Origin of the sequence: Paenibacillus sp. FSL M7-0656, from assembly GCF_038003225.1 — a bacterium.
GTDB lineage: Bacteria > Bacillota > Bacilli > Paenibacillales > Paenibacillaceae > Paenibacillus > Paenibacillus amylolyticus.
In genome coordinates, this window is the sequence record NZ_JBBOOT010000001.1 from 2306857 (window position 1) to 2422199 (window position 115343).

Here is a 115343-nt window from a genome sequence, read left to right on the forward strand (position 1 = left end):
TGAAAAATCTCTCCAGCGAAGCTTTTATGAAGCCAATTATGCAGGATACGGGGCAATCAGCTTACTTTACCGAGAAGGTCGACGGAGAAAAATCTCTCATCACCTATACCGCTCCCGATGACCTGGGTTGGCGTTATGTAAGAATAACACCTTATGATCTGATTACCTCAGATATACGGAGTATGCGCACACATACCGTTCTGTTTTGTGTTGGACTTCTCTTCGCAGGCTTACTGCTCTCTTACCTTGTGTCCCGAAAACTATATCACCCTATTGATAAGGTGCTTGTTCGTTTACGTGTAATGGAAGCAGAGCGACGTGGCAGTCTTCATTTGTTACGACAGGATTTTCTACGAGGGGCCCTACAGGGCCGCGAAACAGTAACTGGAGGTATGCTGGAAGAACGGATGAAGTTCTATGGTTCCTCCATTGATGTTCAGCGTGCATCCAGACTGGTATTACTGCGTATTGACCATTTTACCGAATTCAGCGAAACGTATCGTGATGAGACCCAGCTTGTAAAATACGCGATGATGAACATCTGCACTGAGACAGCCGATCTCCACTACAATGCGGAAGCTGTGGACATGGGCGGTGATCTGATCACACTCATCTTCAATGAAAAAGCGGAAAACCATGAACTTGGGCAACCTGCTCATAACCGGATCGAAGAGCTACTACGTATGATGCAGGCAGCTGTAATGACCCATTTGAAATGCTCCATCTCCTGTACGATCGGCACGGAAGAAGATTCATTGGAAGACAGTATTGCATCCTACACCAGATCAGCCGAAGCCTCACTGCATCGTTTGTTCATGGGACCGGGCTGTCTGATCTATACCTCTGACATCATGGCTTATCACGCCAAGGAGTACGCATTCCCAGCAGGTAAGGAAAGACAGCTTGTTGATCATCTAATGACAGGTAAGACGCGAGAAGCAAAACAAGTCTATGCAGACATCGTCGGCGAGACAGCCGCATATCCATTTACCGTCTTCCAACTAGCTTTATCCCATCTGACGATGACACTGAACCATGTACGAAATACCCTCAAGAAGAATAATCAACTCACGCTTGATTCAGTCTCGGATGGTCTAATGCTGCCTGTCAAAGACGCGGAAGACATCAGTGAAGTACATGAACACTTCTATCGGATGTTTGATGAGCTTGGTTCCAAAGTCGAGGAGAAACGTACGCTGAAGCACGAAGAATTGATTCGTAAAATCAATGGCATTATTGAGCGGGACTATGCGGACCCCAATCTATGTCTAACTTCTATCGCAGATGAGTTGGGCATGTCGCCCATCTATGTAAGCAGGCTCTACAAACAACTCACCCTGAAAGGGCTCACGGACGTGATTAACGAAACCCGCATAGCCAAGGCCCAGCATCTGCTGGTGGAGACGGAGAACTCCGTTGCCGACATTGCCGAGAGAACCGGATTCACCAACAGTTCATACTTCTATCGCATGTTCAAAAAGTTCAATGGTGTTACACCAAACGATTATCGCCGCAAAGAATTTCATTCAGAGAACTTTTGAAATCATACCAGACTTGAGTTTATGGAGCATTGCACATGGATTGTTAATGCAAAAAAAGAGCGACCTATGAGAATGAATCATTCACCTCATGTGTCGCTCTTCTTTAATGAGTTTAAGTTAGATTTCGATTTATTCCTGTTCCTGATCTTCGCCAGACTCATCCGAAGCTTCACGAACTTTATACTTGTCCAGACGTGTCTGCTGATACTCACGCAGGGCCTCTTCACCCACAATCACTTCAACCCTGTGAATGTTCATACCTTTACCCATGAATTTCTGCTCGTACTCCGTCATCACATGTTCTTCATTCAAACCATCACGATGCAGATTCAAAGAAATATTGGTCATTTGCAGGCCGAAGTCGGCAATGGCGTTGAGTGAGAAATCAAACAGCGTCTCCGAATCGGTTTTGAAATGAATCTGACCTTTGGGATTAAGCAATTCCGTGTATTTCTTCAGGAAGCGCGGGTGCGTCAAACGACGACGTGCATGCTTTGCTTTTGGCCAAGGATCACTGAAGTTCAAATAAATGCGTTCCAGTTCTTCCGGTTCAAAAACTTCTTCGATCTGTTCGATATTTGCCAGCGCAAGCTTCAGGTTAGGGGGTGTCCCCACATCAGCCTGACTCCACGCATTACGAGCTTTCTCACTGGCACGACGCACCAGTTCATCATACATATCAATACCGATGAAATTAAATTCCGGATATTTATAACTCATTTGGCTGATAAATTGACCTTTACCCATACCAAATTCCACGAAGATCGGATGGTCATTGCCAAACAGTTCAGACCATTTTCCTTTATGTTGCTTGGGGTCCAGTACAACAAGATCAACTTGTTGCTCCAGATTTTCTCTTATCCCTTTTCTGCCACGTAAACGCATTTTATTCCTCCGTTTGTCCCATACTTGTCTCAGACTTATTTTGCCGAAGAACTGGCAAATTGTAAAGAGCAATGAAAAGGGAATCTTCGGATCTGCCACTTTGGGCAAATCTCAAAGATTCCCTCTTCGATTTATTTGGAATTGGGGTCCAACTACTTTAGTAGTTCATAGTCTACCTTATCTTGGTGTGAAAAATCAAATGTCTTTTCGAAAGCATCGCGAACTTTTTGTCTTGCAGCCGCTTTCACTTTCGGATTTCCATTAAAACGAACACCTGTTAAAGCCAGTGCTTCTTCTGCCGTCAATTCAACAGACACATGATTCAATTCATTGTTTTTAACTTGGGAATTCATTCATATCACCTCACGGTATAGTATGGTCCATGACGTCAACGTTGATTCAAATGCTATGATGAATAATACCCATTAGATGGTGTCTGACGCTGATTTAAATATAACATAAGGTGTAAACTATAGCAAGGAGAAAACCTTGATTTTACGGCCTATTTTTGCGTTTCGATTCCCTTTTTTTTTAGTTTTTTGATACAATGATAAAAGTTCATGAAGACACCTATAATCGCTATCCATCGTCTATGACGGAAATCGCATAGCGCTTCTTCTTTTGTTCACGTATGATTACGGTAATTCGACAGCCAAAGGAGTACCCTGAAGATGAATGCACCTGCATTACAGTCCCCTCTCCTGTGGGGAGATAAACGATTCCATACCTGGAATTATGAGATGCGAGATCAATTTAACAATAAGGTTTTCAAAGTGATGCTGGATGCTGGATTCACCTGTCCCAACCGCGACGGTTCCATTGCCAAAGGTGGTTGCACATTCTGCAGTGCGCGTGGATCAGGCGATTTTGCTGGCAGCAGACGTGAAGATCTGGTCACCCAATTCAATACAATTCGAGATAAACAGCACCTCAAGTGGCCTAAAGCCCATTATATTGGCTACTTCCAAGCCTATACGAATACGTATGCTCCGGTTGAGGAGCTGCGCGAATATTTTGAAGAAATTCTTGAGCAACCCGGTGTTGTTGGTTTGTCCATCGCCACTCGCCCGGACTGTTTGCCAGATGACGTTGTTGATTATTTGGCTGAACTGAACGAGCGCACCTACCTGTGGGTTGAGATGGGGCTTCAAACCATCCATGATTCCACATCAACATTGATTAATCGCGCGCACGACACGAAGTGTTATGAAGAAGCGGTTGAGAAACTGCGCAAACGGAATATACGTGTGTGCACACATATCATATATGGTCTGCCTCAAGAGACACATGAGATGATGCTGGACACTGGACGGGCAGTTGCCAATATGGATGTACAGGGAATCAAGATTCACCTGCTACATCTGATGCGCAAAACACCAATGGTGAAGCAATACGAAGCTGGTCTTTTACGTTTTCTGGATCAGGACGAGTATATCAAACTGATCGTAGATACACTAGAGATGCTTCCACCGGAAATGATCGTACACCGTCTTACAGGCGACGCACCGCGTGATCTGTTGATTGGACCGATGTGGTCCATGAACAAATGGGAAGTGTTGAACTCCATTGATCGTGAGTTGCGAGAGCGGGATTCATGGCAAGGTAAGTATTGGAGGCGAGCATAGATGGGCTTTCTTTCGGTTCTCAGCTGTGCGCATCAGTGGATTGCTTCCCGTCTGCAGCAAGGTGATCTGGCGATAGATGCAACGGTGGGTACAGGAGCAGACACACTATTTTTGGCACAACAAGTTGGCCGGCGTGGTCAAGTCATTGGATTCGATATTCAAAATGAAGCCCTCACGCTGGCACAGGCCCGGATTCGAAAACAAAATGATGAAGCCAAGCTTGGCTCCATCTCCATGCTTCAACTAAGCCATGATCGAATGGCAGAAGCAGTTCCTGAGTCATGGCTTGGTACGGTTGGTGCAGTTATGTTCAATCTGGGGTACCTGCCTTCAGAAAGTGCAGATTCCTCCATCATCACCGAGACTGACAGCACAATCGCTGCACTCGAGGCTGCACTCGCTTTATTACGTCCTCGCGGAATTATTACGGTTGTGCTCTACCCCGGTCATGACGGAGGGGCACAGGAAGCAGAAGCTGTATTGGACTGGTCCTCTGCCCTTCCGGTGGAACAGGCACAGGTTGTGATCTATCGCCAATTGCAGCGAGAAACTTCTCCTTTTCTGATCGGAATCGAGAAAAAATAATTTCCTTTGTTCACCAAATACAATAAACTAGACACAATCGCAAGGCGAGCTATTAACGGCTTTTTCTTACTGCGATCTGTGTTCTACATCTACATATGCAAACGTATTCACTTGTTTGCTCATGGCGACTACATGCCCATGACTGATTAAAGCGATCCACCATTTCATATACTAGAGGAGAGATTACTGATGTCTACGCCATACCCATTACAATTCCAACCTGAGTTCAAAGAACGTGTGTGGGGCGGTCGTGCGCTGGAGCAATTCGGCCTTACGCCCCCTGAAGGACATATCGGAGAAGGATGGATGATTGCAGATCATCCCAACGGTACAACCAAGGTATTAAATGGAGCACTGGCTGGCAAGGGTCTGGATGAAGTTCGTGAACAACTGGGCACCGAATGGCTTGGAACCAAAGGTGTCTCTGAAAAAGGCGGCCGTTTCCCCCTTTTGATTAAGCTGCTTGACTGCAACGATGACCTGTCCGTTCAGGTTCATCCAACAGACGATTATGAGGCACTTCCTCCAGGCGAGCTTGGCAAAACAGAAATGTGGTATGTACTCGACGCAAAACCGGGCGCACACATCATCTATGGCTTGAACGAAGGCGTTGATCGGGCAACATTAAAAGAAGCATTGGAAAACGGCACGGTGATGGATACCCTTCGTCAGGTACCTGTAGAAGCTGGTGATACGTTCTTTATCCCTGCTGGAACAGTGCATGCGCTCTGTGCAGGTGTGGTTGTCGCTGAGATTCAGCAAAACTCGGATACGACGTATCGGATCTACGATTACAATCGTCCAGGGCTGGATGGCAAACCACGTGAGTTGCATGTTGAAGACTCATTAAATGTCACCGCCTATGAGGGCGCAGGTGCCTCAACGATGAAAACAAATAACGCTACTCCTGGTGAATGGCTCAAGCTTGCGGAATGCCCTTATTTTGTAGTTGAAAAAGGTATTGTGAATAAACGTTGGGAACTCTCCACCAATCCTGACAGCTTCACGATTCTCGTTGTCTGTGAAGGAGAAGGAACTTTGGAGTGGGCACATGCTGAATCAGACAGCATTGAATTGAAAGCTGGACAATGTTATCTCTTGCCAGCCAATCTGGGTTCTTATACATTGAACGGGAATACCACTGTTCTTCGCTCTTATCTGCCCTAAATCAAGCTTATATGTAACCTGTGAAGGAGGAATTACACGAGATGCAGGAATCTACCTTTGCCTTGGTCGCTAGTGAAGGTACCCGTATTCATGTGTACCGCTGGCTTCCCGATCCGGAATGCAACGTTAAAGGTGTAGTGCAAATTGCACACGGCATGGGCGAAACGGCAGCCCGATACGCCGAATTTGCCGACATCCTTACCCAAAATGGCTATGCGGTTTATGCCAATGACCATCGGGGTCATGGCAAAACTGTGGAGAATGCCAAGTTGCTTGGTAATGCTGGTATCGATGCCTTCCGCTGGATGGCGAGTGATATGATCAATCTGGGCGAAGTAGCCGCCAAAGAGAATCCTGGGGTGCCCCTATTTCTAATGGGACATAGCATGGGCTCATTCTTGGTACAACATCTCATGTACGCTGGTCATGAGCAGTACCATGCCTTTATTTTATCCGGGACAAACGGCAGACGCGGTCTGCTCCGGTTTGGAGAGAAGCTGGCCTTCTTGCAGTGCGGCATACAGGGTGCTACCCACCCCAGCATGCTGCTCAATGCGATTGTGTTTGGTGGATTTAACCGCTCTTTCCGCCCTGCAACGACACCGTTTGATTGGTTGTCCCGGGACTCACAAGAGGTTCAGCGATTCATTGATGATCCCTTGTGCGGAGCAGTCTGTACAGCAGGCTTTTTCCGCGACTTCTTCAAATTGCTACTTGAAGTCCATCTTCCACACAATATGGAGCGCATACCCAAACACAAACCCGTATACCTGTTCTCAGGTGAGAAGGACCCTGTCGGACTTCATGGCAAAGGCGTTCTTAATCTGGTCTCGCAGTATAAGAAACTTCACCTGGAGAATATTGAGTATCGCCTTTATCCGGATGGACGCCATGAAATGCTGCATGAGATTAACCGAACAGAAGTGGCCCAGCACGTTGTGAACTGGCTAAAGCGGAATACCCCTGACTCGAATACACCCCCTAGTCCGTTGAACCTGACTGAGACGGCTGACTCTATATAATAGAGTCGGAGACAACATACCAAGAGCCAAAAGAAACCCCTGAATCGGATGTACAGCTCACGCTGCGCTCCAGTTCAGGGGTTTTCTTGTTAAGCGATATGAATGATAGCTATAATCAAACGTTATGGATTAACCTTCAATTAACAGGGATTCCGGGTCTTCAAGCAGTTCTTTCACGGTCACGAGGAAACGAACAGCTTCACTACCGTCGATAATCCGATGATCGTAGGACAACGCGATGTACATCATTGGACGGTTTTCCATCCGCTCTGCATCAATCGCCACTGGACGAAGCTGGATCTTATGCATCCCCAAAATACCCACTTGAGGTGTATTCAGAATTGGCGTAGACAACAAGGAACCAAATGTTCCACCATTGGTGATGGTGAACGTTCCACCTTGCAGATCAGATAACGCCAGCGTGTTGGAACGAGCTTTGGATGCCAGATCCGCAATGCTCTTCTCGATCTCGGCAAAGCCCAGACGATCGGCATCACGCACAACCGGTACAACCAGTCCTTCCTTCGCAGATACGGCGATGCCGATATCATAATACTTTTTGAGTACAACATCTTCGCCATCAATCTCTGCGTTAATTGTAGGGAACTTTTTCAGAGCCCCCACAACCGCTTTAGTGAAGAAGGACATGAAGCCCAGGTTAATCTCATGTTTCTCTTTGAACTTGTCCTTACGGCGTTTACGTACATCCATGATGGCAGTCATATCAACTTCATTAAACGTAGTCAACATGGCTGCTGTCTGCTGAGCCTCTACCAGACGTTTCGCAATGGTTGCACGACGGCGAGACATCCGCTGACGCTCCACTGGTTTGGTATAGGTAGAACTTCCAGCTGCCGGAGCACTTGGTGTTGCTGGGGCTTTACTCGCAGGTGGAGCAGCAGGAGCCTGATTGTTATGACTCTTCACATCATCCTGGTATACCCGTCCAATCGGATCTTTGCTCTGAACCTGATCCAGTTCGATACCACGTTCACGTGCAAGCTTACGGGCAGACGGTGAAGCCGTCTTGGCACTATCGGATGACTCCGGTGCTGCTGCAACAGGTGCTGGTGGTGGTGTTGGAGCTTCAGGTGCAGGAGTAACGGCCTTTTTCTCTTCAGCTGCTGGTTCGGAAGCGGGTGCACCGCTTCCTCCTCCAGAACCAGCTGAGAGTGTACCGATCGTTTCACCGATCTCGACCGTCTCTCCTTCCTGACGAATGATCTTCTCCAGCACGCCACTTTCTTCTGCGCTGATCTCAATATTTACTTTATCCGTTTCCAGTTCAAGAAGCACATCACCCTGATTAACGGTATCCCCTTCTTTAACCATCCATCTGGATACAGTTCCCTCAGTTATTGACTCACCCATTGCAGGTACTTTAATTTCACTCACAGCTGTTACCTCCCCAGTGGAATATTATTCTTCGTCGTCTGTTTCAACGCAGATGTAATAATCTGTTGCTGTTCCATACTATGCACAAGCTGATAACCGCTGGAAGGACTTGCGTGTTCCGGGCGACCTTCGTATCTAACGGTTGTGCCTTCCGGGGCAACTTCACGAAGACGAGGCTCCATGTATGTCCAGGCACCCATGTTTTTGTTTTCTTCCTGTACCCATACCAGTTCTTTTACATTGCTGAAACGTGCGAGTATGCGTTTAATCTCTTCTGCCGGGAACGGATATAGCTGTTCCACTCGAATGATGTGAAGCCATGACCAATCAGCTTTATCTTTTTCAAAAGCATCTTCCAAGTCAATGGCAATCTTGCCACTGCACAAAATAATGCGCTCTACGCGATCCGGCTGTGTACCCAGTCCGGCTTGCTCCAGCACAAGCTCAAACTTGCCTTCACTGAATTCGACTGCCGGTGAAGCAACACGCGGATTCCGAATGAGACTTTTCGGTGACATCATCACAAGTGGACGAGCATCTTCCGTTTCAGTCAAGGAAGCTTGACGACGCAACAAGTGGAAGTACTGAGAAGCACTCGACAAGTTGGCAACCGTCATGTTGTCTTCTGCACAAAGCTGCAGGAAGCGTTCAAGACGAGCACTTGTATGCTCAGGTCCCTGACCCTCATTCGCATGTGGAAGCAACATGACCAGACTGGATTTCTGAGACCACTTGGCACGACCCGCTGATACAAACTGATCAAAGATAACCTGTGCACAGTTGGCAAAGTCACCGAATTGAGCTTCCCAGATGACCAGTGTATCGGGTGAATATACGTTATATCCGTATTCGAATCCAACAACGGATTCTTCAGACAACGGACTGTTATAGATTGCAAAGGATGCTCTTGCCTGTGGCAAGTGATGTAATGGGCAGAACTTTGCTCCATTCTCCGAATCATGCAACACCAGATTCCGATGAGCGAATGTAGCACGCTCGGCATCCTGTCCACTAATCCGAATTGGCTTGCCATCTGCCAGAATGGTTGCAAATGCGAGTGTCTCCGCAAGGCTCCAATCCACTTTTTCCCCTTCGTTCAGGGAAGTGCTCCGGCGTTGCAAAATTCGCTGTAACTTCGGATACACATTGAAGTTCTCAGGCCATTTCAGCAGATCGGCATTAATGCTGCGAAGATTCTCCAGCGGTACCGCAGTCGGAGTAATCGTAACAGCCTCCGGCTCACTGATTTTCCGCTGATAATATTCATGCACTTCATTTTTCTTCATCTGGTCATAAGCTTCTTTTAATTTGTTCGTTACTCCATCGCGAATGCTCGTAATGGATGCATCATCGATAATCGATTCCTCTTTCAACTGATCCTGATACAAGTGGCTTACCGTTGGATGGTTTTTCACCTTGTCATAAACGATAGGTTGAGTTGTTTCGGGATCATCGGTTTCGTTATGGCCGTAGCGACGATAACCGATCAAGTCGATCAGGAAATCCTTTTTGAAGCGATTGCGATACTCGGCTGCCATACGAATGGCTGCAATACAAGCATCCGGATTGTCCGCATTCACGTGTACAATCGGAATTTCGTACCCTTTAGCAAGGTCACTTGCGTAGTACGTTGAACGGGAATCACTGCTATCTGTAGTGAAACCCAGACGATTGTTGACGATAATATGGATGGTTCCGCCATTCTGATATCCTGGCAGAGCTTTGAAGTTAAGCGTCTCTGCAACGATCCCTTCTCCAGGGAATGCTGCATCACCGTGCATCAAAATGGTAGCTGCCTTCGTCACGTCTTGCTTCGGATATCCAGGGTCACGACGGTCATCCTGAGCCGCACGAGCAAACCCTTGTACAACCGGATTAACGTATTCCAGATGGCTCGGGTTATTCGCCAGAGTAAGGCGTGCCTGCACAGTTTCCCCGTCTTTCACAAAACGGTTGGCACCCATATGATATTTGACATCCCCCGTCCAACCGTAGTTGATCCCAGTCGAACCTTCCGATGGAACCAAATCTTTGTTCGGAGCATGATGAAATTCAGAGAAAATCTTGCTGTACGGTTTGCCCAAAACATGAGCCAGTACATTTAACCGTCCACGGTGGGCCATACCCATCAGAATGTGGCTTGATCCGGCTTCTGCCATGATGCGAACAGCTTCATCCAGCATCGGCACAAGCACATCGTTACCTTCGATGGAGAAACGTTTCTGCCCAACAAATGTTTTGTGAAGATAATCTTCAAATTGCTCGACTTCAACCAAACGTTCCAGCAAAGCCTTACGTTCTTTCGGCGTAAGTGGAGCCGGTGATGTCCGAGATTCCGCACGACGATTCAGCCACTCACGCTCTTGAACTTCGTGCACATGACTGAATTCGTATGCCATGGGTCCAGTGTATATCTGACGCAAACGTTGGATTGCATCCCATCCGGTTGCTGTCTGCCCATCTGCACCTTCCCAGATCAGGGAAGCAGGCAAAGCTTTCAGATCTTCTTCGTTTAATTCAAAATGCTGAGGTTCCAGCAAAGATGTGTCTGTATCTTCACTGATTCCAAGCGGATCTATATCTGCAGCAAGATGACCATAGGTGCGGATGTTCCATACCAGTTTACCCGCTGTAACCGCTTTCTGTAATAGTTGAATGTCTACGCTTCCGGAAGCCGATTGGGCGTTGCCGGAATTCAAGGTTGTGCGTGCATCCCTGCCAGACATCGGCGGTGCACCCCATTGTTCAAATAGTTCACGATAAGCCGGTGTAACCGAACCAGGGTCTTGAGTGAATAATTCATATTGTTCCTGTACGTATCCCATATTGGGGCCATAGTAACTTTCCCAGGGCTTCTTGTTGCCTTCCACGATCGTCATCGACGTTCCCTCCGTCTTGATTTAGTCATAAGTTTTTGACGGAAATCATTGACTAAGCCGTAATTTGCGTTCGTTCAACATTTTAAGCGAAATTTTTCATGAAGTCCAATAATCGTGCTGTTGGTGGTAGTAACGTTAGTCCGACGCTCCCGTCAAGGTTTGTCTGCGTTTTCAAAATCAAAGTAAAACAATGATTGTATATACCGTCGCACAGATGTCGAATACTGTCCTGATCCGTTCGAAGGTTACACTTTCTCCACTTCTTCAAGTGAAGTCCATGTTCTACTATCTATTCTATAAACTTTTACGCTCAGGAGCATTTCCTATTTTTAGTTCAATTGATGCATAAATTAGATGAATCGAATAAATCGATCAATTTGGGTAGAACAACGAACGCTTAATTACAACAAAATAGGCATACGATCTCCCATTTTACCTCCTTAATTGAATTGTGGTCCATTATGTGCAAAAACAAACCGTCAAGTTAAACATTAACCATTTGACGTCACATTCAACAAATAATTGGGGTTTTCTTCAGGAGACCCACAGCAAAAAGCTGGCCCAGACATAAATTATCCGAGTAGCTTCTTTGGATTCATCAAATTTAAGTTAACAATAAAGTTGAGGATGCACATCAAGATGTACTTTTGCTAATCATATACTCTGCAAACGGCGTTAGGGAAAGATCTCTAACTTGCTCCCGTGTAAACCAGTCCGCGCCCAACGAATCTTCACCATCGGGTTCTTTTTTGATATGATCCGGCTGACTGGCTGCGGTCAAAACAACATCATACAACATCCCAATATGGTGCAACTCTTCCGGCTTACCTTGATACACCCATTCCAGTACCGTAGACTCCGCAGAACGAATCATCACTTGTAGATGGGCCAGGCCCGTCTCCTCTTCAATCTCACGATGAAGAGCAGTCTCTGGCTGCTCGCCAAATTCCAGCCTTCCGCCTGGTAAATCCCATTGCCCCTGATATGCTCCGCGAGCCTTATGAATCAACAGGAATTGGCCCTCCCAAGCTACCAAGCCATATACCCCAATATGTGTATGCCGATTCACTTAAGGACTCTTCCTTTCGTTTTCATCCTCTGTAACAGCATCCAGATCTATGGCCATACGGATCATATCCACACAGCGGATACCATCCTCTATAATCTCTTCCTCATAATGCCTCACAAAGAAGTCACGATCAACCCCGATAATGCGGAAACCACAACGTTGGTATAACTTCAATTGATGAAAGCTGGAGTTGCCCGTCCCAATCTCGAGAATTCGGCATCCCAATCTACGTGCAGCTTCCATCGCTTCCTTAATCATGTGTTTGCCTACACCTTGTCCCTGCAGTTCTTCCTGTACGGCAATATTAACAATCTCCGCAGTCTCTGGACGAGTCTTCAACAATACGAACTCCCCAACCATCTCTCCTTCATACTCGGCAATAAAACAAACACCCCGACTCAGGTATTCATCCACAATTGCTTTTGAAGGATCAGCCATCAACAAAAGTTCGTAGGGTCTCTCTTCTTCCCAGTCCAAAATCCGGAACGACAATTTCATGCCAATCTCCACCTTTTCATCGTACAATATTCATTTACGTTCTGTTTGCAGAAGCCTATGTATGGCAAATCTACAAATATATCATTCTTCATTTCAACAAACTAGTTTACTCAATCTATTAATCACACACTGCTCCTGATTGATTTTGATAATGTCGAATGATCATTCCAGATGCATTGGTCATGCCCTGTTTCTCATAAAATGCCTGAAGCTCTGGGTCACACAAGAGATCGATCATATAAAGATTACGAAGACGTTCGAACATACGCTGAACAAGAGCCGTACCTATTCCACGCCCCTTATACTCTGGCACTACTTCCAGTAAGGGGATATACGCACTGAGAACACCATCAGAGATTGCTTGTACGAATCCAACCACATTTCCGGTATCTTCATCAACAGCCAGTTCAATAGCATAGGATTGTTCCAGCAGCTTCAGAAATGTTGGCGTAGACGGCGGGTTTGGCCAACCATCAAAGAAATTCCCACCTAGTTGTTCAAGAGCTATACTTTCTAACGTATCACGAAATACGATACCCACAGACTAGTCATCTCCTATAAAAATAGTAAACTTCATTATATCATAATATTTGGATATAAATATATAGATATGGATGATACATTATGAGGCATTATTTTTATCCTAACCCAAGCTTAAATGCTCATGGATTAATTTCCATTCCCCATCAAGCGTAGCAACAAACACATTCGTTGCCCGACCCTTGCCATAAGCCAGCTCTCCCTGATAAATTCCCTTCCAGTGGTAGGTATAAATACAAACGGCCTGCTCTTTGCTAGTCGTAATCCACTTAACATCTTCAGCACGATACACTTCTTCCTTGACTGTCTCCCAAGCGTTCTCAAAATACGCCCGAATTTCGTTAGGGGTAGTACAAGACGTTCCCGTAAACCAATATACGGCTTGTGGCGATAACCATTTACTGACTTCATCAAACTGATGTGTATTTGTCGCCGCAATGTATCCTTGCAGGGCATGCTGGTATCCCATGATTTTTCCTCCTTCTGACGGTTTAACTTATCGGGTCCCACTCTGTTCAAGTACGGAATCGCTATACACCATAAATGTTTCTTGCAACGTACGTCCGGATGACTTCTCCCAGATCACACTCCGCTCAAAAGTGCCTTTTTGGAAAAAACGCGGGAAACGTTCAGCGAACCAATCCTGCATAGGCAGCTCAAAAACCCGCTTCATCGGCACCCATAACAGCTCGCCTTCGGGCGGATCTTGCAATAACCGACCCTCGAATGAAGTCGCCAAATAGTTAAATACCATGTACCGCAATCCTTGTTCGGGATCACAGAACTCATCAAGCCCTTTATACGTAATCTCATTAACTATTAGCCCCGTCTCCTCCAAAACCTCCCGCATGGCACCATCCACGATACTCTCCGGAAAGTCTACCTTCCCCCCAGGAGCAATGTATCCCGGAAATCCTTTGCTGTCCGGCCGATTCATTAACAACACCTGATCATTCATTTTGTCCCATACCATACACATCGTTAATATTTCTATCCTAGTATCCATATTCGTCCTCCTGCTAACATGCGCTTCTCTGCTGTACACTAACATTTCTGGGAATAACCTGTGTTATCCTTCTTTATTCCCACTCTGATTCATTCGTATTTTCACCGGTCTCACAGTATAGTCTATGATGATATATATGCATACGAAAGGCGGACGCCCTGTACACCTGTACATCAGAAGCCCGCCTGTTTTGTTATATTCTATGCTGCTATTTCCTCAATCCTGGAGTTTCCAGTTCTCAGTTCAATTCCGTAATCAACACCCGGCGTTCCTTCCATTCAGCCCGGCGATAAGCCTGTTGCATACCAAATTTGCGGATACTTGCCTTTGGTACCGATTTATATGGTAAAACGATCGTAAAGTCCTCATCAAACGGGAAAAAAGACAGCCCTACTTTTTCATTGGATAACCACTCTGCTTGAATCGGTTGTCTGGAACAGGCATCAAACGTACAACTGAGCCCTTCTGCAAAAAAATCATAACGCGCAGCAGGTGTTCCAGGTTCCTCCATGCAGAGAAACAGACTGAGCTGATCACAGAAAAGCATAATCTCCACATCACTTTGCAGCCTCTGTTTCAGGGCTTCAGCATCACCACCAAGCTGTTTCTCCCAATCCAGCTGACGTTCGTGTTCTTGTTGCAGATAATCTCGGATGTCATCATCATCCTGAGCATTGGCCCCCAGATTTTTCTGAAATAGCTCCGTGTACATCAAGCTACACAATAATCCGGCGTAGAGGTTTTTCTGACGAACTTCTTCAATCCCTTTATGGTAGAATACAAAACGCGGACGCAATGGAAAGTCACGAAACGAATACGGCGATTGACTGTAATCATTCCAGAACGGAGACGAATCCAGTTCAATCCAGCCACGGTCATGTTCCTTGGCCGCTAGAATCAATTCATCCCGATGCGCAGCATCGGCTAATAATTCATTTTTCCAGTGGGAAGCCATCTCTCCGGCTACTAATCCATGCTCATGCTGTGCGGTCAAAACAAAATCATGCTCTCTCTCATATACGATCATGTGCTGTCACCCTTCCGCATGGTATACGTTGACTTTAACATAAATTGGGTTAAACTTTCCTAGTAAGTTGTTTTTCGCTCCATTTTGACGAAAGGCATTATGAAAGGCACAATGTAAAGGTGTTGTCAGTTTCCTGAAATTTGATACACTAAAGGTTGTGTCCACAATTATATTACATACAGAAAGCGGGATCTCATGAATTTATACTCTCCTTACATCGAGTTTAACCGCAAGGAATGGGCTGAACTTAAAGAACATCAGACCACTCTTCCACTGACGGAAGCCGAATTAGAACAGTTAAAGGGATTGAATGAAGAGGTATCGATTCAAGAAGTCGAAGATATATATTTGCCTCTTACCCACTTTATTGACCTATATGCAAGAGTTTCACGAGAGCTGAATCAACTGACGGCCTCCTTTATGAAAAAAGAAGCCCTCCCCACTCCCTACATCATTGGAATCGGGGGGAGTGTTGCCGTGGGCAAAAGTACAGCGGCCCGCTTACTACAGGCACTGCTCGCCAGAGGTAAGAATAGCCCGAAGGTTGACCTTGTCACAACCGACGGTTTCTTATATCCCAATGCGGTGCTGCAAGAGAAGGGCATCATGAACCGCAAGGGATTCCCGGAAAGTTATGATATCAAATCCCTGATTCAGTTCATGGGTGATGTGAAATCTGGCAAACCCGAAGTGAAAGCACCCGTCTACTCTCACCTCGCCTACGATGTCATTCAAGGAGAAGAGAAGCAGATCTGTCAACCGGATATTCTCATTATTGAAGGTATCAATGTACTTCAGATCAAAAAGGAAACGCCTTTGCTGGTTAGTGATTTCTTCGATTTTTCCATCTACATTGATGCGGAAGAAGAGCATATACGACACTGGTACGTTGAGCGTTTCAAGCTACTCCGCAATACAGCGTTCCAGAACACAGATTCCTTTTTCCATCAACGATTCGCCAATATCGATGAAGAAGAAACCGTGCGTACGGCCAACCAGATCTGGCAAGATATCAATGCCAAAAACCTGCATGAAAACATTTTGCCAACCAAAGGACGTGCCAGACTGATTCTGAAAAAGGAAGCCGATCACTCCATTGGGCAGATTCAATTGCGCAAACTGTAGACAACACTCGTGCAGTACACTTTGATGTTATATCTAATTACCCTTAAAAGGAGAGAAAAACACATTGCAAACCCTGATTATACTCGGCAGTATTATGATGTTCCTGGCTGTTGCATTGGGTGCTTTTGGCGCACACGCGCTCAAGCGCAAACTATCCGCTGACATGATTAAAATCTATGAAACCGGTGTTCAATATCACCTCATCCACGGACTTGGCATCATCCTGATCGGACTGCTGGCAGACCGTCTTGAATCCTCTTCACTCGTCATGCTTGCCGGATGGCTGATGTTCGCCGGGATCATCCTGTTCTCTGGCAGCCTGTACCTTTTAAGTGTAACGGGTATTCGCAAATTGGGAGCCATTACCCCACTTGGTGGAGTCGCATTTTTGGCTGGATGGGTTATGATCATGATTGCTGCATTGTAATATGCCCCGTGGATAAACGAAAAGAGTGTTCTGGCTGATATAATATCGCTGGAGCACTCTTTTGCTGTTTAATCTGTCCAGATTCTTCGAATGGTGGACAGCCCTGCATCCGGTCGTTGTCTCTCCAGCACATACACATCCGGGTTAGACAGTCTGGTCCACTCTTCATAACCAAAGGATGGTTCATACTCACGAATAAGTAGTGATAATAAGTTTCCATGTGTAACCACGGCCCCGTGCTGTTCCGGTCTGCTCCACAACTCTTCCAGTAGTGCCAGCCCCCTTGCAGCCGCGTTTCTCGAAGATTCCCCGCCTTCTTCCATCCAATCCACATCATCGTATGTACGTTTCAGTACATCCATCCAGTTAGGCAGATCAAGAGAGCTAAGTACCCTCTCCTGGAGACGTTCATCCGTATGTATATGTTGCAGCGTTGCTATGCCCAGTGGCATAGCCGTCTGAACAGCCCTTTTCCATGGACTGGAGACAATATACGTTATGGAATGATGAGCCAAGATATCCGCAAGTTTTTCAGCCTGCCTGATCCCTTCATCTGTAAGCTCTGCATGAGGTTCCTGCCCTGTGGCCTTGGCGTGACGGATAAGATAAATCGACTGCATAGCTATCACCTCCTATGGTGTAACTTACTTGGAGTTCATCTCAAGATATTGAAGTGCACTGTACATCTTCTCCTGCTCTTCCGGTCGGCCTGATGAACTGAGGAAAGTGACTTGTTTCCCTGTTCTGTCTCCATGTTGAGCCACCAGTCCAAGCCGCTGCTTCAGATGGTTCACTGTACCTGTACTGCCATCAATAATCTGTATATGATCGGGCAGAACCGTGCGCAGAATGGACGTATAGAATGGATAATGCGTGCAACCAAGCACCACTGTGCCATACCCATGAAGATCGAGATCAGCCAGCTTGAACCGGAAATAATCAGCGATTTTGCCTGGATCAAAATCCAGCTGTTCACACCACTCCACAAGTTCCGGCAGCGCAATGGAATCCACACTGTGGTGATCATCAACACGTGATACCAGTTCGTTATACTTGGTTTGGCTCAAGGTGAGGGCCGTGGCAAATACAAGCACTCTCTTCCCACTATCACGATTCATCTCCACGGCTGGTTTCACTGCAGGCTCCATGCCAATGATCGGGATATCATACTTGGCGCGCAGATCCTTCACAGCCAGACTTGTTGCTGTATTACAAGCAATCACGATAGCTTGAACATCCTCCTGAACGATGGCTTCCACACAATCAAAAATATGTCCTCTAACCTCATCCGCAGACTTGGTTCCATACGGGACATGCAAGGTATCCGCATAATACAGAAATTTTTCTTCAGGAAACTGTTGTAATGCCTGATGCAAAACGGTTAAACCACCGATGCCTGAATCAAAAAAAGCAATTTTTTTAGTCAAGGATTTCACCTCTATAATGTATTCTTCGGGTTCCAAGAACCTCTCAATGCTGCTCATGCTGACTGGAGGTGAGGTTTGTACTTCCGGCTCATCACACACTACAGTGCTTGACGGCTTGCGGGAACCATTCCGGTTACGGATCGTTCTTCTGATCGGAGACAAAGGCGAACGCTATCGCTTCTTCAGAATCGATTCCGCCCCCTCCATTACTTCCGCTAAGTCAGGTACTATAGAGAAGATAAACCATTATTCTACGTTCATTTTATACTGCTTGAGCCAGTCCTTGCCACTATGCCACGCCTCTACAGGGTTAAGCTCTCCAAGCAGTTCAGTACTTGCCCGAGCCATGATCCATTCCTTAAGACCATTATCCGGACTGGATTCGAGCTGCTGTAGCAGCAGATGCAATCCTTCCTCACCCGTATTCAAGATGTCGTCGTATGCCTCCCGGTTACCAGCAATATAATCATTCGGATTGCTACTGGTCAGGAGGACAGGGTCGCTAACCATCTGCTGCAGGTTGCTTTCAATCGATGCTGATAATGCTTGGTCTTCTGTCCGAATCGAACATGCTGCTACCGTCAATGCTGTGCATACGGATAACAAACCCAGAATCAGTCTTCTCCGATTCACTGTACCACTCCTTTCAACAACGAGTTAACGCAACAGATTCGACTTTCATGCTCAAGCCCTCGGCCAACTACAGAACAAGTTCCCATTGTTCTTCGGTAAGCCCCTGACCTGACAACATCTGCTTGCGGACTTCCTTCACTTCAAAGCCCACAGATTGATATAATCTACGCGCGCCATGGGTGATAAATTCAGCAAAGCTATGATCATAATTATACTCGTTTCCATAAATTCGGATATGCGCTTCAATGACATACTTCAGATCCTTTTGTACGAAAGTGCGAATCATCAGACATCACAGTCCTTCCTCAAATCCACAGTTGTGATACTGAAATCCACACCGAACTGAATTAATCCGAGTTTACGGGCAACTTGCTGTGAAGCAAGATTATCCCAAGATGTACTGTAGATTGGCATGCGTCCACGCTCCTTGACATAATACTGCCAGCACTTTACTGTCTCCGCTGCATATCCATGTCCTCTATAACCGGGTGCCGTATACAAACTAGCTTCCGCTCCATGATTGGAGAGCCTCGCGGAGCAACACACTGCTACAGCAGAATCCCCAATAACATAAGCGGCAACAGGGCTTTTTTCATACAAGTAGTCTGTTAATTCAGGGAAATGCTCTGCCAGCAAATAACGCTGCTCCTGACCAATCAACTGAACCTTCTGATTCCACTCGTGAGATGACTCAGGAAAAACATAGGCGGGTCCCATCCACACACGGTTAACTGGCTCAAAGGTTTCCACCTTTAGAATCAGTTTCGGAATATCCAACGGAAGCTCGCAATCCTTCCCCAACTCATCCATTAGATCCGGCGGTAACTGCTCATGATAATAGATCAGTGAACCAGCAGAAGTCATGCCGATAAAAATGGCTGGAGCCTGCCCACCACCCGGCTCGTTGATGCTTAATAGACGCTGCTGCTCGTTGATCGTATATAAAGTACTCACCTGTATTTTCAACATTCCCATAGACGACAGGTTGGATTTTGGAACCATAACTATGAAGTTAACCTTTGCAATAATCGTTCGCCTACACTGCCTTTACCAGCTTCCTGCTGCTCCAGAAATTCGGATAATTGACGTAATTCTGCAGGACGATATCCAGCCCCGCACCCGCAATTATGATAGGTATAACCATGACGGTACAGCATCATTACTTTGGTCCATTGTTTGGTATCATTTTGCTTGGGCGCCTGGAAATCGTGTCCCATGCTAACCATAGATGTGGCACATTGCGGGCATTTATATTCAAGTTGTGCCACCACCTCAGGGCTCAGGTCATGTCTGGAAACTTGTTTAAATGATTTGCGACAAATGAAACATGCATAGATGTCTTTATATGGTCCTGACAAGGCATATCTGCACATCATCTGCACCCCCCTTAATAATTTCCATTATACGGGATTTCACACACATATACGAATGGATTTTGCACATTTGCGAAAATTCCACCACTCACTCATTGACCTTAAATCGCAGCTTGTTTCCAGGCCTCACCAAGTTCCGCAATCGATGCGTACCGCTCGGACCGATCATCGCTCACTGCACGTATCACAACCTGATACAATGCTTCTCCGGCATCCCATCTGTCATAGGAACGATCTTTCTCCCCACCAAGCAACCCAAACGCCATTGCCCCCATGTTGAATACATTGGTAACCGCATCTATGGGTGCACCCAACTCAAATTCCTCAGGGGACATAAAGCGGGAAGATCCCCACATGCGACCCATGGTATTGGTAAAAGAGCCCTTCCGATACAAGTCGATATCACAAATTTTCATAAAGTTTCTGTCAAAATCATAGATCAGACTGCCATCGTACAAATCAACAGCCACATAACCTCTTCGTTCCACCTCGATATGAAAATTCAGAATCTGCTCCATCGCCTGAATACGTGTCTTCACCGAAAGCTGTCTGAACCGATAATAGGGCGAACGCGGATCTTCATATTTGGCCGGAGGCGGAAAATACCAATGGGAATGCAGACACTCCCCATCCACCCAGTCGAATACACAGGCATACCCCTCATCCGTTGCAAAATGATCCGTTAGTCGAATCAACGTGTCATGCGCCAAATCTTCGTAAACGGAAACAGATGATTTCAGATGACGAATGGCTTCCGGGGGACTTCCCGTATGATTCGCATGAATTGTATGTGCTCCCGCATATTTAACGAACAATCGCTTTCCATCCTTTTGCACAATACCAAAAGAGAGATTCCCTGAATCCTGCTGATCGAATACGCGAAAGACCGTACCCAAGGGCTGTAACCAGTCGAAAGAATGAGACTCTTTTAAGACAAAGGAAACACCGTCGATCTCAAGTTCAACTTGATCTGTCATCGGACTCCTCCTGTGCTGGTATCTTCATTCAATGTTGAATGCTCCGTGTAAAAGTAATTCATATGCGCCTCATCATATCCCTGACCGTTGACTTCCAATGCGTTACGCTCGATGCCGAAAACTTCAAATCCATATCGCTCGTATAAACGTCGGGCTGATTCATTCGTTGTCACTACACTCAGATTAATCTGCTTGATGCCTTCCAGATGTCTTCCACGATCCAGCACCTCGCGGAGCAAGAGCGAAGCCAGCCCACTTCCCCGATATGGCGGAGCAACATAGACGCCCCAGATCATGCCTTTGTGCCTGAGCTTTAGGCCATATTCTCTTTTGAAACCCATCATTCCCGCCAAGGTTCCTTCTTCTGTGTATGCTCCCAGAATATAATCATCCGGTTCATTATGTATGCGCTCCTGCACTTCACTCATGGGGAGTTGAATGGACAACTCGAACGAAGCCCCGAAGGCTTCAGGATGTGTTTTCAGTGCTTCCAGTCGCAAAGGCCAGTATATGTCTGCTTCATCCCGCTGAATATTGCGAATGATATAAGTCTCTTGCTTGAGATCTGCATTCATTCTTCGACCACTCCCTGCATCTCATAAGGATAATCGATCTGAAGTTTTACATTCGCTGCCGCTTCCTGTCCTGCAAGCAACCCAACAACATAAATCCCAAGGTCAATGGACGTGGCCACACCACCGGCAGTAATTACATTTCCATCTTTTACAATCCGCTTCTGAATCACCTCGGTGACATACGGCTCAAGCAAATTATATGCACGGGGATGTGTTGTTGCTTTTTTGCCGGATAAAAAACCAGCCGCACCCAGCAGCAGAGAGCCTGTGCACACCGAAACCTTCAAAGGCACAGACTCAGCCTGTTTCAGCCAACCTACAAAGGCCTCGTCATATCGAAGCTTGCGCGTTCCCATGCCTCCGGGGATAAACACGAGATCATATTCTGATAGGTCAGGCTTCACTCGATCCACCTTCAACTTTAGACCAGACTCATCCGTGACCTGATCTGTCATCGCACAGGTTTCCCACGTCGTTCCTTTGGTAGGTTCAAAGAAATTCAACCGATTGATCACATCATAAAACCCTGCAAAATCAAGGAAAGTCAGTCCATCAAACAAAACGAATGCCATTTTCATTGGTAACCTCCGCGTTTTAATTTGGAGCATCCTGATTATGTTTCTGATTCCGATCCCGTTCCATTGCTTCCTTCACCCGGTCACGCGCTGGCAGCTTGCTATTGATATGAAAGAGCAGACCCACAATCGCAAGAAGTAAAATAATGACGATGAATTCGAATATGGCTAATCTCTCCTTTTCGGAAATTACGCAATCGTGACTCGTACCTTATCTCTATTTTAAACCACGGGCGATGATCCACTCCAGCCACTTCCATGGTAGCAGTGCTTTACCTATGATGAGCACACGCGAACCTTTTCCCAAAGCATATCGAAGTCTTGGTGCACGCATCCGTGCTATTCGGCCAATCAGATCAGCTACCTCCTGTGGATCAGGTGCCGTCTCGCTCGCATGTTTGGAATAACGAAGAACCGCGTCCAACTTATGCTTATACGGAGAGTCCTCGCTCCGGTGAATCTCACCCAAACCTTTATTCCAGATCGGTGTGCGATAAGAACCAGGCTCAACTAATACCACCCGAACACCAAACGAAGACATCTCATGCCGCAAACTTTCCGTGAATCCTTCCACAGCAAATTTGGAGGCAGCATATGGCGCATACCCTGGAAAACCGGACAACCCACTGACGCTGGACAAATTTATAATTAACCCCTGCTTCTGTTCACGCATCACAGGCAGGACCGCACGTGTCACAGCGATTAATCCAAATAGATTCGTTTCCATCTGGCGCCGCCAATCCTCCATTGACACTTCCTCAATGAACCCGCCCACCGCAAATCCTGCATTGTTCACCAGCATGTCGATTCGGCCATTATTATGAAGTACGGACCGCACAGCTTTCTGCACGGATTCAGCATCGGTCACGTCCAGTTGCACATATTGCAAACGTTCAGCTAACCCCGCCTGTTCAGCCAGTTTCACCAATTCTTCTCTTCGTCTCAGATCACGCATTGTAGCAACAACAAGGTATCCCTGCTTGGCAAGGGTGATCGCGGTAAGCATACCAAAACCACTGGAGGTACCCGTAATTAAGGCCACCGGAGCGTTAGTTCCTTCCTTCGTCTTTTTCACTACATCAGAACCTGCATTAATCCGTCCCTGTCCGGCTTCTGTTAAGTTTTCCTCTACTGTCACGGTGTGTCCTTCTTTCCTCGGTAAATTACTTACTTCCCGTTCCTACCTATACCGCACGGCCCCTGCTGCTTAATCCGCCACTCCATTATGCCGTCTCTCCACCCTGCGCAGCTTCGTAAGTCCCGGTTCAAACGTATACGGTACAAATCTGATCTCAGGTAAGGTGCATTCAAGCCGCTCTCCCAGCTTCATCAGTTCCAGCAGTACATTGGTCTCAACCTGAGCCATCACTGCGTTCCCGCCAAGTCGAAGGGATACCTCCATTGTTCCGTCCCCTTGCTGCACCACACGATAATGTTCAATATCCGGCGAAGCCGCAATGACCGAACGGGTAACGAAATCCGGAAAGACCGGTACCGCCTCACCCGTATGCATGTTTGAAAAATAAAGCGTGTCATCACAGCGGCCTTCAATCCGCTCAATGGCAGTAAACGGGGAACCACAGGCACATGGCAGCGCCGCCTCGGTCAGAATATCATTCAACCGATATCGGATGATCGGCTGTGATGTTCTGGAGAAGTCCGTAATAATGGGCACGAACCGTCGGGTGGCGGGATCAATGAACTCTTTTTCAATATGCACGATATCTTCATTCAAATGCAATGTGCCATAACGACAGGTTGCACCCAGGAACCCTTCTGTGCACTGATAGACTTGATGAACGGTCTGTCCGAAGATCTTCTCCAACACCTTGCGATCCAGGGGGTCCAGCACCTCGGCAACAGAGATGATTTTATCCGGTACAGCAGTCAGATATCCTGCCACATACGCATCCGCCAACAGACGCAGCATGGATGGAGGAGCCACCCACACGGTAGGTTGGTAGGTTTCCAGCCGCTTAACCAAGGTCTCCACACGTTCCAGCAGATCAAAGTACTGAAACTGCAATTTGCCACGTTGCACCGATTCATACAGATTACTGTTGGCCCGCAGGAAAAACGCAATCTTTGCAGGTTTCCACAGTCCACCAGGCAGCAACTTGGCCAGCACCGTACCCGTCCACGCATCCTGCTCCCGATCACTCACCAGAAATATCCCCCGGTTCCCTGACGTGCCCGAAGACAGTCCAACCGTCACGCCTTGAATGGAAGGTTTGAAATCACGTGTTTCTTCACTTTCACCTGCAAGAGCCAGAGCTTTGTCCTTGGTAATACCCACCGTGTTCAGTGTATCAAAATGTTCCATCATGGTTGATTTGTCAATCAACGGAAAGCTTCTCCAGTCGGTTGCGTCCACGCCACCCCACCACTTCCGGTAAAACGGAGATCGGGCACGGATCTGATGAACATGCCGAATAATCCGGCGCTCTTGCCAGCGCTCAAGTTGTTCTCGTGTTTTCCATGTTCGCAGCCCACGTGCGAGTGCATAATGAACCACAATACGAAAGGTATTACTCATCGTTTCAGCCCTCCTGCACCCCAAGCGTCCAGTACATCTCGACAATGACTCGGCACAATCCGAATGTGGGGAAATTGCTGATGCAGCTGAACCAGCTTGTCAAAGTTACGATGGTATTCCTGTCGATTCGACATAATGATTCCAGCAAGAATATTCGGTCTGCGCTGTTCACGAAAAGCCCGACTCGACCATACCGCGTCCGCACAGAGAAAATAGTCATGTTCTTCTGTGCGCAACAGGAGTCCCATCATGCCTTCCGCATGACCGGATACATCCACCCCAAGCAGACTGCCATCACCAAAGATGTCGTAGACCTCATCAAAAGGGAAAGCTTCCCCCGCTCTTATCCATCGCTCAGGCTCACACGTAACTGGCAATGATCTGACTATAAAATCCTCGGGCAACAGCCCCGCAAGAAAACCTGCTTTTACAGCCGCAATCGGACCAAGTGAGCGCACAGCATCATAGGCCCTTGGCAGATAAATGAAGTGTGCCTCTGGGAAATCTCGTACACCCGCGATATGATCGCCGTGAAAATGCGAGAGGATGATATACCGAATATCCGAAGCTTTCAGTCCAATTCGAGCCAAAAAATGAACGGCACTATCCTCTTCACGATAGACCACTGGTGTAATATGACGATACATTGCATTAGGCAAATGAGCCGTTTCCTCAAAAAAGCGGGAACTATATCCCGTATCCAACAGGATCGGTCCATGTACGGGATGAATGATGCAGGCAAATCCTGCCGGGAAATGTACTGGACTCAATCGACCACCACGCAGCGTCAGAAACTCTGGATGTGTACAGTAACCCGCCGCACCCAAATATAGTTTCACCGGAGTTGTTGTCAGCATGATTCAGCCCTCCACCAGTCTGCAAATTGTTGCAATCCCTCTTCAATGGACACCCGAGGGATGTATCCCAATTGCTCCCGTGCATCCGTAATATCCAACGTCTGTGGGATGGATAAGGAGCCGACTGTATACCGTGTTAATGCAGGTTCACCCAACGCAGGAATATAGCCATGAACTCGCTCCAGCAACGCTGCCACACCATATGCCATCCGATAAGGAATGTTTCGACGACGCAAGGGCATATCCAGCATGCCAAACAGGCTGCTCACCAACTCACTGAACGCTCTCGGATCGCCATTGGAGATATTGTAAGCTCTTCCGAGTGCTTCGGCATCAACATCACGGCATAACAACAAGGCGTCCACCACATTATCCACACAGGTCAGATCGATTAACGCCTGTCCACCACCGATCATGGGCACGCCTGATTTTGCATTTGCTGCGACAATTCTGGGAAATAACGTCTGATCATACGGACCAAAAATGGCTCGCGGTCGAATCATGATCGATGGAAGTCCCTTCGCATGCCCCTCCATTACAACCTGCTCAGCGAGAAGCTTCGTGGCTGCATAATGATTGGCTGGTTTGGATGGCAACGGATCATTCTCAAGTACGTTATATCGCGGATTGTAGTTAAAATATATACTCGGAGTTGAGACATGTATGAATCGCTGTACTTCATTATGCAGGCATACATCTACAAGATTCTGCGTCCCTTCCACATTGCTGCTATAAAAGTCACGATATCGGCCCCATGGCGAGGATAGAGCTGCACAGTGAAAGACCATATCCTGCCCCGCACACGCTTCGTTTACTGTTGCCTGATCCCGTATATCTCCACTCAAGAATCGGATTCCTGCCAACTCAAGTTCTGCACCAATCTTTGGCTGTCGGCCCATGCCAGTGACTTCCCATCCCTCTTTAGCAAGTCGCATCGCGAGATGCCTGCCCAGACATCCCGTAGCTCCTGTAACCAATGCTCTATTCATTGTTGTTCACCGTTCCATTCTATGTCATGAGTCAAAGCTTCAGTCAGCGAGCACTTCTGTGATCTTGCCAGACGCCATGCAGCTAGCACCACTCCGAATTGTTCAAATACAGGCTGGATATCCTGCCCTACATAGACCACATCCCTGGTTCCACGCCACGCAGCTATCCATGCACGGAGTTTCCCTTTGCCAAAGATCTGCTGTACTCCGCTTCCCAGCATGGGGAGCATGAGCATGGCTTTGCTGCCCCGTGCGGGCGTGATCATTTTTCTTTCTTTTACCAACGTCTCCGGTTCAGTTAGTGCACGCACCAAGTCATCTCCGGGGTGAAACAGATGAATCCCACTCGTTGCTCTCGGATTACACTCAATCGCGTACACTCGCCTGTCCTGACCTTCTATAAAATCAAACCCAATCTGTCCGCTAAACCCCGTTGCCTCAACAAATTGTCTCACCCACGCAAGGGCACCCTCATGTCCCACATGTTCAAAAAAAACACTGGCTCCCACGCTTCCTGTACGATAGCGACTGTCGTATGTGGCATGTGCAACCAGTTGCCCTTCATGCGCTATGCTGTATGTACATAACATCTGACCAGGAATGTAGGCCTGTGCAACCCAAGGTGAAATAGATGATAGTGCTACCTCGTCCGGAGGGTCGTTACGGAAATGTCGACGTTTCTTTTCGCTTACGTTTCCTTCCTGATCCGTCCCTGCCCTAGCCTCATCGTTCATGAGTGTTGGCATGCGAACTTTGGCTGCAAAGCGGGAATACACCGGTTTCCATACCCAATCTCCTACTTTTCCCAGAACAGACTGAGCTTCCATCCATTCCTGCCGACTGTGGATCAGGTGTGTATCCGGAACCGAAAGACCGAGTGACCTTGCAAGCTGGATAAATTCATATTTATGATGCAACTCATGCAGCTGCTCCAAGGTTGTAACCAGAACACGGCAATATACACGCAGTCTGTCTGCCCCTTGAGCAACATAAAAGACTTCTTCACACATCGGAATCAACAGGTCGATCTGCCAATCCTGTGCCAACCGTTCCAGCTCTGCCAGATACGCACGTGTGTTATGACGCGGCGATGGGACCACAGCGCACTGTTCCACTGCACTGGATGATCTGGTCAGATGCCGTAAGGCACTCTCCGCAACATAGACCCGATGGCCTGCCCGATGAAGCATGCGTGCCAGATCGAGTGTTACGGGAGCCCTTCCGCCTGTAAGAAGCACACGGAGAGAAGCAACTGTACGATGTCTGGTTTCCCCAGATCTAGTAGTCAAAAATGAGTCCTCCCAATGATAATCCGGCAGCCGTGCCAATCATCAACACCCGATCACCACGCTGAATACGCTGTTGTCTAATCGCTTCATGCAGACCCATCGGGATCGATGCCGCAATCGTATTGCCGTGATTTCGTGTGATGTCCATAAACCGATCTTCAGCAATGCCAAGCTTCTTGCGAATCAGTCTCATCGCCATGGCACTTCCCTGATGGGGAATGACCAATTGGAAATCCTCCATTCGATTCCCGGTCGCCTGAAGCATATCACCAATGAATCCAGGCAAAAGTCTGGAAGCCATGCGGAAGATCGCCTGTCCATCCATATGAAAAAGGTAGGGTTCAGGCTGATCCGCCTTATAATTCGAAGCATGCAGCCGTGTACCTCCACCTGCAATCTCCGAGAAGCGAGCACCTCGGCTGTAGGTTTGAAGGGAAGCATGTACAATCTGAGAGGATGACCCTTCAGGCGAACGCTCAATAATAACAGCGGCCGCTCCATCTCCGAACAGGGCCGCACTTTCTTTATCCGACCAATTCAGTCCGGCTGAGGCAATCTCAGTGGCTACGAGCAGTACTCGCTGGTAACGTCCAGCATCTACCATATAGGAAATCACATCCAGTCCGTTCAGGAAACTTAGGCAGGTTGCATCCATATCAAAGGCAGGTACGCCCGAATCTTGCTGCCCCATGGCCTGCTGGATAAATACCGCCGTACTTGGCAACGGTTGTTCCTTCGTGCCACTGGTACACACCAGACAGTCGATATCACTGAATTGTAATCCTGCATCCGCCAGTGCAGCTTCCGCAGCCCGTGCGCCCATGAAAGAGGAGGTTTCTTCACCCGAAGCATAATGACGTACACCTACGCCTGTAGCTTTGCTAACCCAGCCCGCAGGCACGTCCAAGCGGCGATCCAGTTCCTCATCGGTGACTTCCTGTTCAGGCAGGTACTTCCCTGTTCCCGCGATCCTTACTCTTCTAAGTTGCATTTCCCCAACCTCTTTCTGTTCATCTGACTGATATATAAGTTCGTATTCAAAAAGACCGGTTTTCAGTACCGAGAAGATGGGATGAAGCTAGAAATGGAGTAGCGGAGCGTAGGAAAACTACGTGAGCAACGGACATTTCGGCTGAATTCCATATTCGATGCTGATGATGCCGATAGGCATCCTTCGTAATCAAAAGCGGACTTTTTGAAAAACCTCTATAAGTTCAGCTAATTAGTATTTACACAGACACTGCGATGACAGAACAACTTTCCAATCGCTGTTATCCCCAGATTTTTTTGATTCCCTTCTTAAAAAGGGAAAATCCGGGGATAAGCATATGCTTCCGATGCAGCTTTCTTTCAGAAAGCTTTTAGGCGAACGCTTCGCTTCTTCAAGTTATTTCTGTCCTCTCCGTTATCGTGTAAATGTTTAGTTGAACATATATAACAAAAGGGCAGATGCCTCTGCCCTTCCTGTTGTGTTTTCTTTTGTATGAAGTGTCATTTCTTCTCATTCAAAATCTCGGCAAGAGCGGCATCTAGTGTACCGTATGTGAACGTGAAGCCTTCCCTCTCCATTCGCTCGGGAATCACCCAACGGCTTTTGAGAACCAGTTCCGTCTCGGTCTGAATAAAACGTGCGCCCAGTTCAAGCATCCAGCGAGGAGAAGGTAGTCCAATCCGCACACCCATCTGTTCTCTCAGACGCGACATTAGCTCCCGATTCGTCACCGGATGCGGAGAGGACGCATTAAACACACCATTCAAGTGTGGATGCTCCTGCAGATAGATCACCATACGGAACAGATCCTCGATATGAATCCAGCTGAACTGCTGTGTTCCTGCGCCTTGAGATCCTCCCAGTCCAAAACGGACGAGGTTCGTCATGGGCACCATAACGCCACCCTCACCCAGCACAATCGCGATCCGCAGTGCAATCTGACGCGTAGACGGCAGGCTGAATTCAAAGAAAGCCTGTTCCCATGCCTTGGCAACGTCGACCGAGAATCCGGAGCCAATCTCGCCCTCTTTTTCCGTCATGGGACGATCTTCAGCATGTCTGTATATGGTCGCTGTACTCGAATTAATCCATAGTTCGGGAGGATGATTACAAGCCAGGACGGCTTCCCCGAGAATATGCGTTGTCCGGGTTCTGGATTCCAGAATGGCTTTGCGATTCTCATCCGTATAACGGCAGTTCACCGATTTACCTGCCAGGTTAATCAACATTTCTGCTTCTTCCAGTGCCCCTATAATTCCTGCACGATCCTCCCAGGCAATATGACCGGGCTGACGCGAGATAATTAACACCTCGTACCCCAGCTTTCTGAATCTTTGGGCAAAATCCTGTCCGACAAATCCCGTTCCACCAGCTAATACAACCTTCTTCACGGTATCCCCTCATTTCCCATACTGGGTAAAGAACTCGCAAGATATAGATTGGAATGTTTCTATGCATGCAAAATGCAGATATTAGATTAACACCGCCGGTGACCCGTTGGTTTGATTTATTTCGCACCCAGAGCTACGTACAAGCGATCCCGCTCTTCGATAGCCCATGCGTTTGCAGGGTTTTGTTCCAGTTGATATCGGAGTTCATCATAAAAATCATGGATCATGAATCCGTCCGGCAAGTTCCCAAGCATCGCTGTGAAGTTGTACTCTGGCAGTGTTCTCTTTCCTTCGCTGATCTGCTTCAGCCAGTCCATCCACTTTGCAAGAGTAAGCACTTCCTCCTGCCATAACTCAGCCTGTAACCCAAGCGCATCCTGAAGTTGCTCGTACGCCAATGGATCGGCGAAGACCCGGCAGGCCTGAACAGCTAGTTCGTACAACTCGGTCACTGCACGGAGTACCACATGCTCAAGTTGGACCTCCAAGCCTCCCATGTAATCCTGAACCTGGATGCCCTGTCCATCATCATATAATAGCGGTGCCTGCGCCAACAGGCGTACAATCTCTTCCATCGCTTGCATTGAAACTCGCTTCTGCTCATAGAGAGCAGGTAATTGATATGCTGTAATGATCATTCACTCCTACATCGTTCTTCTATTAATGACCTATATTATAACATGGTTTGGCAATCATCTATCAGGATAACTTGACTATCCACTACAAGTTGTAGTAGTTTATACGTACTACGTAGTGTAGTAATATGATCGTTATGGACGCATAACGATGTTAAGGAGTGTTCACTGTGAACCAGATTCAAAAATTATCCGAAACAGAAATGGAGTTAATGGTTGTTATATGGTCATGCGCCCCACCGGTCACCTCCACAGAACTATTAGACATATTTGCTGAGAAGGGGAAAGCGTGGAAAGCACAGACCATGTCTACCTTTCTGTCACGGTTGGTGGATAAAGGCGCTCTTACCGTTACGAGACGTGGACGGACCAATGATTATGAGCCTCTTCTAAAGCCCGAAGATTACAAACTACAGGAAACGCAGCACGTTCTTGATGGACTGTATCAAGGTTCAGTTAAAAATTTGGTTTCGGCCATGTATGACGGTGACAAGCTTTCAGACAATGACATTTCAGAACTGAAAAAATGGCTTTCGGAAAAGTAGGTGCAGATTATGAATATCTTTTTTGAGATTCTGTGCAGCCTGACCGTGGCGGGAAGTATCGTTTCTGTTTGTATTTTGGCACTACGACTTATACCCGTATCTGTTTTTCCGACCAAGTGGCTCTACAGACTCGGTAAACTGGCTATCTTGTTTTATCTGTTCCCGGTATCTCTTGGAATTTCATGGCTTTTGGATATTGCATTCCAAACGACATCAACTATACCGGGTACGGAGAATGCAGCAGCTTCGGGTGTACTTGCAGGAACGTTTATCCCGGAACAAACCATTTCGGTAACCACAGCCTGGTTCTTGTTATGCGTCTGGGGCATTGGAGTCATTGGTTTTTCTGCATGGCAGGTGTACTGTTATCGGAGATTTCTGAATGAATTATCTCGTACACGTACCCCAGTCCTCTGTCATAGTGAAGCAGCTGTACAGCTACCATTAATCAAAGAGGCTTTGGGTCTCAAACGTAATATCACGCTTGCTCACAGCACGCTAGTACGAAGCCCTATACTGGTTGGCTTGTTTAAACCAACGATATATCTGCCACCCGAAAATACGGTGAAAATGGACATCAGCATGGTAATTCATCATGAGTTGGTACATCTAAAACATAAAGATCTGTGGGTCAAAGCTTTGACCTTGGGGGTTAGTGCCCTGCACTGGTTCAATCCCCTGATTCATATCATTCGCCGGGACATTCATACCTGGAGCGAGTTGGCTTGTGATGAAGATGTGGTGAAAGAGATGTCCCACGAAGAACGAAGACGATATGGTGAGACAATTTTAAATGTGATGGCGGGAACCAAGAAAATGCCTGCTCAATTTTGTTCGTCCCTATCGGGTGAAGGCAAACAATTAAAAAGGAGATTGATGATTATGTTTAATGTAAAGAAACTGAAAAAGAAACATTGGATGTTAAGTATGGGAGCCCTCCTGCTTATTACAGGTGTAAGTACGTCCACCGCCGTATGGGCATCAAACCACACAGTTAAAGTGGAGGCTGAGGCTTCTGAAGCTGTGACTGTTCCTTCTACGGGTGGATCTTCTGAAATCGCAGCTTCTCCCAACAAGGTTGGAATTTCCGAAGCTGTAACTGCTCCTTCTACTTCCGAAACTCCTGAGATCGTGGCTCTCCCTGAGGATGAAGTTTCCGAAGCTGTGCCAGTTCCGTCTGCTACTGTACCTTCTACTACTGTTCCATCTACTACTGAACCTTCTGAGGCTAAAGTTGTAGAATCAGCCACTGTTCCTTTTACCGGTGAATCTCCTGAAATGGTAGCTCTCCCTGGGGATAAGGTTTCAGTAACTGTACCTGCTCCTTCAGAAAAATAACCTATCGTTAAGAAGCAATAGCCATCCTTATATGGAAACAGGACGAAGCATAGATCATAGATCTCCGCTTCGTCCTGTTTCCGTTTTTCTGTCATGTGCATTAGAGAAATGTTTTGATCGTAGCAAAATATTCGCGGATCATGTTGACGGGTTTCAGATAACCCGGTGACGGAGCCGATATGCCGTATTCTGCTGCATAACCGTTCTTGGCAGCGATGTATTTGGAACGGAACATATGATAGTCACTGGTGACAATCATGATCTCAGGGTGCTCTAACCCCGATTGAAGAATGATTTTTTTGGAAAAGGCCAAATTCTCCTGTGTACTTGTGGAGCGATTTTCCATAATCACTTGGGCGGGGTTAATCCCCTGTTCAATCAGATAGTTTTTCATAGCGAGCGCTTCAGGAATCGATTCTCCAGGTCCCTGCCCACCCGATACAATGACCGGTGTCTGAGGGTGGCTGCGAATGTAGTCCAGACTGGCATCCAACCTTTGCTTCAGGGTCAATGACAATTCCGTTCCTCTGATGCCTGAACCCAGAATAATGACATAGTCCGCTTCTTCCGGATCATTCGAACCAAGCTGTGTGAATACAAGGGCTTCGATAATGACAAAAGAGACGACAGCCACGCTAATTCCGGTAAGGATAATCCGTTTCAGAATAACATGCTTCTGATAGTCAATCCGTCTTAGAACGATAAAAGCCACCGTGATCATTCCGAAAAACATGACTGGGAATCTTTGGCCCCAGAAGGCCAGGAACGCCACAAAACATGCCAACAGGACAAGATCAATGATCAGTCCATTTTTGTGTAAGAACTTTTTTATCAAATCCGTAGACACTCCTTCTTGTACCCGTTATTCCGCAAATCACTTATTATTCAATAATTACGAATATATCCTGCACCTATGTAACTTTGAGGCAAATGGAGACTACGAACTCTCCGCAGGTCATGCATTAATTGCTCGTGTTTGATGATCGTCTGAATGAATGGGTTCTCATATAACATATCTGCCTCCTGCGGTTTACCTCGTTGTCCTCTTATTGCTGTTAACCTTCGTTCCAATATATCATGTTTACCTGGCTGCAATAAAATGAACAACGCTTGAACATCCTCTGTACAACTTCGAACTCTAATTAATCACAACCAAATAACCCATAAACAGCTTCGGTTATCCGAATGTTTATGGGCGACAATGATCGAGTTTGAAACGGTTAAAATTTATTTAATCGGTATCCAGATTTGTGGCGGTTGATGGGGGCCCGGGTATACTTCCAGCTCCGGCATATATGCGTGCTCATAAGGGTTGGATGGAAACCATTCCGAAATAATCCGTTTCCACAGAAGCTGCATACTCTCCGGCATCGGGCCTTCTACTTCAAATACACTCCATTTGGAAGCAGGCATGGTGAAGCTTGATAATCCTTCCGGTACTTCACCATCGTAAGCCGTAGCAATCCAGTATTGCATCTGTTTCTCCTGAATTTCGCTCTGATCCACAACGACGCCAAGTAACCCTGGAATATTCCCATTGTTCAGTTCAAACAAACGATCCTCTGTACCGCTTGCCCACGCTTCCTGCCACATCTTCCCGATACCTTGCAGATGTTCTCCATCTGCATATGAGAAAGTTTGCTCTACTCCGACCAACGTAAATTCAGGATGTTCAACAATTTTATATTTCATCGGCTCTGCTCCTTTTAGACTCACTTGAATCACCAGACGATTATACGATTGGACAGCGTTACTATTCTTACGAGCCTCACTGGGTGCGATCCCATGTTGTCTACGAAATGCTTTGGAGAAAGATTCCGGTGTGTCGTAACCGTATTTAAATGCCAGATCAATGATTTTGTGATCACTTTGAAGCAGCTCATGTGCCGCCAGTGTCAATCGTCTGCGTTTTATGTATTCGCCTACAGTAACATCTGTTAATAAGGCAAAGGTACGCTGAAAATGAAAAGGAGAGATATGGGCCTGCGCTGCAATCTGCTCCATCGTCATATTTTCGAGTAAGTGGTCTTCCATATATTGAATAGCGACCTGTAATGCGTTGATCCAGTTCATGTAATAATCACTCCTTGATGTCTAATATAACGGATAAACCACCCAAAAACCTGTCATGTTGTGCTCTCATATGTCCGGTTAATGTGCAACGACGTTGTTCATATAACGCCCTGCCCAGGCTTTGAACTAACCAAAGACAAGAGGAGTCACAACATTTGACAATGTAAAAGATATATTATAGCCTACAAGTATAATGATCGTTCTATCTTATTTTGAAGGGAGAGTATCACTGATCATGAGCAGCAAAAAGGAAATGCTTTTGAACGTGGCTGAAGAATTATTCTACCTCCACGGCTTCCATTCCATCGGCTTGAAGCGGATTATCACGGATGCCGGGATTGCCATCATGACGTTATATAATCATTTTGAGTCCAAGGATGATCTCATTGTCCAGGTACTCTTACGACGCGAACAGCGTTATTTAGAACAGCTCAGGCAATATGCAGACAATAAAGCACAACCTATGTTCCTCAATCTGGCTGAAGGACATGCAACCTGGTTGAAAGAACACGAATCAAGAGGTTGCTTATTTTTACGCGCCAAAGAAGAATTCGGAGGTCATGCGGACCATATCATCGTGCAGACAGTAAATGCGCACAAAAGACATATGCGAACTTTAATCCAAACATTGGCGCCTGTTGCAAGTGATCGAGATCTATTGCGATTCTCCCTGCTGCTGGAGGGTTCCACGGCACTTGCTGAGACAGAAAATGTAAATGACGTCTGCCTTGAACTGATCCATATGACGCAGACCAGTTTCAAATAAAGCTATTCCGGGTGAGTTAATATTTCAACTCACTTTTTTATTTAATAAGAAATATAATGATCGTTCTATCTAAAAGGCGGTGGATTTAATGAAAAAAATTATCTTTCCAGGCATTGCACTTATCGCTGTATGTTATGCATTCGGGCGATTCAGTTATGGATTGTTTATGCCGGAAATTTCGGAAGCCTTACAATTAAATGATGCAGCCTCTGGCGCGATTAACTCAGGAACGTATATTGCCTACTGTCTGTCCCTTCTAACTGCACCACTGTTGATTAATCGCAAGGGACATCATTATGTCATTCAATTGGCAGGGATCAGCGCAGTGCTCGGATTAACCGGCATCGCCTTGGCTCAGAATGCATGGGTTCTTACATTTAGTATATTTCTAGCCGGTTTGAGTACAGGCTGGGCCTCTCCAGCCCTCGGTAACACGGTTAATGCCGAGCTTGCTCCCGAGCTACAAGCAAGAGGCAACAGCTGGATTAACACAGGGACCAGCTTCGGAATTGTAATATCAGGTCCACTCTACTGGCTGTTCACGGATTACTGGCGTCTAACCTACATCCTGTTTGCTGTAATCGGTGTTGTGGTTCTTTTGTGGAACAGACGTGTTATTCCGGCAACCAAGACACTGCCTTGTACCAAGTCTCTCTGGACATGTATGAAACCTACCAGACCAGGGTCTGCTCTGCTCATGGCTTGTCTGTTGACAGGTTTCAGTTCTGCAATCTACTGGACCTTTGCCCGGAACTTCCTCACAGACGAGAAAGGGGCCTCCGATTCGGAAGCCGTGTTGTTCTGGATTGTGATGGGGGTTATGGGGATACTCGGTGGATGCGCTGGTCGCATTATTGAACGGTTCGAGATTGGGTGGTCCTACCGAATAGGCATACTTTTATTGGCTATTTCGCTCGGGGTTATCCTTCTGCCTTCAATGACTGCCAGTCTCATCTCTGCGATCATATTTGGCAGCACGTATATTTTCCTGACCAGTGTATTTATCGTTTGGGCGACGAGACTATTCAGTCCAAATGTGTCCATCGGAATTAGCCTTGCCTTTCTCGCGCTGGGTGTTGGGCAATTTCTTGGCTCATCCATGGCAGGGTATACGATCGAAGTGTTTTCCAATACAACGGCATTTCTGGCCTTTGCTATACTCGGTCTGTTCGGAATGTTAATTCGGGTGAAATAAATGACAAAACAACCTTCTGATCCCTGTTATTTTACCCGGCGAACACTTCCGGTCACTCCATGTTGAAGCTGTACGTCTGTAAAAGTAACCGTGGTCCCTTGCCCAATGGGGGATTGGGCCACAATGCCAACTTTGATCTCTTCCGCGCAGTCGAGTCCGAAATAACGAACCAGCTTCCACTTCTCTCCATCCTGAGAATAATGGAAAGCAAAGCTGTTGCCTGCCCGGGCTACACGTAAATAAGGCTTGTTAACGTCTACGGGTGCTGATACACAATCATCCGAGTTACCACGAGTAACGACACTAAGAATAGACGGCTGTTCTTCAAAATATTCGAAGCAGACTTTAGCCCAATTCGTATCGTCCACCCTCACCATCAGGCAGCCTGAGTCATACTGTTCTTTCATGTCGACCTGTACTCGAGTGACGATGCTGAAATCTCCCTTGACTATCGTATGTAAAAATGGAGCTGAAGCTTTCACCGGCTCACCTCCCGGATCAATGAAAAAGTCACTGATTGGCGAAACGGTTATCGTTACTTTGCCGTCTTCAATGGACCAATCTGCTGGCTCGTTCAGCCATCTCAGGTTGGCAGATAATGTTTGACCTGAACAATGTTCGAATAGATTCGTCATGTGGCACACCCTTTGTGTTGGAGTATAAGTTCTCTAATTTCTCTATTTGTATTCGATATATATCATGGTTAATCCTGTATGTTTTACTCAAATATCCCACCCTCGATATCGTACACTGATATCTCCGCATGATCACTTCTTGCGATCGATAATAAAATCAAAAATCTTCATAACGAGCTCAGTCACGTGTGGAAGGTTGGATAATACGTTCGTCCCAGACTTGTACCTCAATATATCGTTCCGGCCCCTTATCACCTTTACGGTTCCATTCCTGAGGCCAACCATAGAACTGAATAACTTCCATGATTTCATCCTTGGTATAGATCTGCTTACGATAAGGTTTAGCATCGTCAAACCTCATTGTTGGAAACAAGTCCCCGTAGGTAAAACTCACAACTTCAACTGGAAGGTCACCCCATGGAATGATTACATGATCGGGTTCTGAATACCAGGACAACAGCCACTCGCATGCACCGAGCGTCATATAATGGGGATATGATTGTACCGGCTTCCCACCTTTGGCAACAAACTGCTCATAAGCCCTTTGTTCAAGTGTTCTGCGAATTGTCATGTAATCTGCGGGTCGCCGACTTGCAAAGTTCCGTCCCTGAAGACGAATCTTCTGGGTAACTGTTTCTGCTTCATCCGCAGACAGGCTGGAGAGATTTCTGAAAGGACCAAGACTTTGTTCAAAATAATGATAGGCATTCCAGTCGTTCATACATTCTCCTCCTTTGCACAGGATAGAATTGGACTTTCGAAATCAGTTGATAGAAACCATCACTCTTTATTATTAATAAGGTAATTTTATCCAAAATATGATAAACTGGACATACGAGATTACTTCAATAATTTGAATCACAACAGGAGGTCATCCTATGTTTGGTGTTAACGTGAAAAAAGTAGAAGATCAACTGGTCATCCGGTGGCAGTTTTCCAAAATTGAAATTCCCATCGCACATATCACATCGGTCACCCTGGATGATACGTACGGTGGTAGCGAACCATCCGCCATTCGGATCGGTCCAGTTAATGGCACAAGCGAAAGGATTCTGATCCGCACGGTTAATCAATCGTACATTTTATTCACTTCCAGCGTGACTTTACATACCAATATCCAAGCTATGTTGCACCCGTCAAACTAGATGGTTGTTCAACTTCTAATGTTTCAGGGGTGATGGGTTCCATTAACAAATGTGCGCTACCAACAAATGAAGCGTTAGTATTCGCATGAATTCTTACAGCGAATACTAACGCTTCATTGATTCCAATTCAAGTTGGACGTGGGTTTCTTATAGCCAACTCCACTTCGGTAACTGATCGAGCGTAATGACCTCTTTGCTATGGTACAATTCCTTCAAAAACGTTAGTTCATTATGCGTCCCGTCTCTCAGGAATCCACCTGTCCAGGTACAGAACCAACTCCAGTGTACATCCTGTTCCTTCATCTGCTTAGGGTCAGGGATGGAGCCGTTCTCGGCCAGTGCAATGATTTTACTATCCTTCACAAGCTCTCGCAGGTTGGTGTAACGTGCCGCCAGCGGGCTGTGATCTCCCGCTTCCGGATATACATCTACACTCACAATATCCACGATATCATCCCCTGGATACCATTCCGGTTTTTCCGAGTTCCAGACCCAGATAAGATTGTGCAGCTGATGTTCTTGAACCAATCGATCATACAACAAACGATATAACTGTTTGGCAGGTTCGGGGCCTTTCGCTCCCCACCAGAACCAGCCACCCTCCGCTTCATGAAGTGGTCGAAATAATACAGGCACACCAGCATCCTTCAGCTCCTGTAAATGTGTAGCAATAACATCGATATCCCGAATCAATAACTGATATGCTTCCGATTCAGTATCAGCTATCGCGGAGGCAAGGTCATAGGTTGTCGCGTCCGTATAGAACCCCCGCCACCACTCTTTACCTGGTTCATCGATCAGATCCGTCGGTGCGTTCCAGTGCCAGCATAGCGTCACGATCCCGCCTTGTTTGTGCCAGTCTATCGCATCCCGAATCTCCTGGGAGACCGCACCGCGCTCTGTTCTTGATGGCGAATATTCCATGAGATCAAAGCCAATCACAGCTGGCTTTCGTCCCGTATTTTCATTAATCCAGTTGAGATTTCCATAGTCCTGCTGGCCTGACAACATCCCGTTTCCATAACGTTCAACCAGGAACGCCATCAGTTCTTTTGCTTCGGGAGTTGCTGCTTTATTCACCGGAACTCTGTTGATCTCACGCACTGTCATCTCTACACCTCCAATTGGATTTACCATGTTAACCCACTACACCAGAACGTTCAATGCTCTCAACGAAATAACGCTGAACAAACAGATACAAAATAATTAACGGTGCAATCGCCAGCAAAATGCCTGTATCCACAATCATCGCCACATAATTCGGATCGGCCTTGATGCCCGAGTTCGAACCAAAGCCCATCAGTTGCGGAATCAATTGGTTCGCCTGAGCCGGTAAAGAAGCCACCTTCAGTGAAATCAGTGGACTTTCACTCATGAATAACGCCGAATAAAAGGTATCGTTATACTGCCATACAAACGAGAACAAAATGACCGTAATCAGCGGCGAGATTGCATTGGGCAGCATGATTCGAGCAAACGTTTTGAATCCACCTGCACCGTCAATCAATGCAGCCTCCTCGATTTCCTTTGGCATGCCCTTGAAGAACTGACGGAAGATATAGATGAACAGCCCCGCCTTCAGCCCTCCCGCTGTAGCAGCCGTAATCATGGAAGGCCAATACGTATTCAGCAGATTGATGCCATTCTTTCCCGTGAACAACTGGATGATGCCCATAAAGTCAAAGCTGCGGAAATGCAGATACATCGGCACCATGAGCGTACTTGTCGGCACCAGAATCGTCAGAATCACAAGGATGAAGAGTACATTACTACCCGGAAACGAAAACCGGGCAAAGCCATATCCGGCAAGTGCACAGGATATCGCTGTCAGAAGCGTTGTGATGGTAACAAACAATAACGTGTTCGCCAGCAGAGGCAGGTAATCCATCACTTGTGCCGCTAGCCGGATATTATCCAATGTAAAGTGCTGGGGAATCATATAGATCGTTGGATTGTAGATATCCTGTTTCTCCTTAAACGCAACTGACACTTTGAGAAATAACGGGTACAAAATAATAAATGAAATGCCGATGACCAGTGCATATCTGAATATGGAATAGAGAAGGTCCGATGTTTTGTTTCGCACCCGATGCATGTGATAATTCTGCTTCGGAACTACCACCATGCGATCTGTCCCTGATGCAGCCATAATCTGAAGCCTCCCTTAATGTTAACCGTCAGTTGTAGTGAACCCGCCGTGACAAGACCCATCCCACTACGATCAATACAAGACCAATCACCAGTGTGTACAGCCAGGACATCGCCGAGCTTAAGCCAAAGTTCTGGGTTTTGAATGCGGTTTGGTAGATGGCCTGTGTGACTGGACTCCCGGCAAATGAATCAATGATCGTATAGATGACATTTGTCAGAATCAACGGACTGACCATGGGAAATGTAATTTTCCAGAATGATTCATAAGCTGTCGCCCCTTCGATCTTTGCAACCTCATACATCGATCCCGGTACCGATTGCAGTGCAGCGAGGAAGATCAGAATCTGGACGCCAGAGCTGCTAATAATCTCATAGATCCGCATGATGGCTTCTACAATGTAATCCACATAGGCCATCGGCAATCCCACATCCGCCAGCATCCGCACAATGGACACCACATTGAACGAAGCACCGCCATCGGCTGATGCATCCACCGCACTCGCATCCCCCATCAGATTGATTAATCCCGCAGACTCAGCTGCTGCGACTGCACTGGAAGCCAGAATAACCGGCAGGAAAAAGATTGCACGTGCCATTGTTCTGCCTCTGAACTTCTGGTTAAGCAGTGTCGCCGTGAACAAACTGAAGAACAAAATCATCGGCACGTTCAGTACCATCGCTCCAACTGAATCCACCAGAATCCGGTTGAATGTAGCGTCAACCAGAAGCGCATCCTTGAAATTTTTAAATCCAACGAAGTCCAGAACATACCCGCCCGGAGCAACGGATAGATTACTCAGACTGAACCGAATCGATTGCAGGAGTGGTGTGGCAAAGAGGAAGACGAAACCGACCAGCCACGGGGAAATGAATGCAAGTCCAAGCAGCGCTCTCCGTGACTTCAGCGATAATCGAATGGTTCTCATCGGTTCACTCCTCCCACCACATAGTCCGTCCCGCCAACCGTTGTTCCATCCACGGTTACTGCATCCGCATTGTAATTCACAAGGATGGATGTACCCCCAGTATAGGTGATCCGGACAACGTCATCCTGAATGCGTTCATGCTTAAGAATCTGCTCATTCGCCAGATTTCCCAGCACTTCATTGGCCTGCTTATACAAGGCAACGGCATCATCCACCCAATATGCATACTCCGTTGCGTAAGCCGAATCATAATTCGTCAGCTTCAGCCTGGATGATGGTTCATAGGTCCACTGAAAATATGGAGCTGCCCCAAGCTCCAGACTGCGCAGCAACTGTTTGCGGAGATCCTGATCCCCCGACGTGTTCATTGGAGATGCCGCATAGTTCATGTATCCATGAATGACCATCGCATAAAAAGGAACTTCTTCATCGGTAATATTGAACCGACTCGACCCTGCGGGTGCATTCACAACATGTTGTGCACTTCCCCAAGCGTAGCTATTTGCTGCGGATACCATCAGGTTCGGATAGGACTGTTCCAGCTTGCCCAGTTGCTCCTTCACAATGTTCTTCGCCGTCTCCCGATGAATCACCCGACTATCCCGATAATCTGAAGTCAGGACCTGCCCGAGATCACGAAGGGATAATCCACCAAGGCCCAGTTGATTGAATTTGTCAGCAAACTCACTCACCACATAAGGAAGCTTGGCCGCTGAGAGCAAATAATAGCTGTCCTTACTCTGATCCATGCGATTAAGGGCAGGATTGTATGGATACAGTTCCGCTGTCTCCTTTGTTACAAACCGAGCTGCATCCGAGGAAGGAGCAAAGCGCAAATCATCGTGATACATGTGCTGGAAAGCCACATCCGGGAACAGAGCTCCACCCGACTGCTCCAGCTTAGCTGACAATGCTTGTATCTCGGAACGACTACCTACTTCACTATCCAATTTCACCCGGGTTGGCGTATGATGGCTGAAGCCACCACCGAACCATCCCTGATACCGCATTTGTACGCGGTTCACACCTTCCTGCTGTAACTTCGCCGCCATTTCGGTGGCCTGTTCGTACGTCGTCATGGCTAAGGTGGTCCGATAGGGCACACTCAGGAACGAAGCCTTTTTGTCCACTGCACCAAGCACATCTACATAGAACGGCAACTCCGTCTGTTCTGCGAGCGGCTTCAGTACATCCTGCTCTATTAACTGCTGTTGATACAGGCTGGCCATACCTGAGTAACTGGCATCTTCTCCATGAAGAAAATGATAACGGACCTGAATATCCCCACGGTAAGGCTCTTCGCTAAGCAGCTGAATCTCCTGCATTTTCTGCGAGGTGTACATCTCCAGTTCATCCTCACCCCGCAGGGAGAAGGTTGCATGCACGTGGTTGTAACTGTTCTGCCTGCCTCCAATATCTGCGGAGATACTGGCAATGCCGTCCCCTTTTTCAATCACCGCAAACCAGGCATTCTCCCCGTTCTTCAGACCAAACACAGGCATATACGCGGATTCACTAACCTGAGGACGACTGAGCGAATTATCATTGGGGTCTGCGCCGTACACGCGCTGTACATACTGCTCTTCCTGGGTTTTCCCGTTGTTTAGGTGGATCAGGCTACCGGAACCGTCAGGTACGAGCATGTAACCCTCGCCCTTTGTATCCGCAGCACCGAAGTAAGCGAGCAAATCAATATTCCGAATGCGGTATTGCCCACTTTCTTCTATTTGGCTCAGAGGCACGGTCACAACGAGTGCCCCCTGCTCAAGTCGATATTCCACAGAAATGACGAAGCTAGGCTTATCCGATACAGCTCCGCCTTCGACTCCATTCTCCTGATTGTCAAAAGCCAGATCGTCCGCCGTGTACCCCGCCGTCTCAAAGGCTCCCAACATCTTGTTCAGCACAAGCTGCTTCGAGATCTGACCATCCAGCCGCTCCAGAATATCCGGATTGTTCTTGGTTGGATAATATCGGGCAGATGTGTACCTTGCCACAGTAGCATCCAGCTTGGAAAGCACTTTCTCCTCCAGTCGTTGTTTGCTAATCAGTTTAGGCAGCGCATCAATGCCAAGTGATGTATCACCAAGTGTATAGTTCACCCGTATCCCTTGATCGATCTGCCCCACAGTGAATTGTTTGTTGCTGATACTGGAACTGAAATTCGGAAAGTTCTCCAGTGTGCCCATCGAATCCCGGAAAGACACATTCAACTGGGAGGACAGCACTTCTTTTTCATATGCGGAAGCAAGACCATCCTCAGCCCGTTCTTTCGGGTTGCTATACCAGATCTCTCCACTTTTCCCGTCACGTACTGCAATTTCCGTTGTCTCCTCGTTATAATACAGGGCGAGTCCCTGATCCTCGGCGACCAGCTGCATACCAGGCACACCCTGCGAGGAGTCACTAAGGAACTGTAACGGTTCTTCCGTGACGGGCATGGCTTTGGTTGTCGTATCCAGATAAGCCGCGGCTTCTACGGCAGGAACTCCCCTGTTGTTTATATACAGCAGCCCGGCTGCAATCATGATTACAGCTGTACCACCAGCCAGCACCGTATATAATCGTTGCCTTTTGTTCACGGATGCCGCCTCCTTTAGGTCCGAAAAATCAACTCGCGGTAAATGTTATAACCGAATTCGTACAACTGTTGCAACATGCTGAAGACCAGCGCGCCAAGGAATACGATAATGCCCATCACAATGAGCGTCAGCACCATCGTAATGATTGTTCTAATCACCGTGTACTGGTGTACCGTCATCATGCCAATGAACAGAAGCAGTACAAACCAGAAAAACGCGATACTATTGAACAGATAATAAAAAGCAGTCTCCTCCTGCACCATAAAACGGCTGATCACGATCATTGGGGCATAGATCAGAATAACCGGAATGAGCGAGTAACCTGTCGCCAGAACGATTTCCTTGAACTTGCCTTCCCCTTCCATCAAAGTTGTTACCGCCCAGTTGGCCATGCACCATAGAAAGAAAGGTACTGCAACCGTGGCGATTTCGATGATGCTATTAATCGTACGAGGATCGATGTAATTAACGAGAAATCCTGCGTACTGCTTTTGCAAAACCATCATAACAATGGTAAGCGCCAATGCTGCAAAAGCAACAAACAGCCGTCCCCGGTTATCCGACTTGAGGTCCCAGAATGCATCAATGGGGTGAAAAATGAGATGCAGCGGAAACTTAATGAAATCCTGCTTCACGATCAACCTGCCTCCTCCGTCTCCATTTAACTGCTACCCGGGTCAGGATCAGAATGACAATCAGCGCGATTGCAACGGTCAGGAATGTACCAAAATGTTCTTTCATCATCTCCCGCCGATGCCTCTTGAACGCGACAGAATAACTCTTGCGGTCCATTCCAAGTTCGAAGTAACCTAGCGCTTCCTCGTTTTTCTTCTCCATTAATAAGGACTTGCCGATACCGATATAAGCGATGTCATAGTTGGCATTCAGCTTCAGCACTTCTCTCCATATATTCACGGCCTCCGTGTCCTCGCCCCGATAGTGGAGTACCACCGCTTCATTCACACGGGCACCAAAACGGGTTGGCGCATAAACGACAAGGTTGTTCTTGCCCCGATCCAGAACCAAGTGATGCTCACCCGATTGTTCAATCGCGACAGGTGTTTTGAGCGTGCCCACCTGATTTCCTTTGCCACCGTATATGTAGAGCAGATGACCTTCATCGTCGTACGTGAACACCCGGTTCTGTGTCGCATCCAATACACTGTACATGCCGTCGCCCAGCACTTTCACATCGATCAGTTTGGATGGACCCGGATTGTTGCGGAACCGGATATCGCCTTTGACATCGTAATAACCAAACCGTTTCAGTACATCTTCACCAGACGGGTTAAGCCGCTTGATCGGTTCATTCGAGTCGGGATCAATATTCGTTGCATACACAAATCCTTTGTGGTCAATATCCGCATTGGAGAACTCCGTCGGGACAAACAGGACCATCTGTGCACGCTGGGCTTTGGTGGATAACATGCGCCAGATATATTCGCCGTAGTCCCGCTCCACTTTGTTCGTACCGACGTATCCGATAAATTTCCCACTCTCGTCAAACTGCATGATACCTTCGTAGACCCCTTGCGCCACAACGTACACTCGGCCTACATGGTCAACCGTCAGCTTCAAGGGCTGAAACTGAAATTGGGTCGATAGGATATCGGACTCGGGCTTCGTGATAGTTTGAATCAGCGTCCCCTCTCCATCCAGGACAACCACACGACCGTTGCCCGTATCGGCGACGTATATGCGTTCTTGTTCATCCACGAATAATCCGCCCGGAAGGTTAAAGGTCTCCTTGCTACCATCCATCATGAATCCATCAATGACGCGCAGCAGCTTAAAGTCTGGGTCCAATACAACAATTCGGCTGTTGCCACTATCCAAAATATAGATCAACCCGGAGGGTGAAACGTTCACATCACCAGGGTCTTTAAACTCACTAATGCCGAGATCACGGCCTGATATGGTACGCTCGGGCAGATAGGCATCTGGTGAAGGTACAGCCTCTTTCCAGTAGTTGTAGTTATAACTCTCATACGGCGCCGGGGAGGCCGCCGCAGGCACGGCATTCACCAGCAGCAGAGATACTGCCGCCAGGAGAACAAGCCATCTTTTCACTGTGCGTGCCATATCGTTCCCCCTTAATCCTTCATGCCCGAGCTCGCCATCGTCTCAATGATTCGGCTCTGAGAGAAAATAAATAGCGTGATCGGCACACTCATCAAAATCAGTGCTACCGCAGCACCCGCTCCTGCCCGGGATATTCCGCCCTGAATAATCTGACCTGCTGCATAATGCAGGGTCTTGAGCTGCTCGCTGTAGATGTACCCATTGCCATCACTGCCCCATAACATCTGGAACAGCAGTATGATCAATGTAAGCCAGGCTGGTTTCACATTGGGCATGACAATGGACCAGAAGATTCGGTATTCACTGGCACCGTCAATCTTGGCTGCTTCCAGCAGTGCATCCGGGATCTGCTCCATGAACTGTTTCATCAGATACAACCCGAGTGAATAGGCAAATGCCGGAATAATAACAGCCCAGTACGTGTCGATCCATCCGAGCCATGACATGATCATATAGTTTGGAATTGCCGTTACCGCAGGTGTGAACATCAGTGACAGTACGACCACTTGGAACATGAATACTTTGCCCGGAAACTTGTGTTTGGCAAGTGGGTACGCCGCTGCGGAAGCTAGCAGTACATGGCCTACGATACCGATGCCTGTAATAAATACCGTGTTGAATATATAACGTGAGAAAGGCACCCACGAGTCACTCAGCAGATTCAGCAGATCTGTAAAGTTGCTGAACGTCGGATTTTTGACAAACAGCGTTGGTGGAAAGGTGAAAATCTCATCCAATGGTTTGAATGCATTGTTGATCGCATAGATCAACGGTAGCACCATGAAGGCACCAAATACGAGCAGAAGGGCAAACAGGGAGAGGCTTCCCGATAGCGAGCGATTCACCCGCTTTTTGCCTGTCGCAATTGCAGCCATAGCTATTCTCCCACCCTTCGAAGCAGTTTCTGGACCAGCAAGTTGGTGCCCACCATAATCATGAACAGCACGGTGGCAATCGCCGATGCATACCCCATCTCAAACCGCGTAGTACCAAAGTCGATCAAATGGGTCACCACAGTCTCTGCTGCATAGTTCACACTTGGGAACCCGGCCAGCGCGATCGACACATCGGCCACGGCAAACGAGGTTGTCAGCTGAATGACTGCGCCGAACATCAACTGTGGACGCATCGAAGGCAGGGTAATGTACCATAGTTCCTGCCAGCGATTCTTGATCCCATCCACCGCTCCCGCTTCGTACAATGTCCGGTCCACCGTCTGCAAACCAGCGATAAACGCCAGAAATCCGGTTCCGAGACTCAGCCATAGCTGCACGAGAATGAGAATAGGCATAATGTAAGCTTCCGTCTTCAGCCATTGGATCGGCTCCAGCAGAAAACCCCATTTGATCAACAGCCCATTGGCAATACCATAACGATCTCCCGAGAAGATCATCAGCCAGATAAAATACACATTGCCCGAGATGGAGGGCGCGTAGAAGATCAGCGTCATGAACGCTCTCCATTTCGGTGTTAACTCATTAATGATCCACGCGAAGACAAAGCAAGCAATATAACTGATCGGTCCGGTAATGATGGCAAACAACAACGTATTCTTGATTGCAATCAGGAATACATCATCCTCCAGAAACAGGCGAGTATAGTTCTGCCAGCCAATAAAACGCGGGAATTCCAGCATGTTAAAGTAGGTGAAGCTGAGTATGATCGAGATGACAACCGGAATCACGGTAAACATGAGGAACAGGAGCATATAAGGTGCAAGCAGAACATAGGAATGTTTGCTGGCCTTCATTTCCTGGAGCTTCCAGCTCCACCACGATTTCATGCCCATCCTTGACGCTTTCTCAGGAGGACTGTTTTGTCCGTCTCGGAGTGATATTTGTGGCACGATTAACCCTCCCTCTGCTTACGGAAGACCAAATTCATTACGTTTGACTCGAATCTCGTCCTGAATATATTGGGTATAATCCATGATGGATTCCCTGGCTTCCACTTGGCCAACAACGGTTTTGTAAAATGCATTGAACAGATGGCGGCCTGTAAAATAACCACCGGGTACTTCAGGAATGCCCTTCACCGTTTCGAATTGTGCCTTGAGATTGGCGTAATCCTCCGCAGGCCACGGCAGGGAATCCAGCGCCTTGATGTTGGCCGTTGGATACCGGGCAGCGGCACCCATCAGCCCTTCCATCTCCCGCCCGAATTCAGCTTGAATCGGTGTACTGGTCCACCACTTCATGAACTCCCACGCCGCATCCTGATCTTTGGCACCCTCCAGCATCATGACTGCGCTACCTCCACCCGGTACGTCCCGATTCAAGGTACCATCCGCTTGAACGGTTCCCGGGACAGGAACGAATCCCCATAGTCCGCGAATCTCCGGTGCAAATACGGACAATTGGTTGTACATGGTGTAATCCGTTAGTCCGATAGGCATCTGTCCTGTCCGGAAACGGTTGGCAAAATCATATTCCCGCTCTAACTTGTAATCGGTATAGAACTCCGTCCACTGCTTGAACGTCTCAATTCCGATCCTTGAATCCAGATCCGACTCCTTGTCATCGTTACGATAGAAGGCGCCGCCGTTCTGAAGCAGCATCGTGGCATACTGAGAGTTCGGCGGAATATTGACACCCTGCATATTCGCTTGGGTCACAATCGGCATACCAAATTCCATATGATTTTTGCTCAGAATCGCGAGCAGAGCTTCGACATCTTCCCAGTTCTGAGGCACTTCAAGTCCGAGTTCTTCGAGCACGTCTTTACGATAAAACAGCATGTTAAAAGTTTGCGTTTCCGGCAGGGCATATACGCCTGAATCATAGGCATACGGCACGATTGCACTTTCCCTGAACTCCTGTTCCACGGTGCTATAATCACTGAATTGCGTCAGATCTACAGCCGAGTTCCGCATCGCAAAGTTCACCGGCAGATCATTGCCGATCTGCATCGCTACATCTGGTCCTTCACCGGACAAAGTCGCTGGCAGCAAGGTTCCCATATTCACCAGCTTCAGATTGACATTGATACCACTGTCTGGTGTGAAGGTCTTGTCAATCATCGCTTTCATCGTATTCGCCTGATCACGTCCGCTACCAATCCAGACGGTTACCGTACGCTGATCTTCAGATGTAGCTACATTACCAATCTGGTTATAATCAATGAAGAACGAATGATAGAATATCTTCGCTTCATGACCAAGCTTGGCAAGTGGCCCCATACCTGTTCCAGGAATATCGCGGTCAATCGAAGTGACGTACAGTGCATCGATTTCAAGGGGCTGCTCTCGTGCCTGCTGCACCCATGTGCCGAGACCGCCTGTATTGGTTTTATAAGCCGCAAGCCGTCTTGGAATGGTATCTGGCTTGTCAATCATCTCGTCCAGTTGCAGCGCCATCGTCTTAATCAGTGCTTCCTGATCGCTGGACTGTCCTGACAGAAGACGAAGCTGTGCGGCCACGTCCTTGAGACGTTTACTTTCTCCGCTGAATACTTCCAGCAGGTTCGGAATCTGTTTTTCCACCCGGTAATCACGGAATTCATCAGGCTTGGTGCCTGTAATCATCAGAATACGTCGGTACATGGAGTTCAAGTTGTACAGACTGTCCTCCACATTGCGGATAAGCGGTGCAAAATCCCCGAGGCTGTTCTCCAGCCGCAACACATGTTTTCCTTTTTCCATGTGAAACTTGTATGCTTCCTTGCCGCCCATCACGTCAATACGATAGTCACTTTGATAACGGAAAGGTGCTTGAGCCATCTCTGCAAACGGAACTTCACCATCGATGGTCAGTTTGCGTGTAGAATAGATGCCTTTGACAAAATTCTGCTGAGCGGTAAAACCGATATGATACAGTCCACTTTCCGGCACATCCACTTCCCATTCAATCCATTGTCCTGGCAGACGCCAGTTAAAGCCGCCAATCGTATTGATGCGTACCTGGGAAGCGCTATAAGGAGATACAGCAGAACTTGACCTTTCGCTGGTCGGGTATAACGTAGGTGAAGATTTGGCAATCGCGGCTTCTCCTTCAATGCGAATCAGTACATCCTTCGGCTGCCCAGAGGAGTCCGATTGTTGTGCCCCTGCAGTCTCTGTGTAAGGAACAGCTGTCTTCTCATTGAAAAGACGAATGGACCGAATCACCATGGGTTCACGCGATGGTTTTAGCGTTAGCGTGTGTTCCCCTTTTTCCAAATAAAACTTGAATGGAGTCTGTTCGTACCCGTCGGAGTCCTGAAACGTTTCTTCCAGCCAGCGTGGTTGCTCCACTTGTCTCGGGCGAAGGTCATTGCCTTGGTTATCCTGTTCAACGACATCTTTCTCATTCGCCCATACCCGGTCAAACTGCAAATAGGCGGCTTCCGCAAAAGGAAGTTCACCATCAATGTACAATGCACGCTCAATGGCCGAACTCTTGCCTTCTACGGGAAAATAGATTGCGGACAGGTTATACAGCCCGGTCTCCGGCACATTAATCGTCCAATCGACTTGTCCGGTCTCTCCGGTATGGAGAGATACACCATCCATTCCTTCATAATTAGTCAGTTTGCGGACGTCTTCACCTTCGGCTTTTATGTAATCTCCTGCTTCAATGGTGATGTCCACATTCGGCTGTTTAGCCTGATCCGTTCCGGATCGATACTGTTCGTATCCCTTTTGCTGCCGGGTCTGCTGCAAGACTGCATCCACTTCAATGGCAGGCAGACTGCCAGGTGGAATGTTTGCACTCTTTCCATCAGCGCCGGAAGTTATATATAGAATGATGCAGGCTGCCGCCACGATGATTACTGTGGACAATATCCATGTCTTACGTTGTAGAATTCCAGCCATCCTACGAGTCCTCCTCATCAAGGCTGATGCCAGCAATGCCGATTTGGTGGTTCAGGAAAAGGGGCTCCGTGCAACATTGCCGACACGAGCCCCCCTGCCTGAATCGTTTGCTGGTGATAAGTGTTGTTATTGTTTGCCGAGTTTATCAATTGCAGCTTGTGCCTGTGCTTTGTATTTCTCGGCTGTTGCTGTCACGGAAGCATTGTTTTTGATGATATCGTTCACATAATCCCCGAAAGGGTATCCTGTGTAGGCATCATCCAGCAAGATGCGGCCGGTTCCAGCGATGTGCTCGCGAATGATCGCAATATCCTTCTCGTCGGTATAACGACTCTCCAGATAATCTTGACCTGGATACTCTTCAATCTGCGGGATGTCGAAGGTCTCTTCATAGATTTGGTAGACAATCTTTGGATCTTCCACACCTTTTGGAATGAATTTTGCCGATGCCGCGTTGTTTGCATACGTTACCTCTTTGCTACCCTGTGGCCCATTCGGAATCGGCACAACACCAACCGCAAAGGTGAGATCGCCCAACTGCCATTCAGCAGCGGTGAACAGAGCTACATCTCCATCTTTGAACGTATTGCTTTCCTCCCAATTGGTTTTGTCACCGGTTTTGACCTTCACGACATTTTCCACGTTATACAGGCGTTTGACGAATTCGGCAGCTTCAATCGTTTTCGGATCGGATAATCCTTCTTTGCTATTGGTATCATCCACGATCGTTCCACCATTGGCTGCGGTAAAATGACGAACGACATCAAGCGCCCAGCCAGAAAATCCGTATACGTCAGTTTTGCCGTCGTTATTGGTATCTTTGGTTGCCTGTTTGACAAGTTCCATGAATTTGTCCCAATCCCATTTGCCTTGGTTATACAGTTCCTGCGGATCAGGTAATGACAGTTTTTTGAACAAGTCACGATTATAGTGAAGTCCCAGACCGATGCTGGTTGGAGATTCGAAGGCATATTCGTTGCCTGCAATGGCAGGAAATTTTGCAATCAGGTTAGCCTCTTGGTTGATGTTGTTCTCAGGTGTAGTGAATTCGGAGATGGGCAATAGTTGCCCTTTGAGGATGGCGGGTAGTGCGGATTTGTACTCCATCTGAACGATGTCGGCGAACGGTTCGCCAGCCAGTGCAGACGTTGTGAATTTGTTCATGTATTCTTCAAAAGGTACGTTAACAAACTCCAGTTTTACGTTGTATTTCTTCTCGACCTCTGCAATTTTATCAAGTCTGGCCTTATCGGAGGCCGTCTCTCCCGCCGGTTTCAAGTCCCACCAGGCCGCGACCTTGATGACACGCCCACCCAGATCAGGCACATTAACCACAGCTTCTTCCGCTTCGCCCTCTTTCTCTGTCTCAGCGACCTCGGTGCTGTTACCTGAGTTCGTTGTTCCCTCTGCTTCGGTCCCCGTCTGCGCTGTCCCCCCACCACTGCAAGCGGATACAAAAATCATCACAGCCAATAACATCAGAGGTAGAACATTCCATCTTCTCATCATGATTTTAACAACCTCCCCGAATGTGTATACCAATCATGGTTCACCCTAAATCGTTAACCCCATTCATCAACCAATCGAAAATAAACAACCACCACCATTTGTTATTTCTTTGTTTGCTTTAGACAAACAAAATTTAACACAGCAAAATGTAAGCGTCAACATTTTTGTTGTTAACATTTTCTTATTTCTCTGATAAAATGCTGATTAAACTGTAATATTCCTGTATTACAGCTTATTCAAAATCCTGGACTCTGAGTACAAACATATTAAACCTTAATTCTAACTTTGTTTATTTTGTTATTTTTATAAAATAACAAAATAATAATTCAACAGACAAAATTCGTCATACTATCTGAAAATATGCTTACCGTCACGTTGAACGTTCATCCTAAAATACTGTGCATCACTAACATTTTGAATTCTCTGTCCGTTATTAGATTAAGAGAAATACATCATGTTATACTAGGGCGTGTCTTAAATCTCACTTAAGGGCATCTTTCACCGCCTTTTCGCCCCCTGCTGCGTCACTTTCTCTTGACGTACCCCGGTACGCCTGCGAAAAAGTTCCTGGCCTGGAACGAAAATTCGGCAAAATCTGCTCCTTTCGGAGTTATAAGATACGCCCCGGGATCAGTTGGATATCGCTCCAAATAAGGAATACGGCAGAACTACGAGTGTAAGGATGGTATGATGAAGACAAAGGTAACAATTCAGGAGATTGCACATTTTACGGGTTTGTCGAAATTCGCGGTGTCACGAGCTTTGTCTGGAAAATCGGGAGTTAGCGATCAAACGAGGGATGTCATTCTCAAGGCCGCTGGCAAACTTGGATATTTCAAAGATAACAGCATGTTGTCTGGTGAACTGTATAACAGCCATGAACTTCAGGAACCAAAGAACACACGTTCAAGCGGAACGATCTTGATTTTGTTCCCCAATGTTCGGTACCAAAATCAAGACTCCGTATACTGGGGACCCGTCTTTAACGGGATCTCTTCCAAGCTGAACCAAAAAGGGATTAATATTCTGACCTTAACGGAACCCTCAGCAGACCAGCTATTTACCCTACTCAACCCGGATGCCATTCGAGGGATCATTACCGTTGGCTCTATCTCGACCCCGATTCTGCTTGAAATCAAGCGTCTTAGTATTCCGGTTTTAATGGTGGATCATCTGGACCCTGTTTTTCACAGTGACAGCATATTCACCGATAACTTCGCATCCATGCGAGAGATCATGCTCTATTTGCTCCGCAAGGGTTTCAAAACATTTCAGTTCGTTGGCAATATCGGGGATGCTCATAGCTTCTATGAACGCTGGATTGCGTATACTTCTGTGCTTATGGGTCATGGGATGGAAATACATCAGATTCCCGAGCTGAGTAATCAGGCATTGGATGAGTTCCGCCAGACGTTCACTTCGGTGATCAGTGAGGATAACCTGCCTGAAGTGTTTGTATGCGCGAATGATTTCTATGGGCTATACACCATAGAAGCCCTTGAGAGTATGGGTATTCGTGTACCCGATCAGTGTGTTGTCACGGGATTTGATAATCTATACGACAATATCCCATTACTGGCTACAGTTAATGTGAACAAGGAGTTACTCGGTGCGCGTGCAGTGGATCAGATGTTATGGCGCATTGCGAATCCAGAGAGCAACGTCGAGAAAAAGTTGATTCTTGCTGATGTCATTATTCGTGAACAGTTTGGCAGGCATAGTGGGTAATATGGCAGAATATCAAATACCCCTTTAACCGTATTCGTGCGGCTATAGGGGTATTTGTATTGTTGTATGTTGTGTAATGTTTATTGTTTATTTACAATAGGCCGTCACATCATCCCGTTCTACGTATCTGTACGCACATCATCCCACGCCAGATCCAGATAACAGATCAGCCAGTTCAATGCACGGTGACGTTCATAAGCCACTCCACCATTCAGGCCAGCTGGAGGTGTTTTGTCATTCACACGACTATCCACGCACACCCAGTTATAACGGTAGATCAGATCTGCTTCATCCAGAATCTCGCTCTTGTTACGCAGAGATGCATCGGAGAGAAAGTCGGTAAAACTATCCTTCTGTTGCAAATAACCGACATCCTTCCCTACGTTACATAACTCCGTTGGTGCACCCAGCTCCTTCACATAACCAAGCGCCCACAACATCACGTGGTACGCTTCATATCCCCAGGAGTAGGAAATAATCTCCTGCTGCTCTGCTCCGTGCTGGTCGATAAACCTCTTCTCTACGGGTGAGAAAAAGGAGTCAGCCTCATACTTGTCGATCACTTCCTGAACCAGTGCTGCGGTATCATCCGCACTTTCGCCTGCTCCCAGACACTCACCCTTAAGCGCAGCAAGACATAGGGCAACCGCACGGCGCGCAACTTCCTCTTTACTCCGAATCGTGGTGTGCTCATCTCCGGCCCTTGCGGGCAAGTGCGCATTATACGGAATGCCTTGTTCAGTCAACAGTTGCTCTGAACGCGCTTTACGTTGAATGCCAGACTCCGACTGGGGGCTGTCACCGTCAAGGAAACTGGTGTGCGCTGTCACCGTGTAATCCTCTACCTCAGATTCTCCATTCAAATCCAGCAATAACTGGCCTTCTGCATTCAGCAGAGATCCACCTCCCCAGAAGATAACAGCATCCAGCGCAACAGCTAACCGCAACAATTCGCCGAAGAATTCTTCCGATATGTCCTCTTCCGTCTCAATACCAACCACCATATTCAATGTGGAACATTTGATCAGTACCTTTTCCTGGAGCGAAGCATTGCGCCCTTCAATCTGACTCAAAAATCCAAGCATCCCCTGAATCATTGTCGTAAATTCCTCAGGATGTGTCTGGCTGGTCATGATATTAAAGCCTTTGGTTTTCTTACTGAGCCATTTTTTCTGAGTCACTTGAATATGGGTCTTGTCTTCCCGGCGTTCAATCGTACCCTCAGGATAAATGGATTGAATCAATTCAAACAGCTGATCCAGGTCAAACTGAGAGCTATATATCGCACAATTCCTCATGAAGTTCACCCTCTTTTCTAACTAATCCTTGTATGGATCGAATTCATTACCTCCGGCCATGGCGACACCAACGGGACGCAGCACATGGTTGATCTTCAACGTATTCGCATGTGCGTTCAGTACGTCTTGCAGTTTCTTGTACACAAACGGACTTTCGTCTGTGCCCGCTCCCCGCAGTTCGACACCATAGGCACGAATCGCCTCATGCATCTGTGCTTCGCTTATCTCACCGCCCATGCGTGTGCGCAGCTTGTAATTCATTTTCCCAGCCGCCTGGGTTCGACTCATCGTGCGCCCTGCCCCATGTACGGTGCTGCGGAATGACTCGGTGTTCTCCTCGCTGTGGATCCCCTCCACAATTACCGAGATATCACCCATGCTGCCTCCAACAAAACCGAGTTGCCCGGGTGCCAGTGGCGTTGCACCTTTGCGGACCACAACTACCTCTTCACCCATGTGTTGTTCCTTCCAGGCAAAGTTGTGATGATTATGAACGGCGTATTCAGCACTTGCCCCGAGAATTCCGAGCACCTGTTCAATGACATAATCACGTCCTGCATAGGCGTATCTGCCCGCCAAAGTCATTCCATCCCAATACATATCACCCATTTCGCTGTTCAGGTCAAACAACGTAGGCGGTTGATCCATCGATTCGCCCGGCGCTTTGCCACTGAACTGACGCCCTGCGGCAAGGTTAAGGAACCCACTCGCCACTTTATGACCGAACCCGCGGCTGCCAAAATGATTCGCGATCCACACCTTTCCCGTTGCCTCTTCTACAAAAATATCCACGAAATGATTGCCACTGCCTACGGTTCCAAGTTGATTGCGTGCGAGTGTCTTCAGCTTATGTTGTAATCCATGTTCAATGGTATCAAACAGCTTCCAGCTCGCATCATCGAACAGTTCATGATCCACGGGTGTTGGATTGTTACGACCCACGCCGAAAGAAATGGTCGAATTGATGTCATCCATAATCGCTACAATCTGATCCCGAATATCTTCCCACATCAGATTTGTGCGCACAGCCTTGTTGCCACAGGCAATATCATATCCGACACCTGACGGACTGATCATATTCCGATAAGCGACAACACCACCGATGGGTTGCGAGTAACCTTTGTGATGATCGGCCATCAGAGCCACACCCAATACATCTCCATATTGCGAGCAAGTCACCGCCTGACTTACGGCGTTCTCCAGCGGCTCCCCCCAGACTTTAATGTTATCTACGATACGCATGATTGTGTTAACCTCCTATGTACTCTTCTTAACTCGTTTAATTTAATCCATTCTATCAGAACTCTGACTCTGAGACACGAAATCCGTATATGGGGAGTATAGGCCAGCTACAGAGAGCCAATTCCATATATATATGGCCTGCTCCCATCATCCTAAATTCACTAGATAAGTCCCAACATTTGCAAAAATACAACATTAGTACTAACATTAAATATAGTGTAATTAAATCCATATATAGCCTTTATCTCAATCATTTTCATTTTATTTACTATTAAAGGAGGTATTTATTTGTATCATTTCAGAAAAAGGAAAAGAGTTGCCGCTCTTACATTAACCACAGTTATTTTGGCTACTGCAACGTTGTTTCCCACAGGGCAAGTCCATGCCCAATCTTCCATCGAGACCATACAGGGTCATGTGACTGAAGTACAGACAGCAAGAACATCAGATGAAAAAATTGAACTGTGGAAACAATGGGCCAGAGAACATGCTTACCGGATAAAGAGTATTACACCTGTTCATGAAGATATTGAGAGTAATAGCTTTACAGACTTGGATATGTTAAAACCACTGCTCCAGGATAAACGAATCGTATTTCTGGGTGAAAGTTCCCACGGAGTAGCAGAATTCAACTTAGCTAAAACCCGATTAATTCAGTTTCTACATAAAGAGATGGGCTACAATGTGCTCGCCTTTGAGAGTGGTCTCTCTAATACATCACTATCTAACGCCATAATAAATCAAAAAAGCGCAGAGCAAACAATGCAAAGCTCCATTTTCGGCGTCTGGTGGTCCAAAGAAATTTTACCCTTGTTTGATTATCTCAAAACGAGTGCTCAAACTGAACAGCCATTAATTCTGACGGGTTTTGACATGCAACTGCAATCCCCCCTACTTGATGGTCACTGGCTGAAAGATCAGAAACTCGCCAAACAACTAGCACAAACAGAAAAACAATTGTCCGAGTTTTATATCGGGGCTGACCTTCAATCCTACCGTGCAAAGAAACAGGAAATGATTCAAACTTACAAAAATATTTTAAAATCACTGCAATCCAAAGAGAACCAAACCTATCTGCAACAAGAATATCCCAATCATCCGGAACTATCCAAGTTGCTGGAACGAAGCCTCGAAGATCGAATTCGTATGGCTCAGGAGTATATTGAAATTTCTATCCGTTCCATGATTGAATTGGAGGAAGGGAAGATGGATGCATTTCTGGACTCCCTTGTTTGGCGGGATAAAGCCATGAATGACAATCTGATCTGGTTAGCTACGGAAGTATATCCGAACGAAAAGTTCATTGTGTGGGGTCATAACGATCATATACGTAAAGCAAACAGCAAAGTGATGGATTCTTCATATCCAGTTCCACTAATGGGAGAGATCTTCCCCGAGGAATTGAGAGAAATCAGCTATGTTCTGGGGTTATATGCTTCAAGTGGACAAACAGCGGATAATGCAGGCGAAGTTCACAATGTCGAACCAGCGTTGCCTGGTTCAATTGAAGCTATCATGTCTGCGACAAATACACCCTACAGTTTCCTTGATCTTCGTTATCAAAAAAGAGAGGCAGGGAACGCCTGGATGTTCGAACCTCGATTTGCTTATAGCTGGGGCATATATCCAGAGAGCTTTGTTCCAAAAGAGCAGTTTGATGGTATTCTCATGATCGACAATGTTCATCCACCTCAATATATGAGATTCAACTCGTCTAACTCGAAAGAGTAATTGTAAAGTAAGATCACAAAGAGAGAGAGCCACTGCCTCTCTCTTTTATGCGTCTTTAGTTAAAGTGTTTTCGGTAACCCTGAACCTTCTCATCCTTGAAACCTAATTTCTCATAAAACATATGCGCTTCCTTACGCTGATCGCCAGACACCAGAATCATGTAACCACAACCCATATCTTTTGCAATCCGCTCAATCTGGAGCATTAACCTCTGCCCAATGCCCTGCCTGCGTACCTGATCCGATACAATCACATTCTCCACAACCATGAACGGTTTGCATGGCCCTACCAGATCCATACACTCAACCCCCATAACGGACCCAACCAGTTTGCCATTGTAAAATGCCCCAAGCACATGATAATGGCCATTCTGCTGTATGTAATGAAACATCTTTTTCATCTGCTGTTCATTGGTAGGCATCCCCATCAACTCATGGTATAGCTGGCTTAGTGCCGGTAAATCTTCAAGTTCGATTCCTTTAATGGTAACCATCATAACCCTCCTGATTTTTCCTATTTCGCATGCTTTGTCTGTCTTAAGTGAGGTCTTTTTTAAAATAATAATGACTGTGTCCAGTCGGTGCATTCTCGATCGTTGTGATCAATTGGTAGCCATGTTTCTTGTAAAATTCCGGTGCTTGATAGGAGAAGGTGTTCAACATGACAAAATCACAAGATTTCTCTCGCGCAATTCGCTCAACTTCAAGTAACAACTGTGAACCATATCCCCGATGCCGTTGTTCAGAATCCACCCAAAGAATATCAACCTCCAGCCAGTTCCAGCAAAGTGTACTAAGCACACCTGCAACAATCTCGCCAGTCTCATTTTTGATATTGAAATTCAGTTCTTCGTACCGATGCCTTAATTCCTCACTCACATGTGCAGCATTAAATGCGATAAGTTGCTGGCGAACATACTCTGAATCCTCTGAAGTACTTGGATTAATATTTATTTGGGACATCTCCTAATCACTCCTTTTATCTCAACAGTTTATAATTTACGATAATGTAATTCATTCCGGATAAGAGAGTAACGCCTGTTGCAACCCATAGCAATGCCACATCCACTCTGATATCAGTCAGCAAACTAAACGGAACATTATTCAACAAAATGGCAATGATCGCTGCCACCTGAAGCACCATTTTGATCTTACCATATCGATCCGCTGCAAGAGCAATGCCCTGTTCTGTCGCTACCATTCGCAATGCAGTAATGACGATTTCACGTCCTATAATGATTACAGCAATCCATGAACTGATCATATTCTCCTGAACCATCATGACCAGCGCAACCGCAATCAACCAGTTTATCCGCCAGTGGATCAAGCAACTTTCCCAGATTCGTGATTTGGTTATATTTCCTCGCCACATATCCATCCAATTTATCCGTACCTGCCGCTACTGCAAATATAATTAGTGCAATCATCACGCTTTGCTGATTGAGAAAACAGATCATACACAATGGAATCAACGCGATTCTAGCCAACGTGATTTTATTTGCCAGATTCATTAGACACCCATTCTCCCCTCATCCATGTTGGCTAAGTGACCTTTTTTCCATTTACGTAATCGGGTCCGAAAGGATTTAAAAGGAGCTACCGAATTAATCTGGATCCATTTCACCATAGCCCACCTGGGCTTTGTTCCCGTCCACTGTCTCATCCCTTGTACAAATAAGTCCTCTTCACTAAGGGAGTCAATCCAGTTCTGCCATTGTTGTTCTGTCTCCCGAAACAATGAGCGTAACTCCTCCAGCGTACAACCTGAATACTTTTCGTAAAATGACTCATTTAATGACCCTAGTTGGTTCCATTTATATCCTGGTGCCGGCATATGGAATTCATTTCCCAACTGTTCATTTCGCTCCCAATCCATCACCAGGTTCATCCATCCTAACTGGTAGGCGATCATCTGGGCAGGCGTCTTGTCCACACCTTCAACCCACTTATCTTTGTCGCTGTTATGGATGTCATTGAACTCACCCTCAAACAATTCATAGGTGCGTCGAATCGTCTCACTTAACTCTTTCTTCGAGGCATATAGAACTCCAGGCACGCTACTCCACTCCTCTCGTTTCACCGTTATACATGAATCAGAAGCATGGACTCTATCATCATTTCGACTCAATTCCATAATCATCCTTTTTTTCATAAAGCTATATTTATTTCTGCAAGAAAAAAGGGCAGTCTGTAAACAATACAGCTGCCCTTTACTCAACCTATTTTGCTATATCAGCATACTCGTGATCCCAATTCTACAAAGCTTCCTTAATCACCCGTTTATAGTACCACACAGACAACAGACCAAAGATCGAATATAACAATGTATAGACTATCATGACAATGACCGTAGGTGTCGCCAGCTCCGTACCAAAGAAAAACCAACCTGATTTCACGGCAAAGTAACTATGACTCAACCCCACCATAAGCGGAATACCAAAGTTAAACAACTGCTTGATCTGAATTCCACGCAACAGATTGCCTTGCGTAAATCCGAGTTTTCGCAGAATGGTATAATTGTCCTTCTCCTCTTCACTCTCGTTCATTTGTTTAAAGTACAGGATACATCCCGATGTAATCAAGAACGTCAAACCAAGGAAACCAACAATGAACATAATTAAGCCCATATTATTACGTTGGTTATTTCTGAACTCAATCTGGGAGAAGCTCGGTGCTTCCAACTGTAGCTCCTTATATACGGCATATGCCTCTTCAGCCTGCCCCTCATTCAGAATACGTACACCATAGTAATCCGCCCACTCGGATTTTTGCAACTCGGGATCGAGATCCTGCCGCAACTGCTGGTATACCGTTTCATCTACTACCGCTACAGGCGTGCCCCCAGAATAGTATCCAGGAAGAACCCCCTTTTGGGTGGTTCCGATCAGTTGTTGGTCAAGCGTTCGCTTCAATCCATGCAAGACAATTGGACCTGTCTCCTGAATGGAAATCAACTGCTGAATGGCATTTCCGTATCCCATGAAGACCGCTTCGCCTGGTTGCAGATCAATGTTATCTACCATCTTGTCACTCAACACACTACTGAACAGGTACTGTTCCGTCATGGACTCATCCATCACTTTATGAGCATCAATTTCAATATAAATGGGCTGTCTATGCTTCTCTTCATATGGAATCTGTTTGTGTTCCAAATCCGTTACAAAGCGATTTTTCACCTCAACCTGAGCAAAAGAGAAATCCTCCGGCAAGCTTTCTTTCGCCTGAGCCTCTGCGGAATAATACGAAATGTAACTGAGTGACAGCATGCCAATAGCAAGCGCCGATACGGTTGTAATAATTGTAAGCAGCAATGCATTGGACTTCATGCGGAACATGATTGAAGATAAAGACAACACCTCATGAATGGATAGGTATCCGTTTTTACTTTTGCGAATCAGATTAAAGATAAAACTTACCGAACCCTTATAGAACAGGTATGTCCCCAGTATGACCGAGAAGAGAATCAGGATCATCGTATACATCAACTGCTGCATATCCATTGCCTCACCGCTGAACAGCCGTGCAGACATGAAGTATCCATACACAATCAGAGCAATGCCCAAGACGCCAACAATCATCTGTCCGACAGACATCTTCTGCACCTGCTGCTCCGAAGTGGCAGACACCCGAAAGAGTGAGAGAATACTCTGCCCCTTGATAAAGATGTAGTTCATCAGCATGATGAGCAAATACATTATCGTAAAGACAATCACCGTTTGCATCAGTGCCATCGGAGAGAAATACAGTTTCGTAATCGCATCCACACCGAGAATTTTGAACAATATCATCAATACCAGCTTGGACGCAAGAAACCCAATTAACACACCAATAGCCATGGAGCCAAAATAAAGGATACTGTTCTCCGCACTCAAAATACCAAAAATTCTGCCTTTTGTCAGTCCGATCAATTGAAATAATCCAATTTCTTTGCTACGCCGCTTGATAAAGATCGTATTGGCATAGAGCAAAAAAATGCCGACAATAAAGATTAATAATACCGAAGATGCGCCTATAGCCGCCGCACCTTTTGTTGAAGCAGCCACCTCATCCATGGAAGGATCATACTGTAACGTCACAAAGGAAAAATACAAGGCCACACTGAACACAAGCGCAAATACATAGAGATAATAATTCTTCAGATTTTTCCTGAGATTGCGGAAGATAATATAATTCAAGCTCATTGCTGCACACCACCCAATACGCCCTGGGTTTTGATAATATCGTTGAAGAACGATTGCCGTGACTCGTCTCCTTTATTCAACTGGGTGTAGATCTGACCGTCTCGAATAAAGATCACTCTGCTGCAATAACTTGCGGCAACCGGATCATGGGTAACCATAATAATAGTCGCTTTTCGTGCGCTGTTCATATCACTTAACTTGCCGAGAAGATCCGAAGCGGACTTGGAATCCAGCGCTCCTGTCGGCTCATCCGCAAAAATGATACTCGGCTCGTGGACAAATGCTCGTGCTGCCGAAGTCCGCTGCTTCTGACCCCCTGAAATCTCAGATGGATACTTGTCTTTCAATTCGTAGATTCCCAGTTCACGTGCGATCTGTTCAAACTTCTGGTGTGCCTCCTGCTTTGGAATGCTCGTAATCGAGAGCGGTAATAATACATTTTCCTTCACCGTAAGGGTATCCAGCAGATTATATTCCTGAAAAATAAAGCCCAAATGATGTTTGCGGAACTCAGCCAGCTGTTTCTCCTTCATTCCGGTGAATTCCTTGCCCTCAATATCAATCGTGCCCTGGCTCACCCGATCAATGGAGGAAAGTACATTAAGCAGCGTTGTTTTACCCGAACCCGAAGGCCCCATAATACCAACAAACTCTCCCTTGCTTACCCCAAGATCAATTCCCTTCAGCACTTCCTGTTTATTTAATTTATTACCATAGACTTTATGAATTTTTTTGGCTTCCAGTATCCACATTTCCCGCTCACTCCTCTTAGATCTTCTGCAAAATGCTCGTGTCTATATCATAGGCGGAATGTGCAGTGTTATCGTGTGATTCACCGAACAAAACCAAAAAGCATGTGACATTGTTGTCACACGCCTGCAAGATGCACCATGTCGTTTTTTCGCGGAAAAGTAAGTGTGACGGTTGTGCCCTCGCCAAGAGAAGATTCTACATGAATGTTCACATGAAGCGTCTGGACCACCTGACGAACCAGATACAGCCCCATCCCGGTAGCCGCCCCATCCATTCTGCCTCGGGTGGACGTAAATCCTTTATCAAATATACGCGGCAGATCTTGAGTCTCAATCCCTCGCCCGTGATCCTGAATAATGAGTATGATGTGTCCATCCTGTTCCCAACTTTCAATGAGGATGTCCGATGAATCGCTATATTTCACCGCATTGCTCAACAACTGCCGGAGGATGAAGCCTAACCATTTGCTGTCTGTGAGCACGCACGATACCATTAAAGACACATCAAAGCCAATGCCTTTGGAAATGCACCACGATTTCAGTGCTCGTATCTCGCTATTCAATACCGGTTCAAGTTCCGTCTCTTCGATGAACAGATCATTATGCATAAACGGAATACGCTTCTGATGAAGCTGCTGATCCAGCAACTGATGAATTCGTAACCATTCATATGTCATTTGGCTCTGTAACTTGTCATCTGGCAAGCGCTCGATCATCAGTTGCAACGCAGTCAGTGGGGTCTTCACCTCATGAATCCAGGACAACATCTCGTCCTTCTCCTGTTCCAGAGCGATAAAATGATGTGACGACTCCTTACGATACCGCTGTGTCTGGGAACTGACGGCCTCATGTACAAGCTGCTCATATGGACTTTCGGCGATATCAAGTTCTCCCAGATCATAGGTATGATCCCAGATGCTCAACTTTTTATAGAAACGGGTCTCTTTCAGGTATCTCGCCCAGATAAAAACAAGGCATACCACTACATTCAGTCCTACGATATACACCACAGATTGGAATGGAATGGACGAGTCCAGGTAGGCCACCAATAAAATAATAAGTTGCATGCTTACCAGTAGCCATAACCAACTAGCCCTTTCTCGTATGTACTTTCCGATCATGCTTCTGCCTCTTCCGTTGCCATGTACCCCTGACCTACTTTGGTTTCAATGTACCGCTCCAAGCCGATGGGTTCAAGTTTCTTCCGTAACCGATTAACGTTAACCGTCAGCGTATTGTCACTCACGAAATGCTCATGATCCCACAAGCTCCGGATGAGATCCTCACGGGTAACAATCTGATTTTTGTGCTCCACCAGCACTTTAAGAATGAACATCTCATTTTTGGTCAACAGGACAGATTCATCCCCGCAGGTCAGTATATTTTTCACATACTCAATAGTGGCACCGCGCCAGGTTCGAAGTTCAATATGCTCTGTATTATAGTTATACACCCTCCGCAAAGTCGCTTGGATCTTGGCAATCAATACATCGAAATGAAAAGGCTTCTGGATAAAATCGTCTGCCCCCAAATGCATGGACATAACCATATCCGCAGGATGATCCCGTGAGGACAAAAAGATAATCGGCACATTGGAGTGCGAACGAATGATCCGGCACCAATGGAACCCGTCATATTGGGGTAACTGAATATCTATAATGACCAGTTGCGGCTGAATTACGCTGTACTCCTGCAATACCTTTCCAAAATCCTGCACACCATACACGTCATACGACCATTGGGACAATCGTTCCTTGATTTCACTGAATAACGACTCGTCGTCTTCAATGAGCATAATTTTAAACAAGAGACTTCACCACGTTTCTGATCTTCTAAGGTTGAATAAGGTAATTAGACTCCGTTGTTGCAGGATCACCTTTACCGTAACGTATCGTTCTTCCGATCGCTGATTCCAGTGTACAGGGAAGTTGGGCTTATATCAAAAGGTATCCATACTTCGTAAAGATAACAAGCCGAAATACGTATATCCTATTAGCTCTCAACAGTGTGTGTACCATGGCTTGCATCACTGTTTTCGTCCATCCGCTCGATCAACTGCATCGCTACGTCTCGTGGCGATCTTAATTGTCCTGCTTCATATACTTGATTGAACATACCTGCAAGAGCGAACTCCTCTGCACTTTTGCCTCGTGCAACAGCCTGCAATTCCGTATCGACCATCCCCGGATCAAAAGCAATAATCTCAACAGGGTTCTGTTGACCCGTTTGTTCCAAAGATACGCATTGGGTGAACATGTTCATCCCTGCCTTCGATGTACAGTACACTGCCATTGAAGGCGCGGGATAACTTCCCGAACCCGATGAGAGATTGACAATTTTACGTCTGGCGGACAGGTGATTTGTTTGTTGAATAAAAGAGGAACTCAATATCATTGGTGCTGCGAGGCTGATGTTAAGACTCTGACTTATCTCTGCCGCACTGCATTGATCGATAGGTTTTAGAGGCTCCAGCATCGCTGCATTATTAATGAGTCCAATGAATTCAGCTTCCTGAGAAGGTATTTGGTCCAATATGCGTGTAATCAAATCATCGATCCCATTCAGGTCGGCAAGATCATACTGAACATGGCGGTAACGCCCGCTCCATTCCTCGCTTGATTCCAACAGATCCGAACCCCCGCGTGAAATACCGTAAACGTAATCCCCCTTAGCCAATAATAACTCTGCAAGTTGTAAACCGATCCCTTTGGATGTGCCTGTAATAATAAAGTGTCTTTTTCCTGTTTCTGTTCCCATTCCGATACCACTCCTCCTCTATTTTCAATGCATGTTTATTTCACTATTCTTACGAGTTTTTCTTTCTCCACAACGTGGCCCAGAGAAAAGGTACACCAAAATACGGTTCATGTTGCTCCAGCGACTTCATTGCACGGAACTCCACACATTCAAAGCCATCTTCCAGCATGTAGCGAAGCTTCTCCTCCGTGAACGCAAGACCACCGCGCATCGACTTCTCTTGATACACCTGCCAATCATTCATAACGATCTCAGGCCCACCAATATCGCCAAAACCAGGAGCAAAACAAGTCATTCCAAAGTATCCTCCAGGCCGGAGTGCATTGTGGATCATCTCTATGTAGGGAATGCGCTGATGTGGCAACAGATGGTGCAGACAACCCGAGTCGTAGACAAGATCATATTCTTGCTCTGGGGATAATTCGAACACAGATCGACATTCAAAATGCACGTCCAGTTGCTCCTCTGCCGCCCTCTCTTTAGCCCAAGCAATAGCTGTCTCCGAAAGATCATAAGCATCTACCTGATATCCTTGGCGGGTTAAATACAACGCATTTCTGCCCGGGCCACACCCCAGTTCCAGTGCCTTGCCGCCGCTCAGCACACCTTCGTTCACATGCGCTACCAGATTCTCATCCGGTTTGTTTGGGAAAAAGGGGATTGGTCTGTTCCGATCCTCATAGAAAGGTTCCCAAAACTGCTTGGCAGATCTGAAATCCGCATCGAGCATATCATATAGATCCTGTACACTTTTAATCGTCTTTTCCACAACCACATTCCTCCTTAACTGCTCCATTCAAACCTTCATTTCAGACTATTCACTCCTCGTCATTTTCAATAAATCAGCCACACTCTATTATAACATTTTTACCCAGTAGTTCTCTATTTTTCTTGCGTTTTTCTACTCCAAAACATAAGCTTTTTCCCAACAAAAAAACGACCGACATGAATGTCGATCGTTTTTTTGTTGGGGTTTTGTGTTGTAACTTACTTCGCCCGTTCCAAAACTGCAAAGTAATTCCCTTCGTTATCAGCAAAGTTGAAGACACGCCCCGTTGGCATCTCGACAATCTCTCCCACCGTTACATGTTTACCAGCCAAGTCGGCATATAACTGATCCAGATTTTCGGTGAAGAACATTAACGAAGGTGTGCCCAGATTTACACCCGCCGACATCCGTTCAACGAACTCTTTGTCATGGAGTATAATGCTTGTCTGCGAGTCTGCGGTAGGCGCAATCTCAATCCATCTCATGCCCTCGTCAAGGTTTACTTCATCCACAATGTGGAATCCTGCAACTTCCGTCCAAAATGCCAGTGATTCATCCTGATTGTTGACATACAACATAATCTGGCCGACTTTGCTAAACATGCATCATTCACTCCTCTGATCATCTAATCTCTTAACATCCTGCTTATCATTCCTCAAATTCCAATAGAGTATAACATGCAGGACAGCTTTTTGATCATCTTTCTTTGCAAGTCCATGCAACTTAAACTGAAGTACACTTTTATGCTTCCACTACAATTAGTTTTTTGAAGTTTCCTTATAATGTTTTAACAAGTGAAAGTCTATGAAACCCCGAGGTATAATAGTTCATATCAACACCTTCTTTTTGAAAATTCATTCGTTCATAAAATAGGAGCGCTGCTTCATTTTCTTCATGATCAAGTGTGTAAAGCATGACATCACCACTGCCGAATTCAGCTATTTTTATACATATTTTTGTAATTAGTCCACGTGCTACTCCCTGTCGAAGGTGTGATTTGCATGTAACAACGCCAACGATTTCATATCGGTTAACAGTAGGATGAAAGATATAACCAGCATGACCTATGACAACATCTGCTTCGTCAACCATGACATAATAAGCACTGATACGTTCATCCGTCATTTTTAAAAATAAATCCCAGCGCGCAGGATACTGATCGCGTATAAACGAAGGGAATTGAAAATCATGATCCGTCATCATTTTCAGCACTGCTGGTTGATCAATCGCTTGAAAAAGGCGAATAGTCATCTTTTTATCCCCTACCCTTAGTGTGCATGTAGACATCTTTTAAGTTACCAGCTTCATAATATGGATACTCTAGTTTTTGTTGAACTTGAAGGACGATCTCCGTAGACGTTAACATTTCGACCAAGTATAGTCCCAGGTCAATGGAAGCCGTAACCCCCGCACCCGTTACCGTATTACCATCACGCACTACACGCGCTGAGATCACTTCTGCACAATAAGGATTCAATAAATCATAAGCAGATGAGTTGGTAGTAGCCCTTTTTCCATTCAGGAAACCTGCTGCCCCCAACAGTAAAGCCCCGGTACAAATAGATGTTTTATATGTGACATTTTCTGCCGTTCGGACCCATCGCATAAAATCCTCATCAAATCGAAGCGTTCTAGTTGATAATCCACCAGGAAAAAATACTAGGTCAAAATCCCCTAGATGAGGTAATACTGCATCGGATTTCATTTTCAGCCCACGGTCATCCGAAATTTCCTCCTTATCTGCGCAGAATGTCCATGATACGTTTTCCTTTGCTTTCAGAATCGCTAGCCAAGTCACAGCTTCATAAAATCCAGCTAAATCCATGCTTGTCATTCCATCAAATAAAACAAACGCCATTTTCATTGCCGCCACCAGTCCTTTCGTTCCCTGAATAATAAATAAAGTGTTTGATCAAAAGATCAAACACTTTGCCCAGGCGTACGGCATATAATATATGTGCTCCCTCGTGGTTCACTCCACGTTTACGCCAGTCACACATAACAGATATTTACAACTAATATACATGACATCTTTCATATTGTATATATTATGAAATTATTGCGTGGCTTTTAACTTCTTCGTAAGATAAAGTACAACATCGTCGTCCATAATCGTTTCTTCACCCGGCTGAATGTAATGATCATGTTTGTATACACCGTGACCGTCTGGTATGTACCCGCGATGGGCATATAGAACTTGCGCTTTGCCATAATCGGAAAACACACCTACACCAATGCCTGCTACATCCGTTCGTTCCAGAATAACTTCCTCTGCTCGGTCCATCAACCGTGAACCAATACCTTGGCGCTGGAACTTCATTAGTACATTAAAATCGTTAATTTCGGGAATGCCTTGTTCCCTGAAAGACGGGTAGCTGGAATTCCACAATACATTCACGTATCCGGCAAATTCTCCATTCAACTCGGCTACCAAGGTTACGCGTTCCCCATTCTGTTGTTCAGCCAAGTAATGAAGATACTGCTCAGGGGATCTCCCCCAACCCTGCTCCTGAAACGCCTTTGATATGATTACAGGATCGTTCTCATTTAATAGTCTGATATGTACACTCATTGATGAATCCTCCTTAAAAGATATTTCTAATAGCTATATTCCCAATCTATCCCGAAGCGATGTGATGTGAGCAACATGGTGTTTGCCATGCCAAGCATACATGCCCAGATTGTAATCCAGTCTTGTCGTTTCTTCCGATGAGGGATGATAAAACTGTTTGGCATAATCTGCATCTGTCAGCGCGTTTAACAGAAACACCCAACGACGATGGAGGGCATCCAGAATCTGAAGCGAGAATTCGACATCCAGGTCTCGTGAATCACTCAGTTCAGCCCAGCGCTCTTCATAATAAGGCCGAATCGTTGGTGTATCCTCTGTCAGTGCCAACTTGAAACGAATCATACTGTTCATATGGCTGTCTGCCATGTGGTGAATAACCTGTTTGAGCATCCATCCACCTTCTCGATACGGCAGACTTAATTGCTCTTCACTCAGTCCCTTTACCGCTTCTCGTGCGCGTTCAGGCAACTCAGCAATGTCCTGAATCCACTTCTCCCGCTGTGCCAAAGTAACTTCACCCGTGTGTACAAATGGTCCTATCGGAAATCTTTCATCCATCCATTATTCCTCCTTGTTTATATGATTCAAATAACTTTAAACAGGATCTACAGGGCATATTCCATAAGCCAACAGTCTCGCATCTGTCCTTCGTGCTGCTCATGTTTCTCCATCAGCTTAATCTTTTGGAAACCACATTTCTCGTAACAGGATATCGCCCTTAAGTTCCAGGATTGAGGGTCCATAACCACTTTACGGGCTTGTTTTTCATTAATCAGATAAGCAAGCATGGATTGCATCAACTGTGTACCAATGCCTTTATTCCAGTATTCTACCTCACCAATAAACTGATCCGTTCCATAGATGATCTCATCCGTGTCTCCATAACCATACTCCGTTCGCTCTTCTTCCTCAAGCTCATAGAACTGAATGTATCCAATCGGATGTCCTCCATACTCAACGATACAACGAGTAGCACCATCTTTCTGATTGTAAAAATGCTCTCTCACCTGTTCCAGATCATGCGGCCGATCACGCCCTTCATAGTATTGAAGAACTTCCGGGTCTGACAGCCACTTCACCAGATGTTGTTCATCTTCTGTGTCCAAGAAACGTACAGTGATTTCATTCGATTCATATACATTCATCATTCTGATTACTCCTTATTGATCTCCAGATTCTCACTCGTAACCCAACTCAGATCCTTCCCTAACAAATGCTCGTTGTGAACATAATACACCACGGGATTCTCAAGCGGCTGAGTCGTTCCATCCAAAGATCTGAGCGTTAACCGCAACTTGTAGCTCCCTATCTCATCAGGTATCGCAAATCCTATCAGATTATCAGCTGATTTCATGGTTTTCCCCTGCGCCTTCAGATACTTTTCCAGAATGACTTGATCAAGATAGGAGCTGCCAACAGACGGAGGCATGTACCACGCATCATCTTGTTCTTCAGTGAATGTGACCCCTTCCCATCCAGGGACAACGGGATACACCATATGCTGGTCCTTGTCTTCTCTTTTTCGCGTTATCTCTAACTCTACCTCAACTACATCCGTATCAATCTGCCTGATTGTGCCTGCCATCACAACATCCTGGGCACTCACACTTGGAATAACATAGCTGTATATGAGCAGAGTCACCAAGAGAATTATCGTTACTCCCGTAATCCAAAATATTGTACTTTTACGCATCTGTCTGATCCTCCCATCTAATTAATCATACTTCTGGAGTAGCTCCTTCTCTGTTAAAGATTGAGTTAACCTATCCAACTCAGGGGATGCCATCCAATCACTGGAGGTGTTCAATCCATGCTTGATGGTATGTATCGCTACAATAATAACTGCCATCTTCTGCTATCATTTTATATTTTTGTTTCCCGTTTGCCATCTGCTCGAAGCTGGTTTTGACACCCGTTTCACCATATTTTTGTTCTGAAAATTCTGTGTTCAATCTACTTCAGCTCCTTATGGCCTGCCAGATATACTTGCATTCTCTTACAGCAATTCTACCATCAACCTGGTTCTCCTTCAGCTTGACTTCCAGCTGTTCCCGGTACTCAGGCTGTGTATAATCCGGGTTTCCGGGGATATCGGAGAGAAAGATGGCAAACTCTTTTTCATCTGAAAAAATCATAAGTGCCTCGTTATATTCCTCAATCTTGATCTCCTTAAAAGCATTTCTTTCCAAACGCTCACGTACCTTTGTTATATCCGTATGAATACCAATCATAACTCCACCCTTTTGTAGCAATCTCCCATGCTCAATAATGGAAGTTGGACCTCTGCGATCATAGATCAGACCAAATTGCTTATCTTCAAATGGCATCTTTTCTTTTGTGCTTACACAGACAAATTTCACATTTGTTTTCGTGCTTGAATGAAGACTGTTCCGAGCTATCTTTATCATCTCTTCCGAATTATCAAACCCTATAATGTGATCGGTATATTGCGACATTTTCAACGTAAACTCCCCATGTCCACAGCCTGCATCGAGCACGGATGTATACTGAGGCAGAAGCTTAATCAACCGCTCTTCAAAAATATCTTCAGCAGAGTTACCTTCCAGCGTATACAAAGCCCTACCCTTGTATCCCCCATTACGTTGTGCAATCATATCGTACCATTCCATGCTCATAGAGTTCCCCCTGACAAAAATTCCCTTTATTTAAACATTCGACATAGGTAAGTCGATTCTCCTGTTTGGATATGCGATATATCTTTACTAAAATATGAAACGCTTCTCTTCCAGCTTCCGTATTAAGGTCGAAGCCGTATGTATCCCATAAAATAAACCATCTGATCTGGAGGTTGAGCGCATGTCATTTTTCAAGAAAATGTTAGCCAGTGTAGGTGTTGGAGCAGCCAAAGTAAATACGGAATTGCATACACCAGAGGTCACGCCTGGAGGAATCATCTCGGGGGTTGTGTACATTGAAGGTGGAGATGTGGAACAGAACGTAGATCGAATCTATCTTTCAATCAAAACCCATTACATACGGGAGCACGATGATCGTAAAGTAAAAGAAACAGCCGTCATAGCCAAATATCTGCTCACCGAAGGTTTCACCTTACAGCCTGGAGCCAAATTGGAGAAAGACTTTTCATTTGACCTCCCAGAAAATCTGCCAATTACACTGCATCGTGCAGAGGTATGGGTGGAGACGGGCCTCGATATTTCAAGTGCTGTAGACCCCTCAGACCGGGACAGACTGCATGTTGTTCCTAGCAAAGACATGAACACCGTGCTCGATGCAATTGATATCCTTGGTTTCAAGCTCCGTGAAGTAACCAATGACTATGCGCCGAAGCTGGGCGGTAATCTGCCATTTGTGCAGGAATTCGAATTTGTACCAACAAACAAGTTTCGTGGGCATCTGGATGAGTTGGAAGTGCTGTTCTATCCCATGGGCGATTCGCTGGAGCTGCTATTACAGATCGATCGCCGCGCTCGTGGGCTCAGTGGAATATTCTCGGAAGCGATGGGTACGGATGAGAGCTTTGTCCGCCTGCATCTGTATGAAAGACATCTGGCGCGAGGGGCGCATTCTGTCGCTCAAGGACTGGAAGAAGTCATATCCAAACATATTTAATCAATAGTTTGTGTAAACGAATAAAAACCGTCCTTTATCAGACAAATCTGATGAAGGACGGTTTTTCCCTTTCGAAAAGGGGATCAGAAAAATCTGGGGTTAACAGCGATCGGAAGGTTATTCTGTCATCGGAGTGTCAGTCGAATTATCCTTAGTGAACTTATATATTAATACGCTTCGGTACTTTTTAGACTCAACGTTTCACATACAAGTTGGGCAAAGGCATCGAAGCTGCCACAGGAGCGCAGGCTTTCCAACTTCTCCTCCTGCCGGATCAATTCTACAAACAGATCATAGATCCCCATCGCCTGTTCGTAATCCTCTTTGCAGATAGATAACATAAATACAGCATGTACTTCATTCTCCTCATCCCACGGAATCGGCTTCTCGAGCAGACATACCGATACGGTCGTACGAGTTGAACTCAGCTCCATGGGATGCGGAATCGCCATACCTCTTCCAAGCGCGGTTGAAGCCATCTTTTCCCGCTCCTGCACAGCTGGCCAGAATTGCTCCGTCACGATTCCCTTCTCCAACAGCGCTCCGCTCATCTCAGCCATAAGTGTCATTTTGTCAGGCTGATCGGACCGAAACATGAACAACGCTGGATCAAAGTAACGTAGTAGCGTCATTTCCTCCTGCTCATCACTAGTTCGCACCAGATGAGTGATCGTTGCCATGTCTCGTTCCGATGGAATCGCAGCAATGACAGCTGACGGCTTGCCTTTGGACTCCCGTAACCGGATCGTGGAAATGACCAAATCTTCGGGCACACTCCCCATCTCCTCGTACTCCCGTAGCGAAACTACACGTGAGACCTCCAGCTCTGCAAATAAAGAACGCAATCTGGATTCAAGAATACGAGCTGTGCCGTATCCTGACCCACAGACGAGTAATACGGATTTCCGTTTGCGATGAGGAATCTGGTATTTACGTTCCAATGCTGCACCAATATGAAGAGCCAGGTAACCAATCTCACTGTCATTGATTTCATGAGGTACGTATGTCTGTAGCTGTTTCACTGCACTTATCGTAATCTCATAGGCGAGTGGATAATATTTACGTATATGTCCCAGCAGTGGATTCCGCATATTCATGCCATGTTCCAGGCGAGTAATCATGGGTTTCAGATGGGCATACAGATCATTTGGCAAGCGTTCATCATCACGCAGATCATAGGTGTACCGATCATAGATATGACCCAGCATCTGCTGTACAGCAACATATAATGGGTCACTTCGTAGTCCATTCCAATCGGTAGCGGTCATTTTTTTGCTGACAATATGAAGCAATAGATAATCTCGCTCTCCGACTGGACAATGAATGGAATATAACGACTCCAAGTCCTGAATAATCTGCTGTGCAAGTTGCTGATCCTGAACATTGGCCTCCACTTTCTCGAATTGCTCCAGTTCATGTCCCTGCTTAATACGTAGTACCATAACAGCCAGATGCGTAATCAAATCTTTCAGTGCCACATCTGCAATACGAACATCCTGTTGGCCTACATGGTGAATAACGATCTCTCGGATGTGCGCAGGTTCGATTGGATACAGCAAACGTTCCTGTGCAGCAGTCATTCCCTCCGGTCCCAATTCTTCATCTCGCGCATCGGCGTACTCGGCAAGACAATAGCGGAACCTGTGCTCGTCTCCGACGACCTTCACACCATGTCCTGGCTTGATCTGAAGCTGAAGCTGGTAGTTCTCCAGAATTTGACGAATGATTTTCAGATCATTGTTCATTGTTGCACGGCTTATAAACAGCTGATCAGCGAGGTCTTCCATCTTGATATGACCCGGTTCACCAAGCAGCTTGAACAATTCATACCGGATACGCTCATCAGGCGATCCAGGTACTGGCGCACCTTTTTGCCGATCATCCTTCCGTTCCTCCAACAGCTCAGTATACCGCTTCGCATCATGCACACGAATGGAATAACCCCGCCCACGCTTGGATTCCAGGCTCCCACCATGCCCAGCAAGGATATGATCCAACTTTTTCAGATCATCCCGAATGGTACGCACCGTAACCTCTAGTCTGTCTGCAAGTGCTTGGCTCGTCCAAGCCTGTTCATGCCCTTCACCATGAATGAGGTGGAACAGCTTTTTCAACCGTTTAGTTGGAAAAATCATACCGATATCCGACCTCCCTTCTGATCAGGATTGTGTCAAACTAAAGCCCACCTTATATCGATACAAGTACCGTCATCAATTTACAATGTGCGAGTTCCGGCAAACGAACTACCTCTTCTCCATCGGTTAACCTCTGCTGAGGCTCCAGGGGTTGTTCACCAAGAGATACACGCTCTGCATGTACAGGTTGATTAAAGTGTATGTTCACGTTTGCAGACTGCGCCAAATATGGATTGAAGACACGTACAATGTAACCCTCACTCTGCTCTGCTTTCTTGAAACTGCTTAACACCACGTTGGAATCGTCGCTGAACGACATGAGGCTGTAGTCTGTATCAAGAACACGTTCCTCATCGCGGAAAGCAAAGATCAGACGTCCGTTCAAAAAGTCGCATTGCTGATAACTGCTGATCGGTGTCAAATATTCACGCGCAGCACGGGCCACATTCGCTTCGTCGAATCCAGAAGTCTGGATATGCAGGCCAAAGGTAAAGGAGAGCTCGCCGAGCAATTGCGCGTCAGGTGTTGTCACAATTTTCTCACCGGAGGCCCGTCCGGGACGATACAAGAGATTTTCCTTACCCATGAAACCGAATGTGCGGAACAAGGTCAGGGCAATGGTATCCATTTGCTCGCCAACAATCTCGTACTCACGTACACCTTCCGTCATCACAGCCATACCATGCGAACCATTGTTCAATCCGGCATAACTCTGCATCGCTTCAATAGTGATCGGTTTCTCCTGCCACTGTTCGCGCTCCCATACTTCCACTTCTGGCAATGAGGTTGGACGAGCAATGACTCCAAACGGTTGATCTGCAATGGATAGGGCGGAAGCAATTCCTGTATCAAAAAGGACACGCAGACGGTGGCTGAACACCTCATTCTGCACCTGAACCTGGAAACGGATCAGATTCTCTCCTTTGCGAAGAGATATCTCCACTTGCATTGGCAATGCTCCCGACGTGATGCCTGCGGCGCGCTCTTCCAGATCGTAGGGGACATCCAGCGTGAAACGCAGGGATAGTGTCTGAGATACAGACGTTTGGGTGGTCGTTGCACTCATCTGGCTACCTGCCGAAGAAACAATCAGATCCCGCTCGGGAGGAGAATAATTGTAGGAATCTCCGTCATCCCCGTTATCTTCGAAGACCATTTGATCCGCATACACTTGGCCAGATCGCTTATCTGTAATTTGCAAGGTGCCGTTTGCTTGCAGCGCAATGCTGAAATGTTCATTTTCAATCGTGTCTCCGTTACGCCGCTCAATAACAGGTGTAGCGCCCTGACTGAAATCAAAAACAATCTGGGTGTAGCCCATAGCCGGAACTTCTTGCAATTCCACCAGCAGCTTCGCGCGATATACGCGTTCTGGCAGATGCACTTTGCGACTTGGATTCAGGTCAATGTGTTGTCCAAGCACATAATCGGTCTGATCTGCTTTTTCTACAATGGTGTAATCCAGCTCGCATCCCTTCGTATCCCGAATGACAAAGGATTCTTCCGGAATATAAGCTTCAATCTCAGTAACCCCGCCTCGCACATACGGTAGCGTGTTGAACAGGGTGAACGCAAATGTCTCCTCCTGCTGTATCGTTGAAGCAATCATCCGCATATGCAGGTCGAGCAGATTGAGTGCGATATCATAGGCCTGTTTGTAACGAAACGCAACGTCCTGATTGGTTGTATCACTGTTACAACCACCGATGCTGTCATGTGCCGCATTCTCAAACAACAGCTTCCAGATATCCTCCACAATACGATGCGGGTAGTCATGTCCGAGAGAATGGCTAATCGCAAGTACAGGTTCTAGCGTGTTAGCAATCAGATTCTCAATTCGGTTATTCTGTTGCTTGAGATCCGCACGGGTGGAAAAAATGGACTTGTGAATCCGCATGTGCTTGGCTTCCATTAATTCACCCCGAAGTACAGGCAGATCCTGACTATCCGCTTCGATCTCCGCCAGAAAACGTTCCGGTTCATTCATCACATATTCGCGTTCTGTATCCAGTGCATTGAACCGTTTAATCAACTCCGGCAGATTCAATCGCACAGGCGCCTGATCAAACCCATTGGGGAAATAGATATGTTTGGTGGAGGCTTTGCGTTCCAGCGCACCAATCTGTTTCTCCAGATAAGGGATCAGATCTTCTTCATTTTCCGGAATGTTACCACCGTAGTAATACCCGAATGGCATCTGTACAGCAAATACACGACTGCCATCCGACCCTTCCCACGTAAACTCGGTATGTGGATTCGTATTATCCGAGACACCACGCCAGAACAGGAAACGTTCAATGCCAAACTCCCGATAGATCTGCGGCATCTGTGCCGATTGTCCAAATGCATCCGGAACATAACCAACCTTCATCGCATGTCCGTACTTTTGTGCTGTTTTCATACCATAATACAGGTTTCGGACCATGGATTCACTGGAAATCACCAATTGATCCGTCTGTGTATACCAGGGTCCAGTCATCAGTCGTTTGGCTGTAACCAGTTGGCGGATCCGTTCCTCATCTTCGGGACACCAGCGGATGTAATCATCCAGCAGCGAGCCTTGTGCATCCAGCAGGTAATAATGGAATCCATCGATATTCTCTAGTGCACCCAATACTTCCTTCACGTGTTTGACAAGATACACTTTGGAACGGGAGGTCGTAAAATACCATTCCCGGTCCCAGTGTGTATGTGGAATCACATGTACTTTGGTACGATTTCTTTCACTCATATCTCTATATCCCTCCAGATGCTTTTTAAAGGTTGTTCAAGATACTGAAAACCGATCTTTTTGAACATGTACTTTTAGTCAAAAACGAGTTCTATTTCTTCCCCGTTTTTCTTCACTGAAGCTTCCTGAGTCTTGGCAGGCTGTTTCTCTTCTTCATCGCGGAAGTTCACCAACATGGTGCCACCCGCCACGATCAGTGCGCCGACAATGCCTCCGGCAAGGTACGCGATTGGGGTACCTACTGACACAGCTCCATATAAGCCGCCAATTGGTGGCATGATGATATGTGCTCCCAGCAGTGCAGTCAAGGCAGCGCCCGTTGCACAGGCAAACATGTTGACCAGAATCATTTTGGCAGGGTTACGCAGTGTGAACGGAATTGCACCTTCCGTGATACCGATCACACCCATAATCACTGCACCTTTTCCCGCTTCCTGATAGGTTTTGGAAAAACGTTTCTTCATCAGCAATGTTGCCAAACCATAACCAAGCGGCGGAATGCAGATGGCAATATTAATGAAAATATTCGGCAGATAGACACCGGACAGGAACAGGGCATTTCCTGCCATCCATGCCGCTTTGTTGACGGGTCCGCCGAGATCGAATCCAATCATTGCCCCCAGAATAATGGCAAGCACAACCGTATTGGTTCCGCTCTGGCTCATGTTTTGAACCCAAGCAATGAGATACTCATTCAGCGCGCCCAGCGGGCCACCCAAAATGACTGCCATCAGAAATCCGGTTAAACCTACGGTAATCAGCGGTAAAATGATTAACGGTACCGAGCCAGCGGCCGGACCTGTAATCTTAACTTTGTTTTTGACCCACAAGGTGATGTATCCGGCAAAAAAACCGGAGATTAATGCGCCCAAGAAACCAGCGTTGGTCTGCTGTGCCAGCACCCCGCCGATCAGACCTGCGGCCAGCGCAGGTTTGTCAGCAATGGAGTAGGCAATGTAACCGGACAGGACAATCGTCAATAGTCCGATGCCGCTCCATCCTACATTTTGCACGAGATATAAAATATGCAAGAATCCGCTTCCATCTTTGTACGGATCAAGATCAGTAATACCCATTGATAGTGCGATAATTTTACAGATGGCAACGACCAGGGAACCCGCGATAATGACGGGCAGCAGATAGGAGATACCTGTCATTAGATGTGTTTTTGCTTCACCAAACCATTTTCTCATCGTACTCTCTCCTCATGTGGAAGGTGGGGTTAAGCTTGTGCGTTCACAGCCTCAACAGCTTTGGTTAATACCGCTTCTGCCTGACTTACGGCATGACCGATTTTGACACGTACGACTTTTTTATCGCCAAACCGATCCATGTCCTTCACCGTTTGATCCGCTGCAATCAGTACAAAATTTGCTGCAGCAATATCTTCTTCCGTCAGCTTATTGACTTGTCCCATAGCTCCCTGTTGTTCCACTTTGATCTCATAACCCAGTTGCTGAGCTGCTTTCTCCAATGCTTTGGCGGCCATCGGGGTATGGGCTAGACCTGCGATACATGACGTTACACCTACGATTTTCATTATGACACCAGTCCTTCCGTATATTGATGAAGCAACGTATATACATCTTCCGGTTGCACCGCTTCTGCGATGGCCTCTTTGAATGAATCTTCCAGCAATAAGGTGGCAAGTGAAGAGATAATTTGCAGATGGGATACGTCTACATGACCTTTAGGCACAAGGATGGCAAAAATATATTTTACCGGCTTGCCGTCATGAGATTCCCAATCAATGGGCTCCCGCAATCGAATGACCATCACTGCCGGACGTGTTACAACTTCACTCTGGGTATGGGGAATCGCAAAGTGATCCTGAAGTCCGGTGGAGTAGACACGTTCGCGTTCCCACAGATCAGCCGCAAGTTGTGCACGGTTTGTAGTGATGCTGTAACGCTCTGCCTCCGCAGATATAAAATCAAATACATCCTCTTTACTATGCAATGTCTGATCGAGATAAATCTGATTGGTTGTAATCATGATCTCTGTCTCTCCTCCTCTCTCTATCCAAAACGATAAGCGCTTACAAGATCATTGTAACGGATTCTTCCTTGACCTTGGATCTAGAAAATTTCCCCTTCGAAGCGGAAAAACATTACTAGAGTAAAAGGCTGGGCAAAACCCAGCCTCTCCTCATCAAACCGTACGTGAGGTTTTCCCTCATACGGCTTTCCGATGTTTGTCATTCATGGGCATGCAGATTACAATAGCGTTTTTAATTCATATTGACTGGCGATGTACTTAACCTCAGCTATTGAACCCATCCATTTTCTGCGTTGTCTCTTCTTCGCGTACCACCGTGTTAACCGTTGCAACATATACCAATCCAGCTTAGCTAGTCTCTTTTGGCTGTAACTCGTGTAGTAATAGTTTCTCCACCCTTGAATTTTCGGATTGAGCCATTTCACATGTTCCGCAAACGATCTAGATCGCATACTCGGTGGGGATAATCGCTCTTTAATGACTCCACGAATTCGTTCTTCCGCCTTTTTGGTTAGCCATTGCTGTGTGGTGTAATATACCTTCCCTTGCGACGTTTCTGCTTTCGTTTTTCGGTGGTGCATTCCTAAGAAGTCGAATCCCTCGTTTCCTGTCCATAGACCTACAATGCGAGTTTTGGTCGGGTGCAGGGTTAGCTCCAGACGTTCCATAATTTTGCCTATGTGTTCATACGCATGCTCGGCGTCCTTTTTGGTTTTACAGATGACTACAAAGTCGTCTGCATACCTTGTCAGTTCTCCCAGACCTCTTCCATGTTTCTCCCATAGTCGGTCAAAATAGTTCAGATAGATATTCGCCAGAAGCGGTGAGATCACACCACCTTGCGGCGTTCCTAAATCGGAGCGCCTTACGTTTCCTTCTTCCATCACTCCCGCCTGAAGCCACTTCCGTATTAATTTCAGTATCCGCCTGTCGTTGATGCGCATCTGCACCAATTTCATAAGCTTCTCTTGATTAATGTTATCGAAGTAACCTTGGATATCGACGTCGACTACCCAATTCCCTTTGCGGTTGCAGGCTTTCCGAATTCGTTCCAGCGCTCCTTTCGCACTTCGTTTTGGGCGAAATCCGAAGGATACGTCCTCAAAATCCACTTCAAAGATGGGTTCAATTACCAGTTTCGTTGCCATCTGTATGACTCGGTCGCGCACGGTGGGTATGCCCAGCGGCCTTTGCTTCCCATCTTTCTTGGGGATATAGTGCCGCCGTACAGGCTGCGGATGGTAGTTGCCTTCTTTCAACGCTCGTTCGCAGTCCTTAAGGAAGTTCATTTCTCCTTGTTCCTCCACATCTGCCAGCGTCATGGCATCTACTCCTGCTGCTCCCTTGTTCGCTTTCACTCGTCTCCAGGCTTCGCACAAAACATCTCCCCGGTAGACTTTGTCGTACAAGGCATGGAATTTACGCTTGCTGTTCTCCTTGGCCACATGACCTAGCTTTTCTTGGAGTTGTTGAACTTTTTCCTTTGGTGTTGTTAGCCGATTGGCATTCACTCACTCGTACCTCCTCCAAAAGCATAAACAAAGCAGGGCTCCTTCCCTCCCCAAGGTTATGTTGTCCTTGGGTTCTTCGGTACTATGAGCCCCTCGGACTCCCTTCCCACAGACGTTTCACTTCGTCTTTTGGACTTATAGAGCATCTCTTTACGAATTCCTAAAAAAAAAAAATCCGTGTGGGGGAGGGTCTCCCCAGTTCACTGCATGATCTTTCAAGCCATGCCGCTCCCTTTACGCCGGAAGGTTCTTCACTGTTGTTCCAAGTTCTGCACAGCTTCCTTGGCCTTCATCTATATGACCGAGACTCGGCACCTTCTTTTCCCCCTTGCAGGGCCTTTTTGACGACGCGGCAGGATTCACTTCATGTTACGGCCTGGCTTGTTGCTCGCCCTGTTTCTGACAGGTCCTTTTGTCGATGCGCTTTTGCACACAGATTTCGCCATATGCAAGCATCCTAGCTACCAAGGTGGCTTGGCCCCTCCTTGGGTTGGACTTTCACCAACAAGATCATGCGTGCCTCTGGGCACGCGCCATAGTAAAAACCCTGAGTCTAATAGACTCAGGGCAGTTGTAAATGAGTTTCAATTGATATGCTGCAAAGGCAGCGTAAGTAAGTACAGAACTTGGACTCTAAGCGGATAAAACATCAAGAACGCTGTGTCCAACGTTGCATTCCTGATCGAAGACCGTAATATGCGGCGGCTAGCAAAATAAATCCGACAACAGCCATAATCATGGATGTTGTATCCCATTGAACACGGCTTCCAAAAGCAATCTTGGATTGCAATGGGGTAACAGAAGAAGCGGTGTTTGTAAGATCAGGTACATAATTCATGGTCATGATCATGCCTTGAACGACATTCCAAGCTACAAAACCGATGATGAATAACAAGGTAACCAAAAAGGATTCCAGCGCTAATCGTTTGTTCATGATTGTCATTTTGCCTCCTCTTCCCACTCAATTAGACAAAACGTGTTGCATCTCCTGTTTCAAACGTTCTTTATTTTCGTCCACATATTGATACAGCAGGTCAAAGCTTTCTTCGTTATCCGATTGCATGCTCAAATTCGCGGCTTCCAGTTCAATCTGCTGTAATACCTCATGAATCTGTTCCCCGTGTGTTTGCAGGCTTGTCGTGATGTCATCTTCGGACAGGCCATTCACATTATCTCGTAATTGCCCGTGCGTTACACCGCTTTCGGACAACATCTGCTCTATCTTCTTCAGGATCACGGCATCTGCATCATTGCCGATCCGCTCCATAGCTGTTATCGTCTCACCCAGATACTGTCCGCTGGAATTCTCAAGGAAACCGGTCATCCCGTTCATGGACAGCTCGGTATCCAGATCAATGATTAGAATGATATCTCGCAATACTTGCGGAAGTTCCGGCCCACTTTCTCGAATCGTCGAAAATTCAGCCCGATAAAGGTCCATGGCAACACTCCCCACCACTTCTTCACCTGACATCTCTTCAAGCTGATCAAGTGGTAACAACTCCTGCAATTCTTCTTGTAACTTGTTCATCTTTCTCTGCCTCCTGTATCTCTCTGTCTAAATAGTTTGAACGTGTTTTTTACACTGGACCACTACGCAGTCAGAATAAACTTCCGATCGCTGTTATCCCCAGATTTTTTCAATCCCTTTATTAAAGGGTAAAATCCGGTGATAAAGGCGAAGTGTAAGCTTCCGAAGCAGCTTTCTTGCAGAAAGCTTTTAGCTCCGCTTCTTCAGTTTTTTTCTGCCCTCTCCGTTTCGTGTAAATTTCAAGTTCAACTACGCCGACACGTTATTACATCATATCAGAATACGCTATACAAGTTGAACTTATGGAAGTTTACATGTTCGTGCCGAAGTCATTTTACAGGGAATATCGTCAAGTTAACATGCACTTGACCTCTGGAAAATGTTCCGCTGTTATGATCTTGGCATCACGAGTCTTGGGAGGGGTAATGATGCGCCTGGCCTTGTTCACAGACACCTATCTTCCGGAAACCAATGGTGTTGCTGGCACGCTCCACCGCTTGAGTAACCATCTGAACCGCAGAAGAATTGAACATCTGCTGTTTACTCCGAACTCCGTCATTGAAGGAAGCCATGAGACTCAAGTCCGATCGGTTGCCAACATCCCTTTTTTTCTGTATCCCGAATGCCGCATTGCTCTACCCAACAGAGCAGACACGCACAAGCAGCTACAAACCTTTCAACCCGATCTGCTGCATATCGCCACACCTTTTAATATGGGGTTGCTTGGTCTGAGGTATGCCCTCAAACACCATCTTCCCCATGTTGTCTCCTACCATACCCACTTCGATCGTTATCTCGAATACTACCGGTTGAAAAGTATGATTCCTCTCTACTGGAAGTATATCCAGTGGTTCCACCGTGCCTGTGATGCAACCCTAACTCCATCGCAGGAAACGTTAAACACCCTGCAAACCCAAGGCATTCAGCGTCTGAAACTTTGGTCTCGCGGGATTGATTGCAACCTGTACTCCCCTGATAAACGCAGCTCGGATATCCGTGAACGATACCACATCACCGCTCCCCTTATTCTACTCTACGTTGGACGCATTGCCCCGGAAAAAGATATCGCTACACTCACGACTACCATGCAGCAGTTGCCCCAGGAAATGCAGTCCCGTGTACACTGGATCATCATTGGCGACGGCCCATCTCTCCCGAAAATGCGTCTGCAATCCCCACCCAATGTCACCTTTACAGGTTATATGCATGGCGAAGAACTTGCTGTTATGTATGCTTCGGCAGATCTGTTTGTGTTTCCTTCCTCTACGGAGACATTTGGCAATGTGGTACTGGAAGCGATGGCTTCAGGACTCCCTGTGGTGGCGGCCAATGCTGGAGGTGTAAAGGATCTGGTATCCCACCACCGCAATGGTGTATTATTCGAGCCAGGTCAGGCTGATGCACTGATTCGGGAGATATGTCTCTGGGGAAATCACGTGAACCAATTGAGGATAATGGGACTGGAAGGCAGAAAGCTGGCTGAACAGCGGTCGTGGGAGCATATTTTTGATACACTAATCGGGGATTATGAGGAGGCTATAGAACATCGGAACAGACAAACGAAAGATCGAATTATTACAGCATAGTTTGACAAAATGAGTTTCTTCCAACAACCCATAACAATCGCCTCTGCCCTATGCTAAATTAAACCGGTTCGCTCGTTCAGGCTGGCATAGCAGGTGCACGTTGCTACGGTCAGCCTGAAACATGTTTCCATACGTTTCATAACAAAACCTCCTTCTTGGAATGGGTTAAGCTATTTACACGGTATGTAGAAACATAGAAGCCGAAGTTATTGAAATTATTTAGAGTATTTTGAATGATTGTATATATAGAAAAAGACATGACCTCATTGAACTGGATCATGCCTTTTATTGCAAACAATCTATTGGTTGAATTTACTGAACGGGACTTTGATATCTACAAACCCTTTAGCGTAGGGTGCAACCTCATAAGGGTGGAATCGGATGACGATACCTTTGTCATATAAAAAGAATTCAGATGTTTGATCAAGCTGAAAATCATAAATATTTTCTTCAAAAATAGAAACTCCTGCATTATACATGGCTAATAGACTGTTGGAGATTGATTTCTCTACCTTCTCCATCTGAGTATCGTCTTTGACATACTCGCTTAGCTTCAGTTCTTTCCCCGTTCTTAAATCATAGTTATATGATTTTGTCGCATCCATTCCATGTGCTCCGCCAGTGTACACATGATCTTCATATACCACAGATAACTTTTCTTTTGCATTGTATTTTACACTGGCCATGGTGATGTAGAAATATTTTTTGTTTGATTTCTTTTCTTCTTTGTCCAGGCGAGCTGCTTTCACTGCGTGGAGTTTAAATGTCTTGTTCAGTTTATCCGTCACAGATTTATTTCCACCTGTTAGATGTATGTATGGCTGTCCTTTATAATATTGGACCTTCGTTTTCACTGTAATCGTGCTGCCTGCCTCTACATGACTACTCGGAAGAATTATAGCAATCAGTACAGTGATCAACAGGTAATTTATCCATCTCAATTTTTTTCTTTCCATTCTATATTTCAACATTATCGATTAACCCCCTTTGGCTCAAATGATATCGTTTCCTGCATTCTGTTCCATATTACCTGTGGAGTACCCTTTAGGTCTGTTCCGCTCTGAACGTTTCCAACCCAGATGTCCTCTGCTCCTGGGTGTTGTAAATAGTGCCTAAGCGTTGCTTTGATCAGAATAGACGAATGTAAGTCCAACACCTCATCCAGTGGTATCCAGAATAACTCGCCTTCATCCGAGGGCACAAAATGTCGATGCGTGGTCTCTCCGAAATATACAAACTGCTGCCAAATCTCCCCACCGTTAACTTCCAACAGAATATATCGAAGCCGAAATTGTTCGACATCCTCTTGCGTGAACCCGGTCTCTTCTTCAATCTCCCGATAGCTGGCGCTCATGGGTACGTTCAGTTCCCCTTTTTCCAGATGTCCGCCAATGCCACCCCAGAATTCAAAATCAAACAATCTGCTACCCGCCTTCTTCATCATCAGCATGTCTGAACCATTGCTCAAAAACGCTGTAGCCATCTGTCTAATCTCCATATGTTCCTCCCTTTCCAGACTGTGATTATAGGAATTCAATTTATATAACCGCCTTCTAAAGCAGTTTCTTCAGCTCACTTAGATGCTCAATCGTATGTAAAGGACCCAACGTAATGCTGTCCTGCCACGGCTGGTTGACCTTCATCCAGATGGTGCTCATGCCTACGCTTGCTGCTCCTTCAATATCGTTCACGGGATGATCGCCAATGTAAATGCATTGCTCCGGTCTCAGACCGAAATGATCGAGCGCAAGCTGAAATATGCGTGGATCGGGCTTTTTGACTCCAGCCTCTTCTGAAACAATAATATGGTCGTAATCCTCCCGGATACCGAGTTGATCTATTTTTCCATACTGAATATCGGTCTGCCCATTGGTGATTAACCCGGTTTGGTATTTCCCCCGAAGATGCTGAACGACTTCTCGCGCCTGTTCCATCAGAACTGAACTTCGCACATACTCTCTGCCATAGAACTCCATCAGTTCTGCATGTGGCGGATACTCTGCCCAAGGCAGTTCATTCAACAACTCGTTGAACAGAAGGGGTTTGTCCTTATAACCATCCTGGTCGAGTTCAATAATTCGTTTGCTTATATCTTCGGTTGACTCAAGGTGACCAAAATAGGTTTTAATCAAACTCTGCGTGAAGCCGTCAAAGGTCATTGTTCTGTTCAGAATTGTATTGTCCAAATCAAAAATAACGGCTTTAATATGATCCATCTTTCTTCTCCCCCAATTCCAGTACATGCGTTATCTTCTCCATACTCGTCACTTCTCTAAATCCCAAGTCGCGATAAAAAGAGCCGGCAACCGCTTGATCCGTGTACAGAACCAGTCGAGCGTAATGTTTTTCCGCTTTATGAATAACCGCATCCATCAGCCTGCGCCCAACCCCATGTCTTCGAAATTCTCTCATCACATAAAGCCTGCGAATTCTTCCGGTATCAGTCACTTCAGAATAAGGATCTCTGTTCAGACCGCAGATCCCAACCACCTTATCGTGCACTCTGCATTCAAAAAGCGCTTCATCTTCTTGCTCGAATGTATTGATTCCTGTCTCATATTCATGGATTAATCGCTCGATATGTCTGAACCCCTCACTGGAGCTTTCGACCAGCATCGCCACTAAATCGTCATGATTCCACACCGATATCTCCTGTATCTGCATGGTGTAACCGCCTCCATCATTTTAAATCAATGGTACACATGCAAACCCAACCATACATTGAACGATGGCCGGGTTTATCTTGTACAGCTCATTCTCATTTTTTCTTTTTGTGATAGTGATAACCTGTACACAGACCCTTTTGTTTGGATTTGGCTGAACAGTTATGTCCACCGTTCTTATCCAGTCTGCCTGGATGAGCATAAGCGGAAGAGGATACACCAACAAGTACGACAAGAGACAGGATTACGATAACAACCTTTTTCATAAGTCACCCTTCGATCAACACCCTATGCTTTAGGGCTTAATACGTGCTATATCATTCTACATGAAAATCCACAATTTGGATATCCTTCATCTTTTTAGCCGATCCATTCTCATAAAATCTTAAATTGCTTCAATGCATGGAAGACCCCATCTTCACTTGCCCGCAGGGTGACATAATCAGCGCTTTGTTTAATCCGTTCTCCGCCATTTCCCATCGCAATTCCGGTTCCCGCATACACTAGCATATCCACGTCATTCTCCCCATCGCCAAAGGCCATTGTATCCTCTCTGGATATCTTCAGGTAGTCGAGAACTTTCTCTGCGGCTATAGATTTGCTGACTTCGCTCGCTTCCAGCACATTCACTATATACGGATGGAATCTCACGAATCGTAAGGAAGGAAATCTGGACTGGAATTTCTCCGTCTCCGCTTCATCCGCATATAAGCAAATGCAATATACGTCCTGTTCCAACGTGCTGATTTTCTGCGGGGAATTCATGAGTCCAAGCGTATCTCTTAAAGCGTCAGTAACACGACCATCTGTTGTACACAACCCGTTCGTCTCAAATGATTCTGTAAAATATGAAATACTGTGCCCATGCAACTCGGCAAACTCACTGAATGCTCTAACCATCTGTGCTGAAAGTACAGACTTATGTATCACTTCATCACCTGCTTTGATCAATGCCCCATTAGCCGAAATGATTGTATCGATTCCGAGATTTCTGAATTCTTCGCATAAATTATAGGGCCTGCCTGTGACGAGTACGACTTGAACGCCTTTACGAATCAATTCCCGGATCGACTCAGCAGTACGCGGTGATAAACTCCGATCTATTTCGCTCAGCAATGTACCGTCCACATCAAAGAACACAGCTTTAATCAAATTGTTCTTCCTCCTCTGTCTTCAATTAAAAAGAGCAAGCACAGAATAACCTGATGTGGTCTTCCTGCACTTGCTCTTGCAATTAACGGGTCTGAACATCTTGGGTACGACCCATGTACCATGATTGAAATGATTTGGCCGTATCCAGGGAAATGTCATGTGCCCGATGATGCAGTACTGGCTTGGCGCGGTTTACCGTATGAATGGAAGCCACACCGAACCAACGCTGTAACACATTACGGGTGATCTGCACTTCGATGACTTTCTCACGTTTGGAGATGAAAAGTGTTGATGTAAGCGCACCGGTTCGAAGTTGAATGAAATTCTGATGCAGAATGTATCGGGTATGGAAAAAGTCCATCACTCTGCATGTTGCAATCCACACGAGCAGAATCGCGGAAAACATCCACCAGGCATGTTTCTGCCCAAACACCAATGGTTTGAAGTACCACAATAAACCCGTAATTATGATCCATCCCCAACTTGGTTTGAGCAGGCGCAGCCATAGTGATATTCGTGGAAGTTTTTCCATCTCTTGCGTAACCCGATAGGATGGCAGGATCTCCTCAATCAGGGTATAGGCTTGCTTCACAGGCAAGAAGGGATAGAGCGAGTTCACTTCCTGCTCGGATTCTCCCAGACTACCTGCAGTGGTCAGTTCTACTTCCGCCAGTCCAAGCAGCCTTTTCATTGGCGACTGTGTAATTTTCACGGCTTGGACTCGCTCTTTCAGAATTGAAAATGACGTTTGCTCCATCATGCCCTTCGAGATATAGATCCGTTTGGCATCCGAGGTGATCTGGAAATTGCCATACTTTACGAAGGTTCTGACTATGCCCAGAGCAATAGATATGATCAATAAAACTAAAATCATCAAACCGGCAATCCACCAGGAATCAAGCCAGGTTAATAACAAACTTTCCGTTACTTCTTCATCAGGGAAGAAGTCCTTCACCCAGGAATAGAGCGTAGCCAGGACCGGAATCAGTACGAGAAAGCTGAGCGAGGTAAAGGATGCTTTGAATATGTCCTTGCGGGTGGAATGATAATGAACAACCCGTTCCTGTTTTTCTTTTGCAGGTAGAGACATGACTTCATCAGTTATAACAGGTTCGGATTGCGCCTCTCCCTCTTCCATAACCTGAACTGCATCCAACGTATCATGTTCCTCTGTTGCTCCTACTGTTACTGCTTCTTCAGCCATATGACCTGCTACAATCTTCTCCAGCTGTTCCGCTTCGGAAAGTGAAACAACGTGTAACTGAAAGGTAGCATCTTCTCCCTTAATTCCGGTCTCGAATCGAATCGACGTCACCCTGAATAACCGATGAAACAACGTTGTATGACGATTCACATTCTGGACCTTCGTATAAGGTATCGTTCTTCGAGTACGGTTAAACACACCACTATAGATATGAAAGGCTGTATCGTCTGCTGCATAACGCGAGGTGAACCACTTCAGGATCATGGACAGGATGCTAAGGGAGACACCTACATAAAAAGCGATTCTTCCATAGAATATCCATTGGGACTCCGAGCCCTGACGGAAAACAAACAAAAAAAGGACGATGGCAAACCAATTCTTTACCCGTTTCCACAAGCTCCACAGCATGGTTAATGGATGATGTCGCTTCATATCGATCATTCATCCACCTCATTAATTCGCGCATAGGACGCAATCTGATGACGGAGTGCAAGTGCAACTTCCTCTGGCAATGCCGGGATTTCATGCGATGAACCCATCGTGCCAACCGATACGGAATAGAGTCCGTATTTTCGCATTAAAGGTCCCTGATTTGTTGTAACCGATTGCACTTTCGCCATGGGGATGATCTGATGTACCTTGGTTAGCGCCCCACGCTTCAGTTGCAGGAACTCCTCATTCACATCATAGTACCAATGCTTGTATAACCATGACGGCTGGATGAAAATATCCCACACCGCATAGAGCACCGATATGGCCGTAACGCCCCACAAAATCCAACCAATCCACGTCTTCCATCCATAGATGGAGTCCAGTATTAACAGTACGGCAAGGATCAGAAAGCCTATTACATTCCATATGATGGCGCTAATTCTCCACAAGTTTACCGCATGAGGGGACAGCCGTTGCTCGGGTGTATTCCACTGTATTGACATATGTTCACTCCTTTTTTTCCTCGGGTACATAAAAACACACATGGTACACTGTACGAACAATCGTCCACGATCGATGCAAAAAGATAAAGAGATGACCCCTATACAATACAGGTCGTCATCTCTTTTGTTCATTCATTTTACTTTAGTGCATGTTCAAAAAGACTGGTTTTCAGTACCGAGAAGATGGGATGAAGCTAGAAATGGAGTAGCGGAGCGTAGGGAAAACTACGTGAGCAACGGACATTTCGGCTGAATTCCATATTCGATGCTGATGATGCCACTAGGCATCCTTCGTAATCAAAAGCGGGCTTTTTGAACAACCTCTATAAAATCCTGTACTTCACACAGCCAAACCATATGATCTGTTCCTTCGCCCCAATAGTTGTTCGCCACCACATAGGGTTCACCGAATTTGCGTTGCCACTTCTTCTGTGCGATCTGGTAACCGCTATCCAGGCAGAATTGCTGAATTCCCAGCCGTTGCAGTTCAGTAACCAGTGCAAGAATGAGCGCCGAACCAACCCCCTGTCCTTGAACCTCGGGCAACACATACAGGCTACCCAGTTCTCCGATACCGTTCAACCGGCCCTCTGTACATTCTCGAATCTCCTTACCACACGGTCCATACGAGATTGTGCCTACAATAACATCCCCCATTTTGGCGACGAGGAAAAATACACTTGCTTTGATGTTGTCCTTTGCTTGCAATGCCTTGTGAATCATCGCTTTTTTGTGTGTTATCTCATCCTGAATATCATCCAGAAGCGAGCCTATTCCCTCCTGATCAAATGCTGCGGGAATGGTTGTCTCGAACACCTGATACACTCCATCTGCATCCGATCGCGTCAAAGGTTCAATGGTAATTTTGTCATCCACAGGTTCTTCTCCGTCCCATATACCTTCTTAATCTGTACGTCGCTGAATCAGTCTTCTTAGTTGATTCGCATCCTCAAGAGGAATGCTATATCCAGTATGCGTGTCTTCCTCGTTTACTAACAAGCCTTGCATCTTGGGATCCATTCCTAGTGAAAAATCATACCTTGTTATGGAGCTGTCCGCATTTGTTATGCTCATCTTGTACTGCGTACCATAATCAATAATACCTGGCATACGCTCTGCCTTATGTATGGCCTCCATCATGATTCGAATCTCGTCAGATCGATCAAACACAACATCTTGGCATGGTTCCAAGGCAAGGTTGGGATTACACGTTAAAGTGATCAGTACAGGAAGCCCTTCTTCCGCGTTCGATTCATTCGGTTTGCTACACCCTGCAATGAACGTGGCAATGACAAATACGAGCAACATTCCTACATATTTCACCATACTGCGTGCCTCCCTGACTTAGTATTAAATAAACTAGTAATGAGTAGAGAAGTAATAAATACAGTATATAATGAAATGACTCAACTGCACTAACTATCTATATTCATATCAAGTTACGTAACTCCGGGTCCCATGAAGACAACATAGAGATCAGTCGCTCTATGGTCTCTTCCACAAATACCTGAACTCTCTCACCCGTGATGAACTCAGGAGTAATTCCTGGTTCTTCCCCATTAAGAAAAGAAAACGTGTGGTCCCGCCAGCGCACAATCTCATCAGCAGTTAAACGGTCCGTCATGTCATAACCCGGTGAGCTGTTGAGCACCTGCCATACTTCTTCGCTCCAACTTGAACCTTGATAGAGATTGAAATCGATCTGGTCCGTCTCCTGATAATATAAACGCGCTAGTTCATCCTTCGATCTGCTACTGCCTGTATGATGGTCTACCTTGTTGACCCGTTCGACGAATTCGGGATGCACACTACGGAACCAGTAATAGTCTGTTAGCACATGCATAAAGTATCCTCGCACAAACCACTTCCATCCTTCATCGGTAAGTTGTTGCATATAGCTTGAGTAGAGATCCTTCAGTTCACCAACATAATCTCCATCATCTTTCGGGTTAAAATGGGTGTATTCCTTATCATCTCTGGTTGTACCTTCGCGCATATGTATGGAATCCGGGGCGATGTTCCCCAGATAGAATGAACCTCGATCAGCCTGCATTTGCAGCGAGTCTGCAATCAGATTAGCGATATTGAGATGAACCATAGGTAACGGCATAGAGTTAATCTCCTTTTATCGGGAAGTATTCTACTATACTTAGTAAAAAGAAACGATATAACCTACTAGGTAACATACAGATGGCTAGATTAGTAAGACTTCACTCTGCTCCAGCTTTTTCACCGTAGATGCGTGATTAACCCTGAATTCTCTCCACTTGCATGCGGTCAAACATCTGCTCCAGATCCGTATGGTACTCCGGATGCTCCTTCACAAGTAGACTAATGTATTCCGATCCACATTCATAGAATACTAGACGATTAAACGGAGCAGTATCTCCAAAATGATTGCTTTCCTGCCCAAATTTTGCCCGAATCAGATTCTCAATATAACGCGCGTAACCCTCGTTCCACTCCAACCAGCTCCAGTACTCGGCTTGCTCTTCATTTAATGAAGTGAACAACGCCTTTCTAGCTGTTTGTACTAGTGTCAGGTCTTTACTCTTCAAAGCAGACAACAATGAGTTAATCCGCTCCACAACGATTTCATCTTCATACGGAAATTCATAATCTAGTTCCCATGTCACACGCTTCAATTGCGTCATTTTATGTTTAATCTGAAGACGGTTCACGATCCGCTCATCATATTTCTCATATACATAACAATGAACATATTCGTGGAACAGATAAACTTTCTGCTCCAGATCTTTGAACGCTGTATCCGTTACAATCGCACACATTCGTCCGTTCATATGATGCACCGGCATCGCAGCAAGGCATTCATCTGGAATATATAAATCGTCCGGTACCGTCTTCACCCACTCGTATTGTTGCGTCTTGGACGAATAATCATAGATATATAATAAAGCTTCATAGGCTACAACCACTGGATAATGTTCTGCAAACAAAGAATGTAGGCTAACCAAGTCTTTCTGAAGCTCGTTTAACTCGTTAATTTGCTCTAAAAAAGCATCCATGTCATTAACCCTCTCTTTACTGGATTGATGCGTTAATCATACTAGATCAGGAAAGATAAAACACTGAGAGAAAAATGATAATTCTGTTCGAGTGTGAGATGGTGAACGTTAGAACCGCTCTCCGCGTTTCTCATACAGGTAGATATCCAGTGCCTGAATCCCACGTCGGGCTAGCTTAATAAACAAGATCAGCGCATACACGCCCAATCCGTACAACAATACATTAATCAACATTGCAAATATCGTAACTATAGAACCAACCATCATTATAATTCCTCCTATTTTACCCTTTTAAATCATCACTCCCTATTCTAGCATATTTTCCCTTAGTTAACTTTTTTGGTAGATGTGAGAGTTGTTAGGTATGCTTATTGTTTCAAAACAAAAAAAACTTCCACATCCGTATGTGAACGGTGGAAGTTTTGTAATCCGGTATACAGTTTCCTAAGTTCGCTCACCACTGACTATATGCCAATGCTGATGCTTCGAGTCTTGATAACTGCCCAAGTTAGTTATAATCTTCGACGAGCCTGTCTGAGCTAACAAGTCAGCAGCAATCTTTTTAATGACACGCATCATTTCTAAGAGTAGTTCATCATTATTCTCTTCCTCTTCTGAAATGAAGGACTGAATATGAATCTTGGGAATCACCACGATATGGTGTTCGTAGTATGGTCGGGTATGGTGATAAGCCATAACGTTATTTGTTTCCATGACAACTTTGACTTGCGTTTTACCACTCAGCACCTCATCACAATAGAAGTCCTGCGTCATAACATACCCTCCTCTTACTAGTTAGTTCTAATATATCCTGCCTTCTTCAACACATATTCCGTAAACGGATTGATCTCAGGGATCGGCTGATTCAGATCAAAATATCGGAGTTCCAGCCCTTCATCATCCAAAATGGTTGGGCTGCCCTTGATACCTGAAGCTTCATAAACAGCCATGACGTTGTAAACTTCATCACCATGTGGGTACTGATAGTACATGTCCTCACCTGAAAAAATGCTAATGAGTTTGAACGACTCCGCTCTCAGTCCGGCCTCTTCATACAATTCCCGCGCAGCTGTTTCCTCCAAAGACTCCCCGGGTTCCATGGATCCCCCAAGTGTCCCCCAATCCAAGCTATCTGTACGTTTTTGTAGCAACAGGTGACCTTCCTCGTTGAACACGAGTACACATGAGCCCGCCATAATTAGAGGACGCGGGCCCACCAGTTTTCTTAGCTCCATGATATATCCCATCCATGCTTCTCCCCCATCTTCAAAGTGGATACGTGAAACCTACCCTTATGATTTGGTCAAGATTCCCTGATCTACGGATTTCTGAATAAGCTGCTGCGCATACTCCCACAATGTTTCGGAACCGTTCGCAATCTCACGGTTTCTGTTTAATACCTGATCACTTGTAATGTTATATTTCTGCCACGTATCTCCCTCATTCTGATGATTATGGATCAGAGGCTGCAACCGATCCAGAGATGAGGCAAATTGTGCTTCAGGCGTCTGCTTTGCTTCAAACTCTAACCATAAATAGAGTAGTTCTTCAGCCTGTTCCTTAGGCAATATACCAAACAGCCGATGAGCTGCTTTGAGTTCACGATCATATTTATCCGTGTGTCCCACCGTATCATAAGCGAACGTATCTCCGGCATCAATCTCGACCAGATCATGAACGAGAAGCATCTTAATGACTTTGAGGATATCCACATCCTTGTTGGCATGACTCTGCAAAACCAAGGCCATCATCGCCAGATGCCAGGAATGCTCCGCATCATTTTCAAGTCTCTCACCGTGCATAATTCTCGTCTTTCGTTCAATCGTTTTGAGTTTATCAATCTCAATGAGAAAGTGAATCTGATCCTGTAATGATTCGCTCACAGCACATCCTCCTTCATACCCATCTATGTGGATAGATCATACCAGTAAACTCTATAGTTAAAATCGAGTGACATCCCCACACCTTGTGCCAGACGAATTGAGCCTGCATTGTCCGGTGAACAATCCCAATACGGATGTATACCTACACGACTGCATTCTTCCACAAAAGCTTTTGCCACCATCGCACCATAATTCCTTCTTCTGTAGACTTCAAGCGTTTCAATATCAACCGCATGTGTCTGATCTGCGATAAATGCCGAAAAGCAAACACTCGCGATATCATCGTTATGCACTGCAATATAGCCAAAGCCATGTTGTAAAAAATCATCTATTGTCGTCCAGAAGTAAGAGATTTTATCCTTCAGGAATTGAGAATTGTTATATCTTTTCTCTCCTAATAGTACTTCATCTATCCTGAGAATTCTGACTTCCTCGTCCTGTGAAGCACATATGTCGAGAGGTACTTGATGACTTATCGAATCTGGATTCAATTTGAATACATGCTGAATATCACTGGAGATCTCTCTTTTCCCGGAGATGTGCCGAAGAACATCTTCCCAGGCTTCGTCCACCACACCAATTTCAACAGCATGCATATGTAAGTTTAATAATTCAGGTTCAATACGTTCCCGCATGTACTCGTTCAATTCATTCAGAAAGGGCTCACTTCGAGAGTCGCCGATCAACTGAAAACCAGATTGTCCATGTACCCAAATTAGAGCTGCTGTGATATTCTCTGCATCATCTACATAGATCCGTCCCGGGTTCAAGCCAGACGCCACTGCCTTGACTTCAATATTCTGACACGAGTCCGTGAGATGTTTTACTTTGTGGAAATCATGTTTATTAATCTCGGTAATCATAGGTTCATTCCTCCTATAACGACAGCTCAGAAATTATTACATCATTCGTGTAATCAGATCAAGTATCTATTAAGCAACTCTTGAATCTTAAGATTATGCTTTTCCAGCCAATTCATGTTCCTCTCAAACTGTTCAATCATAAATGTGAAGTTGTGTTCAATCGTTGCTCCGGCATAATACTGACCAATATAGAAATGAAGTACTGCTATATAATAGATTTTTGTAAGTAAAGGTAAGTAACTAAACTCAAGCGCTGAATGCTTGCGTTCACTTCCATATCCTTGAAGAAAGGACTCAATCATTTCCATTGATCCTTGGGATTCCTGAACCACATGGTTAAAGCTAATTGTGAATTCCATAAACGCAGCATCCATACCAATAAAATCAAAATCCAGTACACCAGTGATCTCCTCATTCTGAGCCAGCAAATTATAAATCAACAAATCATGATGAACCAACTGTTGTGGTAATATCTCTAACTGCAGATTAGAACTCATAATTTCTGTGATCATTTTCTGATAAAAGGTAACCTTTGAAACTGATAATTCAAAAGGTAGATTTTCATAAAAAACTTTAATCGATTGACGATTAGCTAACGGATGAATTTCGTACACTTTAGTAAATGAAATTCCCCTGTAAACTTGCTTGCCTATTGGGAACCCTTGCATTCGTGTCGAAAACTCACCCACCAGCTGCCCAAACTTCTTAGATTTGTCTACGCTAGACAATTGGGGTACAGTACCTTCTAGAAAGGTAGTAATAGCCGCAAGCGTCCCATTTTCTAATAATAAATAGTGTTGGCCATCTATAGCACTATGAAAGAGTGGGATCTGAAACGAAGAATGAGTGCTTTCAAGGAAAGCTGTCACTTTACATTCCAGTTCAATACCATCGATCGTTTTGAGATGTCTGTTATAGATACGAACGATAAACCTATGTTCTTGTATTTCAAGGATTTTGGTCGTATTCGTCAAGCCAAATGGAACGGCTCTCAAGGTATACTCGATATCTTCGAAATAATGAGAAATGATTTCATTAAATCTTATATTCATAGATTCTTGTCTCTTCATCATCAAGCAAATATCCTTTACCGATATAGGCCCAGTTATTTTTTTCATAATAATCAGTCAGATCAGTACACAAATACAGCTTGTCATACCCTTTTGCTTTCACCTCATTCATCGCATGGGTCTGAAGTTGTCCACCCAGATTCTGGCCCCGATATTCTGGATCAACATGAAGACACGCAAACCAGGGAAAAAGATCCTGCCTGCTATTCAGATCACTTCGCAACAAAGCGCACCCACCGATAATTCGGTCTCCGTCCAACATCACATAAAATCTTGGTACATCACTCTCTGTATCCACAGAACGCTCTATACAATCCCGATAGAAATGGAAGCTTGATTCCGAGCCCCATTGTTTCCAGAAATACTGTACTGCTTCTTGCAGCACCTCCGGCTTCTGCCGAATATCAAAAATTTGCAAAATGTTAATCTCCCTTCAATTGGATCTGATTCAACATATATTTCGCATACTCCCGATGTAAGGCTTCACTCAAATTCACATTCTCCAAATCACCATTGTACTTTGCAAGACATTGTGAGATGACTTCCTTGTATTTAGTGGGAAGGTTTGTAAGTGCCCATTCTCCTGCTTCTCGCTTGGAATGAATGACTGAATCTTTCACGTACAAAAGAACCCGGGATAGACTCAATACATAGTAGACTGGGTTGTCCGCAATTTCTTCCATAGCTGAACTCACGTCCGATGTAATTGAGGCAATCATATGTTCACGATTTTCCGGTTGGAACAGATCCTTAATGGGTTTACCATCCAGCACAATACCTCGATCATAGATGACAGCCATATGTGCTACCAGATCCGGATCTTCATATCCACCACAGAGATATTGCTCATCCGTTCGATATTTCTCCCGGTGATAGGCAGAATAATGAAATTCGAAAGGAGTAGGGTATGCCATACTTACAATCGTAGATTCCAGTACAATACTGAGTTCAAAACCTTTCGTAATGTGCATCTCATCTTCAATATGCATTAACTTTTGTGCAATCCTTCGATAAGTGTCGGCAGATCGCTTTTCCCGGCTAACGACCAATATATCGATATCACTCTGATTTGGATGAAAGCATCCCATGGCCATGGAACCGTGTAAATATATTCCCACCAAGGCATCCGTTAATTCTTCTTTCAAGACACGAGTAACGCTATCTAAAACAGTCTTTTCATTCAATAACAGTCTCTCCTTTATGTAGAAGATCAGGTGTCCAATTCAACGTTCAGTTCACGCACAAAAACAGCTGTCCCCTTCATTCTGACATCCATATCCTCACCATCCCGAATCACACTCACTTGAACCTTTCCATCTCTACCAATCTCATGCCCTTGCTCTACCACAAACTGTACCTCATCAATCTCCGGTTTCACATAGGTTAAATAATAAGCACCCATCACCCCGGAGGCTGTTCCAGTCACTGGATCTTCCGTCGTACCAGAGTATGGTGATGAAAAATGTCTGGCATGCATCATCGCATCGAAATCACGGGTTTCGAAACAAAAGGGATGCAGGGAAGCTTTGGGATTCTCAATTAAAATTCCTGGGAACAGGGAAGAATCCGGTTTCATTTTCATAAAAGAGTTCAGTCCACGAATCGGGATTAATACCGTCCAGGTTCCCGTACTTCCATAAACGATTGGCGTAGAAAGGTCAACCTCATCCAGAGTGAGATTGATGGCGCTTACCAGCTTCTCGATATCCCCCTGGAACGGTATAAACTGCGGCTGATCCTGTTTCATTTCCATGTAAATGGTGTCGGCATTGCACTCAAATCGTATGGGTAATGTACCTACATTGGTTTCAATCGTGATTAGCTCTTTGTCACTCAACATCCCACGCGTCTTCAAACCATACAGTGATGCCATTGTGGCATGACCACACAGATTAATCTCATGGCCCGGCGTAAAATAACGTAATCTGACGTCAGCTACTTCAGAATTCAACACAAATACTGTCTCATTAAAACCAACCTTATAAGCGATCTGCTGCATCTCCGTCTCACTGAAATGATCAGCATCAAAAACCACTCCTGCCGGGTTACCTTGACCGGGAACGGTAGAGAAAGCATCATAATGATAGACCGTAACATCACTCATGATTAGACCCACTCTCTCTGTAATCTAAGCGACGCACATTTCCATATAACTCTACGCTTTCACCATTAATTACAACCCCGCCACCATCTTGGCACGCATAAACAGCCGTACGATTAACACGGGTATACTCGCTTAATGAATTCAGGGTGTCTTCCGAACCATCCCAGTGTGGTGCAATCTCAAAATCAACGAGCCCCAGCGCTTTTATATCATTCAAACCCACTTTATTTTCATCTGCATCTTCCCCATACCCGGCTATCTCTATCGTAGGTGTAGTCAGAATACTGCCTGCGCTGACCCCGATCAGAATGCCGCCACTCTTCACATAGGAACGTAGCAAACCAACCATATTTCTCTTCTGTAATAAACTTAGAAAATAAAACGTATTTCCGCCGGATAGATGAATCGCATCACATTCGAAAATAGCGCCAAATGTGCTCTCCTCATACTCCAGATCAAGATCGTAATATTGAATGTTATCTATTCCTATTTGATTATAGTAACGTCTAGTGTGTTCAAAATACTTCCGCTCCGGGTCGGAGCACGAAGGGATATATCCGATGGAAGGCTGTTCACTGTTAAATAAGCGTAGTATTCTCTGATCCAATTTATCGTTAGATTCGAAAACCAAATCACTTAGCAGAACCAACGTAGTCATCTTATTTCCTCCCGTACCTATTAGACTTGCTTAAACTCTCTATCCAAAATGGAGAAAAAATACTGGTCTGTCCACTGATTGTTCCACCATAGTTCTTCCTGGTAGACGGCCTCCCGTGTCATACCCACATGCTGCATCAGTGCTGCTGAGCGAACGTTTTGTGAATTACACATGCCGACAACCTTATGAGCTTGTAACTCTTGAAACGCAAATTGTAACAAAAGACGTGTAGCCTCGCTCCCATATCCGTTGCCTGCGTATTCTGAAAGCACACCGTATCCAATCTCCCAGCTTTTTCGGTAATCCACATAACTCCACATCTGAACGATACCAATGGGTGTATCTTCTGGATCATTCAAGCGGCGTATAACGAAATCATAGGCATACGGTTTCTCATCTGCGACAGCAAAATGGCTGCGATATTTCTCACGGACCTTTTCCTCATCCGTTTCAACAGTTTCCTCAAAGCTCCATATGTTTGCGTCACATTCAAGTTGACATATGAAGTCGAGGTCCTGCTCTGTGACTGTTGTTATTCTTACTTTCTCTCCCACGAATTCCATATGAATTCATCTCCTTTGGATTATGCCATCGTTCCCATAGACTACTGCATTTGCCCATTAATATACCTTCTGTGACTTGTAGCTGCTTCCTGAACCCACAAATCCAACTCCACTCTACTAACAAAAAAATTATCCTGAACCTTAATGAACGGAAACATTCTCCCATCAAAGAAACCTGACACCGTAAAACTCCCTTGCTCAGCCTTAATAATACTCATCACCTGTTCTTCAGTCATACTCAGATACTCGGCAGTTTCTTGAATCGTCATTAATGCTTTATCAATAGGTACTTTTTGCTCTGCTGCCTGAGTCCGTTCACTATTTCTCTCCTGAGTCGTTAGCAATATACAGCCAATAATAAACGAGATACCTAAAATGACACTGGCTATAAGTATAGAGAACGGGATAGATTTCATTGCTTGGGAATCTCCCACTCTGTATTAAGCACACCTCTACCAATATTCCATTTGGCGAGCAAAGCTCTCTGTCTGTTTTCCAGATCAAGATAGGGTGCTGCAACACAGGATAACGTGTCAAACATATGGATAAAATGAGGCCCTTCCTTGAAACGTCGAAGCCCTCCATATTCTTCATCATCTGCTGCCCATACAATCTTCTTAATCCCCGACATTAATATGGTGCACGAACACATGGGACAAGGCTCACAGGTAGTATAAAGCGTCAAGTCTTTCTTCTTCGAGAATTTCTTCTTCTCTACATCCAGCAAATGTTTTCCTGCCCGACGAATGGCATCCACCTCAGCATGTGCGGTGGGGTCGCAATCTGAGAAGACTCGGTTCCGGCCTTTACTCACGACAATCCCATCCACATCCACGATTATCGCACCAATCGGATACGTTCCTTCAGTAAATGATTGTTCTGCTTCTTCCAGAGCCAAAGTTAGATACTCATAATCCGATAACTTCATTGAAAATCCCCCTAAGTGCAGTTATAGTCGCTTATAAAGCAGATTCCTTGTCTAATGTGTAGTAAAAGAGATTGACGGAATCTCCTTAGATCGTTAAAAGTTCCTGATCGTGTACTGCTCTGCTTCACCAAGAAAATCACTTTTGGTTAACTCTTTTTCTCCGAGTAACATCCTGTAGTTCGATATCGTACCATCATGTGAAATGATAAACGTATTGCCGCTCTGTTGCCTGCACCACTCAAGAAGCTGTTCAGCTAATATCTGGAACCGATCTGCATCCATCTGATTAATACTTTCTTCCCAACAATCCAACCCCAAATTAAGCATTCTTATGTCAGTATACTGACGACTGAGCTCTTCCTTGGAATAGATCTGATCACAGATGAAAGGAACAAACTCTGGATTCTGAGGAAACATTCTTGGGCCAACCAGCGGGCTGAAGAATACAAGATTTTTGTTAGTGGTTAGGAGTTGTGCTGTTTCAATAGTACGTTTCGTTGGACTAACCAAAATGACGTCTTCAGGCGCAAAAACCACTTGTTTACGCAACGCTATGACTTGACTTTCTCCCAATTCAGTGAGGCCAGGATGCAGACAATTTAATTGGTTTGGATAATCCATCAAGTGTTCGCCATGACCATGACGAATAAATGTAATGTCCATAGGCACCTATTCCTCTATTTCTGAATGAAGTGTTTGATGCCTTTTGCATCAAGAAGGTTAGTCAGTTCCTTTTTCAAAAACACAGGATATACTTCCATCCGCTCCAGTTCGTCCAAGGAAAACCATTGGAAAGTTAACTTACCGTTATCTTCTAAACCTTTGAATTCAGTTTCACTATATAGCTTATGGGCTTCCGGCAATGTGATGAGATAATAAAAGCCAACTTCATGATACTTCAGGCCATCATATTCAAAGAAATCTTCACTAACATATGCGAGCCTTTCTGCTTCTACATGAACACCCAGTTCCTCCATCATTTCTCGTACAATAGCCGCTTCTGTTGTCTCGTTTAATTTCACCCGACCTCCGGGCAGATTCCAGAAATCATCCTGTTCAGTCGTATGCAAAAGAACTCTTCCCGCATCCATCACAATACCTGCCACACGGAAGTTGAATTTGTTGTTATTTTGTTCATACGATACATTATTGTTATCTGCAGTGGTCATCTCGCTGACCATCCATCAGCAAATCCGTCCATGAATCCCATGATGAATGAGGGAATGATGAGTACGAGCAATAAAATTAAACTGGCTATGCCCCATCTAAGAATTACTTTCCGTTTGCTTCGAACACCTATAATAATTAAGATTGCGGTTGTTGCAATTAAGGCTACTCCATAAAATGTCATAAAACTGACCTCCGGTATGTATTCGTATTTCATTAAGGTTACTGCAAAATCTTTTCTAGTTTGCGCCTACAAGCCTCGCGGTCATAATCCGAATTATCCAGCCAGACCTTATCCATCTGAAGTAACCCATAGATTTTGGACTCTAAATTCTTTCTTTCCTGCAAAACCTGTACCGTACCTTCAATACCCTTATAACCCTGTGCTTGCCCAAGACCCTGATTCGTATAGTAGTCAATAAAACCTTCTGACCATTCTTTTGGTCTTTCACTAACTGCCTTATCAAATGTATAGGATATATCTTTCTGGTCGATATAGATGAGAAGCGGATTCAGATCATGAATGATACGCCCCAGTTCCAATACATACTGCACGTTCTGCTCTTTGGATTGATTGCATTTTACAAGACCCATAGTTAGTGGATTCTGGATAAAACAACACTCAAATATCGTGATGCAGTCATCATTCGTGCTTAACACGTTTTGGGCGAAATCTTGCCACTTCTCGGTGATCAGCTTAACATTTTGCTCAAAAGGAATTTCGTAAATATCTCGGCTGAAAATATCCTGTACAATGTGATCGGGCAAATCTATTCCCCACTGTTCTTTCATCTTACGATAAGGAATCAGGAAACCTTGATCATGGACAATCGCATTGCTTTCCAAAATCTCTCTGTATTCTTCATGTGTTTTCAATAAAGCCTCGAAGTCTCCAGCATAATAAAAAGATACGCCTTCGTAATCAGCAGGGTGATCCAAGTCCCCTTCTTGAAATAGTTGTACCGTCTTGCCTTGTTCTATCAAAATTTCGGATACCATATTGGCAACCGTCGACTTGCCTGAACCCGGTAACCCTTCAATGAGTATTAATCGCCTATCCATCATTACATCATCCTTTAGGTTGTATAAAATTTTCAGCTCCATGATCAAGACAGTGTTCTACTGTGCTTAATCAATGTCTGCAAAAATCCATTGCGCGTTATCGCCATCTTCTTTCTTTTTCCAAAACACCATCGTATTGCTATACTCTTCGTCGTTCTCATTTAACTCATTAACTATCACCACTGCCTGATAGAGTTTCCTTTGCTCCTGTATAGTGATATCGCTCATGGAAGTAACCTTTAGAACTTTGTATCTTCCCATACCTGATATAGGAGATTCAGGATCAATCAAACTCATATATGCTATTTCATCCTTTTCGTATAAATAACGTATACGGGCATTCATAAGTTTGACGATTTCCAATTTGTCACCGGTATAGTTTGTTTCATCGAGATACTCTGGTGGGATGTCTTCCTTCTCATGGGATGTCGATATTTCTTCATCCTGTTGTGTCTCTTTTGCTGTGACACTTTGAGCCAAGGAATCTATTGATTGTTGTGCATCTTCAGTGTTTTCCTGGTTCTGACAGGCCACCAGAAGTAGTAATAATAATGAAACTACGTTTAACTTTTTCATAGTCAGCCCTCCATTCAATCATGGATAATACTCCCCTCGTAAAGACCTTAAATGCCTTTAATTTAAAATAGAGACTTCCTATGTATGTAAAATTTTCTCTCAAGGTACATCATAACCCATAATGTGGAATTTGCGAATAAACGAAGTTAACCATCTCTGTTTCTATCGCTTTATACGCAAAAAAACACGCTTCTCTGCACGAGTTACATCATGCAAAGCGCGTGGTTATCAGCAGAACTTTCACTCAACTTTTGTAACTGTCCACAATCAATCTACCTATCTATCAAATAACATATTCATTATACCGACCGCTTCAATCTGGATCTCTTTTTCTTCATTATCCGCAAAACGGTAACTGTATGTTGAAAAAATCCCTATATGCCCTATATGTCCGCCTTTATAGTGAAGCTTCTTTTCCTCACCGTCGATCGTCTGCGTAAACGTCCTGCCATCATTCACATCATACGAAGCATGGATGTCATGTTCACTTGCGAGCCACGCAACAAAATCTTCTTCGTTTGGATTGGTCATGACTAGAATAACGAGCAGAACAACAAGAACAACAATGCCCGTTCTTAGTCCTGCGCCCTTCTTGCCACCATGCTGTGTGTATTCACGCTCCATCCCGTTCACCCCGTTTCAATAACCGATATTTCTACGTTCTTTGCCAAAACCCAACCACTCAATCCATACGAGGATGAGATCACCATGTACTTGTATTTCTCCTCGATCAGGTGGATTTGCAATTCATCATAGGAATCATAACTGACAGGCCACCCTTGACCCATCCCCGATTCTAACAACTCTCGATTATAATGGATAAAATGCTCTATATCCCACTCATCCAGATCCAAAATAATGCTGCCATGCAGCGGTGTATCAAACATATGAGCCATAACACCAGAGAATAAAACATCCATATTTTTCGGCACATCATGACTTGAACGAGTACGCATCCTGATCCTTTTGTTCTCTAAATCAACTTCGTAGCTTAATATGATGTTGTCATGCAAACTTGGCATAGCCCCCCTCCTTCCAGTATGTCTGTTTGCTCGTTTATTCCATGCCTATGAATTACCTCATCCCGTATGTTCATATATTAAACACCATAATATTGTTTATAGTTTGAGACCCATTCCGCGTTGGAGAAATCAACAAAGTCATACGGCTCGCACTGTTTAAGGTAAAGCAACTCCTTGTGCGCCTGTTCCCCGTCCATATTATTTTCCAGGTAAAACAATGTCTCCTCATACCCTGCACCACATAATAATTGCACATCAATATAACTGCCCGTATCCTGATTCTTTCGTTTGGCTTGCCAGATCAGCCTGGTGTCCTCCACATTTCCAATACAGAATAACATGATGCACAACAGTCTCAGAACCTCGTTATCCTCTGACTTCCGGTTCTCAATCTCTTGCTGAAGCAGCTGTCGGATGGCCTCCCGGTTTACCTCATCAGGTTCCAATCCGTACAACTGCAACAGTTCTTCCTCGTTCATACGTGTACTCCCTACCTACTTGAGAATGTTATTTAACTCTTCCGCTTTTTTCCTGCTATCTATTCTAGCATAAAAATAAAAAGCGATGACGTGTAGCACGATAGATAATAACCACATGCCGGGGAACCAGGGAGCGATGAATTGGAACATGTCTACCGAGAATAACCATATCATCGCCATACCTCCTGCAATATTGAATGTGGAAGAAATGACGATATTCCATACCGGTTTTAACGTAAAATAGTTCCACAGTATGTTATACATCATTCCAAACAACAAAGCTGCAATAAAAGCAATACCCGCTATGTTCCTTAAATAGGACATCTGAATGGGCAGATCACCAAAGAATATTGTAGCCAAGAGTGTGATCCATAGCGTCATTATAGTGAATACTTGAAAAAAAGAATTTCTAAGTTGAGTAATCATGATAATTTCCCCCTAAAGTTTTTAATATAAAATCGGCTGACGAAGTAACTGGAGCTATCGCTCAGGTCTACCTTAATTCGAGCTTGGTCTGTTGCAGAGAATGCGGTGATGTACCGCGTATTGATGATCGTTTGATTATTTATTTTTACAAAATGAAGGTCATCCAGATCCTCTTCTACAAATTTCAGACGTTTATGAAGCAAGTACCTCTCACCTGAGATCACCCGGACACAGCACATCCGATCCTCTGATTCAAAGGCAACCACCGAGCTCAACTGGATCTGTATATTGCGATTATTCTTGGCATGGATGACCGTTAATTGAGTTTCCGATTCACAGATTGCCTTCTGAATACGGTCCCACTTCGACTTCTCCGCAGGATGGGTTATGACCTTGGCTAACCTTTTTTCAACTGTCGTGTCCTCTTCAAAAATGACTTTCATGTGTTTGCCCCTCCTCTCACAACTCATATTACAAGCATAGTTACGGCAATCCCACTGTATTGCGTTTTGTTGCATGATTTTGCAAGTTTGTTGCATCGGTACTGCATAAATACTAAAAAGAACCACTCCATGGGAGCAGTTCTTTTAATATAAGGAGGTGCTACGTTAACCTTACTCAATCTCCAGATACATATCCCGATTTTGCAGGATCATCTCATTCATATGTGTAATAGCTGCTTGCGCCACGGTCTGATAGGTGTCATATAACACCTCTGTTCTCTGAAGCAAGATTGGGTCCTTATCCAGATCTGTTGCCAGCACCTCAAGCCACTCTTCACCCACTTTATTTTTGTCCGTAATGAGACTTTCAATCTGTTCAAGTACATTAACCATCTCATCTAAATGAAAAAAGTGCATCCCATTTTTTATTCCATTCCAGCTTTTGATCTCAATGATGTTATATGCCGAAAACCAATAAAATTCTGCCAGACTTTTCGTGTGATTGTGATAGGAATAGAACAGAAATAAAGCTTGTTGCCCTTCGTGTAACATTCGGTATATCTCTGTTTTGGCTGCCATATCTCTGCCCCGTACCGAAACAAGCATTGGTTCAATACACAGCCAGCTAAGTTGCTTTGAATATATATCTTCTGGTCGAAGTTTAGCCTTCATAACATGCCCCTTTCTTTTTACCTATTTAAGGATTCTCTGGTACTTCCACGGCCGGGTCATTCTCTCCGCCCATTCTGCGTCTGGATGTCTCCATTTTCCCTGTCGAAGGCACATGGTCAGAAGCTTTAGCTAATCCGAATTTGGGCATGTTGGCGTATATGGTCTCGAAGGAACCCGACTGAGCCTTGTATGTTTCATGATATATCCCTACTGTTCCGTCAGTACCAATGGATCGGTTGAATTTTTTCCAAGCTTCCAAATGTAATCCGCCTCGTGCGTATTTCTCCAATTCATCGTAAGAGCGCCAGTATTGTAGTAGCGTCACCCCACGCCAACTTATAAAATACTCTGTACTCAGAAATCCAGTCTCCGGATTCATATACAGTTCTTTAATCATCGGTCCCATGGACTTAAAGACAGGCAACCATTTGTGTATAGCCCACAGACGATTGATCCTCATTCCGATAATAAAAACAACAAATTCTCCCTCAATCTGAGCGGAGTATCTTCCCTTATGTATGTTCACCATGTCACCCCTCCTTCTCGTCAAACACATTCGATTTCATCGGATCTGGACGACCCTGCCTATCCGCTCATAGGCATTCAGGGGAAATTCAAAACTCCACCGTTTGTGATATTCCTCCGGTCCCATTTCCTTCATTCTGCTTAATTCTCTGTAAAATAGCTTAGTCAACTTGACCAAGGATAACTCCTCAGACATAAGCAATCGCCCCTCTGTAACGGCTTCCGTGCTAAAGTTATCACTCATCTCATACACCATGAATTGAACGATTACCTGCGAACGTTTCTTGATCCAGAAGCGATATTCTCCAGGTTCGGTCTGCATGGTCATGGTTACCTCCGTGGCTCCTTTGTGCAATGCAACGAACTGACGTGTTATCTCATCCACCGCATCCGACAAAAAAGAAACCGGAATCTCAATCTGTTCTCCCTGTTCGGGTTGAACCAGGATATCCAGCCATCCGTGCGGTTCAAGCGTCATAACGATGTCCATAGTCATCCTCCTTTATGTGATTTCATGATGCAAGATTAACTGGAGATCATGTCTTTCAGATATAACCGCTGTGCCGAAATATTTCCTTCATTTACAGCTAAAATAATCTCATTAATCTCCGAATGCAACTCACAAACGCATTTGTGCAGTGCCTTCATTGCTGCGTAAATCTTCATACACATTCCAACTTGTATACAATTCTTTTAGCGCTAACGCCGTTTTATGTATGAACTCTTCCATAGCTTCCATGGATAACATATTTAAATCACCCAAAGGTTCGTTGTCAGGGTTAACTAAAAACTCAAGTTTCTCTTCTCTATACTGGTACACCTCAGATTCCAGCAATCCGCCTAAATCAAATGCTCTTCCCACATTCAGCTCATTTAACCAATCATTGGCCCTGTTCCAATTCCGTAAAATCATAAACTCCAGCTTTGTGACATCCTGTGTATACACACTTCTTCCGTTGGGATGGACTTCATATGCAGGATAGATATCGAATGTCCACGCGCGATCCGTATAGATATGGGCGATGTAACCGCACAGATATTGCAGGAATTTGGGATCACTATAAGCTAATTTCTTGTTGGATTCAAAAAATCCTTTAAGTTCTTCGTCTGTTGCGAATCTTCCTGCCTCTGGCATGAGGTGGGTTTTCGCCTTTTCTGTACGAAGATTAGTTCTTACATGGATCGAATCAGGAGCAAGGCTCCCCAATAACAATTCAGGGAATGGTTCGGATATCAACTCGGATGCAATTGCAAAATGTACCATCGGCCAAGGCAATGTAAAAACTCCTTTCTTTATTAAAAGGCTCAACTATGATGTTGTATGACTTACAAAGCTAAGTGCTCACTCTCTTGCACATGTATCAATTCAATATCCTCACAATAAAATCCTAATATTCCGTCCTCATAGTCTTCAACGTAATATTTCATCGGATGATATCCGTGGTCTTTCAGATCTTTAATATTAAACCCACTTATCTGAACTAGAACACCATGAGGCTTATAATGAAAACTTTCAATATTAGTGAATCTAAAAAGTAATTCATATGTAACATTTAATAATTTTATTAAAAATGTAATATCTGCAATCGAAATATTTTCATAATATTTGTCTTGTTTTATATACAGATTCAACCCAGCAACCCACTCCAAATTTTGAACAGAAAATGCTGGAATAAAAGGTTGAATTATTGCCATGTTTTTCACCATAATCTAACCTCTATTCATTTTGGGCTATTATATTTACGCAATCACTGGCGTAGCAATTTAGACTCTCCTTGCTTCAAATCTACAAATATAGGCTTCTGCACATTGTTAATTGTGGAAATATCAATCTCATCCAGACTTTTAAAAACAAGCTGTAATGACTCCTTCTGTTCATCTTCAAATAAAAGAGTTAATTGATCATCACAGAGTTTTCCTTCCAACTCCGCAATAACGTCAAATAAAAACATTACAAATACTACTTCATTTCCATCCGGATACGTATAGTGCATCCTCTCGCCCGTATAGATGGAGGCCAATTCATAAGAACTCACCTCAAGCCCTGTTTCCTCTTTCACTTCTCTAATCATGGTTTCTTCGATTCGTTCACCTGGTTCCATACCACCACCGGGTAATCCCCAATCTCCATAATCTGATCTCTTTTGCAGCAGAACCCTCCCCATATAATCTCGAATAATAGCTCCACCCGTAACTACAATACGACTAGTCATTACTCTTGCTCCTCTCTGTTGGGTTGCTTTCAACAGCTTACGATTTTAATCAGGAACCTTTTCTATTGATTCATATTCCAAAATGCACAATGCATTTCCCATTTTTCTCAGCATACTTTGCCATGTTCGCAAGCTTATGTAATTCGTTGATTAATTCAACTCTGTTGTACACGAGTTTCTCGTAGTAGCCCTTCCGTTCTTCTCCATCAAAACAGTAACTCCCTGTCAGAACAATCGGATCCGCCGCATGGCTGAATAGATCAATCCAGGCCTGAATCAGTTGATGAAACTTCAACAAAACATCCTGCTCTTTAATCACGGTTATTCCATAGTTGTTCAGTCCACTACATCTCATACACGTAGATGGATTCCATGTATCCAACCAGCAAAGGGAATCATAGATGTACGCAATGAATTCGTCTTCCAGGGTCGCATGATTCTCTGGCGTTAACCCACTTTTATGTATCAAGTCCTGAGAGTCCCAAGAGTAGGAAGTATGGATATACTCGTTTACTTCCGCTTTGTTTTCAATAACAAAATGATGCTTCGGCATGCTTATGCCCCCCTCAAACACTTCACTCCCATAGACTCCTCTTAATTCATCATAACCCATGTATTGGAAAATGGAAATTGAAAAAGATCCTATCTATCTCCCAACTCAGGAGAAGCACATAGGACCTTGAGAAAAAATTCATTACATTTAGAAAATCCTTCTTTTACTCAGAAACTCTGTTCCTTCTTCACGATACATCTCTATAAATTCATTGGTCACATGATCATGCCTCAGTGCTCCCATATAATCTGTTCCAGGTTTGTTCGATCTATAATCTGAATCAATCGTGTAGATATTGAAGTGCACCTCATCTTCATCCTCTGACACATCTGTTTTATCAAAAAGTGAAATCACTTCATCTTTACCAAGAAACCTAAATGGAGAATCCTGACGCTCTATAATATAAAAAGGATATGTGATTTTCTCTACCTGAACGAATTCCTGGTATTCCTTAAGTTCATCAGGTATGAGATCCATGTACAGTCTAGCTACTTCTTCTGCCTGAAATACACCTGAGACCCACTTCGAACTCCCTTTGGTTGCTACGATAATGAACATACTAATCACCTTCTAATTTAAATATTCCTATGATATACGGTTTACTGTTTGTCTAAATATTGTGTAAATACCTTTAATACGTATTCATTATCTGCATCATTCTCATTAGTATCTGTATCTTGGGTTATCTCAACATAAACATTCGACTTCAAAAAAAGATCTATAATTTCATCAGGCTCACTCACATTCTGAATTTTGCATCTGAAAGGTAGCTCCTTATTGCTATCCGAGATTAGATTAAATCTTAATTGACTCGCCATAAAATCAAACCATAGATAAAATATCAATCCGCTCTGCTTATTCGAATGATTAATCTGATTCTGACGGTTGGCTATGACGTTCATAATAAAAGCACTAAAATCACTCAAGTTCACTTCATTAGACATTTCTTCTGAAATTGAAATACACCACATATTCGTTTCTATTTCTTTCTGAAGTTCTGAATCAGAAGAACCTATATAGATCACATCATGAATAATTTCTTCGAGGTCCTTGAAATATTGCTCTTTAGACATTTAACCTACTTGCTCCCTTCATACTTCTATACCGTCATCCACGTACAAAAGTCTGAGACAAAATCCGGTGGCTACCAGCGATGTTGTCAATCTCAATGTTATATTCAGACTCAGTGTATTCAATCTGATGTTGCTCATAATATTTTTTCCAGAACGAAACTGCTGCCGCATTATTAGCAAGCTGTTCCACTTTAAATGTACCCTCAAATTGAGCAAAAACCAAGTCAATCGCTTGTGCTGCCAGCCCCTGTCCGCGATATTTTTTGACCAAGAACAGCTCTTGCACGGTATAATCCACACCTTCCGGCACATATGGAGGTGAGCAGACCAGTACGAATCCAATAACCTTTCCTTCATACTGAATCAAAAACGGATGTAATTCATCGCGTTCCAGATATAGATAGGTGTTCGTTGGATCATATTTCCCCTCTTCAAGTAGATCCTCGCCAGAAAATTCGGACAGATCATATAAGTACAAGTTGTACAGGTTGAGGAACAATTCCTTTTGTTCTGCCAAAATACTCGTAATTTGCACATTCATCTTCATTGCACATCTCCCTTAGTTAATGAGTTGGTTAGTGGTCCATACATGACATTACCGATGTCCACAACGAGTTTGCTGTGCCCTGTTCTCAATATATCCTTTCAACCACAGCAGATATAGGCAAAGTTTGGTTTAAACCATGGAGTAACCTACTTTCACAGTGGACATGAACAAAAAAAAGACTCCCTAAAGAGTCCGATTATTGGTCTTGTCTTTATTTTTCACCAAATATCCACTGGCAAGCGCTGCGGGAGCGATAAAAGGTAAGAACGTCAACCAATCCATGAAAAGAAGTATAGGAACGAAAATAAATATTACACTGAAATACATCATGACTGGAGATTTTTTCTTCAACCCCTGAACACCGAAAACAACTCCTGCCAATGAGATCAATAGGACAAAAGCAACGTTAAGCACGTTCATAACCATCACCTCCACTGGCATGTAGCCAACACTTATTGAATCAGATAATCAACCACAGGATATGAGATCACATTGCGATCTCTGTACGTTGAAGCCACCGCTTCGGGATGTGTGCTAAGAATTCCATTTTGCAACATCACCGGACGGAAACCTCGCTCCATCGCTCCGTTGTAGGTGAATAGAACACATTCCTCTGCGGCAAAACCGGCGATGATCACCAATTCAACTCCATGACTCTTCAACACCTGCTCCAAATCGGTCTGCCAGAAGGCATTGGAGGCTTCCTTGGTAACGGTGAGATCCTTCTCATTCACATCCACCTCGGGTATGATGCGATACTCATCTGACACTGCCTCCTCCATGCCCTCCACATCCTGCACGTAAACGACCGTATGATCATTCGAGCGCAGCACATTAGCCACATGGTTAATGTACTCACAGGCATGGTCTATCGAAGTCTGGTCCATCTTTTTACGCACAATACTCTCCTGCATATCAACAATCAGCAAACCTACTTTCATCCAATCTCTCCTCATAAATAAATTTCATGTCGCATGGTTGAGTGACTTCCCTTGTTAAACTGAGAACTTAATCTTTAAATAATTCATTCAGCATCCGGTCGCGATTCTCCAGAAAGCTGCGAGTAATCTGATAGTGATCTGTCTCCTCATAGGCTATCTCTTGAATATGGCTATCGTCAAAACTTAAAATCTCTGCCCCCGGATATCCCAGCAAAATGGGTGAATGCGTCGCAATAATGAATTGTGAAGTGCCTGACAGATCATGAAGGATACGCAATAAGGAGAGCTGCCTAGCTGGAGACAAAGCGGCTTCGGGCTCGTCAAGCAGATAGATGCCTTTGGAACTGAAGCGATTGACGAACAGACTGAGAAAAGACTCCCCATGTGATTGTTCATGTAATGAACGCCCGCCATAATATTGAAGCGACGCCGGCATCTCATCGACATGTGATGCGAATTGATAGAACGATTCAGAGCGCATGAAGAAGCCATTCGTTATTTTGGGTAACCATGCCAGCCTGAGATAATTCCCGAGCGAGGATTCTGAAGCATGTGTCTCATAGGTATTATTCCTGCCGCCCCCTGCGGTATTGAATCCACATTGATGAGCGATGCCTTCGAGCAGCGTAGATTTCCCTGAACCATTTTCACCTACAAAAAAAGTAACGTTATTCGTGAGCTCCAATCGTTCCAAGGACCGGATCGCGGGGATGTCAAAAGGATATTGGTTCCGATTCTCGATCTTGGCCGACAGGAGTTCCACACTTCGAAGATACATAATCATCCTCCCACATTTATTTTATATAAGTTCAACAAAAGAACATTTACACTCGAACTTCGCACACTTATCTTCAAATTAAAATTAAGTTTACTCTGATTGGTCCAGCCATGGACGAATGATGTCCTTGCGGGTTATGATCTCCATCGTTTTCATGAAAAACCAGGTAAACCCCGCATAAAAACCGATAGGAGGATAACGAAAAGCTGCGGGTTTATTGCCTTCATAATAGAAGTGCCCCATCCAGGATAAAACGTAATGGGTTACAGCGAGTAGGAGCGTGACTTTGATATCAATAAACAAAAAATTCCATGCCACAAACGCCGACAAAAACGCGAAGTAATGCAAAATGCGGTTTTTCCGATCCTGATGCTCCTGAAGGTAATAACGCAAGTCCTTGCGCACACGATTCAACATCAGTCCACATCCATTTCACCTAAAATAAGGCTCCTTATATCCCACTCCATCGTAACCTATTTCGGGGTACATATGAAACCGTTCCAACCAAAAAAGAGCAAGCCATAGGCTTACTCTCTCTTCAGAGTTAATAGACAAATCTGCGCTGTGCCCAATAGCTGAACAGGAAGATGGATACCTCGGTCAGCAGCTTAGCTGTGAGCAGCGGGATAATTAGTTTTTCATTATAAAAATACAATAAACCGTAGTTTAATAACAGCACCAGTAGGACAAGTGAGAAATATTTGGGCAAAGACTGCCGAACCTTAGAGGTTCGTCCAGCGGAAAATACGTACTTCCGATTAATCGTATAGTTGAAGATGGAGCTGCACAGTCTTGCTGCGACAACCGACAGAAACAGATTATGCGTCAAATACTGGATGACGAACAGTAATCCAAAATCAATCAGTGCCGATAGCACCGAAGATGTGCTGAACATCAGGATTGGCATATAGATCCGGAACGAATCAA

General features: G+C 45.3%; 137 protein-coding genes and 1 riboswitch (2 of these 138 only partly in view). Of the genes, 16 read left to right on the plus strand and 121 right to left on the minus strand.

All coding sequences use genetic code 11. The annotated features are described in order from the left end of the window. Positions 1-1541: the 3' portion of an AraC family transcriptional regulator gene (locus MHI01_RS09940; protein ID WP_340983013.1), read on the plus strand. Its footprint begins 712 nt before the window's first position; 1541 of the gene's 2253 nt are visible here — the last part of the coding sequence; its start codon lies off the left edge, out of view; the stop codon is at positions 1539-1541. Between the two features lie 129 nt (positions 1542-1670). On the opposite strand, the gene trmB is transcribed toward MHI01_RS09940, so the two are convergent. Beyond that, on the minus strand, positions 1671-2426 hold the full coding sequence (trmB, locus tag MHI01_RS09945; RefSeq protein WP_340983014.1) for a tRNA (guanosine(46)-N7)-methyltransferase TrmB: 756 nt from the start codon (positions 2424-2426) through the stop codon (positions 1671-1673). A gap of 152 nt (positions 2427-2578) precedes the next feature. After that, positions 2579-2779 (minus strand): hypothetical protein, encoded by a 201-nt coding sequence (locus MHI01_RS09950; RefSeq protein WP_036610190.1) that lies wholly within the window; start codon positions 2777-2779, stop codon positions 2579-2581. 318 nt (positions 2780-3097) lie between these two features. Between MHI01_RS09950 and MHI01_RS09955 the strand changes: the two genes are divergently transcribed. From MHI01_RS09955 to MHI01_RS09970, 4 genes are all read left to right on the plus strand, one after another. Further along, positions 3098-4051, plus strand: coding sequence for a TIGR01212 family radical SAM protein (locus tag MHI01_RS09955; RefSeq protein ID WP_036669734.1), 954 nt, complete (start codon positions 3098-3100; stop codon positions 4049-4051). Then, the gene (locus MHI01_RS09960; RefSeq protein WP_076318300.1) at positions 4052-4636 is read left to right on the plus strand and encodes a class I SAM-dependent methyltransferase; all 585 of its coding nucleotides are present in this window, start codon (positions 4052-4054) and stop codon (positions 4634-4636) included. Positions 4637-4825: 189 nt separating this feature from the next. Next, a complete protein-coding gene (locus MHI01_RS09965; protein WP_076252465.1) occupies positions 4826-5803 on the plus strand; it encodes a type I phosphomannose isomerase catalytic subunit in 978 nt (325 codons plus the stop codon). A gap of 41 nt (positions 5804-5844) precedes the next feature. Then, positions 5845-6825, plus strand: coding sequence for an alpha/beta fold hydrolase (locus MHI01_RS09970; protein ID WP_340026951.1), 981 nt, complete (start codon positions 5845-5847; stop codon positions 6823-6825). Between the two features lie 129 nt (positions 6826-6954). On the opposite strand, the gene odhB is transcribed toward MHI01_RS09970, so the two are convergent. The 8 genes from odhB to MHI01_RS10010 all read right to left on the minus strand — a co-directional run bounded on the left by odhB (position 6955) and on the right by MHI01_RS10010 (position 15239). Continuing rightward, positions 6955-8220, minus strand: coding sequence for a 2-oxoglutarate dehydrogenase complex dihydrolipoyllysine-residue succinyltransferase (odhB, locus tag MHI01_RS09975; RefSeq protein WP_340983015.1), 1266 nt, complete (start codon positions 8218-8220; stop codon positions 6955-6957). Positions 8221-8225: 5 nt separating this feature from the next. After that, complete coding sequence (locus MHI01_RS09980) at positions 8226-11099, minus strand: 2-oxoglutarate dehydrogenase E1 component (protein WP_047842236.1); 2874 nt, start codon at positions 11097-11099, stop codon at positions 8226-8228. Positions 11100-11733: 634 nt separating this feature from the next. After that, the gene (locus MHI01_RS09985) at positions 11734-12168 is read right to left on the minus strand and encodes an NUDIX domain-containing protein (RefSeq protein WP_315372966.1); all 435 of its coding nucleotides are present in this window, start codon (positions 12166-12168) and stop codon (positions 11734-11736) included. After that, on the minus strand, positions 12169-12666 hold the full coding sequence (locus tag MHI01_RS09990) for a GNAT family N-acetyltransferase (RefSeq protein WP_036610208.1): 498 nt from the start codon (positions 12664-12666) through the stop codon (positions 12169-12171). A gap of 118 nt (positions 12667-12784) precedes the next feature. Then, on the minus strand, positions 12785-13207 hold the full coding sequence (locus MHI01_RS09995; protein ID WP_340983016.1) for a GNAT family N-acetyltransferase: 423 nt from the start codon (positions 13205-13207) through the stop codon (positions 12785-12787). A gap of 102 nt (positions 13208-13309) precedes the next feature. Then, positions 13310-13675: a YybH family protein gene (locus tag MHI01_RS10000; protein ID WP_339188673.1), complete on the minus strand. Its 366-nt coding sequence runs from the start codon at positions 13673-13675 to the stop codon at positions 13310-13312. A 27-nt stretch (positions 13676-13702) separates the two neighbouring features. Next, positions 13703-14212 carry an 8-oxo-dGTP diphosphatase gene (locus MHI01_RS10005; protein ID WP_339188676.1) on the minus strand — a complete coding sequence of 170 codons (510 nt, stop codon included), beginning with the start codon at positions 14210-14212 and terminating at the stop codon, positions 13703-13705. A gap of 238 nt (positions 14213-14450) precedes the next feature. Next, positions 14451-15239, minus strand: a complete 789-nt coding sequence (locus MHI01_RS10010; RefSeq protein WP_253506943.1) for a DUF3891 family protein — start codon at positions 15237-15239, stop codon at positions 14451-14453. A gap of 195 nt (positions 15240-15434) precedes the next feature. Here MHI01_RS10010 and coaA point away from each other — a divergent pair, with 195 nt between their 5' ends. Both coaA and MHI01_RS10020 read left to right on the plus strand, forming a co-directional pair. After that, complete coding sequence (gene coaA / locus MHI01_RS10015) at positions 15435-16364, plus strand: type I pantothenate kinase (protein ID WP_036610217.1); 930 nt, start codon at positions 15435-15437, stop codon at positions 16362-16364. A 64-nt stretch (positions 16365-16428) separates the two neighbouring features. Then, positions 16429-16791: a DUF423 domain-containing protein gene (locus tag MHI01_RS10020; RefSeq protein ID WP_253506940.1), complete on the plus strand. Its 363-nt coding sequence runs from the start codon at positions 16429-16431 to the stop codon at positions 16789-16791. Positions 16792-16859: 68 nt separating this feature from the next. On the opposite strand, the gene MHI01_RS10025 is transcribed toward MHI01_RS10020, so the two are convergent. The 17 genes from MHI01_RS10025 to MHI01_RS10105 form a co-directional block, all read right to left on the minus strand. After that, complete coding sequence (locus tag MHI01_RS10025; RefSeq protein ID WP_253506937.1) at positions 16860-17411, minus strand: histidine phosphatase family protein; 552 nt, start codon at positions 17409-17411, stop codon at positions 16860-16862. 24 nt (positions 17412-17435) lie between these two features. Then, entirely contained in the window at positions 17436-18254 is an 819-nt protein-coding gene (gene murI / locus MHI01_RS10030) for a glutamate racemase (protein WP_445744922.1), read from the minus strand. Positions 18255-18464: 210 nt separating this feature from the next. Continuing rightward, positions 18465-18851, minus strand: a complete 387-nt coding sequence (locus MHI01_RS10035; RefSeq protein ID WP_340983017.1) for a hypothetical protein — start codon at positions 18849-18851, stop codon at positions 18465-18467. 67 nt (positions 18852-18918) lie between these two features. Then, positions 18919-19137 carry a hypothetical protein gene (locus MHI01_RS10040; protein ID WP_340983018.1) on the minus strand — a complete coding sequence of 73 codons (219 nt, stop codon included), beginning with the start codon at positions 19135-19137 and terminating at the stop codon, positions 18919-18921. Beyond that, complete coding sequence (locus MHI01_RS10045) at positions 19137-19805, minus strand: GNAT family N-acetyltransferase (RefSeq protein WP_340983019.1); 669 nt, start codon at positions 19803-19805, stop codon at positions 19137-19139. The genes MHI01_RS10040 and MHI01_RS10045 overlap by 1 nt, the downstream gene beginning before the upstream one ends. Before the next feature lie 50 nt (positions 19806-19855). Then, complete coding sequence (locus MHI01_RS10050) at positions 19856-20227, minus strand: hypothetical protein (RefSeq protein ID WP_397387023.1); 372 nt, start codon at positions 20225-20227, stop codon at positions 19856-19858. A 98-nt stretch (positions 20228-20325) separates the two neighbouring features. Next, positions 20326-21201: a serine/threonine-protein kinase gene (locus tag MHI01_RS10055; RefSeq protein ID WP_340983020.1), complete on the minus strand. Its 876-nt coding sequence runs from the start codon at positions 21199-21201 to the stop codon at positions 20326-20328. Continuing rightward, entirely contained in the window at positions 21198-21776 is a 579-nt protein-coding gene (locus MHI01_RS10060; RefSeq protein ID WP_340983021.1) for a GNAT family N-acetyltransferase, read from the minus strand. Before MHI01_RS10060 ends, MHI01_RS10055 begins: the two co-directional genes overlap by 4 nt. Beyond that, positions 21773-22354 carry a DJ-1/PfpI family protein gene (locus MHI01_RS10065; RefSeq protein WP_340983022.1) on the minus strand — a complete coding sequence of 194 codons (582 nt, stop codon included), beginning with the start codon at positions 22352-22354 and terminating at the stop codon, positions 21773-21775. Before MHI01_RS10065 ends, MHI01_RS10060 begins: the two co-directional genes overlap by 4 nt. Before the next feature lie 214 nt (positions 22355-22568). Further along, positions 22569-23489: an SDR family oxidoreductase gene (locus tag MHI01_RS10070; RefSeq protein ID WP_340983023.1), complete on the minus strand. Its 921-nt coding sequence runs from the start codon at positions 23487-23489 to the stop codon at positions 22569-22571. Between the two features lie 69 nt (positions 23490-23558). Beyond that, positions 23559-24887 (minus strand): F390 synthetase-related protein, encoded by a 1329-nt coding sequence (locus tag MHI01_RS10075; RefSeq protein WP_340983024.1) that lies wholly within the window; start codon positions 24885-24887, stop codon positions 23559-23561. Next, positions 24884-25744 (minus strand): MBL fold metallo-hydrolase, encoded by an 861-nt coding sequence (locus MHI01_RS10080; RefSeq protein WP_340983025.1) that lies wholly within the window; start codon positions 25742-25744, stop codon positions 24884-24886. Before MHI01_RS10080 ends, MHI01_RS10075 begins: the two co-directional genes overlap by 4 nt. After that, positions 25738-26733, minus strand: coding sequence for an NAD-dependent epimerase/dehydratase family protein (locus MHI01_RS10085; RefSeq protein ID WP_340983026.1), 996 nt, complete (start codon positions 26731-26733; stop codon positions 25738-25740). Before MHI01_RS10085 ends, MHI01_RS10080 begins: the two co-directional genes overlap by 7 nt. Further along, entirely contained in the window at positions 26730-28022 is a 1293-nt protein-coding gene (locus MHI01_RS10090; RefSeq protein WP_340983027.1) for an ATP-grasp domain-containing protein, read from the minus strand. The genes MHI01_RS10085 and MHI01_RS10090 overlap by 4 nt, the downstream gene beginning before the upstream one ends. After that, complete coding sequence (locus MHI01_RS10095) at positions 28012-29013, minus strand: beta-ketoacyl-ACP synthase III (RefSeq protein ID WP_047842224.1); 1002 nt, start codon at positions 29011-29013, stop codon at positions 28012-28014. Before MHI01_RS10095 ends, MHI01_RS10090 begins: the two co-directional genes overlap by 11 nt. Positions 29014-29513: 500 nt before the next feature. Then, complete coding sequence (locus MHI01_RS10100) at positions 29514-30404, minus strand: TIGR01777 family oxidoreductase (RefSeq protein WP_340983028.1); 891 nt, start codon at positions 30402-30404, stop codon at positions 29514-29516. A 116-nt stretch (positions 30405-30520) separates the two neighbouring features. Beyond that, positions 30521-31042, minus strand: a complete 522-nt coding sequence (locus tag MHI01_RS10105) for a hypothetical protein (RefSeq protein ID WP_340983029.1) — start codon at positions 31040-31042, stop codon at positions 30521-30523. Positions 31043-31209: 167 nt separating this feature from the next. Between MHI01_RS10105 and MHI01_RS10110 the strand changes: the two genes are divergently transcribed. Further along, positions 31210-31584, plus strand: coding sequence for a BlaI/MecI/CopY family transcriptional regulator (locus MHI01_RS10110; protein WP_340903135.1), 375 nt, complete (start codon positions 31210-31212; stop codon positions 31582-31584). Between the two features lie 9 nt (positions 31585-31593). Then, positions 31594-32922 carry a M56 family metallopeptidase gene (locus tag MHI01_RS10115; RefSeq protein WP_340983030.1) on the plus strand — a complete coding sequence of 443 codons (1329 nt, stop codon included), beginning with the start codon at positions 31594-31596 and terminating at the stop codon, positions 32920-32922. A 100-nt stretch (positions 32923-33022) separates the two neighbouring features. Here the strand turns inward: MHI01_RS10115 and MHI01_RS10120 are convergent, their stop codons facing one another. The 3 genes from MHI01_RS10120 to MHI01_RS10130 form a co-directional block, all read right to left on the minus strand. Further along, complete coding sequence (locus MHI01_RS10120; RefSeq protein ID WP_340983031.1) at positions 33023-33757, minus strand: YdcF family protein; 735 nt, start codon at positions 33755-33757, stop codon at positions 33023-33025. Positions 33758-33807: 50 nt separating this feature from the next. After that, positions 33808-34029: a hypothetical protein gene (locus tag MHI01_RS10125; RefSeq protein WP_340983032.1), complete on the minus strand. Its 222-nt coding sequence runs from the start codon at positions 34027-34029 to the stop codon at positions 33808-33810. Positions 34030-34149: 120 nt separating this feature from the next. Beyond that, entirely contained in the window at positions 34150-34995 is an 846-nt protein-coding gene (locus tag MHI01_RS10130) for an AraC family transcriptional regulator (protein WP_340983033.1), read from the minus strand. 235 nt (positions 34996-35230) lie between these two features. Here MHI01_RS10130 and MHI01_RS10135 point away from each other — a divergent pair, with 235 nt between their 5' ends. Further along, positions 35231-35761 carry a TetR/AcrR family transcriptional regulator gene (locus MHI01_RS10135; protein WP_036610260.1) on the plus strand — a complete coding sequence of 177 codons (531 nt, stop codon included), beginning with the start codon at positions 35231-35233 and terminating at the stop codon, positions 35759-35761. Positions 35762-35849: 88 nt separating this feature from the next. Next, complete coding sequence (locus MHI01_RS10140; protein WP_101313291.1) at positions 35850-36956, plus strand: MFS transporter; 1107 nt, start codon at positions 35850-35852, stop codon at positions 36954-36956. A gap of 26 nt (positions 36957-36982) precedes the next feature. On the opposite strand, the gene MHI01_RS10145 is transcribed toward MHI01_RS10140, so the two are convergent. Together MHI01_RS10145 and MHI01_RS10150 are read right to left on the minus strand one after the other, a co-directional pair. Beyond that, entirely contained in the window at positions 36983-37591 is a 609-nt protein-coding gene (locus tag MHI01_RS10145; protein WP_076318276.1) for a DUF1349 domain-containing protein, read from the minus strand. 178 nt (positions 37592-37769) lie between these two features. Next, positions 37770-38312 (minus strand): hypothetical protein, encoded by a 543-nt coding sequence (locus tag MHI01_RS10150; RefSeq protein ID WP_127544534.1) that lies wholly within the window; start codon positions 38310-38312, stop codon positions 37770-37772. Positions 38313-38469: 157 nt separating this feature from the next. Here MHI01_RS10150 and MHI01_RS10155 point away from each other — a divergent pair, with 157 nt between their 5' ends. Continuing rightward, complete coding sequence (locus tag MHI01_RS10155) at positions 38470-38736, plus strand: SunI/YnzG family protein (RefSeq protein ID WP_127544537.1); 267 nt, start codon at positions 38470-38472, stop codon at positions 38734-38736. Positions 38737-38883: 147 nt separating this feature from the next. Here MHI01_RS10155 and MHI01_RS10160 read toward each other — a convergent pair whose 3' ends face one another. From MHI01_RS10160 to MHI01_RS10205, 10 genes are all read right to left on the minus strand, one after another. Next, a complete protein-coding gene (locus tag MHI01_RS10160) occupies positions 38884-39846 on the minus strand; it encodes a glycosyl hydrolase (protein ID WP_340983034.1) in 963 nt (320 codons plus the stop codon). Positions 39847-39874: 28 nt separating this feature from the next. After that, the gene (locus MHI01_RS10165) at positions 39875-40885 is read right to left on the minus strand and encodes a carbohydrate ABC transporter permease (protein ID WP_340983035.1); all 1011 of its coding nucleotides are present in this window, start codon (positions 40883-40885) and stop codon (positions 39875-39877) included. 28 nt (positions 40886-40913) lie between these two features. Beyond that, entirely contained in the window at positions 40914-41813 is a 900-nt protein-coding gene (locus MHI01_RS10170) for a carbohydrate ABC transporter permease (RefSeq protein WP_074094247.1), read from the minus strand. Further along, complete coding sequence (locus MHI01_RS10175; RefSeq protein ID WP_340983036.1) at positions 41810-44395, minus strand: DUF5696 domain-containing protein; 2586 nt, start codon at positions 44393-44395, stop codon at positions 41810-41812. The genes MHI01_RS10170 and MHI01_RS10175 overlap by 4 nt, the downstream gene beginning before the upstream one ends. A gap of 14 nt (positions 44396-44409) precedes the next feature. Next, complete coding sequence (locus MHI01_RS10180) at positions 44410-45030, minus strand: YIP1 family protein (RefSeq protein ID WP_074094245.1); 621 nt, start codon at positions 45028-45030, stop codon at positions 44410-44412. Then, positions 45011-46477: an NHL repeat-containing protein gene (locus MHI01_RS10185; protein WP_340983037.1), complete on the minus strand. Its 1467-nt coding sequence runs from the start codon at positions 46475-46477 to the stop codon at positions 45011-45013. The genes MHI01_RS10180 and MHI01_RS10185 overlap by 20 nt, the downstream gene beginning before the upstream one ends. 11 nt (positions 46478-46488) lie before the next feature. Beyond that, a complete protein-coding gene (locus MHI01_RS10190) occupies positions 46489-47352 on the minus strand; it encodes a carbohydrate ABC transporter permease (protein ID WP_017689719.1) in 864 nt (287 codons plus the stop codon). A 2-nt stretch (positions 47353-47354) separates the two neighbouring features. Beyond that, a complete protein-coding gene (locus MHI01_RS10195) occupies positions 47355-48266 on the minus strand; it encodes a carbohydrate ABC transporter permease (protein ID WP_047842211.1) in 912 nt (303 codons plus the stop codon). A gap of 75 nt (positions 48267-48341) precedes the next feature. Continuing rightward, a complete protein-coding gene (locus MHI01_RS10200; protein ID WP_340983038.1) occupies positions 48342-51269 on the minus strand; it encodes an extracellular solute-binding protein in 2928 nt (975 codons plus the stop codon). 126 nt (positions 51270-51395) lie between these two features. After that, positions 51396-52775, minus strand: coding sequence for an ABC transporter substrate-binding protein (locus MHI01_RS10205; protein ID WP_340984842.1), 1380 nt, complete (start codon positions 52773-52775; stop codon positions 51396-51398). Between the two features lie 693 nt (positions 52776-53468). On the opposite strand from MHI01_RS10205, the gene MHI01_RS10210 reads away from it, so the two are divergent. Then, the gene (locus tag MHI01_RS10210; RefSeq protein WP_340983039.1) at positions 53469-54506 is read left to right on the plus strand and encodes a LacI family DNA-binding transcriptional regulator; all 1038 of its coding nucleotides are present in this window, start codon (positions 53469-53471) and stop codon (positions 54504-54506) included. A gap of 119 nt (positions 54507-54625) precedes the next feature. Here the strand turns inward: MHI01_RS10210 and MHI01_RS10215 are convergent, their stop codons facing one another. Then, the gene (locus tag MHI01_RS10215) at positions 54626-55804 is read right to left on the minus strand and encodes a DUF4272 domain-containing protein (RefSeq protein WP_340983040.1); all 1179 of its coding nucleotides are present in this window, start codon (positions 55802-55804) and stop codon (positions 54626-54628) included. 21 nt (positions 55805-55825) lie between these two features. Further along, the gene (locus MHI01_RS10220; RefSeq protein WP_340983041.1) at positions 55826-57046 is read right to left on the minus strand and encodes an RtcB family protein; all 1221 of its coding nucleotides are present in this window, start codon (positions 57044-57046) and stop codon (positions 55826-55828) included. A 288-nt stretch (positions 57047-57334) separates the two neighbouring features. On the opposite strand from MHI01_RS10220, the gene MHI01_RS10225 reads away from it, so the two are divergent. Next, a complete protein-coding gene (locus MHI01_RS10225) occupies positions 57335-58777 on the plus strand; it encodes an erythromycin esterase family protein (protein WP_340983042.1) in 1443 nt (480 codons plus the stop codon). Between the two features lie 55 nt (positions 58778-58832). Here MHI01_RS10225 and MHI01_RS10230 read toward each other — a convergent pair whose 3' ends face one another. From MHI01_RS10230 to MHI01_RS10325, 20 genes are all read right to left on the minus strand, one after another. Continuing rightward, entirely contained in the window at positions 58833-59270 is a 438-nt protein-coding gene (locus MHI01_RS10230) for a GNAT family N-acetyltransferase (protein WP_340983043.1), read from the minus strand. Positions 59271-59313: 43 nt separating this feature from the next. Continuing rightward, the gene (locus MHI01_RS10235; RefSeq protein ID WP_036669633.1) at positions 59314-59739 is read right to left on the minus strand and encodes a GNAT family N-acetyltransferase; all 426 of its coding nucleotides are present in this window, start codon (positions 59737-59739) and stop codon (positions 59314-59316) included. Positions 59740-59755: 16 nt separating this feature from the next. Then, a complete protein-coding gene (locus MHI01_RS10240) occupies positions 59756-60079 on the minus strand; it encodes a CDP-alcohol phosphatidyltransferase family protein (RefSeq protein WP_340983044.1) in 324 nt (107 codons plus the stop codon). Beyond that, positions 60000-60287, minus strand: coding sequence for a CDP-alcohol phosphatidyltransferase family protein (locus MHI01_RS10245; protein ID WP_340983045.1), 288 nt, complete (start codon positions 60285-60287; stop codon positions 60000-60002). Before MHI01_RS10245 ends, MHI01_RS10240 begins: the two co-directional genes overlap by 80 nt. After that, the gene (locus tag MHI01_RS10250; protein WP_340983046.1) at positions 60287-60832 is read right to left on the minus strand and encodes a ClbS/DfsB family four-helix bundle protein; all 546 of its coding nucleotides are present in this window, start codon (positions 60830-60832) and stop codon (positions 60287-60289) included. Before MHI01_RS10250 ends, MHI01_RS10245 begins: the two co-directional genes overlap by 1 nt. Before the next feature lie 199 nt (positions 60833-61031). Continuing rightward, positions 61032-62957 (minus strand): ABC transporter permease, encoded by a 1926-nt coding sequence (locus MHI01_RS10255; protein ID WP_340983047.1) that lies wholly within the window; start codon positions 62955-62957, stop codon positions 61032-61034. Then, a complete protein-coding gene (locus MHI01_RS10260; protein ID WP_036669625.1) occupies positions 62954-63709 on the minus strand; it encodes an ABC transporter ATP-binding protein in 756 nt (251 codons plus the stop codon). The genes MHI01_RS10255 and MHI01_RS10260 overlap by 4 nt, the downstream gene beginning before the upstream one ends. Before the next feature lie 116 nt (positions 63710-63825). After that, entirely contained in the window at positions 63826-64830 is a 1005-nt protein-coding gene (locus tag MHI01_RS10265) for a sensor histidine kinase (protein ID WP_340983048.1), read from the minus strand. Then, positions 64827-65516 (minus strand): response regulator transcription factor, encoded by a 690-nt coding sequence (locus tag MHI01_RS10270; protein ID WP_340983049.1) that lies wholly within the window; start codon positions 65514-65516, stop codon positions 64827-64829. The genes MHI01_RS10265 and MHI01_RS10270 overlap by 4 nt, the downstream gene beginning before the upstream one ends. A gap of 185 nt (positions 65517-65701) precedes the next feature. Then, complete coding sequence (locus tag MHI01_RS10275; protein ID WP_340983050.1) at positions 65702-66466, minus strand: SDR family NAD(P)-dependent oxidoreductase; 765 nt, start codon at positions 66464-66466, stop codon at positions 65702-65704. A gap of 49 nt (positions 66467-66515) precedes the next feature. Then, positions 66516-67262 carry a class I SAM-dependent methyltransferase gene (locus tag MHI01_RS10280; RefSeq protein WP_036610302.1) on the minus strand — a complete coding sequence of 249 codons (747 nt, stop codon included), beginning with the start codon at positions 67260-67262 and terminating at the stop codon, positions 66516-66518. Between the two features lie 191 nt (positions 67263-67453). Then, a complete protein-coding gene (locus MHI01_RS10285; protein ID WP_076327101.1) occupies positions 67454-67837 on the minus strand; it encodes a VOC family protein in 384 nt (127 codons plus the stop codon). 175 nt (positions 67838-68012) lie between these two features. After that, positions 68013-68486 (minus strand): GNAT family N-acetyltransferase, encoded by a 474-nt coding sequence (locus MHI01_RS10290; protein ID WP_340983051.1) that lies wholly within the window; start codon positions 68484-68486, stop codon positions 68013-68015. Positions 68487-68490: 4 nt separating this feature from the next. Beyond that, complete coding sequence (locus MHI01_RS10295; RefSeq protein WP_340983052.1) at positions 68491-69099, minus strand: DJ-1/PfpI family protein; 609 nt, start codon at positions 69097-69099, stop codon at positions 68491-68493. 60 nt (positions 69100-69159) lie between these two features. After that, a riboswitch (ZMP/ZTP riboswitch) is annotated at positions 69160-69241 on the minus strand. A gap of 50 nt (positions 69242-69291) precedes the next feature. Beyond that, the gene (locus MHI01_RS10300; RefSeq protein WP_036669607.1) at positions 69292-69807 is read right to left on the minus strand and encodes a GNAT family N-acetyltransferase; all 516 of its coding nucleotides are present in this window, start codon (positions 69805-69807) and stop codon (positions 69292-69294) included. Between the two features lie 33 nt (positions 69808-69840). Beyond that, complete coding sequence (locus MHI01_RS10305; protein WP_036610311.1) at positions 69841-70365, minus strand: YfiT family bacillithiol transferase; 525 nt, start codon at positions 70363-70365, stop codon at positions 69841-69843. A 47-nt stretch (positions 70366-70412) separates the two neighbouring features. Next, positions 70413-70952, minus strand: coding sequence for a GNAT family N-acetyltransferase (locus tag MHI01_RS10310; RefSeq protein WP_339191368.1), 540 nt, complete (start codon positions 70950-70952; stop codon positions 70413-70415). An 8-nt stretch (positions 70953-70960) separates the two neighbouring features. Next, a complete protein-coding gene (locus tag MHI01_RS10315; protein WP_076318259.1) occupies positions 70961-71500 on the minus strand; it encodes a hypothetical protein in 540 nt (179 codons plus the stop codon). A 97-nt stretch (positions 71501-71597) separates the two neighbouring features. After that, positions 71598-71759, minus strand: a complete 162-nt coding sequence (locus MHI01_RS10320) for a hypothetical protein (RefSeq protein ID WP_340983053.1) — start codon at positions 71757-71759, stop codon at positions 71598-71600. Positions 71760-71765: 6 nt separating this feature from the next. Next, positions 71766-72443, minus strand: coding sequence for a class I SAM-dependent methyltransferase (locus tag MHI01_RS10325; RefSeq protein ID WP_340983054.1), 678 nt, complete (start codon positions 72441-72443; stop codon positions 71766-71768). Between the two features lie 181 nt (positions 72444-72624). Between MHI01_RS10325 and MHI01_RS10330 the strand changes: the two genes are divergently transcribed. After that, positions 72625-73398 (plus strand): sporulation protein, encoded by a 774-nt coding sequence (locus MHI01_RS10330; RefSeq protein ID WP_017689745.1) that lies wholly within the window; start codon positions 72625-72627, stop codon positions 73396-73398. Between the two features lie 167 nt (positions 73399-73565). On the opposite strand, the gene MHI01_RS10335 is transcribed toward MHI01_RS10330, so the two are convergent. The 8 genes from MHI01_RS10335 to MHI01_RS10370 all read right to left on the minus strand — a co-directional run bounded on the left by MHI01_RS10335 (position 73566) and on the right by MHI01_RS10370 (position 83304). Next, positions 73566-75533 (minus strand): BglG family transcription antiterminator, encoded by a 1968-nt coding sequence (locus MHI01_RS10335; RefSeq protein WP_340983055.1) that lies wholly within the window; start codon positions 75531-75533, stop codon positions 73566-73568. Between the two features lie 52 nt (positions 75534-75585). Continuing rightward, a complete protein-coding gene (mngB, locus tag MHI01_RS10340) occupies positions 75586-78264 on the minus strand; it encodes a mannosylglycerate hydrolase (RefSeq protein WP_340983056.1) in 2679 nt (892 codons plus the stop codon). Positions 78265-78338: 74 nt separating this feature from the next. Then, positions 78339-79457: a PTS fructose transporter subunit IIC gene (locus MHI01_RS10345; RefSeq protein WP_036610325.1), complete on the minus strand. Its 1119-nt coding sequence runs from the start codon at positions 79455-79457 to the stop codon at positions 78339-78341. A gap of 29 nt (positions 79458-79486) precedes the next feature. Next, positions 79487-79804 (minus strand): PTS fructose transporter subunit IIB, encoded by a 318-nt coding sequence (locus tag MHI01_RS10350; RefSeq protein ID WP_017689749.1) that lies wholly within the window; start codon positions 79802-79804, stop codon positions 79487-79489. Continuing rightward, the gene (locus MHI01_RS10355; RefSeq protein WP_076209284.1) at positions 79804-80259 is read right to left on the minus strand and encodes a PTS sugar transporter subunit IIA; all 456 of its coding nucleotides are present in this window, start codon (positions 80257-80259) and stop codon (positions 79804-79806) included. The genes MHI01_RS10350 and MHI01_RS10355 overlap by 1 nt, the downstream gene beginning before the upstream one ends. Before the next feature lie 221 nt (positions 80260-80480). Beyond that, a complete protein-coding gene (gene ltrA, locus MHI01_RS10360; RefSeq protein ID WP_036669585.1) occupies positions 80481-81773 on the minus strand; it encodes a group II intron reverse transcriptase/maturase in 1293 nt (430 codons plus the stop codon). 649 nt (positions 81774-82422) lie between these two features. Further along, on the minus strand, positions 82423-82707 hold the full coding sequence (locus tag MHI01_RS10365; protein WP_143781374.1) for a hypothetical protein: 285 nt from the start codon (positions 82705-82707) through the stop codon (positions 82423-82425). A gap of 27 nt (positions 82708-82734) precedes the next feature. Then, on the minus strand, positions 82735-83304 hold the full coding sequence (locus MHI01_RS10370; protein ID WP_047842190.1) for a DMP19 family protein: 570 nt from the start codon (positions 83302-83304) through the stop codon (positions 82735-82737). A gap of 428 nt (positions 83305-83732) precedes the next feature. Here MHI01_RS10370 and MHI01_RS10375 point away from each other — a divergent pair, with 428 nt between their 5' ends. Next, a complete protein-coding gene (locus tag MHI01_RS10375; RefSeq protein ID WP_340983057.1) occupies positions 83733-84890 on the plus strand; it encodes a glycosyltransferase family 4 protein in 1158 nt (385 codons plus the stop codon). 299 nt (positions 84891-85189) lie between these two features. On the opposite strand, the gene MHI01_RS10380 is transcribed toward MHI01_RS10375, so the two are convergent. The 49 genes from MHI01_RS10380 to MHI01_RS10620 form a co-directional block, all read right to left on the minus strand. Next, complete coding sequence (locus MHI01_RS10380; protein ID WP_127544625.1) at positions 85190-85861, minus strand: DUF3298 and DUF4163 domain-containing protein; 672 nt, start codon at positions 85859-85861, stop codon at positions 85190-85192. Then, positions 85861-86388, minus strand: coding sequence for an NUDIX domain-containing protein (locus MHI01_RS10385; RefSeq protein ID WP_340903101.1), 528 nt, complete (start codon positions 86386-86388; stop codon positions 85861-85863). Before MHI01_RS10385 ends, MHI01_RS10380 begins: the two co-directional genes overlap by 1 nt. A gap of 55 nt (positions 86389-86443) precedes the next feature. After that, positions 86444-87106 carry an HAD family hydrolase gene (locus tag MHI01_RS10390; RefSeq protein WP_315370619.1) on the minus strand — a complete coding sequence of 221 codons (663 nt, stop codon included), beginning with the start codon at positions 87104-87106 and terminating at the stop codon, positions 86444-86446. Continuing rightward, on the minus strand, positions 87093-87554 hold the full coding sequence (locus MHI01_RS10395) for a GNAT family N-acetyltransferase (RefSeq protein WP_340983058.1): 462 nt from the start codon (positions 87552-87554) through the stop codon (positions 87093-87095). The genes MHI01_RS10390 and MHI01_RS10395 overlap by 14 nt, the downstream gene beginning before the upstream one ends. Positions 87555-87648: 94 nt before the next feature. Further along, positions 87649-87819 (minus strand): YHYH domain-containing protein, encoded by a 171-nt coding sequence (locus tag MHI01_RS10400; protein ID WP_094030640.1) that lies wholly within the window; start codon positions 87817-87819, stop codon positions 87649-87651. Positions 87820-87928: 109 nt separating this feature from the next. After that, entirely contained in the window at positions 87929-88705 is a 777-nt protein-coding gene (locus MHI01_RS10405; protein WP_339188779.1) for a Cof-type HAD-IIB family hydrolase, read from the minus strand. 82 nt (positions 88706-88787) lie between these two features. Then, the gene (locus MHI01_RS10410) at positions 88788-90341 is read right to left on the minus strand and encodes a PH domain-containing protein (protein WP_340983059.1); all 1554 of its coding nucleotides are present in this window, start codon (positions 90339-90341) and stop codon (positions 88788-88790) included. A gap of 5 nt (positions 90342-90346) precedes the next feature. Next, positions 90347-90844, minus strand: a complete 498-nt coding sequence (locus tag MHI01_RS10415) for a PH domain-containing protein (protein WP_047842183.1) — start codon at positions 90842-90844, stop codon at positions 90347-90349. Positions 90845-91141: 297 nt separating this feature from the next. After that, on the minus strand, positions 91142-91720 hold the full coding sequence (locus MHI01_RS10420; RefSeq protein ID WP_340983060.1) for a GNAT family N-acetyltransferase: 579 nt from the start codon (positions 91718-91720) through the stop codon (positions 91142-91144). 27 nt (positions 91721-91747) lie between these two features. Beyond that, the gene (locus MHI01_RS10425; RefSeq protein ID WP_340983061.1) at positions 91748-92170 is read right to left on the minus strand and encodes a hypothetical protein; all 423 of its coding nucleotides are present in this window, start codon (positions 92168-92170) and stop codon (positions 91748-91750) included. Positions 92171-92273: 103 nt separating this feature from the next. Then, positions 92274-92954: a zinc dependent phospholipase C family protein gene (locus MHI01_RS10430; RefSeq protein WP_340983062.1), complete on the minus strand. Its 681-nt coding sequence runs from the start codon at positions 92952-92954 to the stop codon at positions 92274-92276. 136 nt (positions 92955-93090) lie between these two features. After that, positions 93091-93870, minus strand: a complete 780-nt coding sequence (locus MHI01_RS10435; protein WP_340983063.1) for a hypothetical protein — start codon at positions 93868-93870, stop codon at positions 93091-93093. Positions 93871-93978: 108 nt separating this feature from the next. Beyond that, positions 93979-94134: a hypothetical protein gene (locus MHI01_RS10440; protein WP_164783126.1), complete on the minus strand. Its 156-nt coding sequence runs from the start codon at positions 94132-94134 to the stop codon at positions 93979-93981. A gap of 180 nt (positions 94135-94314) precedes the next feature. Continuing rightward, positions 94315-94644, minus strand: coding sequence for an HIT domain-containing protein (locus MHI01_RS10445; protein ID WP_127544653.1), 330 nt, complete (start codon positions 94642-94644; stop codon positions 94315-94317). A gap of 17 nt (positions 94645-94661) precedes the next feature. Further along, positions 94662-95105 (minus strand): NUDIX hydrolase, encoded by a 444-nt coding sequence (locus MHI01_RS10450; RefSeq protein WP_390925994.1) that lies wholly within the window; start codon positions 95103-95105, stop codon positions 94662-94664. Positions 95106-95162: 57 nt separating this feature from the next. Continuing rightward, positions 95163-95753: an HD domain-containing protein gene (locus MHI01_RS10455; RefSeq protein ID WP_127544656.1), complete on the minus strand. Its 591-nt coding sequence runs from the start codon at positions 95751-95753 to the stop codon at positions 95163-95165. 23 nt (positions 95754-95776) lie between these two features. Then, entirely contained in the window at positions 95777-96616 is an 840-nt protein-coding gene (locus MHI01_RS10460; protein ID WP_340983064.1) for a GNAT family N-acetyltransferase, read from the minus strand. 53 nt (positions 96617-96669) lie between these two features. Further along, a complete protein-coding gene (locus tag MHI01_RS10465; RefSeq protein ID WP_340983065.1) occupies positions 96670-97689 on the minus strand; it encodes a phosphotransferase in 1020 nt (339 codons plus the stop codon). Continuing rightward, complete coding sequence (locus MHI01_RS10470; protein WP_076327124.1) at positions 97652-98104, minus strand: GNAT family N-acetyltransferase; 453 nt, start codon at positions 98102-98104, stop codon at positions 97652-97654. Before MHI01_RS10470 ends, MHI01_RS10465 begins: the two co-directional genes overlap by 38 nt. A gap of 4 nt (positions 98105-98108) precedes the next feature. Then, positions 98109-98870 (minus strand): aminoglycoside adenylyltransferase domain-containing protein, encoded by a 762-nt coding sequence (locus tag MHI01_RS10475; protein ID WP_340983066.1) that lies wholly within the window; start codon positions 98868-98870, stop codon positions 98109-98111. 26 nt (positions 98871-98896) lie between these two features. Further along, entirely contained in the window at positions 98897-99790 is an 894-nt protein-coding gene (locus MHI01_RS10480; RefSeq protein WP_340983067.1) for a PhzF family phenazine biosynthesis isomerase, read from the minus strand. Beyond that, the gene (locus tag MHI01_RS10485) at positions 99783-100448 is read right to left on the minus strand and encodes a Type 1 glutamine amidotransferase-like domain-containing protein (RefSeq protein ID WP_340983068.1); all 666 of its coding nucleotides are present in this window, start codon (positions 100446-100448) and stop codon (positions 99783-99785) included. Before MHI01_RS10485 ends, MHI01_RS10480 begins: the two co-directional genes overlap by 8 nt. 20 nt (positions 100449-100468) lie before the next feature. Further along, positions 100469-101011, minus strand: coding sequence for a GNAT family N-acetyltransferase (locus tag MHI01_RS10490; protein ID WP_340983069.1), 543 nt, complete (start codon positions 101009-101011; stop codon positions 100469-100471). Between the two features lie 41 nt (positions 101012-101052). Then, positions 101053-101427: a hypothetical protein gene (locus MHI01_RS10495; RefSeq protein ID WP_340983070.1), complete on the minus strand. Its 375-nt coding sequence runs from the start codon at positions 101425-101427 to the stop codon at positions 101053-101055. Continuing rightward, positions 101424-101939: a nucleoside deaminase gene (locus MHI01_RS10500; protein ID WP_282318865.1), complete on the minus strand. Its 516-nt coding sequence runs from the start codon at positions 101937-101939 to the stop codon at positions 101424-101426. The genes MHI01_RS10495 and MHI01_RS10500 overlap by 4 nt, the downstream gene beginning before the upstream one ends. A 93-nt stretch (positions 101940-102032) precedes the next feature. After that, positions 102033-102602, minus strand: a complete 570-nt coding sequence (locus tag MHI01_RS10505; RefSeq protein ID WP_127544685.1) for a phosphoglycerate mutase family protein — start codon at positions 102600-102602, stop codon at positions 102033-102035. Between the two features lie 14 nt (positions 102603-102616). Further along, positions 102617-103108, minus strand: coding sequence for an NUDIX hydrolase (locus tag MHI01_RS10510; RefSeq protein ID WP_340903068.1), 492 nt, complete (start codon positions 103106-103108; stop codon positions 102617-102619). Positions 103109-103328: 220 nt separating this feature from the next. Continuing rightward, positions 103329-104168, minus strand: coding sequence for an adenylyl-sulfate kinase (locus tag MHI01_RS10515; RefSeq protein ID WP_253506780.1), 840 nt, complete (start codon positions 104166-104168; stop codon positions 103329-103331). Positions 104169-104234: 66 nt separating this feature from the next. After that, positions 104235-104744 carry a hypothetical protein gene (locus tag MHI01_RS10520; protein WP_036610394.1) on the minus strand — a complete coding sequence of 170 codons (510 nt, stop codon included), beginning with the start codon at positions 104742-104744 and terminating at the stop codon, positions 104235-104237. Between the two features lie 276 nt (positions 104745-105020). After that, positions 105021-105368 (minus strand): hypothetical protein, encoded by a 348-nt coding sequence (locus MHI01_RS10525; protein WP_127544694.1) that lies wholly within the window; start codon positions 105366-105368, stop codon positions 105021-105023. A gap of 5 nt (positions 105369-105373) precedes the next feature. Next, positions 105374-105766 (minus strand): hypothetical protein, encoded by a 393-nt coding sequence (locus MHI01_RS10530; RefSeq protein WP_340983071.1) that lies wholly within the window; start codon positions 105764-105766, stop codon positions 105374-105376. 77 nt (positions 105767-105843) lie between these two features. Then, complete coding sequence (locus MHI01_RS10535; RefSeq protein WP_127544700.1) at positions 105844-106245, minus strand: hypothetical protein; 402 nt, start codon at positions 106243-106245, stop codon at positions 105844-105846. A gap of 15 nt (positions 106246-106260) precedes the next feature. After that, on the minus strand, positions 106261-106671 hold the full coding sequence (locus tag MHI01_RS10540; protein WP_127544703.1) for a hypothetical protein: 411 nt from the start codon (positions 106669-106671) through the stop codon (positions 106261-106263). After that, positions 106668-107114, minus strand: coding sequence for a LytTR family DNA-binding domain-containing protein (locus MHI01_RS10545; RefSeq protein ID WP_047842163.1), 447 nt, complete (start codon positions 107112-107114; stop codon positions 106668-106670). Before MHI01_RS10545 ends, MHI01_RS10540 begins: the two co-directional genes overlap by 4 nt. A gap of 171 nt (positions 107115-107285) precedes the next feature. After that, the gene (locus MHI01_RS10550) at positions 107286-107693 is read right to left on the minus strand and encodes a hypothetical protein (RefSeq protein WP_152683029.1); all 408 of its coding nucleotides are present in this window, start codon (positions 107691-107693) and stop codon (positions 107286-107288) included. Positions 107694-107811: 118 nt separating this feature from the next. Then, a complete protein-coding gene (locus MHI01_RS10555) occupies positions 107812-108315 on the minus strand; it encodes a DUF4188 domain-containing protein (protein ID WP_076252614.1) in 504 nt (167 codons plus the stop codon). 33 nt (positions 108316-108348) lie between these two features. Further along, positions 108349-108801, minus strand: coding sequence for a hypothetical protein (locus MHI01_RS10560; protein ID WP_340983072.1), 453 nt, complete (start codon positions 108799-108801; stop codon positions 108349-108351). 129 nt (positions 108802-108930) lie between these two features. Next, a complete protein-coding gene (locus tag MHI01_RS10565) occupies positions 108931-109587 on the minus strand; it encodes a hypothetical protein (RefSeq protein ID WP_127544709.1) in 657 nt (218 codons plus the stop codon). Positions 109588-109637: 50 nt separating this feature from the next. Further along, a complete protein-coding gene (locus MHI01_RS10570; protein ID WP_340983073.1) occupies positions 109638-110006 on the minus strand; it encodes a hypothetical protein in 369 nt (122 codons plus the stop codon). Between the two features lie 53 nt (positions 110007-110059). Further along, on the minus strand, positions 110060-110524 hold the full coding sequence (locus tag MHI01_RS10575; RefSeq protein ID WP_315372474.1) for an NUDIX domain-containing protein: 465 nt from the start codon (positions 110522-110524) through the stop codon (positions 110060-110062). A 70-nt stretch (positions 110525-110594) separates the two neighbouring features. Further along, positions 110595-111077 (minus strand): hypothetical protein, encoded by a 483-nt coding sequence (locus MHI01_RS10580; RefSeq protein WP_340983074.1) that lies wholly within the window; start codon positions 111075-111077, stop codon positions 110595-110597. A 147-nt stretch (positions 111078-111224) separates the two neighbouring features. Next, the gene (locus MHI01_RS10585) at positions 111225-111635 is read right to left on the minus strand and encodes a hypothetical protein (RefSeq protein WP_253506746.1); all 411 of its coding nucleotides are present in this window, start codon (positions 111633-111635) and stop codon (positions 111225-111227) included. Positions 111636-111676: 41 nt separating this feature from the next. Then, entirely contained in the window at positions 111677-112150 is a 474-nt protein-coding gene (locus tag MHI01_RS10590) for a hypothetical protein (RefSeq protein ID WP_127544720.1), read from the minus strand. Between the two features lie 34 nt (positions 112151-112184). Continuing rightward, positions 112185-112697 (minus strand): GNAT family N-acetyltransferase, encoded by a 513-nt coding sequence (locus tag MHI01_RS10595; protein ID WP_235431534.1) that lies wholly within the window; start codon positions 112695-112697, stop codon positions 112185-112187. 183 nt (positions 112698-112880) lie between these two features. Then, entirely contained in the window at positions 112881-113117 is a 237-nt protein-coding gene (locus tag MHI01_RS10600) for a hypothetical protein (RefSeq protein WP_282318875.1), read from the minus strand. Positions 113118-113149: 32 nt separating this feature from the next. Continuing rightward, the gene (locus MHI01_RS10605; protein WP_282318876.1) at positions 113150-113638 is read right to left on the minus strand and encodes a cysteine hydrolase family protein; all 489 of its coding nucleotides are present in this window, start codon (positions 113636-113638) and stop codon (positions 113150-113152) included. Between the two features lie 67 nt (positions 113639-113705). Beyond that, a complete protein-coding gene (locus tag MHI01_RS10610; protein ID WP_036669450.1) occupies positions 113706-114416 on the minus strand; it encodes an AAA family ATPase in 711 nt (236 codons plus the stop codon). 90 nt (positions 114417-114506) lie between these two features. Further along, a complete protein-coding gene (locus MHI01_RS10615) occupies positions 114507-114833 on the minus strand; it encodes a DUF962 domain-containing protein (RefSeq protein ID WP_340983075.1) in 327 nt (108 codons plus the stop codon). Between the two features lie 127 nt (positions 114834-114960). Beyond that, on the minus strand, positions 114961-115343 hold the final stretch of the coding sequence (locus MHI01_RS10620) for a bifunctional glycosyltransferase family 2/GtrA family protein (RefSeq protein ID WP_340983076.1). Its footprint extends 631 nt past the window's final position; only the last 383 of its 1014 coding nucleotides appear in the window; its start codon lies off the right edge, out of view; it ends in the stop codon at positions 114961-114963.

Coding starts and splice junctions, on each gene's coding strand:
- trmB (WP_340983014.1), bottom strand. CDS start 2,426: ATGCGTTTACGTGGCAGAAAAGGGATAAGAGAAAATCTGGAGCAACAA.
- MHI01_RS09950 (WP_036610190.1), bottom strand. CDS start 2,779: ATGAATTCCCAAGTTAAAAACAATGAATTGAATCATGTGTCTGTTGAA.
- MHI01_RS09955 (WP_036669734.1), top strand. CDS start 3,098: ATGAATGCACCTGCATTACAGTCCCCTCTCCTGTGGGGAGATAAACGA.
- MHI01_RS09960 (WP_076318300.1), top strand. CDS start 4,052: ATGGGCTTTCTTTCGGTTCTCAGCTGTGCGCATCAGTGGATTGCTTCC.
- MHI01_RS09965 (WP_076252465.1), top strand. CDS start 4,826: ATGTCTACGCCATACCCATTACAATTCCAACCTGAGTTCAAAGAACGT.
- MHI01_RS09970 (WP_340026951.1), top strand. CDS start 5,845: ATGCAGGAATCTACCTTTGCCTTGGTCGCTAGTGAAGGTACCCGTATT.
- MHI01_RS09980 (WP_047842236.1), bottom strand. CDS start 11,099: ATGACGATCGTGGAAGGCAACAAGAAGCCCTGGGAAAGTTACTATGGC.
- MHI01_RS09990 (WP_036610208.1), bottom strand. CDS start 12,666: ATGAAATTGTCGTTCCGGATTTTGGACTGGGAAGAAGAGAGACCCTAC.
- MHI01_RS10000 (WP_339188673.1), bottom strand. CDS start 13,675: ATGGGATACCAGCATGCCCTGCAAGGATACATTGCGGCGACAAATACA.
- MHI01_RS10005 (WP_339188676.1), bottom strand. CDS start 14,212: ATGGATACTAGGATAGAAATATTAACGATGTGTATGGTATGGGACAAA.
- MHI01_RS10010 (WP_253506943.1), bottom strand. CDS start 15,239: ATGATCGTATATGAGAGAGAGCATGATTTTGTTTTGACCGCACAGCAT.
- coaA (WP_036610217.1), top strand. CDS start 15,435: ATGAATTTATACTCTCCTTACATCGAGTTTAACCGCAAGGAATGGGCT.
- MHI01_RS10025 (WP_253506937.1), bottom strand. CDS start 17,411: ATGCAGTCGATTTATCTTATCCGTCACGCCAAGGCCACAGGGCAGGAA.
- MHI01_RS10040 (WP_340983018.1), bottom strand. CDS start 19,137: ATGATTCGCACTTTCGTACAAAAGGATCTGAAGTATGTCATTGAAGCG.
- MHI01_RS10050 (WP_397387023.1), bottom strand. CDS start 20,227: ATGATGTGCAGATATGCCTTGTCAGGACCATATAAAGACATCTATGCA.
- MHI01_RS10055 (WP_340983020.1), bottom strand. CDS start 21,201: ATGACAGATCAAGTTGAACTTGAGATCGACGGTGTTTCCTTTGTCTTA.
- MHI01_RS10060 (WP_340983021.1), bottom strand. CDS start 21,776: ATGAATGCAGATCTCAAGCAAGAGACTTATATCATTCGCAATATTCAG.
- MHI01_RS10065 (WP_340983022.1), bottom strand. CDS start 22,354: ATGAAAATGGCATTCGTTTTGTTTGATGGACTGACTTTCCTTGATTTT.
- MHI01_RS10075 (WP_340983024.1), bottom strand. CDS start 24,887: ATGAGTAATACCTTTCGTATTGTGGTTCATTATGCACTCGCACGTGGG.
- MHI01_RS10080 (WP_340983025.1), bottom strand. CDS start 25,744: ATGCTGACAACAACTCCGGTGAAACTATATTTGGGTGCGGCGGGTTAC.
- MHI01_RS10085 (WP_340983026.1), bottom strand. CDS start 26,733: ATGAATAGAGCATTGGTTACAGGAGCTACGGGATGTCTGGGCAGGCAT.
- MHI01_RS10095 (WP_047842224.1), bottom strand. CDS start 29,013: ATGCAACTTAGAAGAGTAAGGATCGCGGGAACAGGGAAGTACCTGCCT.
- MHI01_RS10105 (WP_340983029.1), bottom strand. CDS start 31,042: ATGATCATTACAGCATATCAATTACCTGCTCTCTATGAGCAGAAGCGA.
- MHI01_RS10115 (WP_340983030.1), top strand. CDS start 31,594: ATGAATATCTTTTTTGAGATTCTGTGCAGCCTGACCGTGGCGGGAAGT.
- MHI01_RS10130 (WP_340983033.1), bottom strand. CDS start 34,995: ATGAACTGGATCAACGCATTACAGGTCGCTATTCAATATATGGAAGAC.
- MHI01_RS10135 (WP_036610260.1), top strand. CDS start 35,231: ATGAGCAGCAAAAAGGAAATGCTTTTGAACGTGGCTGAAGAATTATTC.
- MHI01_RS10140 (WP_101313291.1), top strand. CDS start 35,850: ATGAAAAAAATTATCTTTCCAGGCATTGCACTTATCGCTGTATGTTAT.
- MHI01_RS10145 (WP_076318276.1), bottom strand. CDS start 37,591: ATGACGAATCTATTCGAACATTGTTCAGGTCAAACATTATCTGCCAAC.
- MHI01_RS10150 (WP_127544534.1), bottom strand. CDS start 38,312: ATGAACGACTGGAATGCCTATCATTATTTTGAACAAAGTCTTGGTCCT.
- MHI01_RS10155 (WP_127544537.1), top strand. CDS start 38,470: ATGTTTGGTGTTAACGTGAAAAAAGTAGAAGATCAACTGGTCATCCGG.
- MHI01_RS10160 (WP_340983034.1), bottom strand. CDS start 39,846: ATGACAGTGCGTGAGATCAACAGAGTTCCGGTGAATAAAGCAGCAACT.
- MHI01_RS10165 (WP_340983035.1), bottom strand. CDS start 40,885: ATGGCTGCATCAGGGACAGATCGCATGGTGGTAGTTCCGAAGCAGAAT.
- MHI01_RS10170 (WP_074094247.1), bottom strand. CDS start 41,813: ATGAGAACCATTCGATTATCGCTGAAGTCACGGAGAGCGCTGCTTGGA.
- MHI01_RS10185 (WP_340983037.1), bottom strand. CDS start 46,477: ATGGCACGCACAGTGAAAAGATGGCTTGTTCTCCTGGCGGCAGTATCT.
- MHI01_RS10190 (WP_017689719.1), bottom strand. CDS start 47,352: ATGGCTGCAATTGCGACAGGCAAAAAGCGGGTGAATCGCTCGCTATCG.
- MHI01_RS10195 (WP_047842211.1), bottom strand. CDS start 48,266: ATGGGCATGAAATCGTGGTGGAGCTGGAAGCTCCAGGAAATGAAGGCC.
- MHI01_RS10200 (WP_340983038.1), bottom strand. CDS start 51,269: ATGGCTGGAATTCTACAACGTAAGACATGGATATTGTCCACAGTAATC.
- MHI01_RS10205 (WP_340984842.1), bottom strand. CDS start 52,775: ATGAGAAGATGGAATGTTCTACCTCTGATGTTATTGGCTGTGATGATT.
- MHI01_RS10210 (WP_340983039.1), top strand. CDS start 53,469: ATGAAGACAAAGGTAACAATTCAGGAGATTGCACATTTTACGGGTTTG.
- MHI01_RS10215 (WP_340983040.1), bottom strand. CDS start 55,804: ATGAGGAATTGTGCGATATATAGCTCTCAGTTTGACCTGGATCAGCTG.
- MHI01_RS10220 (WP_340983041.1), bottom strand. CDS start 57,046: ATGCGTATCGTAGATAACATTAAAGTCTGGGGGGAGCCGCTGGAGAAC.
- MHI01_RS10230 (WP_340983043.1), bottom strand. CDS start 59,270: ATGGTTACCATTAAAGGAATCGAACTTGAAGATTTACCGGCACTAAGC.
- MHI01_RS10235 (WP_036669633.1), bottom strand. CDS start 59,739: ATGTCCCAAATAAATATTAATCCAAGTACTTCAGAGGATTCAGAGTAT.
- MHI01_RS10245 (WP_340983045.1), bottom strand. CDS start 60,287: ATGAATCTGGCAAATAAAATCACGTTGGCTAGAATCGCGTTGATTCCA.
- MHI01_RS10255 (WP_340983047.1), bottom strand. CDS start 62,957: ATGAGCTTGAATTATATTATCTTCCGCAATCTCAGGAAAAATCTGAAG.
- MHI01_RS10260 (WP_036669625.1), bottom strand. CDS start 63,709: ATGTGGATACTGGAAGCCAAAAAAATTCATAAAGTCTATGGTAATAAA.
- MHI01_RS10265 (WP_340983048.1), bottom strand. CDS start 64,830: ATGATCGGAAAGTACATACGAGAAAGGGCTAGTTGGTTATGGCTACTG.
- MHI01_RS10275 (WP_340983050.1), bottom strand. CDS start 66,466: ATGGGAACAGAAACAGGAAAAAGACACTTTATTATTACAGGCACATCC.
- MHI01_RS10280 (WP_036610302.1), bottom strand. CDS start 67,262: ATGGAGCAGTTAAGGAGGAATGTGGTTGTGGAAAAGACGATTAAAAGT.
- MHI01_RS10285 (WP_076327101.1), bottom strand. CDS start 67,837: ATGTTTAGCAAAGTCGGCCAGATTATGTTGTATGTCAACAATCAGGAT.
- MHI01_RS10290 (WP_340983051.1), bottom strand. CDS start 68,486: ATGACTATTCGCCTTTTTCAAGCGATTGATCAACCAGCAGTGCTGAAA.
- MHI01_RS10295 (WP_340983052.1), bottom strand. CDS start 69,099: ATGAAAATGGCGTTTGTTTTATTTGATGGAATGACAAGCATGGATTTA.
- MHI01_RS10300 (WP_036669607.1), bottom strand. CDS start 69,807: ATGAGTGTACATATCAGACTATTAAATGAGAACGATCCTGTAATCATA.
- MHI01_RS10305 (WP_036610311.1), bottom strand. CDS start 70,365: ATGGATGAAAGATTTCCGATAGGACCATTTGTACACACGGGTGAAGTT.
- MHI01_RS10310 (WP_339191368.1), bottom strand. CDS start 70,952: ATGAATGTATATGAATCGAATGAAATCACTGTACGTTTCTTGGACACA.
- MHI01_RS10315 (WP_076318259.1), bottom strand. CDS start 71,500: ATGCGTAAAAGTACAATATTTTGGATTACGGGAGTAACGATAATTCTC.
- MHI01_RS10325 (WP_340983054.1), bottom strand. CDS start 72,443: ATGAGCATGGAATGGTACGATATGATTGCACAACGTAATGGGGGATAC.
- MHI01_RS10330 (WP_017689745.1), top strand. CDS start 72,625: ATGTCATTTTTCAAGAAAATGTTAGCCAGTGTAGGTGTTGGAGCAGCC.
- MHI01_RS10335 (WP_340983055.1), bottom strand. CDS start 75,533: ATGATTTTTCCAACTAAACGGTTGAAAAAGCTGTTCCACCTCATTCAT.
- mngB (WP_340983056.1), bottom strand. CDS start 78,264: ATGAGTGAAAGAAATCGTACCAAAGTACATGTGATTCCACATACACAC.
- MHI01_RS10345 (WP_036610325.1), bottom strand. CDS start 79,457: ATGAGAAAATGGTTTGGTGAAGCAAAAACACATCTAATGACAGGTATC.
- MHI01_RS10350 (WP_017689749.1), bottom strand. CDS start 79,804: ATGAAAATCGTAGGTGTAACGTCATGTATCGCAGGTCTAGCCCATACC.
- MHI01_RS10355 (WP_076209284.1), bottom strand. CDS start 80,259: ATGATTACAACCAATCAGATTTATCTCGATCAGACATTGCATAGTAAA.
- MHI01_RS10365 (WP_143781374.1), bottom strand. CDS start 82,707: ATGAACAAACGATTAGCGCTGGAATCCTTTTTGGTTACCTTGTTATTC.
- MHI01_RS10370 (WP_047842190.1), bottom strand. CDS start 83,304: ATGAACAAGTTACAAGAAGAATTGCAGGAGTTGTTACCACTTGATCAG.
- MHI01_RS10375 (WP_340983057.1), top strand. CDS start 83,733: ATGCGCCTGGCCTTGTTCACAGACACCTATCTTCCGGAAACCAATGGT.
- MHI01_RS10380 (WP_127544625.1), bottom strand. CDS start 85,861: ATGTTGAAATATAGAATGGAAAGAAAAAAATTGAGATGGATAAATTAC.
- MHI01_RS10385 (WP_340903101.1), bottom strand. CDS start 86,388: ATGGAGATTAGACAGATGGCTACAGCGTTTTTGAGCAATGGTTCAGAC.
- MHI01_RS10390 (WP_315370619.1), bottom strand. CDS start 87,106: ATGGATCATATTAAAGCCGTTATTTTTGATTTGGACAATACAATTCTG.
- MHI01_RS10395 (WP_340983058.1), bottom strand. CDS start 87,554: ATGCAGATACAGGAGATATCGGTGTGGAATCATGACGATTTAGTGGCG.
- MHI01_RS10400 (WP_094030640.1), bottom strand. CDS start 87,819: ATGAAAAAGGTTGTTATCGTAATCCTGTCTCTTGTCGTACTTGTTGGT.
- MHI01_RS10410 (WP_340983059.1), bottom strand. CDS start 90,341: ATGAAGCGACATCATCCATTAACCATGCTGTGGAGCTTGTGGAAACGG.
- MHI01_RS10415 (WP_047842183.1), bottom strand. CDS start 90,844: ATGTCAATACAGTGGAATACACCCGAGCAACGGCTGTCCCCTCATGCG.
- MHI01_RS10425 (WP_340983061.1), bottom strand. CDS start 92,170: ATGGTGAAATATGTAGGAATGTTGCTCGTATTTGTCATTGCCACGTTC.
- MHI01_RS10430 (WP_340983062.1), bottom strand. CDS start 92,954: ATGCCGTTACCTATGGTTCATCTCAATATCGCTAATCTGATTGCAGAC.
- MHI01_RS10435 (WP_340983063.1), bottom strand. CDS start 93,870: ATGGATGCTTTTTTAGAGCAAATTAACGAGTTAAACGAGCTTCAGAAA.
- MHI01_RS10440 (WP_164783126.1), bottom strand. CDS start 94,134: ATGGTTGGTTCTATAGTTACGATATTTGCAATGTTGATTAATGTATTG.
- MHI01_RS10445 (WP_127544653.1), bottom strand. CDS start 94,644: ATGACGCAGGACTTCTATTGTGATGAGGTGCTGAGTGGTAAAACGCAA.
- MHI01_RS10450 (WP_390925994.1), bottom strand. CDS start 95,105: ATGGAGCTAAGAAAACTGGTGGGCCCGCGTCCTCTAATTATGGCGGGC.
- MHI01_RS10460 (WP_340983064.1), bottom strand. CDS start 96,616: ATGATTACCGAGATTAATAAACATGATTTCCACAAAGTAAAACATCTC.
- MHI01_RS10465 (WP_340983065.1), bottom strand. CDS start 97,689: ATGATGAAGAGACAAGAATCTATGAATATAAGATTTAATGAAATCATT.
- MHI01_RS10480 (WP_340983067.1), bottom strand. CDS start 99,790: ATGAGTGATGTTACGGTCTATCATTATGATGCTTTCTCTACCGTTCCC.
- MHI01_RS10485 (WP_340983068.1), bottom strand. CDS start 100,448: ATGACTACGTTGGTTCTGCTAAGTGATTTGGTTTTCGAATCTAACGAT.
- MHI01_RS10490 (WP_340983069.1), bottom strand. CDS start 101,011: ATGGAATTCGTGGGAGAGAAAGTAAGAATAACAACAGTCACAGAGCAG.
- MHI01_RS10495 (WP_340983070.1), bottom strand. CDS start 101,427: ATGAAATCTATCCCGTTCTCTATACTTATAGCCAGTGTCATTTTAGGT.
- MHI01_RS10500 (WP_282318865.1), bottom strand. CDS start 101,939: ATGAAGTTATCGGATTATGAGTATCTAACTTTGGCTCTGGAAGAAGCA.
- MHI01_RS10505 (WP_127544685.1), bottom strand. CDS start 102,602: ATGGACATTACATTTATTCGTCATGGTCATGGCGAACACTTGATGGAT.
- MHI01_RS10510 (WP_340903068.1), bottom strand. CDS start 103,108: ATGACCACTGCAGATAACAATAATGTATCGTATGAACAAAATAACAAC.
- MHI01_RS10515 (WP_253506780.1), bottom strand. CDS start 104,168: ATGGATAGGCGATTAATACTCATTGAAGGGTTACCGGGTTCAGGCAAG.
- MHI01_RS10520 (WP_036610394.1), bottom strand. CDS start 104,744: ATGAAAAAGTTAAACGTAGTTTCATTATTATTACTACTTCTGGTGGCC.
- MHI01_RS10525 (WP_127544694.1), bottom strand. CDS start 105,368: ATGGAGCGTGAATACACACAGCATGGTGGCAAGAAGGGCGCAGGACTA.
- MHI01_RS10530 (WP_340983071.1), bottom strand. CDS start 105,766: ATGCCAAGTTTGCATGACAACATCATATTAAGCTACGAAGTTGATTTA.
- MHI01_RS10535 (WP_127544700.1), bottom strand. CDS start 106,245: ATGAACGAGGAAGAACTGTTGCAGTTGTACGGATTGGAACCTGATGAG.
- MHI01_RS10540 (WP_127544703.1), bottom strand. CDS start 106,671: ATGATTACTCAACTTAGAAATTCTTTTTTTCAAGTATTCACTATAATG.
- MHI01_RS10545 (WP_047842163.1), bottom strand. CDS start 107,114: ATGAAAGTCATTTTTGAAGAGGACACGACAGTTGAAAAAAGGTTAGCC.
- MHI01_RS10550 (WP_152683029.1), bottom strand. CDS start 107,693: ATGGCAGCCAAAACAGAGATATACCGAATGTTACACGAAGGGCAACAA.
- MHI01_RS10555 (WP_076252614.1), bottom strand. CDS start 108,315: ATGGTGAACATACATAAGGGAAGATACTCCGCTCAGATTGAGGGAGAA.
- MHI01_RS10560 (WP_340983072.1), bottom strand. CDS start 108,801: ATGGACATCGTTATGACGCTTGAACCGCACGGATGGCTGGATATCCTG.
- MHI01_RS10570 (WP_340983073.1), bottom strand. CDS start 110,006: ATGGCAATAATTCAACCTTTTATTCCAGCATTTTCTGTTCAAAATTTG.
- MHI01_RS10575 (WP_315372474.1), bottom strand. CDS start 110,524: ATGACTAGTCGTATTGTAGTTACGGGTGGAGCTATTATTCGAGATTAT.
- MHI01_RS10580 (WP_340983074.1), bottom strand. CDS start 111,077: ATGCCGAAGCATCATTTTGTTATTGAAAACAAAGCGGAAGTAAACGAG.
- MHI01_RS10585 (WP_253506746.1), bottom strand. CDS start 111,635: ATGTTCATTATCGTAGCAACCAAAGGGAGTTCGAAGTGGGTCTCAGGT.
- MHI01_RS10590 (WP_127544720.1), bottom strand. CDS start 112,150: ATGTCTAAAGAGCAATATTTCAAGGACCTCGAAGAAATTATTCATGAT.
- MHI01_RS10595 (WP_235431534.1), bottom strand. CDS start 112,697: ATGAAGATGAATGTGCAAATTACGAGTATTTTGGCAGAACAAAAGGAA.
- MHI01_RS10600 (WP_282318875.1), bottom strand. CDS start 113,117: ATGAACGTGCTTAACGTTGCTTTTGTCCTATTGATCTCATTGGCAGGA.
- MHI01_RS10605 (WP_282318876.1), bottom strand. CDS start 113,638: ATGAAAGTAGGTTTGCTGATTGTTGATATGCAGGAGAGTATTGTGCGT.
- MHI01_RS10610 (WP_036669450.1), bottom strand. CDS start 114,416: ATGTATCTTCGAAGTGTGGAACTCCTGTCGGCCAAGATCGAGAATCGG.
- MHI01_RS10615 (WP_340983075.1), bottom strand. CDS start 114,833: ATGTTGAATCGTGTGCGCAAGGACTTGCGTTATTACCTTCAGGAGCAT.